The organism is Arthrobacter sp. 05L417 (genome assembly GCF_056397865.1).
The window spans coordinates 1-115,343 of record NZ_JBFTOG010000006.1; the positions used below are offsets into that span (position 1 = coordinate 1).

General features: G+C 63.2%; 102 protein-coding genes and 2 pseudogenes (1 of these 104 running past the window's edge). 68 read left to right on the top strand and 36 right to left on the bottom strand.

Annotated elements, in window-relative coordinates:
- The 5 genes and pseudogenes from AC1DJW_RS07270 to AC1DJW_RS07290 all read right to left on the bottom strand — a co-directional run.
- Positions 1 to 261: pseudogene (locus AC1DJW_RS07270) on the bottom strand (HNH endonuclease signature motif containing protein); the annotation flags it as partial.
- Positions 262 to 397: 136 nt separating this feature from the next.
- Positions 398 to 1,558: a dipeptidase gene (locus tag AC1DJW_RS07275; RefSeq protein ID WP_284755708.1), complete on the bottom strand. Its 1,161-nt coding sequence runs from the start codon at positions 1,556 to 1,558 to the stop codon at positions 398 to 400.
- Between the two features lie 23 nt (positions 1,559 to 1,581).
- Positions 1,582 to 2,685: a DUF917 domain-containing protein gene (locus AC1DJW_RS07280; protein WP_284755705.1), complete on the bottom strand. Its 1,104-nt coding sequence runs from the start codon at positions 2,683 to 2,685 to the stop codon at positions 1,582 to 1,584.
- A 39-nt stretch (positions 2,686 to 2,724) separates the two neighbouring features.
- Positions 2,725 to 4,272: a hydantoinase/oxoprolinase N-terminal domain-containing protein gene (locus tag AC1DJW_RS07285; protein WP_284755703.1), complete on the bottom strand. Its 1,548-nt coding sequence runs from the start codon at positions 4,270 to 4,272 to the stop codon at positions 2,725 to 2,727.
- Positions 4,269 to 5,627: a purine-cytosine permease family protein gene (locus tag AC1DJW_RS07290; protein WP_476901047.1), complete on the bottom strand. Its 1,359-nt coding sequence runs from the start codon at positions 5,625 to 5,627 to the stop codon at positions 4,269 to 4,271. Before AC1DJW_RS07290 ends, AC1DJW_RS07285 begins: the two co-directional genes overlap by 4 nt.
- Positions 5,628 to 5,806: 179 nt before the next feature.
- Between AC1DJW_RS07290 and AC1DJW_RS07295 the strand changes: the two genes are divergently transcribed.
- From AC1DJW_RS07295 to AC1DJW_RS07305, 3 genes and pseudogenes are all read left to right on the top strand, one after another.
- Positions 5,807 to 6,898, top strand: coding sequence for a DUF917 domain-containing protein (locus AC1DJW_RS07295; RefSeq protein WP_390277398.1), 1,092 nt, complete (start codon positions 5,807 to 5,809; stop codon positions 6,896 to 6,898).
- A complete protein-coding gene (locus AC1DJW_RS07300; protein WP_476901048.1) occupies positions 6,895 to 8,487 on the top strand; it encodes a PucR family transcriptional regulator in 1,593 nt (530 codons plus the stop codon). The genes AC1DJW_RS07295 and AC1DJW_RS07300 overlap by 4 nt, the downstream gene beginning before the upstream one ends.
- Before the next feature lie 196 nt (positions 8,488 to 8,683).
- Positions 8,684 to 8,956 (top strand): annotated as a pseudogene (locus AC1DJW_RS07305) (RsbRD N-terminal domain-containing protein); the annotation flags it as partial.
- A gap of 81 nt (positions 8,957 to 9,037) precedes the next feature.
- Here AC1DJW_RS07305 and AC1DJW_RS07310 read toward each other — a convergent pair.
- Complete coding sequence (locus AC1DJW_RS07310; RefSeq protein ID WP_476901049.1) at positions 9,038 to 9,715, bottom strand: acVLRF1 family peptidyl-tRNA hydrolase; 678 nt, start codon at positions 9,713 to 9,715, stop codon at positions 9,038 to 9,040.
- A 41-nt stretch (positions 9,716 to 9,756) separates the two neighbouring features.
- On the opposite strand from AC1DJW_RS07310, the gene AC1DJW_RS07315 reads away from it, so the two are divergent.
- The 27 genes from AC1DJW_RS07315 to AC1DJW_RS07445 all read left to right on the top strand — a co-directional run bounded on the left by AC1DJW_RS07315 (position 9,757) and on the right by AC1DJW_RS07445 (position 38,580).
- Positions 9,757 to 11,238 (top strand): replication-associated recombination protein A, encoded by a 1,482-nt coding sequence (locus AC1DJW_RS07315; RefSeq protein ID WP_476901050.1) that lies wholly within the window; start codon positions 9,757 to 9,759, stop codon positions 11,236 to 11,238.
- A gap of 170 nt (positions 11,239 to 11,408) precedes the next feature.
- Entirely contained in the window at positions 11,409 to 12,029 is a 621-nt protein-coding gene (rpsD, locus tag AC1DJW_RS07320) for a 30S ribosomal protein S4 (protein WP_028267147.1), read from the top strand.
- A 149-nt stretch (positions 12,030 to 12,178) separates the two neighbouring features.
- The gene (locus AC1DJW_RS07325) at positions 12,179 to 12,553 is read left to right on the top strand and encodes a DUF948 domain-containing protein (RefSeq protein WP_059389201.1); all 375 of its coding nucleotides are present in this window, start codon (positions 12,179 to 12,181) and stop codon (positions 12,551 to 12,553) included.
- 58 nt (positions 12,554 to 12,611) lie between these two features.
- A complete protein-coding gene (locus AC1DJW_RS07330; RefSeq protein ID WP_390277920.1) occupies positions 12,612 to 12,824 on the top strand; it encodes a hypothetical protein in 213 nt (70 codons plus the stop codon).
- 130 nt (positions 12,825 to 12,954) lie between these two features.
- Complete coding sequence (alaS, locus tag AC1DJW_RS07335) at positions 12,955 to 15,633, top strand: alanine--tRNA ligase (protein ID WP_284755690.1); 2,679 nt, start codon at positions 12,955 to 12,957, stop codon at positions 15,631 to 15,633.
- A 2-nt stretch (positions 15,634 to 15,635) separates the two neighbouring features.
- The gene (gene ruvX / locus AC1DJW_RS07340; RefSeq protein WP_284755688.1) at positions 15,636 to 16,223 is read left to right on the top strand and encodes a Holliday junction resolvase RuvX; all 588 of its coding nucleotides are present in this window, start codon (positions 15,636 to 15,638) and stop codon (positions 16,221 to 16,223) included.
- Entirely contained in the window at positions 16,223 to 17,905 is a 1,683-nt protein-coding gene (gene mltG / locus AC1DJW_RS07345; protein WP_476901051.1) for an endolytic transglycosylase MltG, read from the top strand. Before ruvX ends, mltG begins: the two co-directional genes overlap by 1 nt.
- Positions 17,902 to 18,786, top strand: coding sequence for a shikimate dehydrogenase (locus AC1DJW_RS07350; protein ID WP_476901052.1), 885 nt, complete (start codon positions 17,902 to 17,904; stop codon positions 18,784 to 18,786). The genes mltG and AC1DJW_RS07350 overlap by 4 nt, the downstream gene beginning before the upstream one ends.
- Before the next feature lie 29 nt (positions 18,787 to 18,815).
- Positions 18,816 to 20,015, top strand: a complete 1,200-nt coding sequence (aroC, locus tag AC1DJW_RS07355; protein WP_284755685.1) for a chorismate synthase — start codon at positions 18,816 to 18,818, stop codon at positions 20,013 to 20,015.
- Positions 20,015 to 20,581: a shikimate kinase gene (locus AC1DJW_RS07360; RefSeq protein ID WP_284755683.1), complete on the top strand. Its 567-nt coding sequence runs from the start codon at positions 20,015 to 20,017 to the stop codon at positions 20,579 to 20,581. The genes aroC and AC1DJW_RS07360 overlap by 1 nt, the downstream gene beginning before the upstream one ends.
- Positions 20,578 to 21,669, top strand: a complete 1,092-nt coding sequence (aroB, locus tag AC1DJW_RS07365; protein ID WP_269992120.1) for a 3-dehydroquinate synthase — start codon at positions 20,578 to 20,580, stop codon at positions 21,667 to 21,669. Before AC1DJW_RS07360 ends, aroB begins: the two co-directional genes overlap by 4 nt.
- A complete protein-coding gene (locus tag AC1DJW_RS07370) occupies positions 21,666 to 22,187 on the top strand; it encodes a tetratricopeptide repeat protein (RefSeq protein ID WP_284755680.1) in 522 nt (173 codons plus the stop codon). The genes aroB and AC1DJW_RS07370 overlap by 4 nt, the downstream gene beginning before the upstream one ends.
- Positions 22,188 to 22,355: 168 nt before the next feature.
- Positions 22,356 to 22,919, top strand: coding sequence for an elongation factor P (gene efp, locus AC1DJW_RS07375; protein ID WP_028267136.1), 564 nt, complete (start codon positions 22,356 to 22,358; stop codon positions 22,917 to 22,919).
- A complete protein-coding gene (gene nusB, locus AC1DJW_RS07380) occupies positions 22,919 to 23,329 on the top strand; it encodes a transcription antitermination factor NusB (protein WP_059389192.1) in 411 nt (136 codons plus the stop codon). Before efp ends, nusB begins: the two co-directional genes overlap by 1 nt.
- 197 nt (positions 23,330 to 23,526) lie before the next feature.
- A complete protein-coding gene (pyrR, locus tag AC1DJW_RS07385) occupies positions 23,527 to 24,108 on the top strand; it encodes a bifunctional pyr operon transcriptional regulator/uracil phosphoribosyltransferase PyrR (RefSeq protein ID WP_284755677.1) in 582 nt (193 codons plus the stop codon).
- Complete coding sequence (locus tag AC1DJW_RS07390) at positions 24,105 to 25,118, top strand: aspartate carbamoyltransferase catalytic subunit (protein ID WP_284755675.1); 1,014 nt, start codon at positions 24,105 to 24,107, stop codon at positions 25,116 to 25,118. The genes pyrR and AC1DJW_RS07390 overlap by 4 nt, the downstream gene beginning before the upstream one ends.
- On the top strand, positions 25,118 to 26,464 hold the full coding sequence (locus AC1DJW_RS07395; RefSeq protein ID WP_476901053.1) for a dihydroorotase: 1,347 nt from the start codon (positions 25,118 to 25,120) through the stop codon (positions 26,462 to 26,464). Before AC1DJW_RS07390 ends, AC1DJW_RS07395 begins: the two co-directional genes overlap by 1 nt.
- Entirely contained in the window at positions 26,464 to 26,985 is a 522-nt protein-coding gene (locus tag AC1DJW_RS07400; protein ID WP_459340540.1) for a PH-like domain-containing protein, read from the top strand. The genes AC1DJW_RS07395 and AC1DJW_RS07400 overlap by 1 nt, the downstream gene beginning before the upstream one ends.
- Positions 26,966 to 28,243 (top strand): glutamine-hydrolyzing carbamoyl-phosphate synthase small subunit, encoded by a 1,278-nt coding sequence (gene carA / locus AC1DJW_RS07405; RefSeq protein WP_390277372.1) that lies wholly within the window; start codon positions 26,966 to 26,968, stop codon positions 28,241 to 28,243. The genes AC1DJW_RS07400 and carA overlap by 20 nt, the downstream gene beginning before the upstream one ends.
- Complete coding sequence (carB, locus tag AC1DJW_RS07410) at positions 28,243 to 31,563, top strand: carbamoyl-phosphate synthase large subunit (protein ID WP_459340541.1); 3,321 nt, start codon at positions 28,243 to 28,245, stop codon at positions 31,561 to 31,563. Before carA ends, carB begins: the two co-directional genes overlap by 1 nt.
- Positions 31,556 to 32,422, top strand: a complete 867-nt coding sequence (pyrF, locus tag AC1DJW_RS07415) for an orotidine-5'-phosphate decarboxylase (RefSeq protein ID WP_476901054.1) — start codon at positions 31,556 to 31,558, stop codon at positions 32,420 to 32,422. The genes carB and pyrF overlap by 8 nt, the downstream gene beginning before the upstream one ends.
- A gap of 109 nt (positions 32,423 to 32,531) precedes the next feature.
- Positions 32,532 to 32,858 (top strand): integration host factor, actinobacterial type, encoded by a 327-nt coding sequence (gene mihF, locus AC1DJW_RS07420; protein WP_476901055.1) that lies wholly within the window; start codon positions 32,532 to 32,534, stop codon positions 32,856 to 32,858.
- Positions 32,859 to 32,896: 38 nt separating this feature from the next.
- Complete coding sequence (gmk, locus tag AC1DJW_RS07425) at positions 32,897 to 33,469, top strand: guanylate kinase (protein WP_459340544.1); 573 nt, start codon at positions 32,897 to 32,899, stop codon at positions 33,467 to 33,469.
- Positions 33,470 to 33,508: 39 nt separating this feature from the next.
- Positions 33,509 to 33,769, top strand: a complete 261-nt coding sequence (gene rpoZ, locus AC1DJW_RS07430) for a DNA-directed RNA polymerase subunit omega (protein WP_028267125.1) — start codon at positions 33,509 to 33,511, stop codon at positions 33,767 to 33,769.
- A gap of 27 nt (positions 33,770 to 33,796) precedes the next feature.
- Complete coding sequence (gene coaBC, locus AC1DJW_RS07435; protein ID WP_284755662.1) at positions 33,797 to 35,044, top strand: bifunctional phosphopantothenoylcysteine decarboxylase/phosphopantothenate--cysteine ligase CoaBC; 1,248 nt, start codon at positions 33,797 to 33,799, stop codon at positions 35,042 to 35,044.
- A gap of 92 nt (positions 35,045 to 35,136) precedes the next feature.
- On the top strand, positions 35,137 to 36,366 hold the full coding sequence (gene metK / locus AC1DJW_RS07440; RefSeq protein ID WP_284755661.1) for a methionine adenosyltransferase: 1,230 nt from the start codon (positions 35,137 to 35,139) through the stop codon (positions 36,364 to 36,366).
- An 87-nt stretch (positions 36,367 to 36,453) separates the two neighbouring features.
- A complete protein-coding gene (locus AC1DJW_RS07445) occupies positions 36,454 to 38,580 on the top strand; it encodes a primosomal protein N' (RefSeq protein ID WP_476901056.1) in 2,127 nt (708 codons plus the stop codon).
- Here the strand turns inward: AC1DJW_RS07445 and AC1DJW_RS07450 are convergent.
- From AC1DJW_RS07450 to AC1DJW_RS07465, 4 genes are read right to left on the bottom strand one after another with little or no spacing between them, the layout of a single operon-like run.
- Positions 38,577 to 39,662, bottom strand: a complete 1,086-nt coding sequence (locus tag AC1DJW_RS07450) for a glycosyltransferase family 4 protein (RefSeq protein ID WP_390277360.1) — start codon at positions 39,660 to 39,662, stop codon at positions 38,577 to 38,579. The two genes, AC1DJW_RS07445 and AC1DJW_RS07450, sit on opposite strands and share 4 nt — an antisense overlap.
- The gene (locus tag AC1DJW_RS07455) at positions 39,659 to 40,606 is read right to left on the bottom strand and encodes an alpha/beta fold hydrolase (protein ID WP_284755657.1); all 948 of its coding nucleotides are present in this window, start codon (positions 40,604 to 40,606) and stop codon (positions 39,659 to 39,661) included. The genes AC1DJW_RS07450 and AC1DJW_RS07455 overlap by 4 nt, the downstream gene beginning before the upstream one ends.
- A gap of 10 nt (positions 40,607 to 40,616) precedes the next feature.
- Complete coding sequence (locus tag AC1DJW_RS07460; protein WP_390277358.1) at positions 40,617 to 41,498, bottom strand: aldo/keto reductase; 882 nt, start codon at positions 41,496 to 41,498, stop codon at positions 40,617 to 40,619.
- A 54-nt stretch (positions 41,499 to 41,552) separates the two neighbouring features.
- Positions 41,553 to 42,515, bottom strand: a complete 963-nt coding sequence (locus tag AC1DJW_RS07465; protein ID WP_476901057.1) for a sugar-binding transcriptional regulator — start codon at positions 42,513 to 42,515, stop codon at positions 41,553 to 41,555.
- A 124-nt stretch (positions 42,516 to 42,639) separates the two neighbouring features.
- Between AC1DJW_RS07465 and AC1DJW_RS07470 the strand changes: the two genes are divergently transcribed.
- The 13 genes from AC1DJW_RS07470 to AC1DJW_RS07530 all read left to right on the top strand — a co-directional run bounded on the left by AC1DJW_RS07470 (position 42,640) and on the right by AC1DJW_RS07530 (position 61,115).
- Positions 42,640 to 44,454 carry a glycerol-3-phosphate dehydrogenase/oxidase gene (locus AC1DJW_RS07470; RefSeq protein ID WP_476901058.1) on the top strand — a complete coding sequence of 605 codons (1,815 nt, stop codon included), beginning with the start codon at positions 42,640 to 42,642 and terminating at the stop codon, positions 44,452 to 44,454.
- 174 nt (positions 44,455 to 44,628) lie between these two features.
- A complete protein-coding gene (locus tag AC1DJW_RS07475; protein WP_234754211.1) occupies positions 44,629 to 45,378 on the top strand; it encodes an MIP/aquaporin family protein in 750 nt (249 codons plus the stop codon).
- Between the two features lie 57 nt (positions 45,379 to 45,435).
- Positions 45,436 to 46,950 (top strand): glycerol kinase GlpK, encoded by a 1,515-nt coding sequence (gene glpK, locus AC1DJW_RS07480; protein ID WP_284755651.1) that lies wholly within the window; start codon positions 45,436 to 45,438, stop codon positions 46,948 to 46,950.
- Between the two features lie 350 nt (positions 46,951 to 47,300).
- Complete coding sequence (leuS, locus tag AC1DJW_RS07485; RefSeq protein ID WP_476901098.1) at positions 47,301 to 49,829, top strand: leucine--tRNA ligase; 2,529 nt, start codon at positions 47,301 to 47,303, stop codon at positions 49,827 to 49,829.
- Between the two features lie 57 nt (positions 49,830 to 49,886).
- Positions 49,887 to 50,870, top strand: a complete 984-nt coding sequence (locus AC1DJW_RS07490; RefSeq protein ID WP_476901059.1) for a DegV family protein — start codon at positions 49,887 to 49,889, stop codon at positions 50,868 to 50,870.
- 954 nt (positions 50,871 to 51,824) lie between these two features.
- Complete coding sequence (locus AC1DJW_RS07495; RefSeq protein ID WP_476901060.1) at positions 51,825 to 53,678, top strand: HNH endonuclease signature motif containing protein; 1,854 nt, start codon at positions 51,825 to 51,827, stop codon at positions 53,676 to 53,678.
- A 275-nt stretch (positions 53,679 to 53,953) separates the two neighbouring features.
- On the top strand, positions 53,954 to 54,703 hold the full coding sequence (locus AC1DJW_RS07500; RefSeq protein WP_476901061.1) for a helix-hairpin-helix domain-containing protein: 750 nt from the start codon (positions 53,954 to 53,956) through the stop codon (positions 54,701 to 54,703).
- Position 54,704: 1 nt separating this feature from the next.
- Positions 54,705 to 56,375 (top strand): ComEC/Rec2 family competence protein, encoded by a 1,671-nt coding sequence (locus AC1DJW_RS07505; RefSeq protein WP_476901062.1) that lies wholly within the window; start codon positions 54,705 to 54,707, stop codon positions 56,373 to 56,375.
- A 70-nt stretch (positions 56,376 to 56,445) separates the two neighbouring features.
- Positions 56,446 to 57,462 carry a DNA polymerase III subunit delta gene (gene holA / locus AC1DJW_RS07510; protein WP_390277346.1) on the top strand — a complete coding sequence of 339 codons (1,017 nt, stop codon included), beginning with the start codon at positions 56,446 to 56,448 and terminating at the stop codon, positions 57,460 to 57,462.
- Positions 57,463 to 58,357: 895 nt separating this feature from the next.
- On the top strand, positions 58,358 to 59,395 hold the full coding sequence (locus tag AC1DJW_RS07515) for a hypothetical protein (protein ID WP_476901063.1): 1,038 nt from the start codon (positions 58,358 to 58,360) through the stop codon (positions 59,393 to 59,395).
- A 41-nt stretch (positions 59,396 to 59,436) separates the two neighbouring features.
- Entirely contained in the window at positions 59,437 to 60,003 is a 567-nt protein-coding gene (locus AC1DJW_RS07520; RefSeq protein WP_476901099.1) for an ABC transporter ATP-binding protein, read from the top strand.
- A complete protein-coding gene (locus AC1DJW_RS07525; RefSeq protein WP_476901064.1) occupies positions 60,000 to 60,539 on the top strand; it encodes a hypothetical protein in 540 nt (179 codons plus the stop codon). The genes AC1DJW_RS07520 and AC1DJW_RS07525 overlap by 4 nt, the downstream gene beginning before the upstream one ends.
- Positions 60,540 to 60,542: 3 nt before the next feature.
- The gene (locus AC1DJW_RS07530) at positions 60,543 to 61,115 is read left to right on the top strand and encodes a hypothetical protein (RefSeq protein ID WP_390277340.1); all 573 of its coding nucleotides are present in this window, start codon (positions 60,543 to 60,545) and stop codon (positions 61,113 to 61,115) included.
- A gap of 58 nt (positions 61,116 to 61,173) precedes the next feature.
- Here the strand turns inward: AC1DJW_RS07530 and rpsT are convergent, their stop codons facing one another.
- Positions 61,174 to 61,434: a 30S ribosomal protein S20 gene (rpsT, locus tag AC1DJW_RS07535; protein WP_028267110.1), complete on the bottom strand. Its 261-nt coding sequence runs from the start codon at positions 61,432 to 61,434 to the stop codon at positions 61,174 to 61,176.
- A gap of 170 nt (positions 61,435 to 61,604) precedes the next feature.
- Complete coding sequence (locus AC1DJW_RS07540) at positions 61,605 to 62,174, bottom strand: type II toxin-antitoxin system PemK/MazF family toxin (protein WP_390277337.1); 570 nt, start codon at positions 62,172 to 62,174, stop codon at positions 61,605 to 61,607.
- Between the two features lie 205 nt (positions 62,175 to 62,379).
- Here AC1DJW_RS07540 and lepA point away from each other — a divergent pair, with 205 nt between their 5' ends.
- Entirely contained in the window at positions 62,380 to 64,233 is a 1,854-nt protein-coding gene (lepA, locus tag AC1DJW_RS07545; RefSeq protein WP_476901065.1) for a translation elongation factor 4, read from the top strand.
- A gap of 78 nt (positions 64,234 to 64,311) precedes the next feature.
- Positions 64,312 to 65,541 (top strand): radical SAM family heme chaperone HemW, encoded by a 1,230-nt coding sequence (gene hemW, locus AC1DJW_RS07550; RefSeq protein WP_476901066.1) that lies wholly within the window; start codon positions 64,312 to 64,314, stop codon positions 65,539 to 65,541.
- 40 nt (positions 65,542 to 65,581) lie between these two features.
- Here the strand turns inward: hemW and AC1DJW_RS07555 are convergent, their stop codons facing one another.
- Both AC1DJW_RS07555 and AC1DJW_RS07560 read right to left on the bottom strand, forming a co-directional pair.
- Positions 65,582 to 65,995: a DUF4870 domain-containing protein gene (locus AC1DJW_RS07555; protein ID WP_284752243.1), complete on the bottom strand. Its 414-nt coding sequence runs from the start codon at positions 65,993 to 65,995 to the stop codon at positions 65,582 to 65,584.
- 102 nt (positions 65,996 to 66,097) lie between these two features.
- Positions 66,098 to 66,952, bottom strand: coding sequence for a DUF3097 domain-containing protein (locus AC1DJW_RS07560; RefSeq protein WP_284752242.1), 855 nt, complete (start codon positions 66,950 to 66,952; stop codon positions 66,098 to 66,100).
- A gap of 180 nt (positions 66,953 to 67,132) precedes the next feature.
- Here AC1DJW_RS07560 and hrcA point away from each other — a divergent pair, with 180 nt between their 5' ends.
- The 3 genes from hrcA (at position 67,133) to AC1DJW_RS07575 (ending at position 70,124) form a co-directional block, all read left to right on the top strand.
- Positions 67,133 to 68,146, top strand: a complete 1,014-nt coding sequence (gene hrcA, locus AC1DJW_RS07565; protein WP_284752241.1) for a heat-inducible transcriptional repressor HrcA — start codon at positions 67,133 to 67,135, stop codon at positions 68,144 to 68,146.
- 68 nt (positions 68,147 to 68,214) lie between these two features.
- The gene (gene dnaJ, locus AC1DJW_RS07570; protein ID WP_284752240.1) at positions 68,215 to 69,345 is read left to right on the top strand and encodes a molecular chaperone DnaJ; all 1,131 of its coding nucleotides are present in this window, start codon (positions 68,215 to 68,217) and stop codon (positions 69,343 to 69,345) included.
- 2 nt (positions 69,346 to 69,347) lie between these two features.
- Positions 69,348 to 70,124, top strand: coding sequence for a 16S rRNA (uracil(1498)-N(3))-methyltransferase (locus AC1DJW_RS07575; RefSeq protein ID WP_284752239.1), 777 nt, complete (start codon positions 69,348 to 69,350; stop codon positions 70,122 to 70,124).
- A gap of 13 nt (positions 70,125 to 70,137) precedes the next feature.
- Here the strand turns inward: AC1DJW_RS07575 and AC1DJW_RS07580 are convergent, their stop codons facing one another.
- A complete protein-coding gene (locus AC1DJW_RS07580) occupies positions 70,138 to 71,154 on the bottom strand; it encodes a GerMN domain-containing protein (protein WP_350225137.1) in 1,017 nt (338 codons plus the stop codon).
- A gap of 294 nt (positions 71,155 to 71,448) precedes the next feature.
- Here AC1DJW_RS07580 and AC1DJW_RS07585 point away from each other — a divergent pair, with 294 nt between their 5' ends.
- The 5 genes from AC1DJW_RS07585 to AC1DJW_RS07605 all read left to right on the top strand — a co-directional run bounded on the left by AC1DJW_RS07585 (position 71,449) and on the right by AC1DJW_RS07605 (position 76,921).
- A complete protein-coding gene (locus tag AC1DJW_RS07585; protein WP_476901067.1) occupies positions 71,449 to 72,537 on the top strand; it encodes a PhoH family protein in 1,089 nt (362 codons plus the stop codon).
- A complete protein-coding gene (gene ybeY, locus AC1DJW_RS07590) occupies positions 72,534 to 73,007 on the top strand; it encodes an rRNA maturation RNase YbeY (RefSeq protein WP_476901068.1) in 474 nt (157 codons plus the stop codon). The genes AC1DJW_RS07585 and ybeY overlap by 4 nt, the downstream gene beginning before the upstream one ends.
- Positions 73,004 to 74,335, top strand: coding sequence for a hemolysin family protein (locus tag AC1DJW_RS07595; protein WP_284752236.1), 1,332 nt, complete (start codon positions 73,004 to 73,006; stop codon positions 74,333 to 74,335). Before ybeY ends, AC1DJW_RS07595 begins: the two co-directional genes overlap by 4 nt.
- Positions 74,319 to 75,281 carry a GTPase Era gene (gene era, locus AC1DJW_RS07600; protein WP_284752235.1) on the top strand — a complete coding sequence of 321 codons (963 nt, stop codon included), beginning with the start codon at positions 74,319 to 74,321 and terminating at the stop codon, positions 75,279 to 75,281. Before AC1DJW_RS07595 ends, era begins: the two co-directional genes overlap by 17 nt.
- Positions 75,282 to 75,355: 74 nt before the next feature.
- A complete protein-coding gene (locus AC1DJW_RS07605) occupies positions 75,356 to 76,921 on the top strand; it encodes an LCP family protein (protein WP_476901069.1) in 1,566 nt (521 codons plus the stop codon).
- A gap of 13 nt (positions 76,922 to 76,934) precedes the next feature.
- Here the strand turns inward: AC1DJW_RS07605 and AC1DJW_RS07610 are convergent, their stop codons facing one another.
- Entirely contained in the window at positions 76,935 to 78,887 is a 1,953-nt protein-coding gene (locus AC1DJW_RS07610) for a M13 family metallopeptidase (protein ID WP_284752233.1), read from the bottom strand.
- A 250-nt stretch (positions 78,888 to 79,137) separates the two neighbouring features.
- Here AC1DJW_RS07610 and leuA point away from each other — a divergent pair, with 250 nt between their 5' ends.
- The 3 genes from leuA to AC1DJW_RS07625 all read left to right on the top strand — a co-directional run bounded on the left by leuA (position 79,138) and on the right by AC1DJW_RS07625 (position 82,537).
- Positions 79,138 to 80,877 (top strand): 2-isopropylmalate synthase, encoded by a 1,740-nt coding sequence (leuA, locus tag AC1DJW_RS07615; RefSeq protein WP_390277323.1) that lies wholly within the window; start codon positions 79,138 to 79,140, stop codon positions 80,875 to 80,877.
- A gap of 68 nt (positions 80,878 to 80,945) precedes the next feature.
- Positions 80,946 to 81,716 (top strand): DNA repair protein RecO, encoded by a 771-nt coding sequence (gene recO / locus AC1DJW_RS07620; RefSeq protein ID WP_284752254.1) that lies wholly within the window; start codon positions 80,946 to 80,948, stop codon positions 81,714 to 81,716.
- 2 nt (positions 81,717 to 81,718) lie between these two features.
- On the top strand, positions 81,719 to 82,537 hold the full coding sequence (locus AC1DJW_RS07625) for an isoprenyl transferase (protein WP_390277321.1): 819 nt from the start codon (positions 81,719 to 81,721) through the stop codon (positions 82,535 to 82,537).
- A 38-nt stretch (positions 82,538 to 82,575) separates the two neighbouring features.
- Here the strand turns inward: AC1DJW_RS07625 and AC1DJW_RS07630 are convergent, their stop codons facing one another.
- From AC1DJW_RS07630 to AC1DJW_RS07640, 3 genes are read right to left on the bottom strand one after another with little or no spacing between them, the layout of a single operon-like run.
- A complete protein-coding gene (locus tag AC1DJW_RS07630; protein ID WP_284752230.1) occupies positions 82,576 to 83,649 on the bottom strand; it encodes an alpha/beta hydrolase in 1,074 nt (357 codons plus the stop codon).
- Entirely contained in the window at positions 83,646 to 84,692 is a 1,047-nt protein-coding gene (locus AC1DJW_RS07635) for an alpha/beta hydrolase (protein ID WP_284752229.1), read from the bottom strand. The genes AC1DJW_RS07630 and AC1DJW_RS07635 overlap by 4 nt, the downstream gene beginning before the upstream one ends.
- Before the next feature lie 9 nt (positions 84,693 to 84,701).
- A complete protein-coding gene (locus AC1DJW_RS07640; RefSeq protein ID WP_476901070.1) occupies positions 84,702 to 86,384 on the bottom strand; it encodes an FAD-binding dehydrogenase in 1,683 nt (560 codons plus the stop codon).
- A 68-nt stretch (positions 86,385 to 86,452) separates the two neighbouring features.
- Here AC1DJW_RS07640 and AC1DJW_RS07645 point away from each other — a divergent pair, with 68 nt between their 5' ends.
- Complete coding sequence (locus AC1DJW_RS07645; RefSeq protein WP_390277313.1) at positions 86,453 to 87,520, top strand: quinone-dependent dihydroorotate dehydrogenase; 1,068 nt, start codon at positions 86,453 to 86,455, stop codon at positions 87,518 to 87,520.
- A gap of 120 nt (positions 87,521 to 87,640) precedes the next feature.
- Here AC1DJW_RS07645 and AC1DJW_RS07650 read toward each other — a convergent pair whose 3' ends face one another.
- On the bottom strand, positions 87,641 to 88,234 hold the full coding sequence (locus AC1DJW_RS07650) for a DUF3043 domain-containing protein (protein ID WP_284752226.1): 594 nt from the start codon (positions 88,232 to 88,234) through the stop codon (positions 87,641 to 87,643).
- A gap of 121 nt (positions 88,235 to 88,355) precedes the next feature.
- Between AC1DJW_RS07650 and AC1DJW_RS07655 the strand changes: the two genes are divergently transcribed.
- From AC1DJW_RS07655 to AC1DJW_RS07675, 5 genes are all read left to right on the top strand, one after another.
- The gene (locus AC1DJW_RS07655) at positions 88,356 to 89,783 is read left to right on the top strand and encodes a M20/M25/M40 family metallo-hydrolase (protein ID WP_476901071.1); all 1,428 of its coding nucleotides are present in this window, start codon (positions 88,356 to 88,358) and stop codon (positions 89,781 to 89,783) included.
- A 168-nt stretch (positions 89,784 to 89,951) separates the two neighbouring features.
- Positions 89,952 to 90,338: a HesB/IscA family protein gene (locus tag AC1DJW_RS07660; RefSeq protein WP_059390004.1), complete on the top strand. Its 387-nt coding sequence runs from the start codon at positions 89,952 to 89,954 to the stop codon at positions 90,336 to 90,338.
- Positions 90,339 to 90,521: 183 nt separating this feature from the next.
- Positions 90,522 to 91,394, top strand: a complete 873-nt coding sequence (ctaC, locus tag AC1DJW_RS07665; protein WP_284752224.1) for an aa3-type cytochrome oxidase subunit II — start codon at positions 90,522 to 90,524, stop codon at positions 91,392 to 91,394.
- 10 nt (positions 91,395 to 91,404) lie between these two features.
- Complete coding sequence (gene ctaD / locus AC1DJW_RS07670) at positions 91,405 to 93,123, top strand: aa3-type cytochrome oxidase subunit I (RefSeq protein WP_284752223.1); 1,719 nt, start codon at positions 91,405 to 91,407, stop codon at positions 93,121 to 93,123.
- On the top strand, positions 93,120 to 93,521 hold the full coding sequence (locus AC1DJW_RS07675) for a cytochrome c oxidase subunit 4 (RefSeq protein ID WP_284752222.1): 402 nt from the start codon (positions 93,120 to 93,122) through the stop codon (positions 93,519 to 93,521). Before ctaD ends, AC1DJW_RS07675 begins: the two co-directional genes overlap by 4 nt.
- A gap of 117 nt (positions 93,522 to 93,638) precedes the next feature.
- On the opposite strand, the gene AC1DJW_RS07680 is transcribed toward AC1DJW_RS07675, so the two are convergent.
- On the bottom strand, positions 93,639 to 93,932 hold the full coding sequence (locus AC1DJW_RS07680; protein ID WP_476901072.1) for an HPr family phosphocarrier protein: 294 nt from the start codon (positions 93,930 to 93,932) through the stop codon (positions 93,639 to 93,641).
- Positions 93,933 to 94,073: 141 nt separating this feature from the next.
- On the opposite strand from AC1DJW_RS07680, the gene AC1DJW_RS07685 reads away from it, so the two are divergent.
- Positions 94,074 to 94,889 carry a GntR family transcriptional regulator gene (locus tag AC1DJW_RS07685; RefSeq protein WP_284752220.1) on the top strand — a complete coding sequence of 272 codons (816 nt, stop codon included), beginning with the start codon at positions 94,074 to 94,076 and terminating at the stop codon, positions 94,887 to 94,889.
- A gap of 94 nt (positions 94,890 to 94,983) precedes the next feature.
- Here AC1DJW_RS07685 and qcrB read toward each other — a convergent pair whose 3' ends face one another.
- The 4 genes from qcrB to ctaE form a co-directional block, all read right to left on the bottom strand.
- Complete coding sequence (qcrB, locus tag AC1DJW_RS07690; RefSeq protein ID WP_476901073.1) at positions 94,984 to 96,657, bottom strand: cytochrome bc1 complex cytochrome b subunit; 1,674 nt, start codon at positions 96,655 to 96,657, stop codon at positions 94,984 to 94,986.
- Positions 96,635 to 97,705 (bottom strand): cytochrome bc1 complex Rieske iron-sulfur subunit, encoded by a 1,071-nt coding sequence (gene qcrA / locus AC1DJW_RS07695; RefSeq protein ID WP_284752219.1) that lies wholly within the window; start codon positions 97,703 to 97,705, stop codon positions 96,635 to 96,637. The genes qcrB and qcrA overlap by 23 nt, the downstream gene beginning before the upstream one ends.
- Before the next feature lie 99 nt (positions 97,706 to 97,804).
- Positions 97,805 to 98,593, bottom strand: coding sequence for a cytochrome bc1 complex diheme cytochrome c subunit (qcrC, locus tag AC1DJW_RS07700; RefSeq protein WP_284752218.1), 789 nt, complete (start codon positions 98,591 to 98,593; stop codon positions 97,805 to 97,807).
- A gap of 88 nt (positions 98,594 to 98,681) precedes the next feature.
- Positions 98,682 to 99,320, bottom strand: coding sequence for an aa3-type cytochrome oxidase subunit III (gene ctaE, locus AC1DJW_RS07705; RefSeq protein ID WP_236810900.1), 639 nt, complete (start codon positions 99,318 to 99,320; stop codon positions 98,682 to 98,684).
- Positions 99,321 to 99,468: 148 nt separating this feature from the next.
- Here ctaE and trpD point away from each other — a divergent pair, with 148 nt between their 5' ends.
- A complete protein-coding gene (gene trpD / locus AC1DJW_RS07710; RefSeq protein ID WP_476901074.1) occupies positions 99,469 to 100,527 on the top strand; it encodes an anthranilate phosphoribosyltransferase in 1,059 nt (352 codons plus the stop codon).
- A gap of 23 nt (positions 100,528 to 100,550) precedes the next feature.
- Here trpD and AC1DJW_RS07715 read toward each other — a convergent pair whose 3' ends face one another.
- On the bottom strand, positions 100,551 to 100,832 hold the full coding sequence (locus AC1DJW_RS07715) for an Lrp/AsnC family transcriptional regulator (protein WP_078108932.1): 282 nt from the start codon (positions 100,830 to 100,832) through the stop codon (positions 100,551 to 100,553).
- A gap of 61 nt (positions 100,833 to 100,893) precedes the next feature.
- Positions 100,894 to 101,292 carry a DUF3054 domain-containing protein gene (locus AC1DJW_RS07720; RefSeq protein ID WP_284752216.1) on the bottom strand — a complete coding sequence of 133 codons (399 nt, stop codon included), beginning with the start codon at positions 101,290 to 101,292 and terminating at the stop codon, positions 100,894 to 100,896.
- A 120-nt stretch (positions 101,293 to 101,412) separates the two neighbouring features.
- Between AC1DJW_RS07720 and AC1DJW_RS07725 the strand changes: the two genes are divergently transcribed.
- Positions 101,413 to 101,787 carry a VOC family protein gene (locus tag AC1DJW_RS07725; protein ID WP_284752215.1) on the top strand — a complete coding sequence of 125 codons (375 nt, stop codon included), beginning with the start codon at positions 101,413 to 101,415 and terminating at the stop codon, positions 101,785 to 101,787.
- A gap of 155 nt (positions 101,788 to 101,942) precedes the next feature.
- Positions 101,943 to 102,362 carry a VOC family protein gene (locus tag AC1DJW_RS07730; RefSeq protein WP_284752214.1) on the top strand — a complete coding sequence of 140 codons (420 nt, stop codon included), beginning with the start codon at positions 101,943 to 101,945 and terminating at the stop codon, positions 102,360 to 102,362.
- 59 nt (positions 102,363 to 102,421) lie between these two features.
- Here the strand turns inward: AC1DJW_RS07730 and AC1DJW_RS07735 are convergent, their stop codons facing one another.
- The gene (locus AC1DJW_RS07735; protein ID WP_390277299.1) at positions 102,422 to 103,948 is read right to left on the bottom strand and encodes an LCP family protein; all 1,527 of its coding nucleotides are present in this window, start codon (positions 103,946 to 103,948) and stop codon (positions 102,422 to 102,424) included.
- 118 nt (positions 103,949 to 104,066) lie between these two features.
- Here AC1DJW_RS07735 and AC1DJW_RS07740 point away from each other — a divergent pair, with 118 nt between their 5' ends.
- On the top strand, positions 104,067 to 104,699 hold the full coding sequence (locus AC1DJW_RS07740) for a LysE family translocator (protein WP_284752212.1): 633 nt from the start codon (positions 104,067 to 104,069) through the stop codon (positions 104,697 to 104,699).
- 81 nt (positions 104,700 to 104,780) lie between these two features.
- Here the strand turns inward: AC1DJW_RS07740 and AC1DJW_RS07745 are convergent, their stop codons facing one another.
- The 8 genes from AC1DJW_RS07745 to AC1DJW_RS07780 all read right to left on the bottom strand — a co-directional run bounded on the left by AC1DJW_RS07745 (position 104,781) and on the right by AC1DJW_RS07780 (position 114,607).
- Positions 104,781 to 106,403, bottom strand: a complete 1,623-nt coding sequence (locus AC1DJW_RS07745; protein WP_476901075.1) for an ABC transporter permease — start codon at positions 106,401 to 106,403, stop codon at positions 104,781 to 104,783.
- Positions 106,400 to 107,386 carry an ABC transporter ATP-binding protein gene (locus tag AC1DJW_RS07750; RefSeq protein ID WP_476901076.1) on the bottom strand — a complete coding sequence of 329 codons (987 nt, stop codon included), beginning with the start codon at positions 107,384 to 107,386 and terminating at the stop codon, positions 106,400 to 106,402. Before AC1DJW_RS07750 ends, AC1DJW_RS07745 begins: the two co-directional genes overlap by 4 nt.
- Positions 107,387 to 107,525: 139 nt before the next feature.
- Entirely contained in the window at positions 107,526 to 108,209 is a 684-nt protein-coding gene (locus tag AC1DJW_RS07755; RefSeq protein ID WP_459341642.1) for an alpha/beta fold hydrolase, read from the bottom strand.
- A gap of 78 nt (positions 108,210 to 108,287) precedes the next feature.
- Complete coding sequence (locus tag AC1DJW_RS07760; RefSeq protein WP_476901077.1) at positions 108,288 to 111,023, bottom strand: LuxR C-terminal-related transcriptional regulator; 2,736 nt, start codon at positions 111,021 to 111,023, stop codon at positions 108,288 to 108,290.
- A gap of 126 nt (positions 111,024 to 111,149) precedes the next feature.
- On the bottom strand, positions 111,150 to 112,628 hold the full coding sequence (locus tag AC1DJW_RS07765) for an MFS transporter (protein ID WP_390277287.1): 1,479 nt from the start codon (positions 112,626 to 112,628) through the stop codon (positions 111,150 to 111,152).
- Positions 112,625 to 113,191: a cysteine hydrolase family protein gene (locus AC1DJW_RS07770; protein WP_390277285.1), complete on the bottom strand. Its 567-nt coding sequence runs from the start codon at positions 113,189 to 113,191 to the stop codon at positions 112,625 to 112,627. Before AC1DJW_RS07770 ends, AC1DJW_RS07765 begins: the two co-directional genes overlap by 4 nt.
- A 5-nt stretch (positions 113,192 to 113,196) precedes the next feature.
- On the bottom strand, positions 113,197 to 113,664 hold the full coding sequence (locus tag AC1DJW_RS07775; RefSeq protein ID WP_476901078.1) for a MarR family winged helix-turn-helix transcriptional regulator: 468 nt from the start codon (positions 113,662 to 113,664) through the stop codon (positions 113,197 to 113,199).
- A gap of 76 nt (positions 113,665 to 113,740) precedes the next feature.
- The gene (locus AC1DJW_RS07780; protein ID WP_476901079.1) at positions 113,741 to 114,607 is read right to left on the bottom strand and encodes a PhzF family phenazine biosynthesis protein; all 867 of its coding nucleotides are present in this window, start codon (positions 114,605 to 114,607) and stop codon (positions 113,741 to 113,743) included.
- Between the two features lie 164 nt (positions 114,608 to 114,771).
- On the opposite strand from AC1DJW_RS07780, the gene AC1DJW_RS07785 reads away from it, so the two are divergent.
- Positions 114,772 to 115,343, top strand: partial view of a dihydrofolate reductase family protein gene (locus AC1DJW_RS07785; RefSeq protein WP_476901080.1) — the 5' portion only. 61 nt of this gene lie beyond the right edge of the window; the window shows 572 of its 633 coding nt (coding positions 1-572); the start codon lies at positions 114,772 to 114,774; the stop codon falls past the right edge of the window.

Consider the following 115,343-nt stretch of genomic DNA (forward strand, 5'->3'; position numbering starts at 1 on the left):
CGGTGATGCGGCCGGTGGCGCGAGGGCCCTGGCCGCGTGGGCGTAGTCCGCGGCCAGCTGCGCTTTCAGGGCGGCGGTGCGGGCTTCCAGCCGGGCCACTTCGGCGAGGCCGTCCAGGCAGGCATCCGCCAGATCCCGGAGCGGATCGGCGGTCTCGGAAGAACCGGCGTCGCGGGTGAAGGCGGCGAGCACGGCAACGGACGCGGCGACGGCCTCCACGGCCGTGCTGCTGCCCGCGCTCCAGGCTGTCCTTCCATCCATGCCCACAGCATCGCAGGAGGCACCGACAATTTAGTTTCTCCACCACGCTGCATCTAATCCTGGATCCGGACCCGGGCGCAGCCTCCGGTTCCGGTTTTGGAGATCCGATGCTGCCGCTGTGGTTGACGTGGCAAATCTAGTGACCAACCGTCGCGTTCTGCATGGAATCGTCATCTGTCTGTTGATTGGCGACCCTCTCGGCGTCTTCGAGCACCCTGAGGACATTGCCGAAAGCGAGGCTGCGGAGATCTGCAGCCGACCAGCCCCGTTCAGCTAGTGCCATCTTGACGACAGGGTAACTGGATACCCCGGTTATTCCGCGGGGCAGCCGTTCGATCCCGTCGAAGTCCCCTCCGATGCCCAAGTGTTGGGGTCCCACCACTTCACGCGCATGTTCCACGTGTTTCACAACGTCGGCGATGGTTGCGTGTGGAGGCGGGTTCTGAGATGTCCAGCGGGCATATTCCGATATCGCGGCCTCGTCCTCGTCCACATGGCCTGCGTGGAATCCCGTCCGGAGGCCCAGCCTCTTCCGGATATCATCCGACCGTTGCTCGTGCTCGGCGCAGGCATTGGAGATGAAAGCGGGAACAAACGTAAGCATGAGCACTCCACCGTTTTCAGGCAATCTTTCAAGCACGGAATCCGGCACGTTCCTGACGTGATCGGTTACATTGCGACAAGACGAGTGCGAAAACATGACGGGGGCCCTGGTGATGTCCAGCGTGTTGTGCATGGTCTGTTCGGCCACGTGGGACAAATCGACGATGATTCCAAGGTCATTCATCTCGGCGATCACACTTCTTCCAAAACCAGTGAGCCCGTAGCCAACCTGTTCCCCCGTCGCTGATCGTGCCCAGGGCGTGTTGTCGTTGTGTGTCAGGGTCATATAGCGGACGCCGACACGTCTCATCATCCGGAGGACGCCGAGGGATGAGTCGATGGAGTGGCCTCCTTCAATTCCCATCAGGGAGGCAATCAGTCCCTTCTCAACGGCGGTCCTTACACCGGCGGCCGTGTCGACCAAACTGAACGTTTCGGGATACTCGGACATGATCCGGTGCACGCAGTCGATCTGTTCGAGTGTCGCCACGACGGCGTCGGCCGGCAGCATGTTGGACGGGACGAAGACTGACCAGAATTGCGCACCGACCCGGCCTTCCCGGAGCCGTGGAATGTCTGTGTGCAAGCTGGGCTGGTGCTGCGATAAGTCGATCTCCTCGACACGGGAATCGAATTTCTGTCGCAGAGCCCAAGGCAAATCGTTGTGGCCATCGAATATGAGAGCCTCGGCCATGACGGGACTCTCCAGGGTGGGTATCACCTGACGGCACTCAATTCCTCAAGGGCGACCCATGGCTCATGGAGTCCGAAAGCCTGGGGGCCAAAGACTTGCAGCGCTTCAGGGGTCCGCATGATGGCAGGAGTCGAGATTCCGTAGACGGCCACCCGCTGTCCGAACCGCAGGGCTTCGGAAGTGATGGGGGTGCCCAAATCAACATCAACTATCGTAATAAGATCCGGAACAATGGCAACGACCGCACCATTCTTGTGTGCAATGACGTTCTCGTTCCGGAACTGGATCCGCATTTCGTCGATACCGTCGAAGGATTCCACAACCGCAGAGCCGTGGGTGAACCCGTCTCTAACGAACCTCTCAACGTCAACGATTTTTCCCCGCATGAGCACGGTTCCGTGGCCGTATATTGTGTCCTTTAGGAAGGCACTGAGTTCTGCCAGCGGATCAAGATGTTTGTCCTTGGCCGTACGCAAAGTCCGGCCGATATTGAGGGCCAGGGTGACGGTGTTGCGGATCGCAGTTCGCTTGACGTCTGCTCCGCTCATTGGATACTCGGCGATGTATGCCGCGCCCCCCATCTTGATGGCGACCGCGCGCGCGAAAGTCTCCATCCTCTGGTTGTCCTGGCCGGTATCGACGATGCACGTGTGCCCGTTTTCGTCAGAAACAGCGAGCGGTGATCCGGACACCCCGTAGACTCCGAACGTTTCCATTTGAAGCTCCGGGAAGGCTCGTCCCATTCCGTCGCCGTCCACCACCGGGATACCCGCTTCGGCGGCGACGACCAGAGGAATCATGGAATTCAGTCCACCGCACTCCATGGGGATTGTTGCGTCGGCTGTTTTTCCGAGGTGTCTCTCCAAGGCGCGGAGCGACCGGACTGCCTCAGTGCCGGCTGGGACTTTCTCGACTACGACAGTCGGAGCACCCATCATGGCCGTGGAAATGACAAAGTCATCGTCATCAAGTTCGGTCGGATCGAGGATTTCGATCTTCTTCCCGTTTTTGAGGCATTCCTCGACGAGGAGGCGGCCGATGAGCGGATCTCCGCCGCCGCCTGTACCCAGTATCGCCGCGCCCCGCGCCAAGTCAGGAACGTCGTTTAGTGAAAGATAGAAACTCATTATGTTTTCCTTCTAGTTCTTGCAGTCAGCATTCCGGGGTTACTTCGACGTCGGAAGATCGCCAACGGCCTTGATACGGACACGGGACGCGTTCCCTGGCAGATAAGCCAAGGGAAGCTCATCGATCTCCACGATTTGGACAGTGCTGGCTTTGGCTCCGGCAGCTATGGCCTTGCCGATTGCTTCCTCCCTGGCTTGGTCGAGCACTTCTTCGCGCTTTCCGGCCGGGATGGCAAAGATTCGGTCGACTTCCCCGCCTACTTGTGCAATAGCGGCGCCGATGGCATTCGCTACTCCGGAGTGCCCCGGACGGGCAACGTCACTGGCGCATGCCATCTGTTCGGGAACGAGGAACGCACCGCCGCCGACTGCAATCACCGGGACCAGGTCAGAGCTCGTCCGCATCCGGTCAACCGTCTCAGTGATCCTTCGGTGGATTTCATCTCTGGCCGCGTAGATCAGTGAGCGGTCCAGATGTTTGACGCGCTCCGGGTCGCCAATTACCGTGTCTCCAGCCGCGACCATGATGTCGGTCGCCGTCAAGGTTTGGCCGCCGAAAACGAGCGCCTCCTCCGTTACCCGATATCCGACGCTGTCCGGCCCGACGGTCACTCCATCGTCGAATCTGATTCTGCTGCCACCACCGACTCCCACGGACAAGACATCTGGCATCCGGAAGTTGGTGCGGATTCCTGCGACCTCAATCTCGGTGGCAGCCTCCCGAGGGAAGCCGGACTGGAGAACTCCGACGTCCGTCGTCGTCCCTCCAACGTCAACCACGATGCAGTCCTTGATGCCTGAGAGATACGCTGCCCCCCGCATGGAGTTTGTTGGTCCAGAGGCAAATGTGGCAACGGGGTATTTCCTGGCGAAATCGACGTCCATCAAGGTTCCGTCGTTCTGGCTCAGGAACAGAGGAGCGTTGATGTCCAGCGCCATGAGTGATTGGTCCAGGGAAGAACAAACTTCGGCTGAAAGGTCACGCAGGGCGGCATTGATGATGGTCGCGTTTTCCCTCTCGAGCAGTCCAACCCTGCCGATTTCGTTCGAAAGGCTGACCGGAAGTTCGGGAAATTCGATCCCGATGATTTCCGCCGCCATCTGCTCAAACTCGGAGTTAACCGGAGAGAACACAGACGAGATAGCGAAGCTTCGTGCGCCCCGGGCCACGGCATCCCGGACAGCTCTGCGTATTTCTTCACGGTCGATCGGAGATATCTCCCGTCCGTCGAACTCATGTCCGCCGTGGCACATGTAGGGCAGGGCCTTCACTGCTTCGGTGATCCGCGTGGGCCAGCCTACGAAGGGGGGCAGTCCACTCGTCGCAGGAAGTCCCAGCCGGATGGCCGCGGTCGGCGCCAGCCGCTCGGCCTCGATGAGAGCATTGATGAAATGCGTGGTGCCGATCATGACTGCGTCTATCTGCGTCGGATCGAAGGGGAAAGCACTCTGAAGACGGCGGAGGGATTCAGTAATGCCCAGTGCAACATCACTCATTGTTGGGCTTTTTACGCCTGCCAGGACCTCGTTGCCATCAATAAGCACAGCGTCTGTGTTGGTCCCGCCGACATCGATGCCTATTTTCACTGGTGTTCCTCCTGCAGTTCGCGAGTTTCAGTTTTCGGTTGGCGTGAGAGCACGTCTTCGGAAGTCCCTTTGATCAGGCCCAATTTCCCGGCAATGACGTACAGAACAATGGATGCACAGAGTGAGTTGAGGGAGCCTACCCCCCAGGGCAGGTACATCCCAATCAGCACCGACGCCCCCCACACCACGAGGGTTCCGATAACCCATGTGGGCTCAGTTGCGGGCAACCCGGGGGAAGAACCGGACAATACGCTCCGCCATTTCTTGACGATGTAGTATTCGGCGACCATGATGCCCGCGATCGGCGGGAATGTGACTCCAAGCAGGATCAGGAAATCCACGAAGTAGTTCAGGATTCCAGCGGCAGCGAGCATGGCTCCCAGGGCGCCGATAAAGATGGTGACACTGGTGCGGCTCACTCGTTTCCTGAACACTGTCTCGACAAAGTTCACGATGCCCAGAGAGGCAGAGTACAGATTCCAGTCATTCATCTTGACGGTGCCCGCAACGATGACGATCGTACCGACGAATCCGCTGCTGGACGTGACCAGTGCGATGACGTCGTTGGTCTTGAGCGCGTGAGCAAGAAGGACCCCAGCGATAGCAACCATGAATTCGCCAAGGGTGACTCCCAAAAGCGTCTGCTTGACGACATCGGAGGGTTTGCGGTTGAAGCGTGTCATATCCGGAGTGATGACCATCCCGACAATGAATCCGCCTGCCACCAGCGTCATCCCCGCAGCGAGGCTAAGCACCGGTCCAGGGGCCGGCTGACTTACAAGATCGCCCAGATTGTGGTTTTGCAACTCAGAGAAAATCGACCAGCCGGCCAGCAGGAGGAACGCCGGAATCGTAATGTACGCGGTCCAGGCCATGCTCTTGAAACCATAAATGACAATCGCGGTCACAGCTGCGCCGACCACAAGGGACCACGCCCAGGCGGGAAAAACGGGTGCCAGCTTAGCAAGACCATCTGCAGCCACGCCGCTCTGGACGCCAAACCACCCGACCAAGCTAAGTGAGATGAATAAGGCGATGATGCTGGATCCATGGCGGCCAAAGCCAGTCCATCTAGCCAGAAGCGAGGTCGAGAGGCCTTCCCGTTGGCCGAGGATGCCCGTCATGATAGCGACAACCTCGAGGATGACCGACCCAAGGAAGATCGCCAGCAAAGCGTCGGAAAATTGCATCCCAAATCCGAGAGCTGCGCCTAGGAGGAACTGTGACAGCGCTGACATCTGGCCGAACCTTTGAACAGCCACCGACCACCAGCTATGACGGGCGTGTTCAGGAACACGTTCGAGGGCAAAGTCCTCCTCCCCGGCATGCTTTTTCGTTGTTGTACCTGTTGTCATTTCGGCTCCTTTGCCTGCGAGGTGCCTACCCGCAAAGAGCTCAGGGGTAGGAGAAGAATTAAGACAACGCTACGGCTGATGATGCTCGACAACAATGGTCGATCTAACTACTAAATGCCGTGCCGGTGTGCATACTTAACACGTAGCATTTTCGTCGATGAGGATGGGAGGAGGCGGCCATGCCTTGGGTTCTCAAGTCGAGCGGTTTGGAGGCGCTGGAGTTTGGCGCCAGGATGCAGGGATCGGGGGGTGCAGGAGACACTCATGCCATATCCCTTCTGACACGAAACGTGCTGGAACAAAGGGGCGGAGTTACCGTATTTCCTCCGAGTAAAATCGCTCCGAACGATGTCGTCATTCCCGTCGGACTAGCGGGATCGCCGCTGGCCTTCAGCGAAAAGCCCGGCGGACCTGATCCATACACGAGGGCGTTCGAGGCGGTCGCCGCGAAATTTCCAGGGACGCGACCGCTCGTCTGCGCGTTCGAGATGGCCGGGATCAATGCGTATGCGCCGATTCTTGTGGCCGCGGCTCTGGACATCCCGATGATCGATCTGGACGGTATGGGGCGCGGACTCTCGGGGCTGCATCAGACGACCTTCAACGCACATAGCGTCCCGATGACCCCGTGTGCGCTCGTCGACGCTTCCGGCAGGTGTGTCGAAATCTGCGGAACGGGCGCGGAAGATGCCGAACGATCGCTTCGCTTACTCATGGGAATATTCGGCGGGTGGGTGGCATTCGCTGGATATGCCATGGACGGTGTCCAAGCACGCCAAGCAGGGATCACGGGGACACTCCGGCGGGCAATCGAGCTTGGCTACCAGTTCCAACAATCGAGAAAACTCACAGCATCGGTCAGCGACGCAATAATGCACTTCTCTCAACACACCAAAGGGTGTCTGCATGTCGGCAGAGGGAGCGTCGTGGACGTTAAATGGGAGCCGGCTCCCCGGGGGTCAGACGTCGGGGTACATGCGAAAGGCACGATAATCGTCCGTGCCCAGGGAAGGTACCTTCGGATCGAGGCACAGAACGAATTCCTTCTGCTCATAGACGAGGGCCGACTGCTGGCAAAGGCACCTCAAATCATTTGCCTCCTTGACAGCCACACCGGAACTCCCCTCCTCAGCGAGCGTATTGTCCCTGGCTACGGCGTAGACATCCTCGTCTTCGAAGCTCCGGGCAAGTGGACCGAAGCTTCGGCCCGGTCATTAGTAGACATTGCCGGCTACGGCTACACAATCCCCTCATATGGAGCCCCTCAATGACAGATCGGCTGACCCTACGGGAACTAATGCGGTGCCCGGCCCTGTTGCACAGCTCGGTCGTCCTGGCGGAGCCAACCGCAAGCTACTCGTTCGTCTGCGTCAATCAATTCACCGCAAACGGACAAGCCCGAATCGCGCACCTGGACGCGCCCGACGACAGGCAAATCGACGGGGTCGAAGGCATCTGGATATCTTCCTGGATGCCTTCCTACGGGCTGGAAATGATATTCCCTCATCTGAAGCTACAGGGTGTGGGCATGGTCATTCTCACACCATCCGAGAATGGAGAATCCGGGAGCAGTACAGAAATGAGCATCTCCACGCGGGAACTGGCAAGAAAACTGAAGATGAGCGTCGTGGTCCTTGATCAACCCCAGACAACTGTTTCTGTGGCTGCATCCCTCCAGGGCTTCATGAAATCCAATCTCATGACTCGGTCCACGAGCATGGCCGCCCTCTCCCGCGCAATCCAAGGCATGGAACCGAACCCGGACAATGTCGTCTCTGAACTTAGAAAGTATGTAAACGCGGAGATAGCCATCGTCAATTCACTTGGGCTAACGCTTGCTGGCGCGTTGGAGAGCCCACTTTCTCTTGGCGAATTAACCACAGCGCCGGGGCAAGGCCCCATTTCGGCTTTGTCGGCGAACTTGATATCGGTCCCGCTACCGCCCCTCATGGAAAACGACGATCCAGCACTTTGGATCCTTGCCGAATTCAGCACCGACGCCGCGCCCTTCGAGCTTGAAGGGGCCAGGGAACTCATGGAACTGACTGCATCGCCCTTGCTTCGCTGGCTCACTCGGCAGCGCTTTGCTGACGAGCTTTTTCAATCCGCGAGATCAGCGATCGTCTCACAGCTCGCTGTCAGCGGCGGAGCGGTTCCAGACCACCTCATCTCTCAAGCACTCAGCGTCGGATGGAACCTCAACGGATGGCACACCCTGGTAAGCATTCATGCCCCACAGAAATCCACAGCTCATGACATTGGCCGAATGATTCCAGCCGCCCTGACACGCTATGGATACTCCATCGCCTCATCGGAATACATGGATCACTGGCTTATCTGGGAGACCCAACCAAACCAACCGACTAGGACAGAGTACAAAGACCTTGTGGGTGCATTGGACTCCGTCCGACCGCCTTTGGAATCCGGCATCGTTTTTGGCGTCGCAAGACCACGACTTGGACCGGAGGGGTTTGCGAAAAGCATCGCCGAAGCCGAAGACTTCGCCCGACAAGCAAGTTACAGCAAAGGACGCCGCCAAATTGTTGATGCCCAGGAATCAATCGCCACCCAGTTGATCCGGACCACCCTCCACGACCCCGCACTTGTGCGCCCATCCATGAAGTTCCTGGGAGGATTATCCGAAGAGGATGCCGGGTACTTGCGGGACACGCTGAGCGCTTACCTGAAAAGCGAATCCAGCCTCGCTGAGACTGCTCGGGTTCTTCATGTTCATCGAAACACTGTAGTCAAGAGACTTGAGAAGATTGAGCAACTGATGGAGGTTCCATTAGACAATCCCGACACGAAATTTGCACTGCGAATCGCACTCAGAATCCTGGACATTTCCGCCACCAAGTAAGTGGGCGCACAGTAGTCGGCTGTCGACCCCCGGCCACACGGTGAACGGCAAGAGCTTCTCCTTCAGGCTTTCCTGCACACAGGTGCACGCCGGGACCCTCCTGACCGGCTGCACACAACCGCCAGGTCACCGCGGAACTCCGAGATGATTCGAAACGGATGCCGGTTTCGGAGGTGACCAGCCCACCCAATGGGGAATGGTGGATACATTCATCGCGAGAATCCTCCAGGATCCGGTGTACAGGGAATCCGGGCTGACCATCGCGGACCTTCGCCAAGGCCTCCCCTTGGACAGCCTGGTGCGCGCCATCAGGTTGGACTTTTCCGTCGTGTGGGATGCATCGTCCGCATCCGCCCTGGCGGCGGATCCGGCGCTGCTGGTCAGCAGGACTGAACTCGTCTGGTGCACAGTGGACACCTTTGCCTCACGCGTCCAGGCGCGGTACGTCGCCGAACTGGAAGATACCGGCTGGCGACGTTCGAACGGTACACCGGGCTGGACCTTCAGAACCCTACCGATCTTGCGTTGGCGGTGCTGGCCCTGCTCACCCCTACAGCGGATCCGTGACCTCGATACGCACGGCGCACGCATCCGCCGCAGCCTTGCGGAGCACGGTCGCGTTGGGGTCGGCGACCGCGAGGAACGCGAGCCTTTTCCGCGAGGCGTATTCCTTCAGCGCCGCCTCCTCCAGGACCGCCGCAGAGAGCGCGGCGTCTCCGCCCAGAACGAGATATTCAATGCTGTGTCCGGCGAACACAGCGGCGGCATAACCGGCCACGGCTTCCGTCAGCGCATTGGCCTGGTTCTCGCGACGACGGGCAAAACGCTGCTGCGAGGATCCACCTGCCGCCGAGCGTGACTGTACATAGCGGGAACCCGATTTGGACCCAGACACTTTGCCGCCGCTCACGACCCCCACCGCGTAGCCGCCCCGGCGCACCAGGATGATTCCGAGCCGTCGTTCCTGTGAAGCAAGGGACGCCAAACGCTCAACGGTGGTTGCGCCCTTGCCCGGCCGTCCATCGACGGGCCAGGGGGCTCTCAATAGCGCGGTAGCGCCGTCAGCCGCCCGCAGGAGGGTACCGCCGTCGTCGGGCTCTTCCTCAACGGTGCCATGGCTCGCGGCGAAGCGCTCCACCCAGCCGGTCAACCGCGGACCAGGGATGAAGGCGGTGCGCGCCGCTCCAAGCGGCTGCTTTTCGCCGGGGGCGGATGGCCGGGTCTCCACGTCGATGTCTCCTTAACTGGAATCATGAGTAGCCTATCCATGTGGAAGATCTCTTTGGTGCCGACGCGGACAACGACGACGACGCCGGCGGCAAAGCGGCGGATTCGGACCGTTCCGGTGATGAGCGTGCGGGCACGGCACGTCGGGCGTCGCCGCGGAGCCCTTTGGCCGTCCGCATGAGGCCCCGGACGCTCGACGACGTTGTGGGCCAGCAGCATTTGCTGGGCCAGGGTTCTCCTTTGCGGCAGCTTGCCGCAGGGGCCGACGCCGCCGGTCCTGCCGGTCCGAGCTCGGTCATCTTGTGGGGACCTCCAGGTACGGGCAAGACGACGCTGGCGCACGTCATCGCCCGCGGGCCAGGCCGGAAGTTCGTTGAATTGTCCGCTATTACTGCGGGCGTCAAGGACGTCCGCCTGGTCATGGAAAATGCCCTGACTGCCCGGGATCTCTACCGGACCACCACTGTGCTGTTCCTGGATGAGATCCACCGCTTCAACAAAGCCCAGCAGGACGCCCTGCTGCCTGGCGTCGAGAACCGCTGGGTGGTCCTGGTCGCCGCGACCACCGAAAACCCTTCGTTCTCGGTGGTCTCGCCGCTGCTCTCCCGATCCCTGTTGCTCACCCTGAAACCGCTCACCGACAGCGACATCGAGGCGCTCTTGCAACGCGCTGTTGCCGATGCCCGCGGCTTGGCAGGGGGAGTGGAGCTCACCCCTGAAGCGCTCGAGCATTTGGTCCGCTTGTCCGGGGGAGATGCCCGCCGCGCGCTCACCGCACTTGAGGCCGCCGCCGGCGTCGCCTACGGAGACCGGAACCACGACGGCGACGCTTCCGAAGACGCTTCTGAAGAGGAAGGGCTGGCCGGTGACGGCGCCCCGGAGGCTCCGGTCGTCGTCGAACTCCGCCACACGGAGCGGGCCCTCGATGTAGCCGCCGTCCGGTACGACCGCGCGGGCGACCAGCACTACGACGTCGCCAGTGCGTTCATCAAGTCGATCCGCGGCTCAGACGTCGATGCGGCCCTCCACTACCTGGCCCGCATGCTCGAAGCGGGGGAGGACCCCCGCTTCGTGGCCCGCCGGATTGTGATTTCGGCTGCCGAAGACATCGGCATGGCAGATCCGACGGCGTTGCAGACCGCCGTCGCCGCGGCCCAGGCGGTGCAGTTGATCGGCATGCCCGAGGGCCGGATCATCCTCGCCGAAGCCGTGGTGCATCTGGCGACGGCGCCCAAGTCCAATGCGGCCTATATGGGCATCAACAAGGCCATCGCCGATGTGCGTGCGGGGATGGGGGTCGGGATTCCGGCCCACTTGCGGGATGCGCATTACCAAGGAGCGAAGGGCCTCGGCCACGGCCAAGGCTATAAGTACGCGCACGATGCCCCGCACGGCGTGGCCACGCAGCAGTACGCTCCGGATGATTTGGTCGGCACGGACTACTACGAACCCACGGCAAACGGTGCTGAACGGGATATTGCTCCCAGGCTCGAGCGGCTGCGCAGGATCATCCGGGGCAAGTAGGCGTCATGGTAGGCTAGATGCTTGTCTGGCAAGGCTCGGGCGCACAATCCATCAAAATCCAGGTTTTGATGCTGTGCCCTGCGCCCCGTAGCAAAAGGCAGCGGTTGGCCGATGCTCTCCCTCATGGAGGCCAGTAACACTGACACACCGCAGATATTGGAAGGACACAAGTGGCTAACAACACTCGTGCTCGCCGTACCGCACGCCTTTCGCGTGCACTCGGCATCGCTCTGACTCCCAAGGCCGCCAAGTACATGGAGCGCCGTCCGTACGGCCCCGGTGAGCATGGCCGTGCCCGCAAGAAGCAGGACTCTGACTACGCTGTACGTCTGCGCGAAAAGCAGCGTCTGCGCGCCCAGTACGGCATCCGCGAAGCCCAGATGACTCGTGCCTTCGAAGAAGCACGGCGCACCAAGGGCCTGACCGGTGAAAACCTGATCGAACTGCTCGAAATGCGTCTCGACGCACTCGTGCTGCGTGCCGGCTTCGCCCGCACCATCGCCCAGGCCCGCCAGCTGGTTGTGCACCGCCACATCCTCGTTGACGGCATCCGCGTGGACCGCCCGTCGTTCCGCGTTGCTGAAGGCCAGCTCATCCACGTTCACAGCCGCAGCGAAGTCATGGCTCCGTTCCAGGTTGCAGCTGCCGGCGCACACGTCCTGAACGTCGTTCCGGCTTACCTGGACGTCAAGATCGACGCCCTGCAGGCACGCCTGGTTCGTCGCCCGAAGCGCTCTGAGGTCCCCGTGACCTGCGAAGAGCAGCTCGTGGTCGAATTCTACGCTCGCTGATTTTCAGCAAGCACATACAAAGAAGCCCGTGGCACGCGCCGCGGGCTTCTTTGTATGTAAGGTACTTGGGGAAGCCACGCCGGGGGTGCCCGCGTCGAACTACATGGCGCACCAACGGCAACGCAACAAATGCTAGGAGATGAGTGTCCATGACTGGTGGCGATATTGCAGGCCTGATCGCGGCCGGAGTTTTCGCGCTCCTTGTGGTGCTGCTCGCTGTGCCGATCCTCAAACTCGGGCGCGTCTTCGATGAGGTCCGCACCTCCATCCGCTCCTTGAGCGACGGAGCGACGCCCCTGATGGACGAGGTCACGGCGACGGTTTCCACCACAAACCAGCAGCTGAAAAAGGTGGATGGCATCACCTCCAACGTTTCCGACGCCTCCGCCAACATCTCTGCCTTGTCCTCACTGGTGGCTGCAACGGTCGGTTCGCCGCTCATCAAGGTGGCAGCGTTCAGCTATGGAGTGCGCTCGGCTTTTGCCGCCCGCCGCAAACCGGGCAGCGGCCGCCGCAGCCGCTGAATCCGTTCGTAAGTCACGATCTTCGTATGTCAGGAAAACTGTGAAAAGAATTGTCTGGATGGGGATCGGCGTGGCAATCGGAGTCATCGCCTTCCGCAAGATCACCCAAGCACAGGCCAATATTGGTCCCGACGGCCTGAACCGCGCCGTAGCGCGGCTGGCCGACGGCGTGTACGACTTCGCCGACGCCGTGCGCGCCGGAATGAATGAACGCGAAGTCGACCTCAGGGCCGCGCTCGGCATCGCGGAGTCCGACGCCGGCAGCCAGTAGCCGCCGCTAGTCACGGCGGTTCGCCCAAGCGGCCGTCAACAGGGCAGAATTAGAAGCTGCGGCAATGGCACATGCCAGAACCGCGCACAAACTCATGTGCAGTGAATTGAGAAGGGTAAGTAATCAGCTAATGAAGTCGCAGGAGATCACCAAACGCTGGGTGGACTTTTTTGTCAGCAAGGGCCATACCGCCGTCCCCTCCGCGTCGCTTGTATCCAGCGACCCTTCCCTGCTCTTCACTGTGGCCGGCATGGTTCCCTTCATTCCCTACCTGACTGCCCGTGAGGAACCGCCCTTCAACCGCGCCACGAGCGTCCAGAAGTGCATCCGCACCGGCGACATCGAGGAAGTGGGCAAGACCGCCCGGCACGGGACGTTCTTCCAGATGTGCGGAAACTTCTCCTTCGGGGACTACTTCAAGGAAGACGCCATCAAGTTCGCCTTCGAACTGCTCACCAAGAGCGTCGACGACGGCGGCTACGGACTGGACGTCGAGCGCCTCTGGGTGACCGTCTACGAGGAAGACGACGAAGCCCAGGATCTGTGGCTCAAGAACACGGGCATTCCCGCCTCGCGCATCCAGCGGATGGGGAAGGCGGACAACTACTGGTCCACCGGGCAGCCTGGTCCTGCCGGTCCGTGCTCGGAAATCTACTACGACCGCGGCCCGGCCTATGGCGCCGAAGGCGGTCCCATCGCGGACGAAAACCGCTACGTCGAAATCTGGAACCTCGTGTTCATGCAGTACCAGATCGAGAACGTCCGCTCGAAGGTGGACTTCGACATCGTTGGCGAACTGCCCAAGAAGAACATCGATACCGGCCTCGGCATGGAGCGCCTCGCGATGATCCTGCAGGGTGTCGAGAACATGTACGAAACGGACCAGGTCCGTCCCGTCATCGACAAGGCCGCAGCCTTGTCCGGCAAGGAGTACACCTCTGCCGAGTCCGCTGACGACCCGCACCACACGGACGACGTCCGGATGCGCGTCGTCGCCGACCACATCCGTTCGGCCCTCATGCTGATTTCCGACGGCGTGTCCCCGTCCAACGAAGGCCGCGGCTACGTCCTGCGCCGGCTGATCCGCCGTGCCGTCCGTGCCATGCGCCTCCTCGGGGTCGAAGAAGCTTGCCTCCCGCAATTGCTTCCGGCATCCCGCGACGCCATGAAGGGCGTCTACCCCGTCGTGGAGACCGATTTCGATCGCATCAGCCGCATCGCCTACGCCGAAGAAAAAGCCTTCCTGCGCACCATCGCTTCCGGCACCGCGCGCCTTGAAGAGGCCGTTGTGCTGTCCAAGGCTGCCGGCAAGCCGCTGTCCGGCGAGGATGCCTTCGCCCTGCACGACACCTACGGGTTCCCGATCGACCTCACCCTCGAAATGGCCGAGGAAGCCGGCCTGAAGGTCGACGAAGCCGAATTCCGCAGCCTCATGCTGGAACAGCGCCAGCGCGCCCAGGCGGATGCCAAGGCCAAGAAGGGTGGACACGCCGATGTCTCAGCCTTCCAGGAGCTCCTGGCTGAGGGCGAGACGGTCTTCACGGGCTACACCGAGCTGGAAGGCGAGGCGCGGGTCCGCGGCATCGTGAGCTCCGGGCGGCGTGTTGCCCACGCTTCCACGGGCGACGAAATCGAGCTCGTGCTCAACGAGACCCCGTTCTATGCTGAGGCCGGTGGCCAGTCCGCAGACAAGGGCCTCATCACCGGTGACGGCTTCGTCGTCGAGGTCCTCGACGTCCAGCGCCCGGTGAAGGGCCTGAGCGTCCACAAGGCGATCGTCCGCGAAGGCGAGATCGCCTCGGACGCTTTGGTGCGCGCCGCCGTCGACCGCGAACGCCGCCACGCCGCAGAGCAGGCCCACACGGGCACGCACATCGTGCACGCCGCCCTGCACCAGATCCTCGGCCCGGAAGCCACCCAGCGTGGATCCTTCAACAAGGCCGGTTACCTGCGTTTCGACTTCGCCTGGGGCGAGGGATTGAGTGCAGCCACGAAGTCCGAGATCGAAGAGGTCTCGAACATCGCCATCCGCAACAACTTCCGGGTGGACACCAAGGTCATGGGCCTCGCCGAGGCGAAAGCGCTCGGCGCCATGGCCCTCTTCGGCGAGAACTACGGCAGCGAAGTCCGCGTTGTGGAGATCGACGGCGCATGGTCGCGCGAACTCTGCGGTGGCACCCATGTGGCCAACACCTCCCTCATCGGGAGCCTGTCGCTGCTCGGCGAACAGTCCGTTGGTTCGGGAAACCGCCGCGTGGAGGCCTTCGTCGGCCTTGACGCCTTCCGGCACCTCGCAGCCGAGCGTGCCCTGGTCACCGAGCTCACGGAGATGCTCAAGGTCCCTTCGGGCCAGTTGGCCGACCGGATCTCCAGCACCTTGGCCAAGCTCAAGGCGACGGAAAAGGAACTCGACCGCCTCCGCAAGGAACAGCTGACCGCGGCCGCCGCGAACCTAGTCGCCACGGCCCAGGATGCCGCAGGCGTCCGGGTAGTGGCGCACGACGCCGGCCAGGTCGGGGGAGCGGACGACCTCCGCAGCCTCGCCATGGACTTGCGCAACCGGCTCGGCTCCGACGCTTCCACGGTTGCCGTGGCCGGTGTCAGCAACGACCGTCCCGTCATCATCGTGGCCACCAACGAGGCCGCGCGTGAAGCGGGCGTCAAGGCAGGCGCCCTCGTTCGGGTTGCTGCAGGAATCCTCGGCGGCGGCGGCGGTGGCAAGGACGACGTCGCCCAGGGTGGCGGAACCGACGCCGCGAAGATCGCACCGGCCCTCGCGGCCGTTGTGGACGCGATCGCCAAGCGCTGATCTTGGAGGCCATTGCGAGCAACGACGACTACCCCCGGGGCATCAAACTGGGGGTAGACGTCGGCACCGTCCGTGTGGGAGTTGCCGTCTGTGATCCGGACGGGATCCTGGCAACGCCGTTCAAGACGGTGAGCCGGGACGCCAAGAAGAATTCCGACATCGGGGTCATTGTCCGGCAGGTCGCGGAGCTCGGCGTAGTCCAGATTTTCGTCGGCCTGCCGCGCACGATGAAGGGTGAAGAACATTCTTCTGCGGTCATGGCCACGGACTACGCGGAGTTGCTGGCAGCCCACTTGCAGCGCCGTGGACTCGACGTTCCAGTCAACATGGTGGACGAGCGGCTCAGTACCGTGACGGCCCACCGCAATCTCCATGAAGCTGGCATGAGCAGCAAAGATCATCGTAAAGTGGTGGATCAGGTTGCCGCTGCCGGAATTCTGCAGCACGCGATCGACATGCAAAAAGCCAGAGGTGCAGATGTGGGCAGGCGCGTGCAGGCGCCGATGCCACCCCAACACATTGACGGTGCCAGTGCGCCGCTGCCGGCCTCCGGCATTGATCCACACTCTCCAACGAGGGGAAGACAATAGTGAGCCCGGTCAACAACGACCCCTCCAACGACGCAGCAGAAGACCGTACCAGGCCTCTGACGCGTCGTGAAATCCGTGCCAGGGAACGTTTCCTGGAGACGCAGAACCAGGAGGTACTGCCACCGCCTGTGCCTGTCCACTTTGAACCTGTCGCAGTTCCGAAGCCACAGCCTGCATACGTCCCGGACTACGCGCCGGCAGCCCCGGGAGCGACCACCCACGCCGCTGACTTCCACGACGACGGCATCCACGGCGAAACAGTCCAGCCCCAGGAGGACGTGCAGGAGCAGCCTGACACGGCGCAGCCTGAAGTCCTCCTGCAGCCCATTGACACAGTGCAGCCCATTGACACGGCGCAGCCCATTGACACAGTGCAGCCAGACGTCGAGCACTACGACGTGGCGCACCCCGACGCCGTCGAGCATCACACCGTCGAGCACGATGCTCTGCACGATGAGCCCGTTCACAGCTACGACGTGGCACACGGTGACGAATTCCACGAGCTGCATGCCCATGACGAAGGTTATGAGCACCATGATCCCCAGTTCGACTACGAGGTCCATGGTGGGCACGCCGCCCACGACCTCATGGCAGCCGCGACTCCGGCGCCAAAGGTCCCCTCGAAGAAGGTCCGCAGGCGCCGCCGTCTTGTCGCGCTCCTGCTCACCCTCACGGTGTTCGTCGCAGCGGTCGCTGTGGGGGCGCAGTTCCTGAAGCCATTGCTCGGGATGGACAAGGTCAGCGACTACCCTGGCCCGGGTACCGGCTCGGTCACCATCACTGTGGCCCCGGGCTCCGGCCCCAAGCTGGTCGCGACCAACCTCCAGAGCCAGCACGTCATCGCCGACGCCGATTCTTTCGTGGCGGCCTTCACTGCTGCAGGGGGTGAACTCTCACCGGGTGATTTCACTTTCAAGACGGAAATGAAAAACTCCGATGCGGTGAATGTGCTCCTCGGCAAGGATTCTTCCAAGGTCATGTACTTCGCGCTGAGTGCGGGATTGCGCATCGGTGAATCCCTTGATGCGATCGCCAAGGGTTCGGGCATACCTTTGTCCGACTTGAAGGCGCTCAGTGATTCACCTGCCCAGTTTGGTGTCCCTGCCCCGGCAAAGAACCTGGAAGGTTTCCTGGCACCGGGTGAGTACCGTTTCCCCCTTGGAACCTCTGCCAAGGACATCCTCCAGAAGCTCGTCACGGCCACCACCGACGAGCTCAAGGCCCAAGGCGTCACGGATCCCGCGAAGCAGTACCAGACCATCACGGTGGCCAGCATCGTGCAGGCTGAAGGCGGCCAGGCCGACTACGGCAACGTAGCAGGCGCCATCTACAACAGGCTCAAGCCGGGCAACACCGAGACGAACGGGCTCATCCAGTCGGATGCAACCGTTACCTACGGCCTGGGTACCAAGACTTTCCACTTGACCGATGCCCAGAAGGCTGACAAGAGCAATCCCTACAACACCTACGCCAACGTAGGCCTTCCTGTCGGCCCCATCGGTTCGCCCGGCAAGACGGCGATCGATGCCGCCGCCAAGCCGACAGCCAACAACTACCTCTACTGGGTGACCATCAACCTCGACACCAAGGAGACCAAGTTCTCCAGCACGTTGGCGGAACACTTGAAGTACGTTGACCAGTACAACGCGTGGTGTGCGGCCAACGCCGGACGGTGCGTGTGAGTAGACGTGCTGCCGTCCTGGGGCACCCCATCAGTCACTCGAAGTCACCAGCACTCCACCGCGCGGCGTACGCGAAGCTCGGGCTCGACATCGAATACTCGGCGATCGACGTAACCGTCGAGCGGCTCCCCGCCTTCATGGCGGGCCTCGAGGCCGGGGACCACTGGTGCGGTTTGTCCGTCACCATGCCCCTCAAGACCGCCATGGTGGACCAAGTCGACGAGGTCCGCGGAGCCGGCGCGTACTTGGGCGTCATCAACACGGTGGCTTTCGAAGCTACTGAGCAAGGCGTGCGGCGCGTCGGCCACAACACGGATGTGGCCGGCATCGTCGAAGCCGTGAGGAACGCAGGAGTCACTGAACGGCCGAACTCCGCGATCCTTGGCGGCGGAGGAACGTCCGCAGCGGCTATTGCGGCGCTCCGGGAACTCGGTTCGAAACACGTTGACGTCTTTGTGCGCGACGCCGGACGGGCCGCCGAGGCGAAAGCCGCGGCAGCCGCCGTCGGGCTTTCCATTCACCTCCGGCCGCTGGCCGAAGCTGCTGAAGCCATGTCGGGAGCCGATCTGGTGATCTCCACGCTTCCGCCGCGGGCGGCAGACGGCATTGCGACGCAGCTTGAGCAGCTTCCCGACGATGACAAGCTTCCCGACGACGACAAGCTTCCCGGCGCCACCGGCGTGCTGCTCGATGTCGCCTACGATCCTTGGCCCAGCCGCATTGCCGAAGCATGGCATTCGCGGGGCGGAGTAGTAGTTCCGGGGCTCGAGATGTTGCTCTATCAAGCCGTGGAGCAAATCCGGTTGTTTTCCGGAGCTGACGTCACCGCCGATGTCATAGATGTGATGTGTGACTCAGTCGGGCTTCCCCGGCGGGTCTAGTAAGGGCCTTACATGGCAGGATTGGATATATGTTGCGTTGGTTGACTGCCGGTGAATCCCATGGCCCGGCACTGCTCGGAATTATTGAAGGCGTCCCCGCCGGTGTTGAACTCACCAGCGAGGAAATACGTGACGCCTTGGCGCGTCGCCGTCTAGGCTATGGCCGCGGCGCCCGGATGAAGTTCGAGCAGGACGAAGTGAGCATCCTCGGCGGCGTCAGGCACGGCGTGACGCAGGGCGGCCCCGTCGCGATCCAGATCGGCAACACCGAATGGCCCAAATGGGAGCAGATCATGTCTGCCGACCCGGTTGACCCGGCGCTGCTCGCGGACCAGGCCCGCAACGCTCCCTTGACACGTCCGCGGCCCGGCCATGCAGACTTCACGGGCATGCAGAAGTACGGGTTCCCTGAGGCCCGCCCGGTCCTGGAACGCGCCAGCGCCCGGGAAACCGCCACGCGTGTTGCCTTGGGTACCGTCGCTTCGCAATTCCTGAAGCAGCTTGGCATTGAGCTCGTCAGCCACACTGTTTCCATCGCGAGCGTGACCGTGCCCGAAGGCCGCCCCCTCCCGGTGCCGTCCGACGTTCTGGCCCTCGATGCCGATCCTTTGCGTTGCTTCGATCGAGAAACCTCCGACGCCATGGTGGCCGAGGTTGACGCGGCACACAAGGAAGGCGAGACCCTCGGCGGTGTTGTCGAAGTTTTGGCCTACGGTCTTCCGCCGGGACTCGGCAGCTACGTGCACTGGGACCGTCGCCTCGACTCCCGCCTGGCTGCCGCCCTGATGGGCATCCAGGCGATCAAGGGCGTCGAAGTGGGCGATGGCTTCCTGACGGCGGCCCGCCGGGGCTCCGCCGCGCACGATGAAATCGTGAAGGACGAGACCGGCCGGATCGTCCGCAAGACCAACCGTGCCGGTGGCATTGAAGGTGGCATGAGCATCGGCGAGGTCCTGCGTGTCCGCGCCGCCATGAAGCCCATCGCCACCGTCCCGCGCGCGTTGAAGACCATTGACGTGAGCACCGGTGAGGCTGCCAAGGCGCACCACCAGCGCTCCGACGTCTGTGCCGTTCCGGCGGCCGGTGTCGTGGCTGAAGCCATGGTTGCCCTCGTGCTGGCCGAGGCCGTTGCTGAGAAGTTCGGCGGTGATTCGGTCGCCGAGACCGCCCGGAACCTTCGGGGTTACCTGGACAGCATTCCGGCAACCCTGGACTCGGTCGGCCACTAGTGGTCCGCAGTAGCTCGGGCGCCGGTTATGGGCGCGCGATCGCTTTGGTTGGGCCGATGGCCGTCGGTAAGTCGGTCATTGGCCAGCAGCTCGCCCAGCAATTGGGCGTGCCCTTCGTGGACACGGACGCCGTCATCGTTGAGCACCACGGCACGATCGCGGATATTTTCGCCGGTCGCGGAGAACATGCCTTCCGGGAGATCGAGGCCAGGACAGTGGCACGCGCCGTCGAAGCTGCGAACATCCACGGCGCGGTGGTTTCGCTTGGTGGTGGCGCAGTGCTCGATTCCGGCACGCAGCAGCTGCTGGGTGATTGCACCGTGATCTACCTCGAGTGCGACGCTGAGACTGTCGCCGAGCGCATCGCCCGCAACACGGGCCGGCCACTCCTGGCCGGCGACGCCATGGCTCGCTGGGAGACCCTTTTTGCAGCCCGGCGTCCTGTCTATGAACGCCTTGCAGACATCATCGTCGACGTCCGGTCCGGAACCGTGGCGGAAATCGCCCTCCACGTGGAGGAAAGACTGCGTGAATACGCGGCCTTGAAAGAGGAAGTGCAAAAGTGAGCAACGAAGCAACTGTCATCAAGGTCACTGGCCAGTCCGCCAACGAGAACTACGACGTCGTCGTCGGACGCGGCCTCTTGGAGACCCTTCCCGCGAAACTGGGGGAGCGCGTCAAGCGGGTCCTGGTGGTTCACCCGCGTGCCTTGCGCCTTACGGGCGATACGGTCCGTGCCGAACTTGAGGCTGCCGGATTCACCGCCCTCACCGCCGAGATCCCGGACGCCGAAGAAGGCAAGCACATCCAGGTTGCCGCGTTCTGCTGGCAAGTGCTTGGCCAGAACGACTTCACCCGCTCCGACGCCATCGTGGCGGTCGGCGGCGGTGCGGTCACCGACCTCGCCGGATTCGTCGCAGCCACCTGGCTGCGCGGCGTCAAGGTCATCCACATGCCCACGAGCCTCCTTGGCATGGTGGACGCGTCCGTGGGCGGCAAGACCGGCATCAACACGGCGGAAGGCAAGAACCTGGTGGGTTCCTTCCACCCGCCCGCGGCTGTCCTCGCGGACCTGGACACGCTTCAGACGCTGCCCAAGAACGAGTTGATCTCCGGAATGGCAGAGGTCATCAAATGCGGCTTCATTGCTGATCCGGCGATCTTGGAGCTAGTCGAAAACAAGCCGGAAGAGGTCACCGATCCGGGCTCGGCAGTGCTCCGTGAGCTTATCGAACGTGCGATCGCCGTCAAGGCGAAGGTGGTTTCCGAAGACCTCAAGGAATCCGGCTTGCGCGAAATCCTCAACTACGGGCACACACTCGGCCACGCGATCGAACTCGTGGAACGCTACTCGTGGCGGCACGGCGCCGCCGTTTCGGTCGGCATGATGTTCGCCGCAGAGCTCGCCCGCAGCGTCGGCCGGCTTTCCGACGTCGACGCCGACAGGCACCGCACCATCCTCGAGGGACTCGGGTTGCCGGTCACCTACCGCCGGGACCGCTGGCAGGGCCTGCTCGACGGCATGCGCCGTGACAAGAAGTCCCGCGGAGACCTCTTGCGTTTCGTGGTGCTCGACGGCGTCGCGAAGCCCGGGATCCTCGACGTTCCGGACACCTCGTTGCTCTTCGCTGCCTACCAGGAGATCGCATCATGACCACCGAGACCTTCAGCAGCATCAGTGACTGGCCCACGGGCGGGTTTCCCGGTGTGCGCACCAACCCGGACACCCTCCTGCCCGCCATCGTCAACGAGGAAGCCATGCAGTCCGCACTGGCCGAGTCCAGCGATCCCGCCGACCGCATCATGGCGCTCATGCTCGAAGGCCACCCGGGAGAAGCCGCAGAGCTGTTGGCCGAGGCGCGCTACAACGATCCCGAGTCGTTCAAATTGCGGATCTTCGAAGCCGAACTACACCGCGCCACCAACCGCTTTGACCGTGCCGTGGAGCTCTTTCGCCAGCTACTGGGCGAAGTCCACGGAACCGCCAAGGAACCGGTCGTCCACCAGTATCTGGGGAGGGCCCATTTTGTGGCCGGCAACCACGTCGCCGCGGCAGAGTCGTTTACCAAGGCCTTGGATCTGCGCGTCGCCTTGGCGGCTGACGCTTCCCTGATCTACTCCTCTGCTGTGGCCCTGCAACGCGCCCGGAACGTCCTCGAGTTCGCCTCCTGAGACAGGCGCGGGCTGGCACATCGCATTTTGCCGGTAGAATGGACTTTGGATTTTTGATAAATACGCGCTGGCGGCCGTCACGGCATGCCTGCTTGGCATAGTCGGCTGGAAGCTAAACCAGTAGCTAAAGCGGTAGCTAGCACCAGTGAAAGAAACCAGAGGATACTAGTGGCAACCACAAATGACATCAAGAACGGAACCGTGCTGAAGCTCGAGGGCCAGCTCTGGAACATCATTGAGTTCCAGCACGTCAAGCCGGGCAAGGGCGGCGCGTTCGTGCGCACGAAGATGCGCAACGTCATGTCCGGCAAGGTGGTCGACAAGACCTTCAACGCCGGCCTCAAGATCGAAACTGCCACGGTTGACCGCCGCGACTACCAGTACCTGTACCAGGACGGCGCGGACTTCGTGTTCATGGACACCCAGGACTTCGACCAGATCACGGTTTCCGGCGCCACGGTAGGCGACGCCACCAACTTCATGCTGGAAAACCAGATGGTCAACATCGCCATCCACGAGGGCACTCCGCTCTACATCGAACTGCCCCCGAGCGTTGTCCTCGAAATCACCTACACCGAGCCGGGCCTGCAGGGCGACCGCTCCTCGGCTGGAACCAAGCCGGCTACCCTCGAGACCGGCTACGAGATCCAGGTGCCCCTGTTCGTTGAGAACAACACCAAGGTCAAGGTAGACACCCGCGACGGCAGCTACCTGGGCCGGGTCAACGACTAGTGAGCGCCCGTGGTAAGGCCCGTAACAGGGCCCTCGAAGTACTCTTCGAGGCGGAGCAGCGTTCCGCCTCCGCTTTCGAGGTCTTGAAGGCCCGCCGGGAAATGACCGACCTCGTGGTCAACCCGTACACGGTGGACATCGTGGAGGGTGTGGTTGCCATGCAGCCCACAATCGACGAGTTCCTGCAGACCTACGCCCAGGGTTGGACCCTGGAGCGGATGCCGGCGGTCGATCGCATCATCCTGCGGATCGGCGCTTGGGAACTCCTTTACAACGACGACGTGCCGGACGGCGTGGCAGTCAGCGAAGCGGTAGCCCTGGCCAAGGTCATGTCCACCGACGAATCTCCTGCGTTCATCAACGGCCTCCTTGGCCGCTTGCAGACGCTGAAGCCTTCCCTGCTCGCTTAGGCGGCATCGTAAGCATACGAAGGGCCGGTGCCACGGGAAACCGCGGGCACCGGCCCTTCGCTTTAGCCGGGTGTGAGCAATAACGCACGGACCGGCCCTTGCCGGAAGCGGACAGGCCTCGCCCCTGTGGTAATTTTGAAGAGCAAATGTTCCTTTTTTAATTCCGTCCCGTGAGGCGGGGAAAGGGGAGACGAGCGATGACTGAAGTCACTGCGCCGGTGCCGTCCCGGGTTGTTCTCAACCACGCGGATATCGACCGTGCGCTCACTCGTATCGCCCACGAGATCCTCGAAGCCAACAAGGGTTCCCAGGATCTGGTTCTTTTGGGCATCCCGCGCCGCGGTTATCCGCTGGCCGTGCGGCTGGCAGGGAAAATCGCCGCCGCGGATCCATCCGTCAACGCCTCCGCAATTGTTGGTCAGCTGGACGTCACCATGTTCCGTGACGATCTTTCCCACCAGCCCGCCAGGCCTCCGTACCCCACCAAGCTGCCCTTGTCCGGCATCGACAACAAGGTTGTTGTCCTTATCGATGACGTCCTGTACTCCGGCCGCACCATCCGGGCAGCCCTGGACGCCATCATCGACCTCGGCAGGCCACGCATTGTCCGCCTGGCCGTCCTTGTGGACCGCGGGCACCGCGAACTGCCGATCCGCGCGGACCACGTCGGCAAGAACCTGCCCACGTCTTCTTCGGAAAAGGTCCGGGTCCACCTTGAAGAACTCGATTCGGTGGACGGTCAGCCCATCAATGAAGTAGTGATCGAGGCAGGCGCATGAAACACCTGCTCTCCACCGAGAACCTCAGCGCAACGAACGCCATCCGGATCCTGGACACCGCCGAAGAGATGGCTGCCGTGGGGGACCGGGAGGTCAAGAAACTCCCGGCCTTGCGGGGCCGCACCGTGGTCAACCTTTTCTTCGAGGACTCCACCCGCACCCGCATTTCCTTCGAGGCAGCGGCCAAGCGGCTTTCCGCCGACGTCATCAACTTCGCGGCCAAGGGTTCCTCGGTTTCGAAAGGCGAATCCCTCAAGGACACCGCGCAGACGCTCGCAGCCATGGGGGCCGATGCGGTAGTCATCCGCCACTGGGCTTCCGGGGCTCCGCACCGCTTGGCTGCCACCGACTGGATCGACGCAGCCGTCATCAACGCCGGTGACGGCACCCACGAACACCCCACGCAGGCTCTCCTGGACGCGTTCACGATGCGCCGCCACTGGTCCAGGTTGCACGGTTCGGCATCCACCGGCGCGGACCTCACGGGCATGCGCGTCGCCATCGCCGGCGACGTCCTGCACTCCCGTGTAGCACGCTCGAACGTGTGGCTCCTGCGCACCCTTGGTGCGGAAGTAACCCTGGTGGCGCCGCCCACTTTGCTGCCGATCGGCGTCGAACACTGGCCTTGCAAGGTCAGTTACAACCTCGACGAGACCCTCGAGGCCGGGGTGGACGCCATGATGATGCTGCGCGTCCAAGGTGAGCGCATGAACGCTTCCTTCTTCCCCTCCACCCGCGAGTATTCGCGACGCTGGGGCTTCGACGACGCCCGCTTGCGCGCCCTCGACGAACTCGGGCTCAAAGACACCATCATCATGCACCCCGGCCCCATGAACCGCGGACTGGAGATTTCTTCCGCCGCCGCCGATTCGCCGCGCTCCACGGTCCTGGCTCAGGTCCGGAACGGTGTTTCGGTCCGGATGGCCGCCCTGTACTTGCTGCTTTCGGGGGATTCCCGTGAAGCCGCCCCCATGCCGGGCACCGCCCGTTCCGATAAGGAGAGCAACTGATGACCGAGACCGCAACAGGCACTTACTTGATCCGCGGTGCGGCCATCCTGGGTGGCGACGCCGAGGACCTGCTGATCCGCGACGGCGTCATCGCTGAGCGCGGCACCGTCCTTTCCGCCGAAGGTGCCACCGTGATCGAGGCCGCGGGCCTCGTGGCGCTTCCCGGCATGGTCGACATCCACACCCATTTGCGTGAACCTGGCCGCGAAGACGCGGAGACTGTTGAAACGGGTACCCGCGCGGCAGCCCTTGGCGGCTACACCGCGGTCCACGCCATGGCCAACAGCAACCCGGTGGCGGACACCGCCGGCGTCGTCGAGCAGGTCCACAGCCTGGGCCGTGCCTCCGGTTGGGTAGATGTGCGTCCGGTAGGTGCCGTCACGGTCGGGCTCGCCGGTGAGCAGCTCGCCGAACTCGGGGCCATGGCAGACTCCCGCGCCCAGGTCCGGGTCTTCTCCGACGACGGCATCTGCGTCCACGATCCCGTGCTGATGCGCCGCGCCCTGGAGTACGTCAAGGCGTTCGACGGCGTCGTCGCCCAGCACGCGCAGGAACCCCGCCTCACTGCGGGTGCCCAGATGAACGAGGGCACCGTCTCCGCGGTTCTCGGCCTGGCCGGGTGGCCCGCAGTCGCCGAGGAAAGCATCATCGCCCGGGACGTCCTCCTTGCCCAGCACGTCGGCTCGCGCCTGCACGTCTGCCACGTATCCACCGCCGGCTCGGTGGAGATCCTCCGTTGGGCCAAGGAACGTGGGATCAACGTCACCGCGGAGGTCACGCCCCACCACTTGTTGCTTACCGACGAACTCGTCCGCAGCTACGACCCCGTCTACAAAGTCAACCCGCCCCTGCGCACCGACGCGGATGTCCAGGCGCTCCGTGCCGGGCTCGCGGACGGCACGATCGACGTCGTCGGCACGGACCACGCCCCGCATCCAAGCGAGCACAAAGAGTGCGAGTGGGCCCAGGCGGCCATGGGCATGACGGGACTGGAGACTGCCTTGTCGGTAGTCCAGGAGACCATGATCGAAACCGGGCTCATGACGTGGGCAGACTTCGCCCGCGTCACATCCACCGTTCCCGCGGCCATTGGCCGTGTGGCGGATCAGGGACGTCCGCTCGAGGCCGGCGAGCCCGCGAACGTCATCCTGGTGGACCCGGCTGCCCGGTGGACGGTGGATCCGCATAAGATGGCGACCATGGGCCGGAACTCACCCTTCGCGGGCAAAGAGCTGCCGGGTGCCGTCGTCGCCACCTTCTTCAAGGGCCACCCGACGGTGCTGGACGGAAAGCTCAACACGCCGTACCGCTACGCAGCGGAGCCGGCCGGCGCCGGCAGCAACTGATGGACACCAAGATTGCTTCCCTGCTCGTCGTTGTGGTTCTCGCCGCGGTCGCGGCCGGACTCATTGCGATAGGTTGGCGCGGCAGGCTCAAGCGGCAGGCCGGCCTCGGGCAGCTTCCGGACGTACCTGAAACGCTCAGCCCGGCAGACATTGTGGCTGAAGGGCAGTATGTGGCCACGACAACGGCGGGAGACTGGCTTGACCGGGTAGCCGTCCACGGGCTTGGCTTCCGCGGGAACGCGGAAATGAGCGTCCATCCGGAAGGCGTCCTCTTCGACCGGAAGGGGACCGCACCATTGTTCGTTCCGGCGGAAGCCGTGACCGATTACGGCAGCGCCAACGGCATGGCCGGCAAGTTCGTGGAGAAGGATGGACTCGTGACCTTGAGCTGGATGCTCGGAGAGCACGAACTCGATACCGGATTCAGGCCCAGGCGCGCCGCCGACAAGCAACCGCTCCTCGAAGCACTTCAAGAATTGATCTCTGCAGCCCCCCAGGCAGATGCCGATAGTGGAAAGTAACAAAGTGACGGATAGCAATGCAGTAGCAGGCAATACCAACCCAGCAGAGTCCTCAGCGGCAGTGCTGGTCCTCGAAGACGGCCGCACGTTCCGCGGCCGCAGCTACGGCGCCACGGGTGTGGCCCTGGGCGAGGCGGTCTTCGCCACCGGCATGACCGGCTACCAGGAAACCATTACGGACCCCTCCTACGCCCGCCAACTGGTGGTCCAGACGGCTCCGCACATCGGTAACACCGGAGTGAACAAGGAAGACGCCGAGTCCCGCCGCATCTGGGTGGCCGGCTACGTGGTCCGCGACGCCGCGCGCCGCCCCTCGAACTGGCGCTCGGAACGCAGCCTCGACGCAGAGCTCGTTGAACAGGGCATCGTCGGCATCCAGGCCGTGGACACCCGTGCCATCACCCGGCACCTGCGCGAGCACAAGACCATGCGAGCAGGAATCTTCTCCGGCGAGGCGGCCAAGGCAAGCGACAAGGAGCTCCTGGACACCGTCCTGGCCAGCGCACCCATGGAAGGCGCCCGTTTGGCCGAAGAAGTGAGCATCGACGAAGCATATGTCGTCGAGCCCGCGGACCATGGCTGGGACGGCGAGCCGAAGTTCAGCATCGCCGCGATCGACCTTGGCATCAAGGCCATGACCCCGGTCCGCTTCGCCGAACGCGGCGTACGAGTCCACGTCCTGCCGGCCACCGCAACGCTTGAAGACGTCAAGGCAGTCAACCCTGACGGCTTCTTCATGTCCAACGGCCCCGGCGACCCCGCCACCGCGGATGCCCAGGTGAAGCTGCTCCGCTCCGTGCTCGATGAGAAGATGCCGTACTTCGGAATCTGCTTCGGCAACCAGATCCTGGGCCGGGCCCTCGGATTCGGTACCTACAAGCTCAAGTACGGCCACCGCGGGATCAACCAGCCGGTGATGGACCGCCGAACCGGCAAAGTCGAGATCACCTCGCAGAACCACGGCTTCGCCGTCGACGCTCCCATGGATGGCGCCACGATGGCTCCTGAAGAGCGCTTTGGCCGTGTGGAGGTCAGCCACGTGAGCCTCAACGACGACGTCGTCGAAGGACTCGCCTGCCTCGACATCCCGGCCTTCTCGGTCCAATACCACCCCGAAGCCGCAGCCGGGCCTCACGACGCCGCCTACCTCTTCGACCGCTTCATCGACCTGATGGAGAGCACGAAGAACGGCCAGGACGCCGCGCAGGCCGCCGACACTCAGACATCGAACTCCGCGAAGAACGAGGACAACAAGTAATGCCAAAGCGTACAGATCTCAAGAGCGTCCTCGTTATTGGTTCCGGCCCGATCGTCATCGGCCAGGCAGCCGAATTCGACTACTCGGGAACCCAGGCCCTGCGGGTGCTCAAAGAGGAGGGCCTGCGCGTCATCCTCGTGAACTCCAACCCGGCCACCATCATGACCGACCCCGAGTTCGCCGATGCCACCTACGTCGAGCCCATCACGCCCGAGGTGGTCGAAAAGATCATCGCCAAGGAGCGCCCGGACGCCGTCCTGCCCACCCTGGGTGGACAAACGGCCCTCAACACGGCCATCGCCCTGGACAAGAACGGTGTGCTCGAGAAGTACAACGTCGAACTCATCGGTGCCAACATCGCCGCGATCGAACTTGGCGAGGACCGCGAAAAGTTCAAGGGCGTCGTGGAACGCTGCGGCGCCGAGTCGGCCCGCAGCCACATCATCCACACGATGGATGAAGCGCTGACCGCGGCGGAAGACCTCGGCTACCCGATGGTTGTCCGTCCGTCCTTCACCATGGGCGGCCTGGGCTCCGGCCTGGCGTACAACGAGGACGACCTGCGCCGCATCGTGGGCCAGGGCCTGCAGTACAGCCCCACCTCCGAGGTCCTGCTTGAAGAGAGCATCCTCGGCTGGAAAGAGTACGAGCTCGAGATGATGCGCGACAAGAACGACAATGTCGTTGTTGTGTGCTCCATCGAGAACTTCGATCCGGTGGGTGTCCACACAGGCGATTCCATCACCGTAGCCCCGGCCCTGACCCTGACCGACCGCGAATACCAGCGGCTGCGCGATATCTCCATCGCCGTCATCCGCGAAGTCGGCGTCGACACCGGTGGCTGCAACATCCAGTTCGCCATCGAGCCGGACACGGGACGCGTCGTCGTCATCGAAATGAACCCGCGTGTTTCGCGTTCCTCGGCGCTGGCTTCCAAGGCCACCGGCTTCGCGATCGCCAAGATCGCCACCAAGCTCTCCCTGGGCTACACCCTGGACGAGATCCCCAACGACATCACGCAGAAGACGCCGGCATCGTTCGAGCCGACGCTCGACTACGTCGTCGTCAAGGTTCCGCGCTTCGCGTTCGAGAAGTTCCCGGCCGCGGACAACACGCTGACCACCACCATGAAGTCCGTCGGCGAAGCCATGGCGATGGGCCGCAACTTCACGGAGGCCCTGCAGAAGGCCCTTCGCTCCCTTGAGCAGAAGGGCTCGCAGCTGGACTTCAGCCACGTTCCCGAATGGGAAGTTCCGGAACTCATCGAGAAGTCCAAGCGCCCGACGACGGACCGCCTCCACCAGGTCCAGCGCGCCCTGCTCGGCGGCGCTTCGGTCGAGGAGCTCTACGCAGCCACCAAGATCGATCCGTGGTTCCTGGACCAGCTGCAGCTGCTCAACGAGATGTCCCACGAGATCCGCAAAGCCGGTGCCCTGACGGAAAACATGCTCCGCAACGCCAAGCGCCACGGTTTCTCTGATGAGCAGATCGGTGCCTTGACGCACAACCCGGAGGCCGTTGTCCGCGGCGTCCGGCAGGCCCTGGGCATCCGTCCGGTCTACAAGACGGTGGACACCTGTGCCGCCGAATTCGCCGCGTACACCCCGTACCACTACTCGGCATATGACGAGGAGGATGAGGTCGGCCTGCACTCCAAGCCGTCCGTCATCATCCTGGGTTCGGGCCCCAACCGCATCGGCCAGGGCATCGAGTTCGACTACTCGTGCGTCCACGCTTCCATGGCGTTGCGCAAGGCTGGCTACGAGACCGTCATGGTCAACTGCAACCCGGAAACGGTCTCCACGGACTACGACGTCTCCACGCGCCTCTACTTCGAACCGTTGACACTCGAGGACGTCCTCGAGGTCATCGCGGCAGAGGAGCGCACGGGCGGTGTCATGGGCGTGTTCGTACAGCTCGGCGGCCAGACCCCGCTCAAGCTCGCACAGCAATTGGCAGACGCCGGTGTGCCGATCCTGGGTACGTCCCCGGAAGCTATCGACCTTGCCGAGCACCGCGGCATGTTCTCCCGCGTGCTTGACCAGGCCGGACTGATCTCCCCGAAGAACGGCACCGCCGTGTCCTTCGAGGACGCCAAGAAGATCGCTGACGAAATCGGCTACCCGGTCCTCGTCCGTCCGTCCTACGTACTGGGCGGCCGCGGCATGGAAATCGTCTACGACGAGGCCAACCTCTCGCGCTACATCGCCAACGCCACGGAAATCACCCCGGACCACCCGGTACTGATCGACCGGTTCCTCGAGGACGCCGTCGAAATCGACGTCGACGCGCTCTTCGACGGCACGGACATGTACCTCGGCGGCATCATGGAACACATCGAGGAAGCCGGCATTCACTCCGGTGACTCCGCATGCGTCCTGCCTCCGATCACCCTCGGCAGCAACGTGATCGAACGCGTCCGCACGGCCACCCGGGCCATCGCCGAAGGCGTCGGCGTCCGTGGCCTCATCAACATCCAGTTCGCGCTGGCGTCCGACGTGCTCTACGTGCTCGAGGCCAACCCGCGCGCTTCCCGCACCGTTCCGTTCGTCTCCAAGGCAACGGGCGTGCAAATGGCCAAGGCCGCGGCCCTGATCGGTACCGGCGTCACCATCAACCAGCTGCGCAGCGCTTACAAGATGCTGCCGGAAACGGGCGACGGCTCAACCCTGCCGCTCGACGCGCCGGTTGCCGTAAAGGAAGCCGTGCTGCCGTTCAGCCGGTTCCGGACCCCGGAAGGCAAGGTAGTGGACTCACTGCTCGGCCCGGAAATGCGCTCCACGGGTGAGGTCATGGGCATCGATAAGCACTTCGACACCGCTTTCGCCAAGAGCCAGGCCGCGGCCAACAACGCGCTGCCCACCGAAGGCAAGATCTTCGTCTCTGTCGCCAACCGCGACAAGCGCTCGGTGATCATGGGCGTCAAGCGCTTGTCCGATCTCGGGTTCGAGATCGTCTCCACGGGCGGCACCGCGGATGTCCTGCGCCGTAACGGCATCCAGGCCACCCCGGTCCGCAAGGTCGCGGAAGGCAGCAGCGCCGAAGGCGAAGGAACCATCGCCGACCTCATCATCGCCGGCGAGATCGACATGGTATTCAACACGCCTTCCGGCGGCGAAGCCCGCAGCGACGGCTACGAACTCCGCGCTGCCGCGACGTCCATCGGCATCCCCTGCATCACCACTGTTGCGGAGTTCAACGCCGCCGTGCAGGCCATCGAGGCGCTGCGCACCTACGAATGGTCGGTGACGAGCCTGCAGGAGCACGCTGCTGCGCTGTCAGCTTCGCAGGCCGCGGCAGCCGAGGCCGTCAATGCCTGAGTCTGCCGCAGCCGGGCAGCAGGGACGGGAGCCGTTCGGTTCCCGTCTGGCTGCCGCGATGGCCGCCCGGGGCCCCTTGTGCGTCGGCATTGACCCGCACCCGGGGTTGCTGGCGGACTGGGGATTGAACGACGACGTCGCCGGCCTGGAGCGCTTTTCGCTCACCGTCGTGGAGGCCGTGGCGACGCTCGCTGCCGCGGTCAAGCCGCAGGTGGCGCTCTATGAGCGCCACGGCTCTGCAGGAATGGCGGTATTGGAGCGGACCCTTGAGGCCGCATCCGATGCCGGAGTACTGAGTATCGCCGATGCCAAGCGGGGAGACATTGGCTCCACGATGGCTGCCTATGCCGACGCCTGGCTACGGGATGGTTCCGCCTTGGCCGCAGACTCGGTGACGCTGAGCCCGTACCTCGGCTTCGAGTCGCTGCGTCCGGCGCTCGACCTCGCGGCGGAGTCCGGCCGTGGTGTTTTCGTGCTCGCCCTGACGTCCAACCCCGAGGGCAAGTCCGTGCAGCACGTTGGCGGTTCGGAATCGGTGGCTCGGCGGATCGCCGAGTCAGCGGCCGATGAGAACCGCCGCTACTCCGGCGCCATGGGGTCCGTCGGTCTCGTGGTGGGTGCCACGATCGGCACCGCCTTGGTGGACCTTGGCTTGGACCTCGACGCTGTTCGTGGGCCCATCTTGGCACCCGGGCTGGGCGCGCAAGGAGCTACGCCGGCGGATCTGCGTGCCACTTTCGGCGCGGCATACCCGGCGGTCCTGGCAACCTCAAGCCGCGGAATCCTCGCGGCTGGTCCAACGATTGCCGGGCTCCGCTCTGCCACTGAGGCAACCCGCGACGGCTTGCTGGAAGGCTGAGCCTGATGTTGGTGGCTCCAATGCATTGCGCTGCGTGCTGACCACACGATAGCTTCGGGATCAGTCCAATCCGCTACGCACTCGATGCCGGCCAAAGGGGGATGTGTCAGTGACCTTAAAGGCTTTGTCTCCAGAGGAACGTTCCGATGCCTTGGAAAAGGCAGCGAGAGCCCGGGCAAGGCGGGCTCTCGCGAAGGAACAGCTCAGGACGGGCGAACTCAGCATTGGCCGGCTGATCAAGTCGGCGCAGACTGACGAAGCTATCGCGCGCATGCGTGTTTCCGAGCTCATCGAGGCCGTTCCGGGCATTGGCCCGGTCCGGGCTGCGGCCATCATGGCAGAGATTGGAATCGCCCCGTCACGCAGGCTCAAGGGCCTGGGAATTCACCAGTCCCGGTCGCTGATAGATTTTATGGAAGACAAATACAGCGTTTAAACGAATGCAGCGTACATAGCCTCTCCACGAAGGACGATGTGAGCAAGAATCCGGGACTGACCGTCCTCGCAGGCCCCACTGCCGTTGGCAAGGGAACAGTATCCACATATATCCGGGACAATTACCCCGAGGTCTGGCTGTCAGTTTCAGCCACCACCCGTGCGCCGCGGCCGGGGGAGAAGGACGGTGTCCACTACTATTTCAAGTCCGCCGAAGAATTCGACGCACTTGTCGATGATGGCCAGTTGCTTGAGTGGGCCGTCGTCCACGGAAAGAACCGCTATGGAACGCTGCGGAGCACGGTGGACGCTGCCATTGCCGAAGGCCGGTCCGTGCTGTTGGAGATCGATTTGCAGGGCGCCCGCCAGGTCAAGGCAGCGGTTCCGGACGCCAACTTCGTCTTCCTCGCTCCGCCCAGCTGGGATGAAATGGTCCGCCGCTTGGTCGGTCGCGGCACCGAAACCCCGGAGGAACAGCAGCGACGGCTGGAAACCGCTAAACTGGAACTTGCCGCTGAACCGGAGTTTGACCACACCGTCATCAATGACGACGTACGCCGGGCAGCGGACGAGCTTGTTTCACTCATGGGGCTTACCCCGCACCAGCGCTAAGCGCTAGCACTTGTCAGCCCGTTAGAATTTGGAGAATTCGTGTCCACGAACCTTGAAGGCATCATCAACCCGCCGATCGACGAGCTGCTTGCTGCTGCCGATTCAAAGTACGGCCTGGTGATTTTCGGCGCCAAGCGCGCGCGCCAGATCAACGCGTACTACGCCCAGCTGCACGAGGGCCTCTTCGAGTACGTTGGCCCGCTGGTCGACACGAAGCTGAACGAGAAGTCGCTTTCCATCGCCCTGCGCGAGATCAACGAAGGCCTGCTGGTTTCCACCCCCATCGAGCCCGCAGAGTAAAACAGACTGCCTGTTGACGGAGGTCACGTGCGCATAGTCCTCGGAGTCGGGGGAGGGATCGCAGCCTACAAGGTTGCATCGCTCCTCCGGCTTTTTACTGAAGCCGGACATAACGTCACGGTCATTCCCACGGAGGCCGCCATCCGCTTTGTCGGCGTGGCTACCTGGGAGGCCCTCTCGGGCAATCCAGTGAGCAACAGCGTCTTTGACGACGTGGAGAAGGTCAACCACGTCCGTCTCGGCCATGAGGCGGATCTCATCGTGGTCGCCCCGGCAACTGCCGACTTGCTGGCCAAGGCGGCAACCGGCCAGGCGGGGGATTTGCTGACCAACACACTCCTCATGGCCCACGGCCCGGTGCTGTTCGCTCCCGCAATGCACACTGAAATGTGGCAGAACCAAGCCACCCAGGCGAATGTGGAAACACTGCGCAGCCGGGGCATCACCGTCCTGGAACCCGCAGTCGGCAGGCTGACAGGCGCGGATTCCGGGCCAGGCAGGTTGCCGGAGCCGGAGGCGATCTTCGCAGCCGCCATGGCGTTGGTCGACTCAACCGCGCCCTCAACGGGAATTGCCGGCCCCAAACCCCTGGCCGGGCGGACCATCACGATTTCCGCCGGCGGCACGAGGGAAGCCCTGGATCCGGTCCGGTTCCTTGGGAACAGGTCCTCCGGCAAGCAGGGTGTTGCGCTGGCCGCCGCGGCCCTTGACGCTGGCGCCCATGTTCGGTTCCTCGCTGCGCACATGGACGTCCAGGCACCGGCGGGCGTCGAACTGATCCAGGTTGAATCGGCTTTGGAGCTCCGTGACGCCGCGGTGGAAGCCGCCGTCGGCTCCGACGTCGTGATCATGGCCGCGGCCGTCGCCGACTTCCGCCCCGCCGAAGTTTCAGACACGAAAATCAAGAAGGTCAACGGCAACGACGCCCCCGTGGTGCGCCTCGTGCAGAACCCGGACATCCTGCACGAGCTGGTATTGCGCCGCGACGCAGAGGCATCTACGCAATTGATCGTTGGATTTGCGGCCGAGACCGGAGACGAGGACGGCAACGTCCTGGAGCACGCCACTGCCAAGCTCAAACGCAAGGGCTGTGACCTTCTGGTCGTCAATCAGGTCGGCGTCGGGCGCGTGTTCGGCCAGGACCAGAATTCTGTGATCATTCTCTCCGGCCATGGCGCGGCCCCGCAGTCGGCGGCAGGTTCCAAATCCGACGTCGCCGCCGCTGTCATTGACCGGATCAGCACTGAATTGAGCCGAGTACACCCGGCCACCTAGGCCCCGGGTGAGGCTCGTTCCTTAGCTGGTCCATCCTTAGCATAGGGACATACGGCGGAAGCCGGCCGCCCCCAACCAAGTAAGGTAGTCGAGTGACTTTACCGCTGCACCATGAATCCCACGGCATCCCGTCCAAGCTCCGGCTCTTCACCTCAGAGTCGGTTACGGAAGGGCACCCAGACAAGATCTGCGACCAGATCAGCGACGCCATCCTCGATGCGCTCCTGGCGGCAGACCCTGAGTCGCGCGTGGCTGTTGAAACCATGGCCACTACCGGCTTGGTGCACGTAGCCGGTGAAGTCACAACGGATGCGTACGTTGAAATCCCGCAGATCGTCCGCGAGACCATCCTTGGAATCGGTTACGACTCGTCAGCCAACGGCTTCGACGGCGCCCGTTGTGGCGTGTCCGTCTCCATCGGGCAGCAGTCCAACGACATCGCCGGTGGCGTCTTCAATTCGCTCGAAGCCCGCGAAGGCCGCCAGGAGGACGACTACGACCTCCAAGGCGCCGGTGACCAGGGCATCATGTTCGGCTACGCGAGCGACGAGACCCCCTCCTACATGCCGACGCCCATTTGGCTCGCCCACCGGCTCTCCGAGCGTCTCACCGAAGTCCGCAAGAGCGGCGAACTGGCCTACTTGCGCCCTGACGGGAAGACCCAGGTGACGGTCGGATACGACCGCGACCGTCCGGTTTCCGTTGAAACGGTGGTCATCTCCAGCCAGCACGCCGAAGGAACCCACCTCGATCGCTTGCGCGCCGATCTCGCCTCGCACGTGATCGACCCCGTCCTGGCAGTGTCCAACCTGGATATCTCCCACGTCGCCAATATCCTGAACCCAGCCGGTGCCTTCGTCATCGGCGGTCCCGTCGGCGACGCCGGGCTGACAGGCCGCAAGATCATCGTTGACACATACGGCGGCATGGCCCGCCACGGCGGCGGTGCGTTCTCCGGCAAGGATCCGTCGAAGGTGGACCGTTCGGCGGCCTACGCGATGCGCTGGGTAGCCAAGAACGTTGTGGCGGCAGGCTTGGCCAAGCGTGCCGAGATCCAGATCGCCTACGCGATCGGCCAGGCGCGTCCGGTGGGCACCTACGTCGAAACCTTCGGGACCGAGACGGTTGACCCTGCCAAGATCAGCGAAGCGATTGCGGAGATCTTCGACCTCCGTCCCCGCGCCATCATCGACGCGCTCGACCTCAAGCGCCCCATCTACGCCAAGACGGCGGCGCATGGCCACTTCGGCCGCGACGAGCCCGATTTCACGTGGGAACGATTGGACCGCGTGGACGAACTGAAGGAATTCTTCAACGCCTGACTTGGCTGCTCCAGCCAGAGCCGGAATTGTCGGTGGTGCCTGCTTGGATTGACCCAAGGCATCCGGCACTCCAGGGAGGTGACAAGCATGAGCGATGGTTCGCTGCTTCCGTTTGCCATGGCGACGCCTTCCCCGTCCCATCAACCGTCCTTGTTGCAAGGCTTCCCTTCGCGCGGGAGCGACGTCGCCGGGCCACCCCTCGCGGCGAGCAATCCGGTGGCACGGGTCTTGATCGAATCATCCTTGCCGCATCTCGACAGGCCCTTTGACTACAGCGTCCCGGCCGAATTGGATGCGACCGCCCTGGCAGGCGTCCGGGTGAAGGTCCGCTTCAGCGGCCAGGAACTCAACGGCTATGTCCTGGAGCGCGCGGAATCGTCGGAAGCCGGACATGCCCTGACTCCGCTTCTCAAGGTGGTTTCAGCCGTCCCGGTGCTGACTCCGGCGTTGCTGGAGCTTGCTTCCAGTGTCGCGGCCCGCTATGCCGGGACGCTCAGCGATGTCCTGCGCACCGCGATTCCGCCGCGCGTCGCGCGGCTGGAGAAGCTTCTCCTATCCGGTGATTCCCTCCTGGACGAGCCCACCGGGGCGGCGAGGGCCGCTGAGAGCCCCTCGTCGCAGGCGCACGCGGGGTGGGGTTCCTACGCCAACGGAGCGCCGTACTTGCAGCACCTGGCAGGGGGCGGCTCACCCCGTGCCGTCTTGACGGCGACACAGGGTTTTGGAACCGATGGCTGGCCCGAGCTTGTGGCGTCTGCCGTGGCGGCAGTCCGCTCCTCAGGGCGGGGCGCCGTCGTCGTCGTTCCCGACTACCGTGATCTCGACCGGATAGAAGCGGCGCTGCGCGCTGTCCTTCCGCCGGGGGATGTCGCGCGGTTGGCGGCCGACGACGGCCAGACACCGCGGTACCGAAGCTACCTTCGCCTCCTCAGCGGCGCCGCGAAGGTAGCAGTCGGCACCCGCTCCGCCGCGTACGCTCCGGTGCAGGACCTTGGGCTGGTGGTCTGCTGGGACGACGGCGACGATCTCCACATTGACCAGCGTGCCCCTTACGCCCATACCCGGGAAATCCTGCTCTTGCGTTCGGAACAGGAGTCAGCCGCTTGCCTCATGGCCGCGCATAGCCGCAGCACCGAGCTTCAGCGGCTTGTTGAGGGCGGCTGGGCGGTACCGGTGGAGGCCCCTCGGCCGGTGGTCCGCTCCAGCACGCCCAGGGTGCTCAATACGGCTGACAGCTTCGAGCAGGAACGCGATCCGCTTGCAAGGATCGCACGCTTGCCGGGCGCCGCGTGGCGGGCCGCCAAAGAGGGACTGGAACGAGGACCTGTCCTGGTGCAGGTTGCCCGGGCCGGCTACGCCCCATCCCTCGTTTGCGAAGATTGCCGTGAATCCGCCAAGTGCAACAATTGCCAGGGCCCCATCGCAATCGCCGGACAATCGGCCTTGCCGCAGTGCCGCTGGTGCTCCACCCCGGCCCCGGAGTGGCGGTGCCGGCATTGCGGCGGAGGCCGTCTTCGAAGGGGAGCCGCCGGTGTGCTGCGGACAGCGGAAGAACTCGGCAGGGCTTTTCCGGGCAAGGCCGTCGTGACGTCGTCGGGAGACCAGGTCAAGGCCACGGTGTCAGACGCCCATGCACTGGTGGTGGCGACTGTGGGCGCCGAGCCGATCGCAACCGGCGGCTACGCGGCGGCCCTGCTCCTGGATGGCAATTCGCTCCTGCGCAGGGAAAACCTCCGGGCCGGTGAGGACACCGTGCGGCGATGGTTCAATGCGGCAGCCCTCGTACGGCCCGCGCATGAAGGCGGGCTCGTAGTCATCACCGCCGACGACACCACCGCGACAGGTGCCCTTTTGCGCTGGGACCCTGCGGGATATGCCTCCCGCGAGCTGGCACTGCGGCAGGAACTCCAGTTACCGCCCGCCGTGCGGATCGCGTCAGTGACGGGCAAGCGGGCCGACGTCGTGCACTTCACCGAAAGCCTGGCCAACACCATCCAGCTCCGCACCGCGGGCCCCGCCCCGGTTTCCCTCACCCTGTCGGCGCAGCGTGCTACGGGGCGGGACGACGATCCGGACGTCCGGACGCTGCTCTTCATTCCTTATGCACAAGCCGCTGTTGCCACCCGTTCCATGCGGGCAGTCAAAGCTGCCAGTGCGGCCAAGCGCACGTCGGGACCCGTGCAATTACGGCTCGACGGCGTCGACGTCCTCTAGCGCCGCTTGCGGCTTCGCATCGCAACGATCTCTTCGGCCACCGCCAGCAGTTGCCGGGCCGATTCGTCCCAGTTGAAGTCTGCCGCGCGTTCCACGCTGCGGCGTGAGCGCGCCTGCCACAGTTCGCCGTCTTCAAGGGCCTTGACTGCCGCGGCAAATTCGCCCGGTGATTCGGGGTGCACATAGCTCACGGCGTCTCCTCCGACCTCACGGAAGATGGGAGTGTCGCTGGCGATCACGGGAGTGCCAAGCGCCATCGCCTCGACCAGGGGCAGCCCGTAACCTTCCGCCTTGGACAGGCTGATCAGGGCGGTGGCCCGGAGCAAGAGGGAATCGTATTCGGCATCGGTGACGCCGTTGTGGAACTCGACCCGTGCACCCGGCGGGACCAAGGGCTCCAGCTCGGCACGGCGCTGGGGGGTGATCCTGCTGAGCAGATGCAGCGTGAATCCGGGCAATTCGGCCATTCCCTGGATCATCGTCTCCACATTTTTGTAGGGCATGAACGAGCCCATGTAGAGGAGGGACTTCTCGGCACCGGCTGCGGGATCGCGCGGCGTCTGGCCTGGTTGTGGTGCGTTGCCCACAATCCGGACCGGACGCCGGGTCAAATTGAACTTGGCCATGAGCGCCTCGGTGGTGTGGCTGATGGTCGCGACAATGTCGGCCCGGTTGAGAAGCAATCGCTGCGGCCAGTAGGCCTTGTGGTAGAGCCGCCAGAGCAACCGCACGGGCGCCGGAAGGAAGCCCGGAGGGGCGGGGTGCTCGTAGTAGATGAGATCGTGCAGGGTCAGGACCAGCCCGTACTTGCGGCCCCAGGTTCCCATGGTCTGCATGGGGCAAACCACAACATCGGCCCCGATCTTATTGACCTCGCGTGCCACGAACAGTTCGCGGGGTGACAGCGGGCTGCTGATGTGAACGTAGGGGACGTCCGGGAGGAGGGCCAACTGGCGCTTGTCGCTGATGAGCATGGTGACATCGGCGATCTTGGACGTCGCTGCTATGAGGCTCGATCCGTAACGGCTGATCCCGTCATGATGGTCCGTGCGGGTAAATCGGGCATCGATGACGATCTTCACGCGGGGTGTTCCTCCAGGAAGCTGCGGATGGCGGCGGCGGCCGGCGCCGGTGTCTCGTAGTGGATCAAATGCCCGACGTCGGGAATCACTTCCAGCGCGCCGTCGGGCAGCATCTCCAGCAGCTTGTGCTGGTCCCGGAGCAGGGCGATCTCGTCTTTCTCGCCGGCCACCAACAACACGGGTAGGTCCAATTGCCCGGCAACCTCGGCCACATGGCTTGACACCGAAGCCCGGAAAGACTCAAGGAGGCTCGAGCGGTCAGCGAACGCGGAGAAGTAAGCATCGTGCTGGCCGTGGACAAAGGCCCGGAGTTCCTTGTCCCGGGTCTTGGCCATCGCGGAGCTCATGACGCGGACAATGAGGCGGCTGCGCAAGACGGCGAGCCCCAGCCGGCGCGGGAGCTTGGCGGAGACCTGGTAGTACAGGACTGCCAACTTGGTCATGAGCCCTTTGGGGCCCTCAAGCGCGGGAGCAGCGATGGGATTGACCAGGATCAGCGGACGGATGGCGCCCGGGTTCGCCGCGGCGAAGTGGCTGGCAACAATGGATCCGAAGGAGTGCCCCAAGAGAACCGTGTCCGGTCCAAGACCCAGGGCCGCCATGAAGCCGGTGATGAACTTCCCATAGCGTTCCACGGTGTGGGGATCTCCGGCGAAAGGCTCGGAGCTGCCAAAGCCGGGAAGGTCGGGCATGATGACGCGCATTTCCGGCAGGTGGTCTACGACCCGGAGAAGGCCGTGGTGGTCGCCGCGGAAACCGTGGATGACCAAAATGGTCCGGGTCGACGCGGTCACCGTGACCGGCTCATAGCACCAATAGGCGACGTTGCTGCCGTCGAGGTCGATGTCCGAGGCACTCGTCCGGGAGGACAAGGCCTTGCTGAAAAACTCCCGTGGGGAGGTTCGTGCGGGTTCGGGGGAGTGGTTGGTGTCCACTTGTTCCATTCGGCAGGTCCTAGTTGACGTTGTCCGGGTGTGAGCCGGTGCGGTGGTGGCGTTCGAGGGCGGCCAAGCCATCCATGTCGTCGGCATCCAGCTCGAAGCCGAAGACATTGAAGTTTTCCTGGATGCGTGCCGCGGTACTCGCTTTGGGAATCACGATATTGCCCAGCTGCAGGTGCCAGCGGATGATGATCTGCGCCGGCGTCTTGCCGTATTTGTCCGCGAGCGCCCTGACGGCCGGATCCTGAAGGACCTGGCCGCGGCCCAACGGGCTCCACGCCTCGGTGCGGATGCCCAACTGCTCGTGGAGGGTCCGGAGCCTAGTCTGCTGCAGCCATGGGTGCAGTTCGATCTGGTTCACGGCCGGAACCACTTCGGCTTTTTGCATGAGTGCTTCGAGATGGGCGGGCTGGAAGTTGGAGACTCCGATTGCACGCACCCGGCCTTCGCGGTACAAGGTTTCCATGGCCCGGTAGCTTTCCTGGAACAGTCCGCGCCCCGCGCAGGGCCAGTGGATCAGGTACAGATCGACGTAGTCGAGGCCCAGATTCGCCATGGAGGAATCGAACGCGCGCAAGGTGGAATCGTAGCCCTGGTCGTCGTTCCAGAGCTTCGTGGTGACGAAGACGTCCTCGCGGGAGAGACCATGCGTGCCCTCGCCGGATCCTCCCGTGTTGCTGTCGACGCCGGGCGGGGGTATGACCGCACTGCCGATGCCGCGGCCGACTCCTGTCTCGTTGCCATACATGGCGGCTGTGTCGAAGTGCCTGTAGCCGGAGCCTAGCGCGGCGGCAACCAGTGACGTGGCGTCCGCCGGCGGCACCTTGTAGAGCCCGAACCCCAACTGGTCAATCAAGACACCGTTGTTGAGACTGAGCCTGGGCGAGGGTTTCATAGCCAAGACTCTACCTACCTCGATGCCGGGAATGTTTCAGGGTCGTTCATTTATTCAGGAAGGGCTGCCGAAACTCACCAGCTGCTTCGCCGTTGCTTCATCCACGATCAGGTCCGTTGCCAGCCTCGCTTTGAGTGCTCCGCGAAGCCCGTTGATCTTGGATGCACCCGAGACGACGCAGATTCGGCGACGGACCTGCCGTAGTTGCTCGTGGCTTGGGCCGGTGGACCGTTCGTTGAGGGTGATGCCGTCGGAGGATCCGTCGGCGCGGAAGAAAACCGTGGCGACATCGCCCACGACGTCCGAGCTGGCCAACAGGTTAAGGTCGGTTTCATCGAGGTAGCCGCCTGCGTAAACGTGGCTGGGATAGTCCGAATGCACCGACCCGACACCGAAGATGGCGATGCTCATCCTGGCCTGGAGGTCGAGCACCCGTTGGACGCTGCGCTCATTCCACATAGCGGTCTTCGTGGAGGCATGGTCGAAGAAGGCGGGCACCGGGAACTGCTCTACCCGCGCACCATAGGCGATGCCGAATCGGCGCATGATGTCGCTGGCGTAGGTAATGCCGGTGGTCTGCATGTTGCCGGCGCCGTTGAGTTGCACGATAGTGCTGCCGTGCGTGATCTTGCGGGTCAGGTGCCTGCTGACGGCGCTGATGGTCGCACCCCAGGCCACTCCGATAATGGCGTTGGAATCGACCAAGGGACCAATGGTCCGTGCGGCTTGGGTCGCCACCCGGTCAAGGGTTTCCGCCTCGTTCAAGGTGTCCAGGACGGGCACCACATGCACATCGACGCCGTAGTGGTTGCGGATCATACGCTCCAGTTCCGGGGCGGAATCCAGGGGACTACGGATCTGGATCTGGACCAGTCCCGACTCGCGGGCCGATGACAGCAGCCGGGAGACCGTCGAACGCGAGGTCCGAAGTTCGCGCGCAATGGCGTCCATGGTGAGGTCCTGGAGGTAGTACATCTGTGCTGCCCGGAGGGCCTCGGAATGTCGTGATCGTGGCATCTCAGTTCCGTTCTGCACGTTTGTGCAAGTAGCTTGATTTCATTTTCCATTCTTTCGAAGAATAGTTGTGCAAGGTGCGACGTCAAGTGATGCAGCGCACAAACCAAAGCCCAAAGGAGCAGTTTTGGGATACACCAGCAATTCCGGTTCCGCAGCAGGATCACCCCGTCGGGCCTCGGCTTCGGCACTTCGCGAACGCCCGCAAGCCCAGGTGCTGATCATCGGCGGCGGCATCAACGGCGTCGGAACATTCCGCGATTTGGCGTTGCAAGGCGTGGACGTCGCCCTCGTGGAACGCGGTGACTACTGCCAGGGCGCCAGCGGAGCCTCATCCCACATGATCCATGGAGGAATCCGCTACCTCGAGAACGGCGAATTCCGCCTCGTTCAGGAATCGGTGGTGGAGCGCAACCGGCTTTTGAAGATCGCCCCCCATTACGTGAAGCCGTTGCAGACAACCATCCCCATCTTCAGTACCTTCTCCGGGATACTTTCCGCCCCCACACGCTTCCTCACGCACAAGCAAGGCAAGCCGCAGGAGCGCGGCGCGTTCCTCATCAAGCTCGGACTGAGCATGTACGACTTCTTCTCCCGCGATGGCGGCAGTGTCCCCCGCCATCAGTTCCGTGGCAAGGAGAAGGCCTTGGCCGAGTTGCCGCGATTGCACCCCGGCATCAAATACGCAGCCACGTACTTTGACGCGTCCGTGCACAACCCTGAGCGACTGACGCTCGATGTGCTGCAGGACGGTGAAAAGGCGGGTATCGGAAGCGGTTTGCCGGGCGGCAGCTCCCGGGCCAGCAACTACGTCTCCCTTGTTTCGATGGACTCTGTTTCGATGGACTCCACCGCTGACTCACCGAGCGCTGTTTTGCTGCGCGATGAGCTCACGGGCGAGGAATTCAGCTTCCAGGCTGACGTTATCGTCAACACCACCGGCGCCTGGGTGGATCTCACCAACGAGGCAATGGGTGCCGCGAGCCGCTTCATGGGAGGAACCAAGGGTTCCCACATTGTCCTGGACCACCCGGAATTGCTCTCAGCTTGCGGAGGCCGAGAGATCTTCTTCGAACACACGGACGGGCGGATCGTGCTCATCTACCCGATGGGTGACCGCGTCCTGGTGGGCACCACCGACGTCGACGCCGACATGGCCCAGGATGCCGTGTGCACCGAAGCCGAGATCGACTACTTCTTCGACCTCGTCGGGCATGTCTTCCCGTCCATCAAGGTTGAGCGCAGCCATATCGTCTACAGCTTCGCCGGCGTCCGCCCGCTTCCGCGCCACGACGACACCCAGCCGGGCTTCGTGTCACGCGACTACCGTATCGAGCGAAGGGAGCGGGACGCCTCCGGTCCTGCGGCCGCCCAAGGCGGCAAGGCCGCCGTCGTACTTTCATTGATCGGCGGAAAGTGGACCACGTTCCGGGCCCTCGCCGAACACCTGAGCAACGACGTCCTCCGGGAGCTGGGCATGGAACGGAAGGTCTCGACGGCGAAACTCGCCATCGGAGGCGGCTTGGGTTTCCCTGATAGCGAAGACGGAATCCAGGACTGGGTCAAGAAGCACATGGCTCCCGGTCTCGGCGCCGACCGGGTCGGCGGTTTGCTCACCCGTTATGGCACCCGTGCTGAGGACGTCATTGCCTATCTCAAGGCGGGGGAGGACCGGAAACTGCGCTCCACGAATGAGCTCAGCGTCCGGGAGCTTGAGTTCATGGCTGCCAACGAACAGATCGGGCACCTCGTGGATGTCCTCATCCGCCGCACCTCACTGGCCTTCCGCGGCCTCGTGACGGGAGAGCTCCTGAACGAAATCGCCGAGGTCCTCGCCACGCAGCTTGGCTGGGATGCAGCGCAGCGTGAAGCGGAAATCCAGCATGCACAGGAGGTGCTTCTGCGTTTTCATGGCGTGACTGTTCACAGCCTCGTCGCATGAACGTAATGTACGTCACATCAGCTTGATTGTTCCGGCCAAGAAGCCTGGACACAAGGGTTGCGGTCTTCCGCTCCGTGAGGGATGACCGCAACCGGGCCGGCGCTAACAGACGCCGGCCCAACGGCCCCAACAAAACCTGCAGGGCTGACAACAGAAGAAAATGAGGAGTCAAAGATGTCTCTCGGAATTGTTTTCCTTTCCGAAGTGTTCGGAACCGGCATGCTTACCCTCCTAGGCTGTGGCGTTGTGGCAAACGTCGCGCTCAAGGGCACAAAGGGTAACAACGGCGGGTTCCTGATGGTGAATTTTGGCTGGGGCATCGCAGTATTCGCCGGCGTATACGTGGCGGCCATGTCCGGCGCGCACCTGAACCCGGCCGTCACGCTTGGCCTCTTGGTTGACGGCAAGGCCGAGTTCGCCCCAGGGGTAGCCGTGAGCGCGGCGTCCACGTTCACCTACTTCGGTGGAGAACTGACCGGCGCCTTTCTCGGCGCCATCTTCGCCTGGCTCGCCCACAAGCAGCACTTCGACGCCGAGCCGCTGGCAGCAAGCAAACTCGCGGTGTTCTCCACGGGACCGGCTATCCGCTCGTACCCTTGGAACCTCGTCACGGAAATCATCGGCACTTTCGTGCTGGTCTTCGTGATCCTGACCTTCGGCGGCACTCCGTCCGGCCTCGGGCCGCTCGCAGTGGCATTGCTCGTCGTGGGTATCGGCGCATCCCTTGGCGGCCCCACGGGCTATGCCATCAACCCGGCCCGTGACCTCGGTCCGCGCATCGCCCACGCCATTCTGCCGATCAAGGGCAAGGGCTCCAGCGACTGGGCCTACTCCTGGGTTCCGATCGTCGGCCCGCTCCTGGGTGGAACCATCGCCGGACTCGTCGCCCACTCAATACCGATCATGGCCACTGTCGCCAAATAGCAAACCGCTCAGAAACTTTTCCCGCAACTACCAAAGCAAGCAGACAAGGACGTCAAAATGTCGCAATACGTCATCGCCATTGACCAGGGAACCACCAGCTCGCGTGCCATCGTTTTCGACCACTCGGGAAACATCGTTTCGTCCGGCCAGATGGAGCACGAGCAGATCTTCCCCCAGGCCGGATGGGTGGAGCACAACCCGGTTGAAATCTGGGACAACACCCGCGAGGTCATTGGCTCGGCGCTCTCCAAGGCGAACCTGACCCGGCACGACATCGCCGCCGTCGGCATCACCAACCAGCGCGAAACCACCGTCGTGTGGGACAAGAACACGGGCGAACCCATCTACAATGCGATCGTCTGGCAGGACACCCGCACACAGCCAATCGTGGACGAGCTGGCCCAGGACGGTGGACCCGAGCGCTTCAAGCAGAAGGTCGGCCTGCCCTTGGCCACCTACTTCTCCGGCACCAAGATCAAGTGGATCCTGGACAACGTCGAAGGTGCGCGGGCCAAGGCTGAAGCCGGGGACCTCATCTTCGGCAACACCGACTGCTGGGTCCTGTGGAACCTGACAGGCGGCGTCGACGGCGGCGTGCACGCCACGGACGTCACTAACGCCTCGCGCACCATGTTCATGGACCTCGACACCTTGCAATGGGACCAGGACATCCTGGACACCTTCGGGGTGCCCGCATCGATGATGCCCGCCATCAAGTCCTCTTCGGAGGTCTACGGCACGGTGCACACCTCGCAATTGCTGCGGGAAGTACCCGTCGCGGGCATCCTGGGCGACCAGCAAGCGGCAACCTTCGGCCAGGCGGCGTTCCAGGCCGGCGAAGCCAAGAACACCTATGGCACGGGCTGCTTCCTGATCTTCAACACGGGCGAAGAAATCGTCCACTCGAAGAACGGCCTGCTGACCACGCTGGGCTACAAGCTGGGCGACGCGAAACCGCACTACGCGCTGGAAGGCTCCATCGCCGTCACGGGTTCACTGATCCAGTGGCTCCGCGACAACCTCGGCTTGATCAGCTCCGCTCCCGAAGTCGAGACGCTGGCTGCCGGCGTCGAGGACAATGGCGGCGTCTACATCGTGCCGGCGTTCTCCGGACTGTTCGCCCCGTACTGGCGCGCCGACGCCCGCGGAGCCATCGTTGGCCTGACCCGTTTTGCGAACAAGGGCCACATCGCCCGCGCGGCACTCGAGGCCACCGCATTCCAGACCCGCGAAGTGCTCGACGCCGTCAACGCGGACTCGGGCGTTCCGCTGACCGAGTTGAAGGTCGACGGTGGAATGGTCGCCAATGAGGCGCTCATGCAGTTCCAGGCCGACATCCTCGGCGTGCCCGTGGTCCGTCCGAAGGTCGTGGAAACCACGGCCCTGGGTGCCGCCTACGCTGCAGGCCTCGCCGTCGGCTTCTGGAAGGACCTCGGCGAACTCAGCTCAAACTGGGGCGAGGACAAGCGCTGGGAGCCGCAGCTTCCGGCCGAAGAGCAGGAGCGGCAGATGCGCCTGTGGAAGAAGGCTGTGACCAAGTCCATGGATTGGGTGGACGAGGACGTTAAGTAGGCCTCACCTCGGTGGAGGGGCCGCCTCACCTGTTTCGATGGGGCGGCCCCTGCCCCGCTCGCTTCGCGGTGCCCACCACACCCGGGCGAGGGGCCGCCCCATCGAAACGCGGGTCAGTCACCGCGGCGACCGGGCCATCTTCCTCGAAACACGGTCCGCTCACTGTGGTGCGCTAGAGTAGTTTTATGCGTGCGATCCTTCTGCTTAGCTAGCCGCCCGGTATTCGTCGATTTAGATCATCGCGAACCGAGCGGCCGCCCCTCCTTGTCGAGGGGCTTTTGTGTGTCCGGGACCTTCCGGGACCCGGAGCAGGAGGCAAAACCGTCATGGAAGAACAGAAGAGGGCAGCAGTGAGCGTTCAGCCGGAGACAGAAACCGGAGCACAGTCGACAGTGGCAGGCGAGACGCCCGAGGAGGGTGTCTACAGCTTCGCCTCGATGGAGGCCAAGTGGCCGCAGGTCTGGGAAGACCTCAAAGTCTTCACCCCTGTTGACGACGGCTCCCGCGAGCGGCGCTATGTCCTGGACATGTTCCCCTACCCCTCAGGCGACCTCCACATGGGCCACGCCGAGGCCTTCGCGATGGGTGACGTCGTGGCGAGGTACCTCCGCCAGAAGGGTTTCGACGTCCTGCACCCCATCGGCTGGGACTCCTTTGGACTGCCCGCGGAAAACGCCGCCATCAAGCGCAACGCACACCCCAGCGAGTGGACGTACGCCAACATCGACACGCAGGCCGCATCGTTCAAGCGTTACGCGATCTCTGCCGATTGGTCCCGTCGGCTGCACACTTCGGACCCGGAGTACTACCGCTGGACGCAGTGGCTGTTCAAGCGCTTCTACGAGCGCGGGCTGGCCTACCGCAAGGATTCGCCCGTCAACTGGTGCCCGAAGGACCTGACCGTCCTGGCGAACGAACAAGTGGTCAACGGCGCGTGCGAACGCTGCGGGACCCCTGTCACGAAGAAGTCCCTGAACCAGTGGTACTTCAAGATCACCGACTACGCCGACCGCCTGCTGGACGATATGTCCGAGCTCCAGGGACACTGGCCCGAGCGCGTCCTGGCGATGCAGCGGAACTGGATCGGCCGCTCCGAGGGCGCACACGTGCGGTTCGCCATCGAAGCCACGGACGGCCGCGCCGAGCGCGAAGTCACTGTCTTCACCACCCGACCGGACACCCTGTACGGTGCTACGTTCTTCGTCGTCGCCGCGGACGCGCACCTGGCATTGGACCTGGTCACACCCGAACACCACGACTCCCTCATGGCCTACCGCGAAAAGGTCAAGGCCCTGTCCGACATCGAACGCCAGTCCACTGAGCGCGAGAAGACCGGCGTGTTCACCGGCCGCTACGCCATCAACCCGCTCAACGGCGAAAAACTGCCCGTGTGGGCAGCCGACTACGTGCTCGCCGACTACGGCACGGGCGCCATCATGGCAGTACCCGCGCACGACCAGCGCGACCTCGACTTCGCCCGCGCCTTTGGCCTGCCCGTGCGGCCGGTCCTGAACACCGGCGGGGAAGACCCGGCGGAGACCGGCGTTGCGACCGCCGGCGAAGGCACCCTGATGAACTCCGGCGAACTGGACGGCTTGTCCAAGGCCGAAGCCATCCCCGCAGCCATCGACATCCTGGAGAAGTTGGGCACAGGGGAGAAATTCGTCAACTTCCGCCTGCGCGACTGGCTCCTGAGCCGCCAGCGTTTCTGGGGTACCCCGATCCCCATCATCCACTGCGCCGAATGCGGCGAGGTGCCGGTGCCGGACGATCAACTCCCTGTCACTCTGCCCGAAAACCTGCGCGGCGAGGCGCTGTCGCCGAGGGGCACGTCTCCTCTCGCCGCGGCACTGGAATGGGTCAACGTCGAGTGCCCGAACTGCGGACGGGCCGCCCAGCGCGACACGGACACCATGGACACGTTCGTTGACTCGTCCTGGTACTTCTTGCGCTTCGTTTCCCCGCACTACACCGAGGGACCGTTCGATCCCGCCAAGATCAACGACTGGATGCCGGTCGGCCAGTATGTGGGAGGCGTGGAGCACGCGATCCTGCACTTGCTCTACGCCCGCTTCTTCACCAAGGTCATCCACGACATGGGCCTGCTTGACGCGGACGAACCCTTCAGCGCCTTGCTCAACCAGGGGCAGGTCCTCAACGGCGGCAAGGCCATGAGCAAGTCCCTCGGCAACGGGGTGGATCTTGGCGAGCAACTGGACAAGTTCGGTGTCGACGCCGTCCGCTTGACGATGGTCTTTGCTTCCCCGCCGGAGGACGACGTCGACTGGGCGGACGTCTCGCCGTCGGGCTCGGCAAAGTTCCTTGCCCGTGCCTGGCGCCTTGGCCAGGACGTGGCAAGCGAGCCCGGCGTCGATGCCTCCACTGGTGACCGCGCGCTGCGCACCGTCACCCACAGGACCATCGCCGACGCCGCTGATCTGTTGGACAACAACAAGTTCAACGTCGTGGTGGCCAAGCTGATGGAGCTCGTCAACGCGACCCGCAAAACGATCGACTCCGGTGCCGGTGGCGCGGACCCCGCTGTCCGTGAAGCCGTGGAAGCCGTCGCAGTCATCCTGAGCCTCTTCGCGCCGTACACGGCCGAGGACCTCTGGAACCAGCTGGGCCACCCGGCCTCGGTGGCGAACGCCGGTTGGCCCTCCCACGATGCCTCACTTCTTGTCCAGGACACCGTGACGGCTGTCGTGCAGGTCCAGGGCAAGGTCCGTGACCGCTTGGACGTTTCTCCGGACATCAGTGAGGACGCCCTGCGCGAACTCGCCCTGGCCAGCGAAAACGTGCAACGAGCACTCGATGGCCGCGGCATCCGCACGGTGATCGTGCGCGCGCCTAAACTGGTCAACATCGTCCCGGCCTAGCCGGGAACCGGCCGCCGGCGCTTGCCGGCGGCCAGCCACCAGCTCCAGGAGGCTCCCTTGACGGACCGCGAACCACCCGCATGGTTGTGGCTCAAGGAACGTTTGGCCCGCCTGCGCCAATCCACGACGCCGGGCCGCGCCGGAACCGAGCCGGCGCCCGCCGTCGTGCGCACCGCCGTCGTCACCGATTCGGCTGCCGCGCTACCGGCCGAATGGGTCAAGGCGTTCGTCGCCGACGGCCGCCTCGCTGTCGTGCCGATGCCCGTGATGGTGGGCGAGGAGATCTACGGCGAAGGGGAGGACGACATCACCCAGACGCTAGCGTTGGCCCTGGCGGCGGGATCGTCCGTGAAGACTTCCAGACCCTCACCCGGCCAGTTCGAGCAGGCTTATCTCGCCGCCCGGGATCGCGGTTTCGAAGCCGTCGTCTCCATCCACATTTCCGCCGGACTGTCCGGCACCGCCGATTCAGCGCGGATGGCCGCGCAGCGCGTCTCGATCCCCGTCGAAGTCATTGACTCCCGCACCGTGGGAATGGCGCTAGGGATGGGCGTCCAAAGCGCACTGGTTGCGGCCGCAGACGGCCGTTCGGCAGCCGAAGTCCGTCACTTTGCCGAGGAACGATTGAGCCGCACCAAGGTCTACTTCTATGTGCCGAGCCTTGAGCAGCTCCGGCGCGGCGGCCGAATCGGCGCTGCTGCGTCGTGGCTCGGGGCCATGCTGTCCATCAAGCCGATCCTCGCGGTCGACGACGGCAAGATCGTGCCGCTCGAGAAGGTGCGCTCGGCTGCCAAGGCCGTTGCCCGGCTTGAAGAAATCGTTGCTGCGGATGTCAATTCCCGGCCTGCAGGACAATCGCGGCTCGCCGTGCACCATTTTGGGAATCTGGCAGAGGCAGAGCGCCTCGCGGCCAGGCTGGGAGAGAACTGCCGCGGTTGCCCGCCTGCGCAGATCAGTACCCTGCCTGCCGTTCTCGCGGCCCACGCGGGGCTCGGCGTTTTGGCCGTGGTTGTCGGGGAAAGCAGTACCCCTGGCGCCTGAACGCTCCTCAGCGGCACTGCGGGAGCCACAACGGATCAGGCGAACACGATGCGGAGCGAACCGTAACTGCGGGCGGGCTGCCGCTGAACGCGCAAAACCTTTCCGGCGTGGATGCTCTCATACCAAGCCTGGCCCATCAGGTCGATCTCACAAACACCGGGATGGCGTCATCCCATTCGGCCGGGGTGCGGAACGGGAGCTGGGGCTTGAGCAGCGCCTTCTTCAGAGCTTGTTGCCGGGCCATCGTTAGCTCCACGGAAAAGGCATAACCCCCAACTGCCGCCACACTTGCGAACGACGCCGCGACGCGGAGGTTTTCACATGAGGCAACGTATCCGGCTACGCGGAGGTTGCCATGAGCCGAAGTCCTGAGCGACGGCCTTATATTGTCGTACCCTCCTGGCAGAGTGTTGCCATGGCTCGCTGTTCCAGGCGCGATTGACGGGTTTGAGGGGTGCTGGCTTCTTAGTCAGGGCCAGTGTTTCCAGTTGCCGGTCGAGCGCGGATCTTCTGTGAGAGGGCTCCGGGCTTGATGCGTTTGAAGGCGGCGTTCATTGCCTGTCCTGGTGCCGCTGCTGCGCCGGGACCGGGAGCTTGAGCTGACCGACGAACAGGGCGGACTGCTGGTGCGGATGAGCGCAGCGACTATAACCGGAAACTCGCCAGCGAACGCGCAAAACCTTTCCGGCGTGGATGCTCTCATACAAAGCCTGGCCCTTCAGGTCGATCTCACAAACGCCGAGATGGCGTCATCCCATTCGGCAGAGCTTGTTGCCGGGCCATCGTTAGCTCCACGGAAAAGGCATAACCCCCAACTGCCGCCACACTTGCGAACGACGCCGCGACGCGGAGGTTTTCACATGAGGCAACGTATCCGGCTACGCGGAGGTTGCCGTGAGCCGAAGTCCTGAGCGACGGCCTTATACTGTCGTACCCTCGTGGCAGAGTGTTGCCATGGAAGCGATCGGATACTTCGACACTCGGCAGGGCCCTGCGTCCCGCGGGTATTTCGGGGTGTCCGATCATGGCCGTGGTCTGCGTTTTGCCGGGGTTCCGGGCGGGCGTCCGGGCGGACTGGCGTTGGTGGATCCGGGCGGTCGGGACGGGCCGCAGGCTGCCCTGGACGGGGCCGTGGAGGCAGTGAGGTCGCTGGCCGGCAAGGCGGCCGACGACGTCGGACGGCTGGGTTTCCAGGAGGCCGTCGCGTTCGCGTCCGGGGTGGAGACACTCTCCCGCACCATGGATTATCTCCAACTGCTCGCCGCTGCAGGGCTGGACCGGGCCCGTAACGAAGAACCCGCCGCCGGGTCGGGCCGGACCACGGGCTGGACGACAGGCTGGGCTGCCGATGCGGAGACCGGCTCCGGCGCGGGCTGGACGTCCGGGACCACGCCAGCCCCCACGGACACGCAGGATGGTGCCGCCGGCTCCGGGCAGGATGGCGCCGCCGGCTCCGCGCAGGCTGGAAGCGGCCGGGGCGGGGAGTTCAGGTCCACAGCCGAGCACCTGCGGTCGTTGCTGCGGATCAGTACCGCCGAGGCCGGCCGCCGGCTTGCGCTGGCCCGGGAGTTGCTGCCGGGCCGCGGCCTGACCGGAGAAACGGTCCCTGCCCGGCATGAGGAAACCGCCGCGGCGCTGGCGTCCGGCGTGATCGGGTCCCGCCCGGCCGGGATCATCACGACGGCCGTGGCGAAGGTCCGACCGCTGTGCGGCCCGGAGAAGGCCGCGGAGATGGAACACGCCCTGGTCCGCACCGCGGAGGAAAACGACCAGGACTTCCTGGCCAGGTTGGCGCGGCGCTGGGTCGACGCGATCGACCAGGACGGCCCGGAACCGTCCGAAGAATCCCTGCGCCACCACCAAGGAGCGTTCCTGCGCCGCCCCAAGCACGGGCTCCAACACGTGGAGATCTTCGCCACCACCGAGCAATACGAGCACCTGCTCACGGTCATGAACACCGCTGCCAACCCCCGCACCCGCACACCCCAGGGCACAGCAGCCCAGGGCGCCGGTCAGGTCAGCGCGGTTCCTGCCTGCGCGGAAGCATGCGGCAAGGCATCCGCCGAGGCATCCGGCGAACCATGCGTAGATCCGTCACCGTCCGGCGATTCGTCCGAGAGTGCCGGGGCGCTGGAGCCGCGGTCGAGGGCGCAGAAGCTGCTGGACGGTCTGGTCGGCGCCTGCCGGCTCGCCCTGGCCACGGGGTCCCTGCCCGCCGCGGGCGGGCACCGCCCGCAGATCCTGGCCACCATCAACCACCGCGACCTCTTCCCCCACGACCACCGGCATCCCCAGCCCGGGCAAGCTTCACAGGCCGGACAACCTTCACCCTTCGGGCAGTCTTCACCCAGGCAGCCCGCCCTGTTCAACCACCCCCGGCAAGGCGGCGGCACCGGGTCCTTGACGTTCACCGGGCCCGTCCCGGCAGCCACGTTGCGCAGACTCGCCTGCGACGCGGACATCATCCCCGTGGTCCTGGGCGGCGAGGGCCAGGTCCTGGACATCGGCCGGGCCTCAAGGATCTTCCCGCCGCACCTGCGCAAAGCCATCACCGCGCGGGACAAGGGCTGCGCCTTCCCCGGGTGCACCATGCCGGCCCCGTGGTGCGAGGCCCACCACATCGAGTACTGGTCCCGCGGCGGACCCACCAGCGCCGCCAACGGCACGCTGCTCTGCAGCCACCACCATCACCTGATCCACAAGGAAGACTGGCGCATCCAAGTCCAAACAGGCGTGCCCTGGTTCATCCCGCCACCCCACACCGACCCGGACCGGAAACCCCGAAGAAACCACTACTTCCAAATATGAGCCCGCCTTGGGCCGTGTCATGCGGCCACTGATCCTCCACAGGCACTCTGCGGCGGCCCTGTCCACATAGCACCGATCCGGGCTGCAGCTGCGAGCATGGAAGTTCTAGGCTCGTGGATATGCCACGTAGGAACCGAGCTTCACCCGCGGACGACGCTGCGAGTGCCGCCCGGCTCCGATTCGCTGTCCGTCTTGCGCCAACGCCGGACGACGAGGCGGTCGCGAAACCGAGGCACGACAACAAGACGGAACCTTTGCTTCCGATGGGTACCTTGATGGCATCCGCATCGGGTATGGACGATGCTGGAGCGCAGTCAGCCACCGAAGACTTGTCCGAAGAAGCAGGATCTCCATCGCGGCTTCGGTGGCGCACACCATGGCGCGTGGCCGTGTTGTTGGCTTTGCCTTGTTTGCTGGTGGTGGTTTGGTTCTTCTGGCAGTCGTGGTCCGGGCAGCCGACCATTGCGCCTCTCGTCCGAAGTTCACATGCGGGAGGAACTCCGGAAGCGGGCACGGGTAGCGGAAAAGCCGGTGTCAACGGGGCTCCGGAATCTCCCGACGGCGCCCAGTTACTTATCGTGCACGTCGCGGGTGCGGTGAAGAATCCCGGGATCGTCAGGGTGCCCGCCGGTGCGCGGGTATTCGATGCGATCGCTGCAGCTGGTGGTGCGGATCCAACAGCCGAGTTGGACAGCCTCAACCTTGCCGCCGTCGTCGAGGACTCGGCGAAGATTCATGTTCCGAGGATAGGGGAGGCGGCTCCGTCGCAGCTTGCGGGACCAGTCGGCGGTGCCCCAACGGCCGGTGGCACCGGGGCCGGGACTTCTGCCGGTGGCAAAGTCAATCTCAACACCGCGACCGCTGAGGAACTGGATACCTTGCCGAAGGTCGGCCCCGTCCTGGCAAAACGGATCGTCGAATGGCGGCAGCAACACGGTCCGTTCGCTTCCGTGGAGGACCTCGATGCAGTGGATGGTGTTGGTCCCAAGATGATGGAATCCCTTCTGCCCTTGGTGACGGTCTAGGGTGAGCGGAACCAAGGCGGGCCCGGGGCGCGTGGACCTTCGACTGGCCCCCTCTGCCATTCTCACGTGGGCTGTTTCCCTTGCCTCCGCCTATCTACCTCCGCTGTGGACGGGAGTTGTGTGCGTGGCTTTGGCCGTCGCCGCGTGTCTTCTTCTCAGCGCTCGGGCCGTGGCCCCTCAAAGCCTGAGGACCTTTCCTGCCACGTTGGCTGTTGCGTGCTTGTTTGCCGCAGCCGTGGCCGCCCACGCCGCGACGCAGGCCGGACCGCGCCAGGACGGTCCGGTTGCCGACGCTGCGGCGGCGCGCGACTCGGTTGTCATTCATGTGTTAATCGTGGGTGATCCCCGCGAATTTGGCACGGACTCACGTGGATCGGGACGGTGGGCCGTACCCGCCGAAGTGATTGATATGGCGGCCGACGGCATGTTGATCCGCACCCGCACAAGAATTCTGCTGACCGGAGGCGAAGGTTGGGACCAGGTCGTCAAGGGACAGGAGGTACGAACCGCCGGCAAGCTGAAGCCGGCAAAGCCAGGACAGGTCGAGGCCGGTGTCCTTGCCGCCGCCACCCCACCCATGCGGCCGGACTCGCGGCGCAAGACGGAAGCAAGGCACCAGACGGGGGGATCTGCCAACATTCCCCAAGGTCCAGCGCAATTGAAAAAGCAATTCAGTTCCGCCGCCGAGTGGTTGCAGGGCGACGCCGCCGGACTCCTACCAGGAATGGTCACGGGCGACACCACCGGTCTGGACGAAGGCCTGGAGGCCGCGATGAAGACCACCAGCACCACCCACCTCACCGCCGTGAGTGGTGCAAACTGCAGCCTCATTCTTGGCGGCCTGGTGCTCCTCGCGAGGAGCTTTCGGCTTGCCAGGGGAGTCGCGGCAATCGTGGCCCTTGCTTGCTTGGCGGCCTTTGTCATGATGGTCGGACCGGACGCGAGCGTCCTGAGGGCGGCAGTCATGGGTGCTATCGGCCTCACCGCGCTGAGTAGTGGCCGGCGGGGCCGGAGCCTGGGCTTTCTCTGCCTCGCGGTCACTGGCCTGCTCATCCTGGACCCCTCACTTGGTACGAGTGTGGGGTTTCTCTTGTCTGTCCTCGCTACCCTGGGAATTGTCCTGTTGGCACGGCCCATCGCCTCCTGGGCTCCGACGTGGGTGCCTTCCTGGCTAGCCTCCGCCGTCGCGGTCCCCTTGGCCGCACAACTTCTGTGCAGCCCGGTCATCGTGGCCTTGCAACCCCAATTCTCCGGCTACTCATTGCCGACCAATATCGCAGTCGCCCCGTTTGTCGCACCCGTGACGATCCTGGGAACCATTGCGGTTCCCCTCGTTCCGCTGATTCCCTGGCTTTCGGTCATTCCCATGGCCATCGCCGGGGCCAGCGCGGAAATCGTGGCGGCAATCGCCAGGTTCTTCGCAGGACTTCCGGGAGCGGCCCTGCCGTGGCCTGAAGGTCCAACGGGAATCGCCACCATGCTTCTCTGGTCTGTTGTGACCATCCTGATTGTGTGGCTGGTCCTGCATCCGACGTTGGCGGGCTCAGCTGTACTGTCGTTGCACCGCCGCTTGGTGTTGCTCATGGCCGCGGGGGAGTCGGTCGTCCGGCGTCGACGGGCCAAGGCCCATTCCGGGTCTCGCCGCCGCCCCGTAGGCGGGCCGCGCGTATGAGGATCACCGCCCTGGACGCTGAACGTGGGAGACTGGGATTCTGCAAAAACCCTTCTGGAAGGAAGCAACGTTGGCTGCTGCCCAGGTCTCCAAGGCTAAAACTTCCGCGGCAAACACCGCCAGCTGGCGGGACGTTACCCCGTCCGCGGTAGTGCTTATCACCGGCCCTGAGGAATACCTCGGAATCCGTGCCATGGATCGGATCCGCTCTCAGGTGCGGGCCGCAGCACCGGAAGTGGAAATCAGCAAGCTCAATGCCGGAAGCTACGAGTCCGGTTCCCTCGCAATGGCGGTCACGCCGTCGCTGTTCGACGAGGCCAAACTTATCGAGATCGAGGGCCTCGAGTCGATGACCGATGCCTTCCTTGCCGATGCCTTGAAATACGTAGCCCAACCGGAGAGCGACGTCGTGTTGGTCCTTCGCCACGGTGGCGGAGTGCGCGGAAAGAAACTCCTGGACGCCATCAAGTCCTCTGGATGGCCGGTGGTGGACTGCCAACCCTTGAAAAAGGACGCCGAGAAAACAGCATTCGTCGTCTCGGAATTCAAGGCAGGCGGCCGCCGCATCGAGGCGGAAGCCGTCCAGGCCCTCGTCAATGCGGTCGGCGCCAGCCTCTCCGAGCTCGCTGCCGCATGCAACCAGCTCATCGCGGACGCTACCACCGCGGTCGACGCAGCCACAGTGGAGCGCTACTACGGCGGCCGCGTGGAAGCCACGGCATTCAAGGTTGCGGACGCCGCCATGGCCGGCAACGGGCCGCAGGCCCTGTCCAGCCTCCGGCATGCCCTTGCCACTGGGGTTGACCCGGTGCCGCTGGTGGCCGCCCTTGCCGCGAAGCTCCGCACCTTGGCCAAGGTTGCAGGAGCCCAGGGGTCGTCGGCACAGATCGCCAAGCAGCTTGGCATGCAGCCATGGCTGGTGGAACAAGCCCAGCGGGACGTCCGGCGTTGGACCCCTGAAGGCCTGATCCGTTCCATCCAAGTCACGGCAGAAGCGGATGCCCAAGTAAAGGGCCTCTCCCGGGATCCCGTGTACGCGGTAGAGCACGCCGTCACGGTCATTTCGAACGCGGCCCGAGGCCGCTAAGCCCACGCGTGACACCCATATTGTTGGGCGACACGCACATTTCCTGGCGACGCCCGAATCCCCTGCGTCGCTAGTCCATTTGCGCGTCGTGAGTCGAACCCCGAAGTCCTAAATACCCTGATGCCGGAACCCGGCGCGTCGCACGCATAACACTCACAGGCGGCACACTCATAGGCGGCCTGGCTACCCACTCAATTCCGCGGCAATCACTACTCAATTTCGGGCAATGACCACTCAAATTCAGGCAAACGGCTACCTCGGCGGTCTTTTTGACCGTAGATTTCGCCGTGGGGAAGTCCTTCCTCCGGATGACGAGCCCGCTGTGTCAGCCCTCTGAGATGCCGGACGGGTGACTACGAAAATCACTGTATGAAAGGAACATTCATGTCAACTCCCGTTGAGAGCCGGAGCCGCACCAACGGCTCACTCACATGGAAGATGGCGAAAATTTGGTCTGGCCAAGAAGTGGGCGCTGAAGCAGTTCGTTGCATGGTAAACCGCTAACACTTACGTACCAGCCCATGAGAAGGCCACAATGAACTCGCCTGACGTCACCCAAAGACGTACTCGTGTATACGCTGTGGTCCTCTCCGGGTGCAAGGCCACCTTCACAAACGATTTTCGGCGCAGGTCCCATCGGTTCCAGGACCTTCTGTCGAGTTTAGGCTTTCCAGCTCACGCTACGACCATCAACAACGCACTGATCTTTGGGCATTTGTTGACATTACTCATCATCGGCGTGGGTATGGTGTGGACGCCCCAGCCAGCTGGGTTAGCCACATTGGGAATTCCGCTAAGCACTCCTGACCTGGTGAGCATCGCGGCGGTGCTGTTGGCAGTAGCGCTCATACAAGCGAGGCGTCGCTACAGCCAATCCCACCGTTGCTGGAACACCGTGTCAGCACCCCTGGGGGTTGGGATGCGCGCGGGTTTGGTCCTTACGGATCTGGGTCTTGCTGGCATGCTCATCCTTCAGAACCTGCGGTGGCACGAGGTTAGTAATCTATTAGCCGTCGGGGCGCTCGTTATCTCATCATTTCTTGTCGTGGCACCCCTGAAGAGAACGGCGAACCGGGTGCTCGTTATTTTGATTGTTGCCTTATCTGCGAGCAGCCTGATTCTTCTGTTTGCGAATGCATGGTGGTTGGAGGTCGATGACACCCTAGGCTCTGGATTGGGTTACAAATTGTTGTTGATCATGGCAGGCACTGTTCTTACGGCAGCTTCCACGCCTGTTCTATACTGGGTCGCAGCCCATCCCCGTGCGCTGCGTGGCTGTGAGTTGCTGACTGATTTATCAATTAAAGCAGCATGCATTTTTCTCTTGTCAAGCTTGGCCTTGTCGGTCATGGAAATGACACCGTGGCCGTGGACGGCGCCGTTTATTGCTCTCGTTGTCTTCTTCTCGGGGGTAGTTCTGTATCGATCGTCTTTCGTAAGGATCTCGTCACCCGAAACCTTGGGCTTTGCCCTATTCCTAGTAAGGCTTAAACCGTCCTGGGTAAAGCCCCTCATCATCCGCAGCCTGGTAACTGCGATCGTAGTAACCGCACCCTTGACCTTTATGTTGTGTGTATTCCTCCTTTTGGGAAAGTACACCCAGGCGGCGGTCTTGCTCGCTGCTCTTGTCGCTCTCGAGATAAGCATCGACGCCTTGATCGTCCAGCGTCGGACGGCCGTTATGCCGGCCTCGCACGTCGCGAAGTTGGCGCAGAAATCCAAGGCCGGCTTAGGCGCAGCACTTTGCGCTGGCCTCGCAGTTGTGTTCTCAGGCATTCTGAGCACCGCTGCACCGCAAGCAACAAACGGTCCTTGGCTTGGCATCGCGTCTGGCGGACTGACTCTCGTGGCTGTGCTCTTGGCCGCCCTTGTTCTCAACGACGCGCCTGCATGGCTGCGTGAACTATCTGCCACCGAAACGGAGGACACCTGAAATCTCTCGCGCGTGTCGATCATGCCTTTGGATCCCACGTCATTTTTGACGGAGCTGCCGTAGATCTTCCGGACCGCGGCGTTGTTGCGCTTCGAGGGCCGAATGGATGCGGCAAAACGACGCTACTCAAGCTCCTCGGCGGTATGATCTCGACGTCGTGCACTGAAATCGAGCGGTGGAGAAAGGACTTCACGGCGGTCTATCTAGACACGGACTTTCTTACCCTCGACTACCTCACGGTAGAAGAACACTTGGATATGGTCAGGCCGCTGATTGGCACGTCGGAGATGCCGGAAGATGAAGGGCATCATCTTCTGACGGAACAGATGATGCCAGCCAAGGTCGCAGACCTATCCCTCGGACAGCGCCAGCGACTGGTTCTGACAGTAGCTTTGGCACTCAGGAACGTCGATGTCCTACTTCTCGACGAGACCCTTAACGGATTGGACCAGCAAGCCTCTTTAGTCGCACGCCAGTCAATCCTCGCCGTAGGAAGAGGCCGACTGGTCCTCGTGGCTACACACGAGGATGACCACTGGACCGACTACGATCTCGCGATCCGCCAAAAGGATACAGTCGAACTGCGCCCAACAGGAGCGCGAAAATGAGCAGTCGTCTCACCAATAGCGTTCGCGCTCCTTTCAAGGCCGTGCGTTCCCACTTCCCATATCTGGGCACCGATTCCTTGAAAATTCTGATCGCCATGGCCTGCGGGATAGGTTTTGCTTCTCTCTTCACGTGGGGCAGCAGCAGTGACGTGACTTCGATTAGCGCGCCAGGAATACTTCTGCACAACGCTTCCTTGGCTGTTCTCGCTCTTTTCCTGACCCACTACGGTGCGATCGTCATGATGATCCTCAACGGCTTTTGGCTCGGGATGGGCCTGGTTGCCAGTACCGCGGCTGTTGGCCTTCACCAGACCGTTGCGCTCACCGCGATCCACGTTCCCCTCGAGATCGTAGCGTGGACGCTCACAATCCACGGGGCACGCCTATTTTGGCCAACACTTCTCGGAACGGTCAGAGGAGAACACGGTTGGCGTCACGTGGCTCACAAGATGTGCGAAGTCCTCATCGCCGCAGCTACCTTCTACTTCCTGGCTGCCCTGGCCGAGTGGGCCGAACACGCACTGCTCGAAAGGTAAGTCATGACCTCCACGAGCCCAAAGACGTCCGATCAGCCCACACCGCAGAGCCCGAAGAAGATCAACCCGGTCTGGATCATCTGCCTCCTGCTCGCATACACTGCTGCTGCCCAATTCGCTGTGGGGCCGAGCATTGGACGGCTGGCCACGGAAAATGCCGAACACAACCAGTTTTCGAGCCAAGAAGTGCTCCTCACCTTCCTCCGCGTAGGCGTCATTGCCTGGAGTATCCTGGCATCGTTTCTGCAAGCCCTCATATTGAGGCTTATATACAAGGGCATCGTCAAAGGACATGGCCCCACCTTTGGAGCCAGCTGGTTTTGGGTTCTTCTAGGTCAAATCCCGTTCATGGCCACTGTCCTCGTCATGGGTCTGTTTTTGCAGCCCGAAGCGCTCGGTCTCCTCGGTCAAGCCTGGGTGCGTATTCTGTTCGGCACCATCGCGGGGGCCATCTACATTGCGGCTGCAAAGAAGGTGTTTGTTGCCCCGAACGGGCGCCTTGCGATGCTCTTCGTCATCGTCGCCATCGTGAACTCCGTCCTGCTCGTCTCAGGTAGCTCAGCCTTAAATACCTGAGGCCGGCACCCAATGGGTGCCGGCCTCACGCGTTCAGCTCAGTCGAACTGGAAAAACCTTAGAGTGCGTTGACCTTTTTGGAGATCGCCGACTTGCGGTTTGCAGCGTTGTTCTTGTGAATAACGCCCTTGCTGACAGCCTTATCCAGCTTACGGCTGGCAGCAACAAGAGCCTTTGCAGCGGCATCCTTGTCCGTGGACTCAACGGCGGTGGCAACGGCGCGGATGGCCGTCTTCAGCTCAGACTTGACAGCGTTGTTACGCAGGCGAGCCTTCTCGTTGGTGAGGATGCGCTTCTTCTGGGACTTGATATTAGCCACGTGTGTGAACTCTCTTTTTAATGCGGAAATGGTCTAGAGGGTTTTCAGGTTGGCCATCGACTGAGCGGCGTGGGGATGCCTATGGCAGCCAACCATGAGTGGCCGTCGACCTGCACGGACACACAGCCATAAATATTATCAGACTCGGCGCTTTTCCGGGGATTTCGGGTCTATGCCGGATCGTGTCGCCCGTTGAGCCGACGCGCCACTAGTTGGAAAGTGCGTTTGTCGAGGACGGCACCCTCGCGCCGGACGTCCGCCGGACTGACGCGAACTACCCGGTCTACCTTGACCTCACTGGGCCGGCCTTGGGGGTCCCAGGCGCCGGTCCCGATGTCGATGTAGTCGTCTGAATGGAGCCCGTTGTCGTGGTCTTTGCTGGTCAGCATCAGCCCCAGCAGCCACCCGCCGTCGTGCCCAATCAACAGGACCGGCCGGTCCTTACCTTGGGAATAATCCTCTTCGTAAGGGACCCAGGACCACACGATTTCTCCGGGGTCCGGTTTGCCGTCGGGGTTGGGGGCGTACCGCGGAGACACGGCGCCCCTGAAGTCGCCCGGATAGGGGCGTGAAAGCTGCCCGACGCCGGTGCTTGCGCTTCGTGTCCGGCTCGCTGTCGCCGCGGCCCCGGCTTTCGGGGATGGGCGAGCGGGTGCGCCAGCCGGGGCTCCGATGATCCGTCGAAGGTAGCCCAAGGAGCCTTTGAGGAGTCTGCCAAGCAAATGTGTGTCCGATGCCATGGCTCCACCGTACTTTCCATTGCCATGCCGCGTCGCGCATCAAGTTGCTCACCATGCGTCTCCCACATTGCGACGGCGCCCGATCACAGTGCACAAGCGGCGTCGTGTTCATGGGAGACTATTAGTTCAGATATGCGGCATCGGCCGGAATGGTCCAGGCCAGTCCGGAGTCCGGCCGTGTGAGTATCGACAGTAAGGACCCTGCGTGTCTCCCATGGCCCGCACCGCACCGGTGCCCGCCGCGACAGATCCGGCCATCATCCGGAACTTCTGCATCATCGCCCACATCGACCACGGTAAATCCACCTTGGCCGACCGCATGTTGCAGTACACCGGCGTCGTTAAGTCCCGCGACATGAAGGCCCAGTATCTGGACCGCATGGATATCGAACGCGAACGTGGCATCACCATCAAGTCCCAGGCTGTCCGCATGCCTTGGGAACTTGACGGCACCAGCTACGCCCTGAACATGATCGATACCCCTGGCCACGTTGACTTCACCTATGAGGTTTCCCGTTCCCTCGCGGCCTGTGAAGGTGCGGTCCTGTTGGTGGACGCGGCGCAAGGCATCGAGGCCCAGACCCTCGCCAACCTCTACCTGGCGATGGAAAACAACCTGACAATCATTCCGGTGCTCAACAAGATCGACCTCCCGGCCGCCCAGCCCGAAAAGTATGCGGCGGAACTCGCCAACCTGATCGGCGGCGACCCCGAGGACGTGCTTCGGGTATCCGGCAAGACCGGTGTCGGCGTGGAGGCCCTCCTGGACAAGATCGTCCGCGATCTTCCAGCCCCTGTCGGCGACCCCAGCGCAGCGGCCCGCGCCATGATCTTCGACTCCGTGTATGACACATATCGCGGCGTGGTCACCTACGTCCGTGTCGTGGACGGCATGCTGCACCCGCGCGAGCGGATCCAGATGATGTCCACCCGTGCCACGCACGAACTCCTGGAAATCGGTGTCAGCTCTCCGGAACCCACTCCCTCCAAGGGACTGGGCGTCGGCGAAGTAGGCTACTTGATCACCGGCGTGAAGGACGTCCGCCAGTCGAAGGTCGGCGACACCGTGACCAACCTGGCCAAGCCCGCTTCCGAGTCCCTCGCCGGTTACGCCGATGCCAAGCCTATGGTCTTCTCCGGTTTGTACCCCTTGGACGGTACGGACTATCCCGTGCTCCGGGATGCCCTTGAGAAGCTGATGCTCAACGACGCAGCGCTCGTCTACGAACCGGAGACCTCTGCCGCCCTCGGCTTCGGTTTCCGCGTGGGCTTCCTTGGCCTGCTGCACCTGGAAATCACCCGTGAGCGCCTCGAACGCGAGTACAACCTCGACCTCATCTCCACCGCTCCCAACGTTGAGTACGAGGTCACGCTGGAGGACAAGCGGGTCATCCACGTCACCAACCCCAGCGAGTACCCCACGGGCAAGATCGCTGAGGTGCGCGAACCGATGGTGTCCGCCACCATCCTGGCGCCCAATGAGTTTGTGGGCGCCATCATGGAGCTGTGCCAGAGCCGCCGCGGCGTCATGGGCGGCATGGACTACCTCTCCGAAGACCGCGTGGAAATCCGCTACCGCTTGCCGCTGGCCGAAATCGTCTTCGACTTCTTCGACATCCTCAAGTCCAAGACCCGAGGCTACGGTTCGCTGGACTGGAAGGCCGACGGCGAGCAGGTCGCCGACCTGGTCAAGGTGGACATCATGCTCCAGGGTGAGCAGGTTGACGCTTTCAGCGCCATCACCCACCGTGACAAGGCCTACGCCTACGGGGTCATGATGACTGGCAAGCTGCGCGAGCTCATTCCCCGCCAGCAGTTCGAGGTGCCCATCCAGGCCGCTATCGGCTCGCGGATCATTGCCCGCGAGAGCATCCGCGCCATCCGCAAGGACGTCCTTGCCAAGTGCTACGGCGGTGACATCACCCGTAAGCGCAAACTTCTGGAAAAGCAGAAGGAAGGCAAGAAGCGCATGAAGATGGTGGGCCGCGTGGAAGTTCCACAGGAAGCGTTCATCGCCGCCCTGACCACCGACGAATCCAAGGACAAGGCCAAGAAGTAATGCGGCTTTTCGCCCGGAACGCTGCGGGACAGGCTCACCCTGGAGCGGCGCGCACAGGACGGGCCCGGAGGGAATTCCGTGCCTAGCGTTCTTCCCCTCGGGGATCCGGCACCTGCGGACGGCCTCTTGCCTCCGCAGGTGCTCGACGGCGTCGATTCACGCAAGTTCGGACTGTACGTCCACATACCCTTCTGCGCCGTGCGTTGCGGATACTGCGATTTCAACACCTACACTGCCACCGAGCTTGGTGGCGGCGCCTCCCAGGACGCCTACGCGTCCACTGCCATTTCGGAAGTGGAGTTCGCCGTCCGGGCCATGGAAGCCTCAGGGCTGCCTCAGCGGCCCCTGAGCACAGTGTTCTTCGGCGGCGGCACACCGACCCTGCTGCCTGCTGAAGATCTCGCACGCATCCTGACGGCCGCCGTCGGGCACTGGGGACTGGAAGCGGGAGCCGAAGTCACCACTGAAGCGAATCCGGACTCCGTGACGCCGGAATCCCTCCAACTGCTCGCCGACGCCGGCTTCACCCGGATTTCCTTTGGCATGCAGTCGGCGGTCCCGCACGTGCTCAAAGTCCTGGACCGTACGCACACACCCAGCCGGGTTCCCTTGGTTGTCCAGTGGGCGCGCGACGCCGGCCTTGCCGTGAGCCTCGACCTCATCTACGGCACTCCGGGCGAGTCCATGGCTGATTGGCAGACGTCCTTGGAGACTGCTTTGTCCTACGGTCCGGACCACATCAGTGCCTACGCGCTGATCGTGGAAGAAGGCACCAAGCTCGCGGCACAGATCCGGCGCGGAGAAGTGCCCGGGATCGACGACGACGACCACGCCGCCAAGTACGAACTCGCCGATAAGCTGATCAGCGCCGCCGGGCTGGACTGGTATGAAGTCAGCAATTGGTCCCGCACACCGGAACAGGCGTGCAAACACAACCTTGCCTACTGGCGGGGGGACGATTGGTGGGGAATCGGACCCGGTGCGCATTCCCACATGGGCGGCGTCCGCTGGTGGAACGTCAAACACCCCACCGCCTATGCCAACAGGCTCGGTAGCGGGGTCTCGCCGGCCGCTGGACGCGAAACGCTCGACGCCGGAACCCGGGAAGTGGAACGCATCATGCTGGAGGCGCGCCTCGGCACCGGGCTGCAGGTCGATGCCCTCGACAAGGTGGGCCGCCACGCCGTCGCGGGCCTCATCGCGGACGGCCTGGTTGAGCCTGGAGCAGCCTTCCAAGGACGGCTGGTCCTGACACTCAAGGGCCGCCTACTCGCGGATGCCGTGGTCCGCCGGATCCTTCCGGACTAACGTCCGGCGCGGGAACCGGCACAGGGATCGCGAAGACCCGCTACTTGATCCAGCGCAGGTTGAAGCGGTAGCGGTGCGGCTGTCCGTGGTTCACGCGGATTCCGGCCGACACCGAAAAGCAGGTCACTGCGACCCAGATTCCCGTGGCAAGGACAGCGAACAGGTTTCCCACCACCGGGAGCAAGACCAGGATGTTGGCGAGCACTGCCGCAATCGTCGGGGGCAACGTGAAGTTCAGCGCCTCCTTGGATTCCTGGGCCGTGAACGGGCCACGTTCGCGGAAGATCAAGTAGATCAGGAGCGAAGGCACGCAGCCGAGGATCCCTCCGAAGTGCGCCAGGGTTGCCCACTGCCGGTCTTCCGAGGCGGTCAAGGGCAGCGCGTTGGCAGGAACGCCGTGGTACTGGGACTGGCCCGAGGCGCCGTCCCGATCGTCAGGAGCGTTGTCTGCCACAGTTTCTTCCTTCGAGTATCTATCGGTGCAGTGTTGCTGTCCCAGAATACTTGCTCGGCACGCGATCAGCCGACCAACCACCGTGCCCGAGGCAGGTAATCATCAGGGAACGGTCAGGAAATCGATGACTTCCTCCACGCGACCCAGCAAAGAGGCTTCCAAATCGGCGTAGCTGTGGACGGCGCCCAGAAGCTTTTGCCACCCCAGTCCGATGTCTTCGGCCGTCTCATGCGGCCAGCCGAACGACTTCAGGATGCCGGTCTTCCAATCGGTGCCCCGCGCGACGGTCGGCCATTGCTCGATCCCCAATACTTTGGGCCGGATTGCCTGCCAGACGTCCACATAGGGGTGACCGACGATCAGGACGTTTCCCGTGGCGCCCGGCAGCGTCATGGCGTCGGCAGCAATCCGCGACTCCTTCGAATCCGGGACCAAGTGGTCCACGAGGATCCCGAGCCGTCGGCCCGGCCCGGGGGAGAACGCGGCAATGGCCGCCTTGAGATCGTCCACGCCGTGCAAGGGCTCGACGACGATGCCCTCCACCCGGAGATCGTCTCCCCACACCTTTTCCACGAGTTCGGCGTCGTGCTTGCCTTCCACCCAGATCCGGCTTGCCTTGGCGACCTGGGCCCGCTGTCCGGCGACGCGGACGGAACCTGATGCCGTCCTGCCTGCTTGCGGCGCGCCCTTGGCGGCCGGGCGTGGCGCTGGCGGCAGGAGTTTCACTGCTTGGCCCTCCAGCAGGAATCCAAAGCCGAGCCGGAACGATTTGGTCTTACCCCGACGGTCCTCAAGCACCACAATGTGCATGCCTCCGGACTTCTCCACCCTGGTCACGGCCCCGACCCAACCGGACTGAACGTCCTCGAGAACCATCCCGCGTTCAACGGGCACTTCAGGCAGTTGCCGTTTGGCCGGCGAGGAGAGGTCTTGCGGGCCCCAATTGTCGTAAGACACGGTCTTCACACCACTTTGCGCTAGGGGATCGGTCACGGTCCGTGGCATGCCGCAGGACCGCGCGGGAATCATGTTCGCCGCGAGCGGTACCAATGCTAACAACGAGGTGGCTCATACTAGACTTGTTAGCACTTGGGCATGTTGAGTGCTAACTGTTGAAATGTTGATCGGAGGTGGGCAGTGAGCGAACCACGCAAGCTTGAAGTGTTGCGCGCCATCGTGGAGGACTACGTTCACTCCCGCGAGCCCGTCGGCTCCAAAGCCTTGGTCGAACGGCACCATTTGGGAGTGTCGAGCGCCACCATCCGCAATGACATGGCCCTCCTGGAAGAAGAAGGCCTCATTGCGGCGCCCCACACGAGTGCGGGCCGCATCCCTACGGACAAGGGTTACCGCTTGTTCGTCGACCGTATTTCCGAGGTCAAGCCGCTTTCGGCTGCCGAGCGCCGGGCCATCCACTCGTTGCTTGAGGGACCCGACGACGTCGAGGACATCCTTGAGCGCACCGTCCGGCTCCTCTCCCAACTGACCAACCAGGTCGCCGTCGTACAGTATCCGCACCTGAGCCGCGCGCGCGTCCGGCACATCGAGTTTGTCCTTTTGGCGCCGCGCCAGATCCTGGTGGTGTTGATCGCCGATTCGGGCAAAGTGGAACAGGGAGTTGTGCACGCAGCGGCGGACGCCACCGACGAAGAGCTCATGGCCCTGCGCGGGCGATTCCTTGGGAGTATTTCCGGCTCCCAGCTCGACCTCATGCCGCAGGTCCTGCCCTCGGTGGTTGCCTTGTGCCCGCCGGCGCTCCGGAACCTTGCCGGCGCCCTTGCCCTCGGCCTGGAAAGGCTTGCCGAGCGGAGCCGCGACGAACGCATGGTCATGGCAGGCACGGCAAACCTGGCCCGCTCCAATGTGGACTTCCCGCTGAGCATCGGTCCGGTCCTCGAAGCGCTCGAGGAGCAGGTGGTCATGTTGCGGCTGTTGTCGGACATGGCGGAGGACCCCCGGGGCGTCACGGTGAGCATCGGGCGCGAAAACCCCTATGACGGGCTCTCCGAAGCTTCCGTCGTTGCCACGGGCTACGGTCCGGGCAGCAGCGCCAAGATCGGGATTCTTGGACCCACCCGCATGGACTATCCGAACACCATGGCGGCCGTCCGTGCCGTCGCACGCTACCTTTCCCGCATTCTGGGCGGCTGACGGCTTCGGCTGGAAACCGCCGCACAAGAAACGCAGTGTAACCGTAAAACAAGGAAGAGATACCGACTTTGAGCAGCCACTATGACGTTCTGGGCGTCTCGCCGGAAGCAACCGGCGAGGAGATCAAGAAGGCCTACCGCAAGCTCGCACGAAAGCTGCACCCCGATGTGAACCCAGGTGCCGGCGCTGCCGAGGAATTCAAGGCCGTAACTCACGCTTACGAGGTCCTCTCCGACCCCCAGAAGCGCCGCGTCTACGACGCCACCGGCAACGAGAACGGGACCGACAACGGTTTCGGCGGAGGCTACGCGGGCCAGGGATTCGCCTTCCAGGACATCTTCGACACCTTCTTCGGTGGCGGAGGTGGCGGCATGCAAGGCCCCGCATCACGCATGCGCCGCGGGCAGGACGCCTTGATCAGTGTCCGCATCGACCTGCGCGAGGCCGTCTTCGGTGTCAACAAGAAGCTTGAGGTGGACACCGCTGTCATCTGTCCCACCTGCGAGGGCTCATGCTGCCGTCCGGGCACCCACCCCGAGCGCTGCGACATCTGTGGCGGCTCGGGCCAGGTCCAGCGTGCTGTGCGCTCGATTCTCGGCCAGGTCATGACGGCCGCACCGTGTGGATCGTGCGAAGGTTTCGGTTCGATCATCAAGGATCCTTGTAATGAGTGCAGCGGCCAAGGCCGTATCCGCAGCCGCCGTTCACTGACCGTCAAGGTGCCAGGCGGCGTTGCTACCGGAACCCGCATCCAGCTATCGTCGCAAGGCGAAGCAGGTCCCGCCGGCGGACCTCCCGGTGACCTCTACGTGGAGATCCGGGTCAACAGCGATTCCACCTACATAAGGGAAGGCGACGACCTTCACGCAACGCTGAGCGTTCCCATGACCGCCGCGGCATTGGGTACCGAGCTTCAGCTTGATACTTTCGATGGCCCCCAGGAGATCGACGTCAAGTCCGGCACGCAATCCGGCGAAGTCATCACCCTGCGCGGGCTCGGCGTCACCCACCTCCGCGGCTACGGCAGGGGAGACCTCAAGGTGCACCTGCACGTCGAGACGCCCGGCAAGCTCGACGCCGCACAGGAAGACTTGCTACGCCAACTGGCGAAGTTGCGCGGAGAGCAGTTCACCGAAGGCAAGCTCGTGGCCAGTGGCGGTATGTTCGCGAAGCTGCGGGACAAGCTCGGTAACCTGTAGCGGTGAGCAACCCCGTATTCTTCACAGCAGCCGGAACGCTTGACGGGCTCGGCCCTGGTGACGCTTTCGTGCTCGACGGCGCCGAAGCAAGGCACGCTGTCACCGTCAAGCGCCTTGAAATCGGCGAATCGGTCGATATCGCCGACGGTGCCGGTAAACGGCTCACGGGCACCGTGACGGAATCCGGGCAGGGAACCTTGACAGTCCTTGCCTCCACCGTCCAGGAGGAGCACCAGCCGACGGTGCGGCTCGTGTTGGTCCAGGCCCTCGCGAAAGGCGACCGGGACGAGCTTGCCGTCGAAACGGCAACGGAACTCGGGATCGATGCCGTCGTGCCCTGGCAAGCGGAACGTTCCATCGTCCGTTGGAAGGGTGACCGGGCTGCCAAAGCCCACGCCAAATGGCAATCCGTCGCCACAGCAGCCGCCAAGCAGGCGCGGCGCGCGTGGATTCCCGAGGTGCGTGCCGCCGTCGACGGCTCGGGCTTGGCCGCGGCCGTTGCCGCGGCCGATCTGGCGATCATCCTGCACGAGGACGCGAAACGCCCGTTGCGTGAGGTTCTGGAGAAGTGGCAGGGCGAGGCTTCTAACGCGGATGCCGGAGATGGACTGGAAGTCCTGCTCATCGTCGGCCCCGAGGGTGGCATTTCACCGCGCGAAGTGACCAAGCTCAGCGACGTCGGTGCCGTCACCGCACTCTTGGGCCATCACGTCCTTCGCTCGTCGACGGCGGGTCCCGCCGCCGTCGTGCTGGCCAGCGACATTCTGGGGCGCTGGTAGGAAGCCTGCCGGATCAGCGAACGTTGAACGAACGGGTATCCGTCGCGACGTCGGCGCCATCGGGGCCAACCAAGGAAACCCGCAATTCATAGCGGCCCGCTCCGAGCCCCACGGTGAGGCTGAATACCCCGCCTTGTCCCGGGACGGTCGACGCGGTTGTCTGCCCGGCAAGGTAGGACGACTTGTCGCCATTTGAGTTCTCGCGGAGGATCTGCCAATGCAGCTTCTTCGAGGGGTCCGTGCTTCGCCCGTTGAACTTGACCGGACCGGCAGGCAAGGTCAAATCCTCCTGCGGGTCAATGATCCACACAGGTGCCACCATGGTTGCGTCGCGGACCATGGGATCGCCCAGTTTGACTTGTCCGAATGCCATGTAGTCCGTGTGCCCGTCCACCAAGATGGTCACTTTGATCTGCTGTCCGGCATCGATCAGGCCGGAGCTCGCGGCCGCAGCGGTCGCGGTGTAGACGAGTTGCTGGACGGCCCGCTGAGCCATCCCGGCATCGAGATTGGAATTGAACGCGTCGCGGGATACGTCCACCGTGACCACGTTCTTACCGGAAATCGAGGTCGCCAGGCTGCCCGGATTCTGCCACGGCGTGAAGAAATCGTGATCCAACGGCTTCTGGGACATCATGATCCGCAAGGCTGTGGTGATGGGGTTCTCGTTGCCCGGGTTGTCACGGAATTCGCGGTACAGGAAGGTGTCAGTGTCGCTTCGACCGATCCAATACACGGGGATCTTGTTTGAGGCCTGGGTTGTTTCGAGCGGAGCATTGCTGTCCGGGGCCACCTGCAGGGCGGCTGTCGGGGTGGGAACCGGCGTCGTGGATCCCTGTCCCGTGCGATCGGCAATGCAACCCGACAGGAACAAGGCAGCCGTCAAGGCGGTCGCAAGCATGGCGGAACTTTTCCGGATGCGTGTGCCGTGTGAAATGCCGGCTGGCCTGGTGATGGTGGATTCCTGCTCGTGTTCGGCCGCTGTGGTGCGGGTGGAGTCGTGCGCCCGGGTGGCCGGGTACAAGGGCATTTTTGCCCATGAATCAGCTTGTCATAGTCCCGCGGGCGTCGGCTGGCGTTTCGATACTCAGGCGGCGAACTGCAATGCGATTGATACGAGGTCGATGCCGAGTTGATACCAAAGCGTTCGAACAGGCCGTCCGCAGCCCCGCCAGGCACGGCCTGGAACCACCGCGGAGACTGGCTGGCGTAGGATTGAAAGCAATCCGAGGCCCGCGATCCTGCGCCCATCCAGCAAACGGACATCGGAGGAAATCGATGGACATCACCAAGCCGGAGGAGCACAGGCCGCGAGGCCAGCACTATGACAGAATCATTGAACGGGCGGCCCAAGGCCGGCAGCGTTGAGACAGGTCCGGCCGAGTTCCCACACTCCGTCCCGGGCGCCCGGACGGAAGTTGTCATCTTCGACAACTCGGATCAGATGGTTCAGACCCTTGGTAGCCATGACGAGGCGCTGCGCTACATCGAAGCCCAGTTCCCCGGCGTCGACTTTCATGTGCGCGGCAACGAGCTCTCCTTCAGCGGACCGTCAAGCGATGTTCCCCGGATCATGCGGCTCCTGGAGGAAGTCCGCGGCCTGGTCGGCAAGGGGACGGTCATCACCCCGGACGTGCTCCAGCAGCTAGTTTCCTTGTTGCGCAGCCAATCGCTGCAAAACCCCGTGGAAATCCTGACCCACAACATTCTTTCCAGCCGCGGGCGCACCATACGCCCCAAGACGCTGAACCAGAAAAACTATGTCGACGCCATTGACGACAACACTGTGATCTTCGGGATCGGCCCTGCGGGCACGGGCAAAACTTATCTGGCCGTCGCCAAGGCTGTTCAGGCCCTGCAGCTCAAGGAAGTCAGCCGTATCATCCTCACGAGGCCGGCCGTCGAAGCCGGAGAGCGCCTCGGCTTCCTGCCGGGGACGCTGAGCGACAAGATCGATCCGTATCTGCGCCCTTTGTACGACGCATTGCACGACATGATGGACCCGGAATCGATCCCGCGGCTCATGGCCGCCGGGACCATTGAGGTAGCACCGCTCGCTTACATGCGCGGCCGCACGCTCAACGACGCGTTCATCATTCTTGACGAGGCGCAGAACACCACCGCGGAACAGATGAAGATGTTCCTGACTCGGCTCGGCTTCGGTTCCAAGATGGTTGTCACGGGGGATATCACCCAAGTGGATCTGCCCTTCGGTGCCACCTCCGGGCTGCGTATCGTCCAGGAAATCCTCAGCGGGATCGACGACGTGAACTTTACGATGCTGGACGCGTCCGACGTCGTCAGGCACCGGTTGGTCGCCGACATCGTGATCGCGTACAGCAAATGGGATGAAAAGCACCGGGCGCGTGTCCAGCACACGCCCATCCATGACAAACGGGGAGAACACCGATGAGCATAGAGGTCAACAACGAGTCCGGCGTCCAGGTGGACGAGGCACAATTGGTGACGCTCGCACGCTTCATCTTCGAGCGGCTCTACATTCACCCCCAAGCCGAACTTTCCATCCTCCTGGTGGATGAAGCTGCGATGGAAAAGCTCCACATCGAGCTCATGGACGAACCCGGCGCCACCGATGTCCTGTCTGTTCCTATGGATGAGTTGACGCCGGGAACGCCGGGGAAGCCGACTCCGCAGGGCATGCTGGGCGACATCGCCATCTGCCCGCAAGTGGCCGAGGTGCAAGCGCGCAACGCCGGTCATTCGACACAGGATGAAATGCTCCTGCTCTGCACGCACGGAATCCTTCACCTGCTCGGTTTCGACCATGCCGAGCCGGAGGAAAAAGAAGAAATGTTCGGCCTGCAGCGTGAGCTGCTGTCCGCGTTCCTTGGCAAGGACGCCCCCATGGAGACCATGCTGTGACCTCGCTCATCCTGGTCGGGATGGCGTTGGTGTTCCTCAGTTTCGTCGCCCTGCTGACCGCGGCTGAGGCTGCCTTCACCTTCCTACCGCGGCACGACGCGGAGCAAGCCATCGTCAGGAGCCGGGGGAATTCGCTTCGCAGTATCCTCGCCCAGCCTGTTGCGCACATTCGCGCGCTGCGGTTCTGGCGGGTCTGGTTCGAGATGGCGGCAGCAGTTGCAGTCGCAGTCGTCATGCATAGTCTCCTCGAGAACGTCTGGCTTGCCGGTTTGGCGGCGACCGGCATCATGGCCGTCATTGGTTTCGTCTTGGTGGGTGTCTCGCCCCGCCAACTCGGACGCGCCCACTCAGGCGGGGTGGTTCGCTACTCGGCCCCGCTCATCAGGTTCCTGTGCTGGATCCTCGGTCCTATTCCCGGCTGGCTCGTGGCGATCGGCAGCACGGTGGCTCCCGGTGCGCCCAGCGGCGACGAAGCGTTCTTCAGTGAGGAAGAATTCCGTGAACTCGTCGACAGGGCTACGGAATCAGACATGATCGAGGACAGCGAGGCCGAACTTATCCAGTCTGTCTTTGACTTCGGCGACACCCTGGTCCGCTCGGTGATGGTCCCTCGAACGGACATTGTGAGCATCGAGTCCGGATCCAGCCTGGAGCAGGCCATGGCCCTGTTCCTGCGCTCCGGGTACTCAAGGATCCCCGTCATCGGCGAGAACGCCGACCAGATCCGCGGCATTCTCTATTTGAAGGACGTTGCTGCAGCACTGCACCGCCCGGAACAGCCATCGGCGCGCCAGGACGTCGATGCCATAGCCCGCGAGGCACGATTCGTTCCCGAATCGAAGCCTGTCAGCGACCTCCTGAGTGAGCTCCAGCAAGAGTCCACTCACGTGGCCATCGTCATTGACGAATACGGCGGCACGGCAGGACTCGTGACGCTGGAGGACCTCATTGAGGAAATCGTGGGGGAGATCGTGGATGAGTACGACTCCAATGATGCCGAGGTCACTGACCTGGGTGACGGCACGTACCGCGTCAGTTCACGGATGAGCATCGACGACCTCGGCGAGCTTTTCGACATTGACCTCGACGACGACGAAGTGGACACCGTGGGCGGCCTCCTGGCCAAGACCCTGGGCAAGGTGCCGATCGTAGGCAGCGCGGTGCAGGTGGATGGGATCTCCTTGAAAGCCGATAGGCTGGAAGGCCGGCGAAACCGGGTCAGCCATATCATTGCGGCAGCCATTCCAAAAGAAGACACTGACCTTGAAGACCTTCTCGACGAGGCCGACACAACGCAACAGGGAGTTCCACGTGAGCAAGCACAATAAGAAGTTCGACGCCGATCAGGACTTCGGCGGCTTCCACGCGGGATTCTCGGTTCTTGTGGGCCGTCCCAACGCCGGCAAGTCCACCCTCACCAACGCTTTGGTCGGCCAGAAGGTGGCCATTACCTCGGCAAAGCCGCAGACCACGAGGCACACGATCCGCGGCATTGTCCATCGGGAGGACGCCCAGCTGATCCTCGTGGACACCCCCGGCCTGCACCGCCCCCGCACCCTCCTTGGTAAGAGGCTCAACGATCTCGTCGCGGACACCCTCTCGGAAGTGGACGCGATTGGCTTTTGCCTGCCCGCCAACGAGAAGATCGGGCCGGGCGACAAGTACATTGCGGCCCAGCTCGCCGCCGTCGGACGCAAGCCCATCATCGCCCTGGTCACCAAGACCGACCTGGTGGACCGGCAGGCCCTGACCGAGCAGCTCCTGGCGGTAGCCGCCTTGGGCCGCGAAGTACTCGGCGAACAAGGCTGGGCCGATATCGTTCCGGTTTCGGCGACCGATGGCTTCCAGGTCAATACCGTCGCCGACGTCCTCATCGGCCACATGCCGCCCTCTCCTCCTCTGTACCCGGACGGTGAACTCACCGATGAACCGGAGGCCGTCATGGTCGCCGAACTTATCCGGGAAGCAGCCCTGGAAGGGGTTCGCGACGAGCTTCCGCACTCCCTGGCCGTGGTGGTGGAGGAAATCCTGCCCCGCGAAGGACGCTCCGAAGACAACCCGCTCCTCGACGTGCGCGTCAACCTGTACGTCGAGCGCCCATCCCAGAAGGCCATCATCATCGGCAAGGCCGGAAGCCGGCTGCGCGAGGTCGGAACGAACGCCCGCAAGGGGATCGAGGCCCTCTTGGGAACCAAGATCTACCTCGACCTGCACGTGAAAGTGGCCAAGGATTGGCAGCGCGATCCGAAGCAACTCGTGAAGCTGGGATTCTAGCCGCTGGGGAATTTCCCAGATTGGGCCCGTAAAATGGTCCGAATCCCATTTTCCGAGGAAAGGTTGAGCGCGCAGTGCGACGTCGCGATGCACGCGTTCAGGAGCCCGGCACCGTTGGTGCGCGCGGCACTGCACGCCACGGGGAAGCCCCCGGCACCCCCCGCCACATGAATGCTCCGAAGGGCCTCCCGCTCTGGCTCAAGGTCACTGCCGTGACGGTGTCGGTGCTGTTGGTCGGCGGTATCGCCTTCGCTGCTTACTGGGTCATCCGCTTGCAGTCGAACATCAGCAAAGCACCTTTGTCGGCAGGCGCTTCCAGGACCGAGGCGGCAGCAAACGATGCGACGGACCGCCTGCAGATCCTGATCCTCGGGTCCGACACCAGGGACGGGAGGAACTCGCAATACGGTTCAACGCAGGACTCTACTGGCTATGGCCAGTCGGATGTCATGATGCTGCTGGACATTTCGGCGGACAACAAGAGGGTGAGCCTCACCAGCTTTCCCCGCGACCTCCTGGTGGATGTCCCGTCATGCACTGATCCCAAAACCAACACTGTGTATCAGCCCCATTCCAACGTCATGATCAACTCGGCCATGGCAGAAGCCGGAATCGGTTGCGCCGTAGACACAGTGAACAAGCTAACGGGACTGCAAATCGACCACTTCATGATGGCCGACTTCAACGCCGTCAAGGAGCTGTCCAACGCCGTAGGCGGAGTGGACGTGTGTGTAAGCGACGCTGTCTACGACCCCGACTCCGGGCTCCGGCTGCCCCAGGGAACCTCGAAGGTCCAGGGGGAGCAGGCCTTGGCCTTCCTCCGGACGCGCCACGGTTTTGGCGATGGAAGCGACCTCGGCCGCATCCAGGCGCAGCAGGGTTTCCTCTCCTCGCTGACCCGGAAGATCAAGTCCGACGGCACGTTGGGCAATCCGCAGAGCCTCCTGTCCATCGCGGATGCCGTGACAAAGAACCTGACCGTGGATGAAGGCCTGGCGTCCGTCCAGTCGCTCCTGACCATCGGGAGCCGCCTCAAGGACGTTGACTTGTCCAAGGTCGCTTTCGTCTCGGCTCCCACCCAGCCCGCCGCCGTCGACCCCAACCGGCTCGAATTGGTTCAACCGCAAGCCTCCCAGCTGTTCGCCGCCATGCGCGCGAACCTGGACCTGACCACTCCGGGCGCTACGGCCGCTCCCTCGCCTGCGGCGTCGGGCGCCCCGAGCAACAGCGCGGCGCCAACGCCGAGCGCTCCCGCCGCTCCTGCCTATGTCAAGGCCCTTCAGCCAGTGACCGTTGCCGACGGAACAGGCATCGCATCCCGCGGCGAGGAGATCGCCGCCGCCCTGGTTGGCGGCGGATTCACGAAAGCCGCACACTTCCTTGCGGCCGCTGTGCCCAAGACCGTTGTCTATTACGGCCCCGGCTACGCTGACGTCGCGCCGGATGTCGCAAGTCTCCTGGGGATCCCGGCCTCGCAAATAGAAGCATCCAACGGCGTGGTCGGAGTCCAGGTCTACATAGGCAGCGACTTCGATTCCGGGACCAAATACGGAGTGGCCTCCGTACCGTCCAACGTCGTCAAGCAGACCGCGGGCGACGTGAAATGCCAGGCGGTCAACCCGGCACTCGTCGCTAGGTAGCTGTTGCCGCTGCCTACCAGATACTGACTCGGTCCTCGGGCGACAGCCACATCCCATCCCCGGCTTCCACCGTGAACGCCTCGTGGAACGAGTCCAGGTTCTTGGCGATGGCATTGGTCCGGAACTCGTTGGGGGAATGCGGGTCCGTGGCGACGCGACGGATGGCTTCCTCGGGACGGATGACCTGGCGCCAACCGGCAGCCCAGGACATGAAGAAGCGCTGCTGGCCGCTAAGGCCTTCGAGAACAGGGGGTTCAGCACCGTCAAGGCTCAGGAGGTAGGCCTTGTAGGCGATGGTCAGGCCGCCCAGATCGCCGATGTTTTCGCCGAGCGTGAGCTTCCCGTTGACCTTGTGCTCCGGAGCGGCATACGGGGCGAGGGCGTCGAATTGGGCAACGAGCTTCGCCGCAAGTCCTTCGAAGGCCTTGCGGTCTTCCTCGCTCCACCAATTCCGCAGCGCACCGCTTCCGTCGAACTGGGAGCCTTGGTCGTCGAAGCCGTGGCCGATTTCATGGCCGATGATGGCGCCGATACCTCCGTAGTTGACTGCGTCGTCGGCCTCCGCCGTGAAAAAGGGTGGTTGCAGGATCGCAGCAGGGAAGACAATCTCGTTCAACATCGGGTGGTAATACGCGTTGACGGTCTGCGGGGTCATGAGCCACTTGTCGAGATCGACAGGCTTGCCGACCTCATCGAGGTGGCGGTCGACGTCGGCGTTGTGGGCCCGTTCGACGTTCCCCAGAAGATCGGCCGGGTCGATGTCGACGGCGGAATAGTCTATCCACTTGTCCGGGAAACCAATCTTGGGCCGGAAGGCCTCAAGCTTTTTCAACGCCTCGGCCTTGGTGTCCTCGCCCATCCAGTCAAGCGCCGTGATGCTCTCGCGATAAGCCTCGATCAGTTTGGCGACGAGCGTCTGCATCCTGGCCTTGTACCCCTCGGGGAAGTGGCGCTCCACGTAGATCTGGCCTACCGCCTCGCCAAGGGCGGCTTCGACGACGGCGACGCCGCGCTTCCAGCGGTCCTTGTTCTGTGGAGTGCCACTCAGGGTGGTCCCATAGAAGTCGAAGTTTGCGTCCACGAACGCCGAGGAAAGATAGGGGGCGGCGGCATTGAGGACACGCAGGGCCAGCCACTCCTGCCACGTGCCAAGGGACTCGGACTCGACAAGGGCGGAGGCGCCGGTGAAGAAATCAGGAGTGCTCACCACCAGCTCGGTGAATTTGTCTTCCTCAACCCGGGCGGAATCGAACCATGCGTCAAGGTACGGGAACAGCTCACGGCCCTCCTCCGCGGTCTTGAGGTTGTAGGTCTTCTGCGGATCGCGCAGGGTGACGTTGTCCCAGTGGTGCGAGGCAAGCGCCTTTTCAAGGGCGACAACACGATCGGCGGCACCGTCGGCGTCGGGAATGCCTGCCAGGCCGAAGAGCTTGGCGACGTATTTCGCGTAGGCGCTGACAATTCCTTCGAACTTCTCGTCCCGGTAGTAGGACTCGTCGGGCAGGCCGAGGCCGCCCTGACCGATGTACAACAGGATCCGGTCCGGGTTCCCGGCGTCGGGCGCAGGATAGATGGAGAAGAGGCCGGAAACATCCGAGCGGAACAGCCGCCCGGTCAGGGCAACCACTTCGGCCGGCGAAGCTGTGGCAAAGACCTCGGCGAGCCGGGCCCGGATGGGCTCCATGCCCTTGGCCTCGGTGGCTTCCTCGTCCATGAAGCTGTTGTAGAGATCGCCTACTTTGCGTTCGATGCCGCTGGCATCCTCGCCCTTTGCGGCAGCCTCCTCGATGATCGCTTTGACCGCGAGTTCAGCGCCGTCCCGTAGCGCGGTGAACGTTCCCTCAAGCGGGCGGTCGTCAGGGATGACCGTCGACTTCAGCCACGCCCCGTTGACGTGCTGGTAGAGGTCGTCCTGCGGCCTAACGCTTTCATCGATGTTGGACAGTGTGATCCCCGACTGTGGCACAAGAACTCCTTCGGACGACGAGCGGAACCGGCTCACCACCGTTCCCGCGTCTGCATAGTGGACGTTGCTTCTGGTATTGCATTGTCATCATACGCACCCGTGTTACTGTGAAATGGTGCGTGCAGGAATGCTTCTCCTTAGCTGCCGCGGCGGGGCCTCGAAGGCGATCATTCGCTAGGCCAACCCTCGCTGCGGAGTTAGCTATGCCCGGCCAATCTTCCATCAAGATTAAGAGAAAAGGCCCAAAGTCATGCGCAACGCACAAAAGCCCTCCGGAATGCCCATTCACCGGTACCTGCCTTTCCAGGACCAGATCAATGTCGAGCTCCCGGACCGCACCTGGCCGGACAAGGTCATCACCAAGGCTCCGCGCTGGTGCGCCGTGGACCTCCGTGACGGCAACCAGGCCCTGATCGACCCTATGAGTCCGGCACGCAAGCTGAAAATGTTCCAGCTGCTGGTCAAGATGGGCTACAAGGAAATCGAAGTCGGCTTCCCCTCCGCTTCGCAAACAGATTTCGACTTCGTGCGGCAGCTCATCGAAGGCGGCCACATTCCGGATGACGTTTCCATCCAGGTCCTGACCCAGGCGCGTGAGCACCTGATTGAGCGCACCTACGAATCCCTCGTGGGCGCCAAGCAGGCCATCGTCCACCTGTACAACTCCACCTCGGTTCTGCAGCGCCGCGTCGTGTTCAACCAGGACGAGGACGGGATCCTGGACATCGCCCTCCAGGGTGCCCGTTTGTGCAAGAAGTACGAGGAAACCCTCACGGACACCCACATCACGTACGAGTACTCGCCGGAGTCCTTCACCGGAACCGAGCTCGAGTACGCAGCGCGTGTCTGCAACGCGATCGCAGACGTATTCGAAGCATCCGCGGACAAGCAGGTCATCATCAACCTGCCCGCCACCGTGGAAATGGCCACACCCAATGTCTACGCCGACTCCATCGAATGGATGCACCGTAACCTGCATCCGCGCGACGGCATCATCATTTCCCTCCACCCGCACAACGATCGCGGTACGGGCGTTGCCGCTGCGGAGTTGGGCTACCTGGCCGGCGCCGACCGAATCGAAGGCTGCTTGTTCGGCAACGGCGAGCGTACCGGCAACGTGGACCTTGTCACCTTGGGACTGAACATGTTCGTCCAAGGCGTGGATCCGATGATCGACTTCTCGGACATCGACGAAGTCCGCCGGACCGTGGAGTACTGCAACCAGCTGCCCGTTCCCGAACGTTCCCCCTACGGCGGCGATCTGGTGTTCACAGCGTTCTCCGGTTCGCACCAGGACGCCATCAAGAAGGGTTTCGAAGCCCTCGAAAAGGACGCTGCCGCCGCCGGCAAGGCCGTGGACGACTTCACGTGGCAGGTTCCGTACCTGCCGATCGATCCCAAGGACCTCGGCCGCAGCTACGAGGCCGTCATCCGCGTCAATTCACAGTCCGGCAAGGGCGGTGTGGCGTACCTGCTCAAGAACGAGCACAGCCTGGACCTGCCGCGCCGGGCACAAATCGAATTCTCCGGCGTCATCCAGCACCGCACCGACACCGTGGGCGGCGAGGTCAGCGGCGCCCAGCTGTGGGCCATGTTCCAGGACGAGTACCTGCCGGCCAGCACGGCGGATGGACAGTGGGGTCGCTACTCTCTGGGTTCCATCCGCACCGAAACCGATGAGTCCGGCGAGCTCACCCTGCATGCGGCCCTGCGTGTTGACGGCACGGTAGTCCAGCGAACCGGCACGGGCAACGGACCGATCGCGGCCATGCTGGACATCTTGCGCCAAGACGGCGTGGACGTCCGCGTCCTGGACTACACGGAACATGCATTGTCCGAAGGTGGCAGCGCCACCGCCGCGGCTTATGTGGAATGCGCCGTTGGCGAGCGGGTCCTCTGGGGAGTCGGTATCGACCCCAACACGAGCACCGCGGCACTCAAGGCAGTCATCTCCGCCGTCAACCGTGCCATCAGGGCCGTCCGGGCGTAGCCATTTGCCGTGCGGCGCCGTCAACACGGCGCCGCACGGCTTCGCTGGACCCGAGAAGGCCCGGCGTGGTGCGAAGATTAACTGTGGCCAATCCTTCGTCGTTTGCAGCGCGCTCCTATCGGGACGATGCCGTGGTGCTGCGCACCCACAAGCTGGGCGAAGCGGACCGCATCATCACTTTGCTGACAAAGCACCACGGACAAGTAAGGGCAGTTGCCAAGGGCGTACGGCGTACCAGTAGCCGGTTCGGGGCCAGGCTGGAGCCGTTCATGGTGGCCGACCTGCAACTCGTTTCCGGCCGCACCCTGGACATCGTCACCCAGGCCGTCGCTAAAGGAGCCTACGGGAGCTCGATTGCTGCCGATTACTCCCGCTACACGGTCGCTGCCGCCATGACGGAAACGGCAGAAAAACTGACAGACGCCGACGCCGATTCGGGAACCGCCCAATACAACCTGCTTGTCGGGGCTCTTGCCGCGTTGAGCCGTTCCGACCATCCTCCGGAACTCATCCTCGATTCCTACCTGCTCCGTGCGTTGGCAACCGGCGGTTGGGCGCCCAGTTTCACGGATTGCGCCCGCTGCGGGGCGAGCGGTCCGCACTCAGCCTTCTCCGCTCCCTTGGGTGGAATGATCTGCAACGACTGCCGTCCGCCCGGTTCGCCGGCACCCGCACCCGAGACCGTCGTCTTACTGGGTGCGCTGCTGACGGGGGACTGGGCTGTTGCCGACATGTCCGAGTCCTTGCACCGCCGCGAGGCCGCCGGATTGGTGGCGAGTTACCTGCAATGGCATCTTGAACGAGCATTGAAGTCCCTCAAACATGTGGAGCGAAGCTGAAAGTGGCACTGGGAAAAAAGAAGACGGCAACGGCGCGGACCACCCCGGTGAGGGCCCCCTACCACCATCCCTCGGGCGCCAGGCCGCCGGCCATCCCTGCAGAACTGATACCGCGGCACGTGGCCATCGTCATGGACGGCAACGGCCGCTGGGCGAACCAACGAGGCCTCCCGCGCATCGAAGGTCACAAGGCGGGGGAGCCGGCCCTGCTGGATGTGATGGCGGGCGCGATCGAACTGGGCATCAAGTACGTCAGTGTCTACGCTTTCTCCACCGAAAACTGGCGCCGTTCTCCTGAGGAAGTGCGCTTCCTCATGGGATTTAACAAGGATGTGCTGCGTCGGCAGCGCAACCAGCTTGATGAATGGGGAGTGCGGATCCGCTGGGCAGGACGGAGGCCCAAGCTGTGGGGCTCCGTCATCAAGGAGCTGGAAGACGCCGAGGAGTACACGCGCGGCAACGACACCTGCACCTTGACCATGTGTGTCAACTACGGCGGCCGCGCCGAAATCGCCGATGCCGTCGCCGCGATTGCCCAGGATGTTGCTGACGGCCGCCTGAAACCCGGCTCCGTCACCGAGAAGACCATCCAGAGGTACCTCGATGAACCGGACCTTCCGGATGTGGACCTGTTCCTGCGAAGCTCCGGCGAGCAGCGGCTCTCGAACTTCCTCTTGTGGCAATCCGCCTACGCGGAATTCGTCTTCATGGACACGCTGTGGCCCGACGTCGACCGCCGGACTTTGTGGGACGCCGTCGAGATCTATGCCAAACGGGACCGCCGCTACGGGGGCGCGGTAGACGCTGCGGCACCCCGCTGACCGCGGTACCGAATTAGCACAAGCGTGCTGCGAACCGCTCAGTCCGGGTAGGAAGCCAACCAGATAGCTACGTCCCGGTAGGCCTGCTGTCGGATGGTACGCCTTGACAGGAATACATCGTGAAGGGCGCCCGGATAGCGGAATACCGCTGTCCGGCGGCCAAGGCCCAGCGCCCGACGGGCCGTCTGCTCTACGTCGATCACGGCGTCGACGCGCATGAGCTCCGCGGTCCATTCGGCCTGGATCCGGGTCCGGCCGGAAAGCAGCACGAGCACCGGGGCGTCGATATTGAGTTTGCGTTCGACGGCGGCGTGCCCCGCGAGGACTGCCTTTGTCCACCCTGCACGGATCGGGAAGGAAGCCCGGGGCCTCCATTCCGGATCGAGGGTCCATTCGCCGTGGGCCAGGTTGCTCACGCTTTCCCAGTAGGCCGGCATCTCAGGGAAACGAAAGGGTCGTTTGGGGTCGGTACGCGCAAATGGTTCCACCAGACGCATCGCCATGCTGCGGATCAGGCTGCTGCCCTGGAGCTCCAGCCACGGCGAATTCAACGTCAGCGTGGCAATGCGGCCGGGGTTCCGGTCGGCCCACAGCGCCGCGATCAGGCCGCCGAGCGAGTGGGCCAGGAGGTGGACGGTGGGTGCCTCCGCGCTACCCGTCAGCTCGGCAACATCCTGCTGGATGGTACGCAGGGCGGCGTCAAGGTCTTCGTCATAGACCGTGAGGTCGGTGGTGTAGCCGGGAGTCTGACCGGGCCGCAGGCTCCGCCCGAACTTGCGCAGGTCAAGGGCATAGAAATGGAATCCTGAGGCGCCGAGAAACTCCGCCAGCTCCGTCTGCATGAAGTAGTCCGCCCAGCCGTGGATGTACAGCACCACCCTCGGCGGCCCCTGGGTGACGGGAACGTCGTGCCGGCGTCGCCGTCGAGTGAATGCCGTCAAGGCATCCAGGAGCCCGTGCGGCACTGACGGTGCGGCCACCTGGCGGATGTGTCGGACGAGGGTGGCGCAGACGGGACCCTCCTCGTCCGGTGGAAGTTCCAGCTCCAAGGCCTCGAATCCGCCGCCCAGGAAGTCGTGTTGCCAGACCGGCACCCCGAGTTCAGTCGTCATGGCGTTTCCCCCGCTTGTCCCAGCTCACGGCCCGCCGGAGGTTCAGTCCGTGGCCCGTTGGTGATGTATCCGTGAATCCAACGCGCAAGCCTGTCATAGGCATCGGCGCGCACCGGGCCGGCCGACAGGAAGACATCGTGGAGGCCGCCGTCCACCCGTTCCAGGGTGACCGTCCGGCCAAGGGTCATGGCCCGGACTGCCATGGTGTTGACGTCCAGGACCGCGTCCGAGTGCCGCATGGACTCTTGCCAGACCATGCCGTTGGCGCTCGCTCCGGAAATCAAAACCAGGATCGGGATATCTATTCTCAGCCCCCGGGCTACCCTCGTGTGGCCGCTGAGGACCGCACTGAGCCAACCGGCCCGCATGGGAAAGGCCAAAGGCGGGCGGTATTTTTCGTCGACGAGCCATTCGCCTTCGGCCGAGCTGCTGATGCTGCGGAAATAGAAGCCGCGTTCGGGCAAGCGCAGGATGGTAGTGGGCCGGAACCGTGCGAGGGGCTTCACCATGGTCTGCGCGGCACGGCGGACCACGGAACTTCCATGCATTTCAAGCCACGGGCTATTCAGGACGAGGTACTGGACCGAGCCGGGGTGGCCACTGACCCACAACGCGGCCACGAGGCCCCCGGTGGAATGCCCCATGAGGGTCAACGAGCCGGGCTCCTGACTACGCTGGTCCGCGGAACGGATCATATCGATGGCTTTGCTGATTTCGGCGTCGTAGTCGTTCAGGTGCTCGACGTAACCGCCAGGCCTGTCCGCTTGCAGGCTGCGGCCGTGGTTGTGCATGTCCAACGCGTAGAAATGGAAGCCTTGACCCGTCCAAAACTCCGCCAGGGCGACGTTGAAAAAGTAGTCGCTCCATCCGTGCAGGAACAGGACCGAACGGTTGGCCGGCGCGGGAAAACCACCGGGGCTGTCCGCGCCTTGGCGCGGGACATGGCGGACCAGCGTTGCGCGCCGGACAACTCCATCAGGTCCGGCCGCCTCGAATGCGCAACTTTCGAAGTCCGCACCGAGGATATCGGTCTGCCACTCCATGGGAACAGCTTAGACACTCGCCGCGGCATCGCGCCCGGCTGCGCGTCCGGAGAACAGGCACCCGCCAAGGAAGGTTCCTTCCAACGCCCGGTATCCATGGATGCCTCCTCCGCCGAAGCCGGCGGCCTCGCCCGCCGCGTACAGTCCGGGGACGGGAGTTCCGGAATCGTCAAGCACGCGTGAACGAAGGTCCGTTTGAAGTCCGCCCAGGCTCTTGCGCGTCAGGACGGAGAGGCGAACGGCCAGGAGCGGACCGTGTTCCGGGTCGGTGAGCCGGTGCGGAGGGGCCACCCGCATGATCTTGTCGGTGGCGAAACGCCGCGCCGCCCGGATCGCGGCGAGCTGCGGATCCTTGCCCAGTCCGCTCGCCACCTGCAGGTCCCGATCGTGGATGAGTGAATCGAGCCGGGCAGGATCTATCAGGGCCGAGCCTGTCAGCGAGTTCATTTTCGCAGCGAGCTCCGCGGCCGTTTCGGCTTGCAGGAAATCCACGCCGCGGTCCAGGAAGAGGCGCAATGGAGAATCGCTGCCGGGATTGAGCCTGGAAACGAGGAGCCTGATGTCCTTGCCGGTGAGGTCCGGGTTCTGTTCCGACCCCGACAGGGCGAATTCCTTCAGAGCGATGGTGCGGTTGCACACGAACCACGAATGTCCGTGTCCGCTCGCCAGGATATGGCGGAGGGCGCCCAACGAATCGAAGCCCGGAAAGAGCGGGGCGGGCAACTGCCGGCCTGTCGCGTCAATCCACAGCGACGACGGACCGGGCAGTATACGGATGCCGTGCGAAGGCCACACGGGGGAGTGGTTGTGGATGCCTTCGGGGTAGTGCCACATGCGGTCGCCATTGATGAGCCTTCCACCAGCGGCAGCAGCGGCGGCGAGGAACTCGCCGTCGACGGATGCCGGTACACCGCTCAGCATGTGTTCCGGCGCACGGCCGTCCGGCCATTGCCTCCGCACCATGGTGTGGTTCCCGCCGATTCCGCCGGTGGTCACGATGGTCGCTCCTGCGGTCGCCTCAAAGCGCCCGACGACGGTCCTTGGCGATGCTTCGCCGCGTCCGGCTCCGGACGCCTCGAGGATCTCGCCGACGACCCCGGTGACGCGGCCCGCCGTCGTCGTAATTTCCGTGGCGCGATGCCGGAAATGGAGGGATATCCTTCCGCGGGCCACACCCTCGTTCACTTTTGCCAGGAACGGTTGCACGACGCCGGGTCCCGTGCCCCACGTGACGTGGAACCGCGGGACCGTGTTGCCGTGGCCTTGGGGACCATAGCCGCCGCGTTCGGCCCACTGCACGAGTGGAAAGATCCGCACGCCAAGGGAGTTGAGCCAGCGGCGCTTCTCGCCGGCGGCAAAATCCACGTAGGCTTCCGCCCACCGCCGGGCCCAGTAGTCTTCCGGCCGGTCAAAAGCCGCGGACGCCAGCCAGTCGCTCAAGGCGAGCTCGGGGCTGTCCCTGACGCCCAGCCTCCGCTGCTCGGGAGAGTCGACCAGGAACAAGCCGCCGAAAGACCAATGTGCCTGGCCGCCCACGGAGGCGGAGGGTTCCTGGTCCAGGACAGCAACCCGTTTGCCGTCGGCGTAGGCTTGGGCCGCGGCGACCAGTCCCGACAGTCCCGCCCCAATGACGACGACATCGGCTTCAATAGTTGCCTTGGAGTGAACTCCATCACGCGGATTGCTCGGCATTGGTACATGCTACCGTCCGGTAACCGCCCTGGTTTGGTGCGCGACCCGTAAACCGGAAAACTAGGACCATGCGCGTTTACCCCACATTCTTCAAGTTGGCCTTCTCCTGGATGGATGCCGAAAAGGCCCACAAGATCGGCTTCCAGGCGATCCGCTTTGCACACAGCTCAGGAGCAGGACGCGTTCTGGCCAAAATGACGGCCCCGCACCCCTCCCTGCGCACGGAGGCTTTCGGGCTGACGTTTCCGTCGCCCTTCGGTCTTGCGGCCGGTTTCGACAAAGAGGGCCACGGAATCGAAGCCCTCGCTGAGCTGGGCTTCGGCCACGTGGAGGTAGGTACGATCACCGGCCAGGCACAGCCCGGAAATGAGAAGCCACGGCTTTTCCGCCTGATCGAGGACAAGGCCGTGATCAACCGCATGGGCTTCAACAACGACGGCGCGGCGGCCGTGGCCCCGCGGCTCAAGGCCGCCCGGGCGGCGTTGCAGCGGGCGCATTCAGGCGTTCGTCCCGTGATCGGAGTCAACATCGGCAAGACCAAGGTTGTCGAGCTCGACGACGCAGTTGAGGACTACTTGGTCAGCGCCCGCAGCCTGGCACCCGCCGCCGACTACCTGGTAGTCAACGTCAGCTCGCCCAACACTCCGGGATTGCGCCTGCTCCAGAACGTCGAAACACTTCGCCCGCTCTTGCGCGCCGTAGGCGACGCCGCGGACGAATCCGCCGGCCGCCATGTGCCGCTGCTCGTCAAGATCGCACCGGATCTGAGTGACGAAGACATTGACGACGTCGCCCGCCTCGCCTTGGACCTCAAGCTCGACGGGATCATTGCCACAAACACCACCATCGGCCGGGAAGGCCTGGTTTCCGATCCGGGCAAAGTGGACGCGTGCGGCGCCGGCGGACTCTCCGGTGCACCGCTCAAGGAGCGTTCGCTCGAGGTATTGCGCCGCCTGAAGGCCGCTGTGGGGGAGGGGCTCGTGCTCATCGCCGTCGGCGGTGTGCAGTCTGCCGCGGACGTCCAGGAGCGGCTCGACGCCGGAGCAACCCTCGTGCAGGGCTATACGGCGTTCCTGTACGAAGGTCCGTTCTGGGCCGCCGGCATCAACAGAGCCCTCGCGAAGCGTCGCCGCTAAACAGGGAGCCGACGGCCGGGCACCTGAACCGCCACGTGCGGACAATCAAAAAGACCCTGGAATAGCTGTTCCAGGGTCTTTTTGATTCGTCGGACTCGTGTCCTTGGCGATGGGGGGGACTTAAGCGGGGTACTGGCCTCGCTGCACCTGCGGCTTCGGCAGGCGCAGGCGGCGGAATTGCAGGGAACGCATGCTGCCGTACCAGACGGTGCCACGCTCGACGTCGCCGAACTTCTGCGTCAAGCCCTTGCGCAACTTGCGGGAGAGTACGAACACATCCGCGAAGACCGCGAGGAACATGACCCAGAACCCGATCAGGATGTAGCTGAGGACGTCGCTTCCCGCAGGAATGATGAAGGAGATGACCACGAACAGCAGGGCACCGAACATCAGGTACTCACCCAGGCTGAAACGGGCATCTACATAGTCGCGCGCAAAACGCTTCTGGGGTCCCTTGTCCCGCAGCGGCAAGTATTTTTCATCGCCGGTGTCCAGGGCCTGGCGCATTTTCTGGCGCTGGTCCTGCATGGCGATGCGCTCGGCTTCTTTCGAGGCCTTGCGGTCCGTCGGCACCAGGGGGCGCTTGCGGGCTGCTTCCTGCTCCTTGCGCTTGGGCGTGGGAGCGCCCTTGCCGGCGCCTTTCACGAGGGCTTCGGCGGCAAGCTGGTCTATTGAGTCCTGAGCGCTCGGCTCATCCTTTTTACGTCCAAACACCACTACAGAATACCCCGCACGAACCGCGCCAAAGTCGACGTGACGTGCCGCCCTCCGATAGCGCCCGCCACGCCGCCCGGTCCGGTTCCCCAGCACCACTCCCGGCGGTAGTCTTTTCGCCATGACTTCAATGAATGCGGAGATCCCGCAGACCCTTTCCGGCGGCTCCAGCACAATCAATGTTGATGCGCTCAAGTCCTCGATCGATGCTTCTTTTGACGAGACCATGGCTCGTTTGAAAGACCTGGTCGCTATCCCGGGGATCGCCTGGCAAAGCTTTGACCCGGCGGAACTGGAGCGGAGCGCCGAGGCTGTTGCGGCGCTGGTCCGTGAGTCGGGCTTCCGCGACGTACAGATCCTGCGCTGTGACAAGGCCGACGGGACTCCCGGGGGCCCCGCTATCGTTGCTCGCCGCGTTGCCGCGCCAGGCAAAGCAACGATCCTCCTCTACGCGCACCACGATGTGCAACCGCCGGGCGACGTGACCTTGTGGGACACCGAGCCTTTCGTCGCCGAGGAACGCGACGGCCGCCTTTATGGCCGTGGCGCAGCCGACGACAAAGCGGGAATCATGGCCCATCTGGCTTCCTATGCCGCGGTAACACAGGTACTGGGAGACGATTTCGGCCTCGGGGTCACCTTGTTCTTCGAGGGCGAAGAAGAGGCCGGCTCGCCGACGTTCCGCACGTTCCTCGAAACACACCGCGAGCTCCTCGAAGCGAACGTCATCGTTGTGGCGGATTCAAGCAACTGGAAGGTCGGCGTTCCCGCGCTGACAACAAGCCTCCGCGGCTTGGTGGACGGCACCTTCGAAGTGCGGGTCCTTGATCACGCCGTGCACTCCGGCATGTTCGGTGGTCCGGTACTGGATGCGCCGACTCTGCTGTCCCGCCTCATCGCTACCCTTCACGACGACGACGGCAACGTGGCCATCGAGGGCCTGGTGGCCAGGGACGACGTCGTTGAGGACGTGGACGAGGAACAGTACCGCGCCGACGCCTCCGTGCTCGACGGCGTGCGGCTCGCCGGCAGCGGCAGCATCGCTTCGAGGCTCTGGACCAAGCCCGCCTTGTCCATCATCGGCATCGACGCACCCGCCGTCGACGTCGCATCCAACACCCTGCTCCCCTCCGCGCGGGCCAAGTTCAGCCTGCGCTTGGCTCCCGGGCAAGATCCCGATGCCGCCATGGACGCAGTGGGGAGGCACCTGGAGGCGAACGCGCCCTTCGGGGCGAAGGTGACGTTTGTGCCGGGGGAGCGCGGCAATGCCTTCTCCACCGACACTGGATCGGCGGCGGCCCGGATCGCGATGTGGGCCCTGGGCGAAGCCTGGGGTGTGCCCGCCGTTGAGATGGGGATCGGCGGATCCATACCGTTCATCGCGGACCTGACGGAAACCTATCCCGATGTCCAGATCCTGGTGACTGGTGTCGAGGACCCGGATTCACGGGCCCACAGCGCCAACGAATCGCTTCACATCGGAGATTTCCGCAACGCCGTTCTGGCAGAAGCACTGATGCTGGCCCGGCTGAACTCGGAAGGCGCCTGAGCCCACACCCGCATTGACCGGGAACAACGTAAGGGTCCGGCCGGTTACGTTAGGAGTTATAGCTATGCGCTGGCTGGACGTAGCATGTAGCTATAACCCGCACGTATTTGGGTAAGGGCAGGCAGCGCGAAGGCGCAGCCGCCAAGAGCGTCATAAGAAGGTAGGCCAATGAGCACTGCAACCAACGAAAACAGCACCGGAGCGCAGCTCGCAGGCGGCGAGCTTCCTGAGCACGAGGTCAAGTTGACCGATGTCGCCGCAGGTAAAGTCCGGAGCCTTCTCGAACAAGAAGGCCGCACGGACTTGCGGCTCCGCGTCGCTGTTCAGCCGGGCGGCTGCTCGGGCCTGATCTACCAGCTCTACTTCGACGAGCGCCTGCTCGACGGCGACGCCGTCCGCGACTACGACGGCGTCGAAGTGGTTGTCGACAAGATGAGCGTGCCTTACCTGAGCGGTGCCAGCATCGACTTCGAGGACACCATCTCGAAGCAGGGCTTCACCATCGACAACCCTAACGCCGGCGGGTCTTGCGCCTGCGGCGATTCGTTCCACTAAACCCGGGCATTCGCAGACTGTTGGCCCAGTTCAGGAACGGGTTGAACCCGTGCCGACGCACTGGGCCAGCATGTCAGCGAAAACCGCTCGGTAGCGGTAAGCTCTACATCGGGTAGTAAAACTTTAGTGTGCCCGGTGGGCTTTCGGCCTGCCGGGCTGCAGCAACAAGAGGAAGGGCCGTCTGTGAGTTCGCAGAACCGAACCGGCAGCCGACGCATAAAGATCACCTCGATCACTGGCTTGGCACTAGCCGGCGCGTTGGTTTTGACCGGATGTTCACCAGAGGTAGAAAAAGGCTGGTTGCCCACGGAACGTGGAACCACCAGCAACACCGATCGGATCATGGACCTCTGGGTCAACTCATGGATCGCCGCCCTCGCCGTGGGCATTATTACTTGGGGCCTGCTGGTCTGGTGCATCATCGCCTACCGCCGCCGCAAGGGCACCACGGGTTTCCCGAAGCAGCTTAGCTACAACCTCCCTCTGGAGGTCTTTTATTTGACCATTCCGCTGTTCATGGTGCTGGTGTTCTTCTACTTCACCGACCAGGACCAGCGAGCAATCGATGATCGTTCCCAGCCGGCCGACGTCACCATTGACGTCCGCGGCAAGCAGTGGGCTTGGGACTTCAACTATGTGAAGGGCTCGGTCATCTCCGAAGACCTTCACGAGGCCGGCGTCCAGGCGCACCTCACGGGCAACAACGTGGACAAGGACAAGCTCCCCACCTTGTACCTGCCGGTCAACAAGTCGGTTGACCTGGAATTGAACTCCCGCGACGTCATTCACTCTTTCTGGGTACCCGCCTTCCTTCAGAAGCGCGACATGATCCCCGGCAAGACCAACTACATCAGGTTGACCCCCACCAAGGAGGGAACCTATGACGGCAAGTGCGCCGAACTTTGCGGTGAATACCACTCAGAGATGCTGTTCCGAGTGAAGGTCGTTTCCGAGGCTGAGTTCCAAGCTCACATGGACCAGCTTCGCCAGAGCGGCAACACCGGTCTTCTCGATTCGAAGTACGACCGCAACCCGAACCTGAACGCAAAGAATTAAGGGAAGCGACGTGGCTACTTACACTCAATCCGCCGGGGTCCTCGACGCTCCGGTAGTACCGAAATCCAAGGGACGCATCGTCGTCAACTGGATCACCTCCACTGACCACAAGACCATCGGGTACATGTACCTGATCGCGTCCTTCGTGTTCTTCTGCCTGGGCGGTGTCATGGCGCTGCTGATCCGTGCCGAGCTCTTCGAGCCCGGCATGCAGATCCTGCAGACCAAGGAACAGTACAACCAGCTGTTTACGATGCACGGCACCGTGATGCTGCTGATGTTTGCGACGCCGCTCTTCGCAGGGTTCGCGAACGTCATCATGCCGCTTCAGATCGGTGCCCCCGACGTTGCCTTCCCGCGACTGAACGCACTGGCTTTCTGGTTCTTCCTCTTCGGTTCCACCATCGCGGTGTCCGGCTTCATCACCCCGCAGGGTGCCGCCTCCTTCGGCTGGTTCGCCTATGCCCCCTTGTCGGACACGACATTCACCCCGGGCGTGGGTGGAGACCTTTGGGTCTTCGGCCTGGCATTGTCCGGTTTCGGAACCATCCTCGGTGCCGTGAACTTCATTACCACCATCATCTGCATGCGCGCTCCCGGCATGACGATGTGGCGCATGCCGATCTTCACCTGGAACACCCTCGTGACGGCAATCCTGGTTCTCATGGCCTTCCCGCCGCTCGCCGCCGCGCTCTTCGCCCTCGGCGCAGACCGCCGCTTCGGAGCCCACATCTTCGATCCGGAGAACGGCGGAGCTGTCTTGTGGCAGCACCTGTTCTGGTTCTTCGGCCACCCCGAGGTCTACATCATTGCGCTGCCGTTCTTTGGCATCGTCTCTGAGATCTTCCCGGTATTCAGCCGCAAGCCGATCTTCGGCTACAAGGGCCTGGTCTACGCGACCATTGCCATCGCTGCCCTTTCTGTTACTGTCTGGGCCCACCACATGTACGTCACTGGATCGGTACTCCTGCCGTTCTTCTCCTTCATGACGATGCTGATCGCGGTACCCACCGGCGTGAAGTTCTTCAACTGGATCGGTACGTTGTGGCAGGGCTCGATTACCTTCGAGACGCCTATGCTCTGGAGCATCGGCTTCCTGGTCACCTTCCTCTTCGGCGGCCTGACCGGCATCATCCTGGCCTCCCCGCCGCTTGACTTCCACGTTTCAGACTCCTACTTCGTCGTAGCGCACTTCCACTATGTGGTCTTCGGAACTGTCGTGTTCGCCATGTTCGCGGGCTTCTACTTCTGGTGGCCCAAGTGGACCGGCAAGATGCTCAACGAACGCCTCGGCAAGATCCACTTCTGGCTCCTGTTCCTGGGCTTCCACGGCACCTTCCTGATCCAGCACTGGCTCGGCGTCGAGGGCATGCCCCGCCGCTACGCGGACTACATGCCGCAGGACGGCTTCACCTGGATGAACCAGTTCTCCACCATTTCATCCTTCGTGCTGGGCGCTTCACTCCTGCCGTTCTTCTGGAACGTCTACATCACGTGGCGCAGCAACAAGAAGGTGGAGGTGGACGATCCCTGGGGCTTCGGCGCTTCGCTCGAGTGGGCCACATCCTGCCCGCCGCCGCGGCACAACTTCACCTCGCTGCCCCGCATCCGTTCCGAACGTCCTGCCTTGGACCTCCACCACCCGGAACTCGCTCAGCACCACACTGCGCTGAGCCCTGAGCCGGCAGCAAAGGTGCTCGGCAACGCTGATCAGAAGGACGCCAAGTGAAAATCGAATCATGGATCTTTGGAGCCGGGACCTTCTTCTTCGTCCCCGTCGCACTGGCCTACGGTTTCCTGACCCACTGGTCTGAGTGGGTTGGAACCCTGGGCATTCTCCTGGTCGGTGGCCTGGCAGGCATGATCGGTGGCTACCTCGGTTTCACTGGCAAGCGAGTCGGCATGCGCCCGGAAGACCGTGCGGATGCTGAGATCCACGAAGGCGCCGGCGAGCAGGGACACTTCAGCCCCTGGAGCTGGTGGCCGCTGGTCCTCGGTCTGGCTTGCGCCGGTGGCTTCCTTGGCCTCGCCGTGGGTTTCTGGATTACCTTTGTCGCCGCTGGCCTGGCCCTCGTTGCCTTGGTCGGTTGGGTCTTCGAGTACAGCCGTGGAGACCACGCGCACTAGAAGTACCTGAATACGACGTCGGGCCCCACCAAATTGGTGGGGCCCGACGTCGTTGTTGTTAAGGACGATGACCGCAAGCTACCCCCGGGGGAGGCCCGGCTCGTCGGCCTTGCCCGCTCACTGACCTTCTACGGCCTCCAGGACGGCCGAAAGCGCGGCCAAGGCATCGTTGACCTCATCAAGCGTGCGACCAGCTTGTAGCGCTTCTCCGGAGACCGAGAGGACCACCTCGCAACCGTGGCCGAAATCTTCGGTCATGACCTCGAGCAAAGAACGCGCATCCACTGCTTGCTGGCCGGGCTTGCGGATCGTCACCGGTAGGCCTGTGGCTGTCACAGCCCGCACGAACACGGCGGCAGCACGTGCGTGGAGGCCGATCTCTGCGGCGACGATGGCTTTGTGCTCGGGCAAACCGGCTCCTTTGACTCGGACGGCCGAAATGCCGACTGCGATTTTGATCCCTACAAGCCTAGCGCCGCCACGCGACGGCAACGTTCGCAGCGCTCAGCTGGTCTAGACCTGCCGGTGGATTCGCCTACGCTTAATCCATGAATGATTTTGTGGCCGGAGTCCGTCGTGCCAGCTGAGGCAGCACGTATCGCGGGGGAGATCGACCGCAAGAGCGGCACTCCCATCTACGTTCAGCTGCGCGAGATCCTGCGCAGCTACATCTCCGAGTCCTGCAAGCCCGGTGCGGCATTGCCTTCGGAGCGGGACTTGTCCGAACGCTTCGGACTTGCCAGGATGACGGTGCGGCAGGCCATTGATGCCCTCGTCGGCGAGGAAGTCATTGAACGGGTGGTTGGACTGGGAACTTTCGTCCGCAAACCGAAGCTGGACCTCCAAGTGAAGCTCACGTCGTACAGCGAGGAAATGCAACGCCGCGGCATGGTTCCGGCAGCCAAGGTCCTGAGCTTTGAGCAGATCGCGGCGAGTGCCTTCCTGGCGAGGGAACTCCAGCTGGAGGAAGGGACGCCGTTGGTCCGCTTCAGACGGCTCCTGCTCGCCGACAACGAACCCATGAGCGTGGACGAGAACTTCATCCCCGCCCATCGCGTGCCAGGTCTTTTGGACGAGGCGCCTCCCACCTCCTTGTACAACGTGCTGAGTGAGAAGTACGGACTGGTGATGGAGTGGGGAGAGGACATGATCGAAGCGACGGCAGCATCGCCATCGACAGCGCGGCTGTTGAACGTGGATGTTGGTACGCCGTTGCTCAAGATTCAGCGCCACGCTTTCGTTGCCCGCGCCATGGTGGACTACTCCGTGTCCTACTATCGGGCCGATCGGTATAAGTTGTGGGTCCCGTTGCAGCGCCCGGGCGTTCGCTCCACCCGAAGCCAATCCACGGGGTACCGCACCCACTAACTCAAAGCATCCAGGGCCGCCCGGCTGAAAGCCCGAACAACGAGAGAAGGCCCCGTCCACGTGGACGGGGCCTTCTCTGTGCTCTCTGCGGGAGCTAGTGGCTCAGGCTCTTGTGCTCTTCGCCGGACTCGATGGCCTCATGGTGGCCGTGTCCGTGAGCCGCTTCAAGCTCGGCCGGTGTTGCCGGAGAAACACGGTCTTCGAAGAACCACTTGGACAATGCCGCGCGGCGCTTCTCCTTCGGGGTGACCACACCGTGCTCGTTCGGCTCGGCCGGCAACGGGGAAGGCGACTCGAAGCCTACAAGCTTGTAGTGCTTGTAGTCGTCGAGGGGTGCGTGTACCTCGATGAACTCACCGTGCGGCAGGCGCACGATGCGGCCGGTTTCGCGGCCGTGCAAGGCAATTTCACGGTCCTTGCGCTGGAGCGCAAGGGCCACGCGCTTGGTCACCATGAACGCAATGATCGGGCCGATGAAGAACAGCGTACGCAGCCAGTACGTGACGTCGTTCAGGGCAACGTGGAAGTGCGTCGCGATGAGGTCCGAGCCGGCAGCGGCCCACATGACGCAGTACCAGGTAAAGCCTGCGACGCCAATGGCGGTACGTGTGGGAGCGTTACGCGGACGGTCGAGCACGTGGTGCTCGCGGTTGTCCTTGGTGATCCAGCGTTCGATCCACGGGTACATGAACAGCACCGTGAAAATGATGCCTGCGGGAACCAATGCGGGCAGCAGCACATTCAGCGTCAGCACATGGCCGAAGATGATGTATTCGAAGTGGAAGTCGTTGACAACACCAGGCATGAGTCGCAAGGCGCCGTCGACGAAGCCGATGTACCAGTCGGGCTGGGTACCGGCCGACACTGGGGAGGGGTCGTACGGTCCGTAGTTCCAGATCGGGTTGATAGTGAACATCGCGGCCATGAGCGCGACGACACCGAACACGATGAAGAAGAAGCCACCGGCCTTTGCGGCGTAAACCGGTCCCAAGGGGTAACCGACGACGTTGCCGTCGTTGCGACCCGGGCCGGGGTACTGCGTGTGCTTGTGCACAACCACCATGAAGAGGTGGATGACGATCATCAGCAGAATCATGGCCGGGACCAGCAGGATGTGCAGCACGTACAGGCGGCCGATGATGGCCGTACCCGGGAACTCGCCACCGAAAAGGAAGAACGAGATATACGTACCGATCACCGGGATGGACTTGATGACACCATCGATGATTCGCAGGCCGTTACCGGAGAGAAGGTCATCGGGAAGCGAGTATCCCGTGAAGCCTTCAGCCATGGCCAGGATGAGCAGGACGCCGCCCACCACCCAGTTCATTTCACGAGGCTTGCGGAAAGCACCCGTGAAGAACACACGCAGCATGTGGACACCAAGCGACGCCACGAAGAGCAAAGCCGCCCAGTGGTGGACCTGGCGGAAGAACAAGCCACCGCGAATGTCGAAGGAAATGTTCAGCGACGAGTTGTACGCGACCGACATTTCGACGTTGGTCAGCGGCGTGTAAGAACCCGTGTAGTGGGTCTCGGCCATCGACGGGTCAAAGAAGAACGTCAGGAAGGTACCCGACATGAGGAGAATGACGAAGGAATACAGCGCCACCTCACCGAACATGAAGGACCAGTGGTCGGGGAAGACCTTGCGGCCGAATTCACGCAGGATTCCGGATCCGCCGACGCGCTCGTCAACGAAGTCCGTGATCCGGCCAACCTTGGTTTTGGGTACGAAGGGGACTTCAGCTGTTGATGAGGCGCTCATGCTCGTCACGCTCCCAGTAACTCGGTCCTACAGGTTCTTTGAAATCGCTCGTGGCTACGAGGTAGCCCTCAGCGTCTACCGCGATGGGCAGCTGGGGGAGCGGACGGCTGGCGGGGCCGAAGATAACCTTGCATTCCTTGGTGAGGTCGAAGGTTGACTGGTGGCACGGGCACAGCAGGTGGTGCGTTTGCTGCTCATAAAGGGCAACGGGGCAGCCGACGTGGGTGCAGATCTTGGAGTAGGCAACGATTCCGTTGTAGCTCCAGGTTTCGCGGCCCTTGGAAATCGTCAGGTCATCCGGGTTGAGGCGCATGAGCAAAACGACGGCCTTGGCCTTCGCGTTGAGCTTGCCCTCCTGGAGTTCGTTGAGGCCTTCCGGGATCACGTGGAACGCAGAACCAATGGTAACGTCCGATGCCTTGATCGGAGTTCCGTCGGGGTCGCGGGTGAGGCGCTTGAGCTTGCCGTCCTGGGGAGCCCACATGGTGTGAGCGAGGGTGTTGTCCGGGCGGGGACCAAGGTCACCGAATACTGCCAAGGCCGGGAGGGGCGCCAGCGCCACGGCACCCAGAAGGGTGTTGCGGATCAGCGGGCGACGCTTGATGCCGGTTTCCTCGACGATGTCCTCGACGATTCGCACGGCTGCCTGGCGGTCTTCCTCGGTACGGATGGCGTGGCGCTCTTCCGATACCTCGTGGTCCGGCATGAGGGCCTTGGCCCAGTGCACGATGCCCGTGCCGATGCCAAGCATCGCGAATGCGGTGCCAAGGCCGAGCAACAGGTTCTGGGTGCGGATCGTTGCGATCGTGGAGTCTTGCCCAAGATCGATGGCAAAGTACGACACCAGGAAGATCACCGTGCCGATGACGGAGATGCCAAACAGTATGGCTACCTGTCGCTCGGCTCGCTTAGCGGCTCGCGGGTCCGTGTCAGCCAGGCGCAAACGGTGCGGAGGAAGCCCAGGATCCTGGAACTTCTCCACAACATTCTGACCAGCCGTAGCTACGGTGCCCGAGTGGTTCGGACTGCCGTCACTATGGTTGCCCATAATTCGCCTCATCCTTCTCTCGTTGTCCCGGCCGTAACCGGGTTAATGTTCAATTCAAAACTGCTGTGGGGACAGCAGAAGTTCTTGTAGTGCGCTGGCCTAGGACGTACGGGACGTCAGCCAGATGGTGAAGGCGATGATGACGCCGAGGCCTGCAACCCAGACGAAGAGACCTTCGGATACCGGACCCAGGCCTCCGAGGTCGTTTCCACCCGGCGAGCCGTTGGTTTCGATCTTCTTCAGGAAGGTGATGATGTCGCGCTTGCCTTCAGGAGAGATGTTGGCGTCGTTGAAGACGGGCATGTTCTGCGGACCAGTGGCCATGGCTTCATAGATGTGCTGGCCTGAGACTCCAGCCAGGGCCGGAGCGAACTTTCCACGGGTCAAGGCACCGCCGGCGGCTGCGGCGTTGTGGCACATCGCGCAGTTGACGCGGAAGAGTTCGCCACCCTTGGCGGCATCTCCGTTTTCGTCGAGCAGCGATGCATCGGGAATTGACGGGCCAGCGCCGAGCGAGGCGACGTAGGCTGCCAGCTGCTGGGTTTGCTGGTCGTTGAACTGCCTCGGCTTTTCCTGGGCCTGGGGTCCGTTCATCTGCATGGGCATACGGCCGGTGCCAACCTGGAAGTCAACTGCAGCAGCACCCACACCGACCAGCGAGGGGCCGTCCTTGGTTCCGCTGGCGCCCATGCCGTGGCAGGTGGCGCAGTTGGCGGCGAAGAGCTTGCCGCCTTCCTGGGCGTCGCTTGCGCTGAAGGTAGTGGTGTCTGCCTTCGCCTGGTTGACCGTTGTGGCAACGGCGTAGAGCCCACCAGTGACGAGGAGTCCCATCAGCAGCAGCGCAATGGCTGCCAGTGGATGACGTCGCTTCTGCGAGAGTGCCTTCACGTGGTGGTTCCTTTTTTCGATCCTGCGTCGGCTCCGCGAGCCGCTTCTTTAAAATTCATCCTCTTGTGGAACAAGAGTCGGTGCCGGGCTACTTCAGTACGTAGATGACCAGGAAGAGGCCGATCCACACAACATCCACGAAGTGCCAGTAGTACGAGGTGACGATTGCCGAGGTCGCTTCAAAGTGCCCGAACTTCTTGGCGGCGTATGCGCGCCCAATGATGAACAGGAAGGCGATGAGGCCGCCAATGACGTGGAGGCCGTGGAAGCCGGTTGTCATGTAGAACGCGGAACCGTAGGCATTGGCCGAGAGCGTAACGTGCTCGGACACAAGCATTGCGTATTCGGTGGTCTGGCCGGCAACGAAGAAGGAGCCCATGATGAACGTCAGGATGAACCATTCGTTCATGCCCCAGCGGGTGAACTGCAGAACACCACCTCGACGGCGCGGCTCAAGTCGCTCGGCGGCGAAGACGCCCATCTGGCAAGTGAAGGAACTTGACACAAGAACGATCGTGTTTACAAGCGCAAACGGGAAGTTGAGCTTGCCGGTTTCTTCCGCCCACAGCGCGCCCGACGTGGAGCGCAGCGTGAAGTACATGGCGAAGAGACCGGCGAAGAACATCAACTCACTGGAAAGCCACACAACGGTTCCAACGGAAACCAAATTGGGGCGATTCAGCGTCGGGTGCGCCGGGGTACTGGGGGCATGGGTCGCAGATGTCACAAGGACATTATGTCTGTAAAAGTCCGGACTTCCCAATGCGAACCGCCATTTGGGGAGACTTTTTCTACAAACACGCGAATTCGCGCGGAAAAGTTCCCGACGTCCTTAGCATTGGTCACGGAGCAGGGTGGATCGCTAGCATCAAGTGGTGACTTCACAGGCATCTGCAGAGCAGGCAAGCAACTCGTGGCCCGGACTCATCTCCGCATTGATCGACGGGCATGACCTCTCGGTCGGGAACACGGCATGGGCCATGAACACGATCATGTCCGGGGAGGCCGCCCCTTCCCAGATTGCCGGTTTCCTGGTGGCCCTGCGCGCCAAAGGGGAGACGGTGGATGAAGTCACCGGACTGGTCGAGGCGATGCTCTCCAACGCCAAACCTGTGAGCATTCCGGGCGAAAAGCTTGACATTGTGGGAACCGGCGGCGATCGCCTCAACACGGTCAACATCTCGACGATGGCTGCCCTTGTGGCGGCGGGGGCGGGTGCGCGCGTCGTAAAGCACGGCAACCGGGCGGCATCGTCGTCGTCGGGCTCGGCCGACGTCCTGGAAGCCTTGGGCGTGAGGCTCGACTTGCCGATCGAGCGCGTAGCCCGCAACGCCGAGGAGGCGGGGATCACTTTTTGCTTCGCCCAGGTATTCCACCCGTCATTCCGGCATACCGGCGTGGTGCGGGCGGAACTTGGCATTGCCACGGCGTTCAATTTCCTGGGACCGATGACCAACCCGGCCCATGTCCAGGCTTCAGCCGTGGGTGTTGCCAACGCCACCATGGCTCCGTTGATCGCCGGGGTCCTGGCTCGGCGAGGGAGCCGCGGACTGGTGTTCCGCGGGGAAGACGGCCTTGATGAACTCACCACCACAGGTCCATCCACGGTGTGGGAAATCAGGAACGGGCACGTCACGGAGCAGCGGTTCTCGCCGGTGGATCTTGGGATCGCTGCGGCGACCGTCGCCGATCTTCGAGGCGGCAACGCCGAGGCGAATGCCGCCGTCGTGCGCGAAGTACTTGAGGGGAAGCCGGGCCCGGTCCGCGATGCCGTGTTGCTCAACGCCGCCGCAGGCTTGGTGGCCTTCGACACTGCCGCAGACGGATCGTTCCTGGATCGAATGAAGTCAGCTTGGCTGCGGGCTGCGGAATCGATCGATTCCGGAGCGGCTACCCGGGTCCTTGACACGTGGGTCGGACTCACCCAAAGGTAGGCAAAGCGCCAGGATGCCGGCGGTTACTGCTCGAAGCCGAGCGAAAACGCGGCATCCAGATCATGCTGTGAGTACGCGCGGAAGGCGATGTGCGTGGTGGTGTGAACCACTGCGGGAACCTTGGAGAGTTTGTCGGCAATGACGTCCGCCAATTCCTCATGCTTCGCCACTCGCGCCACGGCAATAAGGTCCCATTCCCCTGTGACGGAGTAGACCTCGCTGATCCCTTGGATGGCGGAGATCTCCTCGGCCGTCTCCGGGATGCGTGAAGCGTCGGTCTTGATCAGGACAAAAGCGGTGATCACTGGGGGCGGCCTTTCCGAAGTGCAGCAGTGGACGTAGCAAGCCTAGTGCATCGGCGGGTGCTTAGGACCGGCGGCTCCGGCGGCGGACCCGCACCACGAGGGCGATCACAGAACGGTAGCCAAGCAGCAGTATCGCCAAGCTGATGAGAGCGACAATGATGAATGCTAGTACTACTGTCTGTCCGGTAGCCGCACGCAAAAGCATGCCCCCGGCCACGGTTGCAAGCCACACGGCGACGCCTGCCGGCCACGTCTGGAAGGGTGCCCGCCAGACCTTCACGGTGAGCCATCCGATCGCGGCGCCGGCAAGAAACGGCCAGGCCGTGGCAAAGACCCCTGTCAGAATGTCAGCACGCTGGTGTGCGTCGCGGCCGATGGCAGCGAAAACAAGAATGAGAATGGCGTCGGCCAATCCGGCGATGAGGGCAGTGCGGACCAGGGCGGGTTTTGCAGCAGGCATGGACACGACACTATCCCGCACTGATGCCGAACTCGAACCGGCACATCTTGAACCAGCAACGTGGACCGCGGAAGATATGGCTACCGAAGTTGAGGTGACGCCAATCCCCGGAGGTACAACATGAGGTTAATCCAGGTTGCCCAGCGGGCAGTGGACCTCGACCGTGCAGCGGCGTTCTACTCCCGGCTGCTGGGCAGCGGGCCAAGCGGAAGATTCGATCCGCCCGGCCTGCTCTTCTTCGATCTCGACGGCGTCCGGCTTCTCCTCGATCGCGGCGCTCCGGCGTCGCTGATCTACCTTGACGTAGTCAATCTCCAGGTCGCTGTTGACGAACTCCGCGCCTCAGGGACAAAGATCATCCAGGAACCACAATTGGTCTACAGTCACGTCGACGGGAGCCTCGGACCAGCTGGAACCGATGAATGGATGGCCTTCGTCGAAGACAGCGAGGGCAACACCGTAGGCCTCGTCGGACGGGAGACGAGCGGCAGCTAGGAAGCGGGGCGGCCGCCGTCGGGCAGGACACACGACAGCGGCTGAGAGCGCCCTCCGGGCGCCGGACAAATTGCCTGTGGATGGTCCCGTCCGGCGCTGTTAGCATGACGAAAAGGTAGCCGATCGCGCTGCCCCAAACACTGAGGAGCCACGTAATGACCACGAACCTCAACCCGTACATCAGCTTTCGGGACAACGCCAAGGAGGCGATGGCCTTCTACCAGTCGGTCTTCGGAGGCGAGCTGACTCAAAGCACTTTCGCGGAGTTCCACGCGAGCGAAGACCCCGCCGAAAGCGACAAGATCATGCACTCGGCACTCAAAACAGACAACGGACTGCTGCTCATGGCCGCAGACACCCCCAACAGCATGGACTACAACCCGGGAAACAACATCTCGGTGTCACTCAGCGGCGAGGACGAAGCGGAACTCCGCGGCTACTGGGACGGACTGGCCGACGGCGGGACTGTCACCGTGCCGATGGAGAAGGCACCCTGGGGAGACATCTTCGGGATGCTGACTGATAAGTTCGGCATTGCCTGGCTAGTCAACGTTTCGGGGGAGCAGCCTCAGTAGTACAAACAGAAAGCGCCCTCCGCCCCGCAATGGGGGACGGAGGGCGCTCTGTCTTCCGGCTATCCGACCGGGTTGGTCGTCTGGCAGGTCTGGTCTTGGGCGGTCTGGGCAACTACATCGTTGGGCTTGGGGGCCGGAAGCGTCGGCTTGTTGCCACTGGCGAAGTCTTGCCCGGCGTAGAGCTGGACCCCCTGGACGCTGGCGACCTGCTGCACGCTCGTCGCAGGCAAACCGAACATTGCGGCGACGTCCGCGGCAACGTCGGCAAAGCCTGCACCGTAGTAGACCATGGTCTGTGCCCTGGCGTCGGCTTGGATCCTGGACAGCTTCGTGAATCCGCCGGCGGAGAGAATCGATCCGATCTCCTGGCTTCTGCCGGTCACGCCCGTTCCATTCGCGACGGTGATCGGTTGAAGCGACTTGTCGTATCCGGCTTTCGGGGCTTCCGTGGATGGAGCAGGGGACGCCGCGGCGCTTGGTGCGGGCTGGCTGAGGTCGGGGCTCTTGGTCAGGGCAGCAAAGAAGTTGCTTGCAGCAGGCTGGTCGAGGTCGAGCCGGTTGGGATCGGACGCCGCCGGGACGTTGGGCACAGTGATGAAGTTGACCTTGGCCGGGTCAATGTTCTTGAGCCTGCCCGCGATGGTCAACAGGGCCGGAACCGAGGCAAGACCGTTGTCGACGGTGAGGTTCTTCGTGACTGTATCGGCGATGCTCAGCATCTTCTGGGGGTTTCCGAGCGTTCCGTCGGCCTTGAGCTTCCGTACGAGGGAACCGAGGAACGATTGCTGCGCCTTGATTCGTCCGAGGTCTCCGCCGTCGGAAAATGCATGGCGGGTGCGCAGGAAAGCCAGGGCCTGGTCGCCTTCCACCTGCGAGGTGCCCTTGGGCAAATGCAGTCCGGAATCTGGGTCGTTGACTGCAGTGCTCACGCAGACATCGACGCCGCCGACGGCCTTGGATAGTTCGGTCACGGCGTTGAAGTCGGCCATCATGAAGTGGTCAACCTCCAAACCCGTGAGCTTGTTGACGGTGTCAACTGCGCAGCCGATGCCAGCCTCGGCCATCGCACTGTTGATCATGGCATTTTGCCGTTCGGGGTATTGCTTGCCGGTTTTGTTGTCGGTACAAGCCGGTACGTCGACCAACAAGTCCCGGGGGAAACTGATGACGTTGACATGGTTGTTGTCCGCGGAAATATCCAGCAACATCATGACGTCCGATTGGCCGTAGCCCGAAGATTGGTCGGTCGTGCCGAACTGCCCGTTCTTCCCGCTCCTGGTATCGGTACCCAGAACGAGGATTTGAAGCCGGTCCTTGCTGTCGTCCACCGGTCCTTCCGTCCTGACGCCTCCGGCGCCGAGTGCGGATGATGAGATGTTGGACTGAAGGCGCCACACCCAATACCCTCCAAACGCGATGACTGCGATCAGCAAGACAGCCACTGCGGCGCTGGTGATTTTGAACCAGCGGGGCGAACGGCGGAAGCTGAACCGCCGGCTGCGGGCAGCCAGCTTTCCCTGGCCCGGGTAGGCAACAGGGGGTGACTGACCCGGCTCCGGGCTGGGTGCATCGTGGCGAGTGACCAAAAGGGAACTACCTCTCCAGGGGAAATACGGACGGCCCTATTGTAGCTGTGGGCTCTGGGAAGGTTCCGTGAGGCCCGCGGCGCCCAGTGCAGATACCGCGCAATGATTCAATGGGAGCATGACTCTGAGTTCACTTGCGGCGTTTGTTGGGTTGTGCGTGATTTTGGCCCTCACTCCGGGTCCTGACTCGTTCCTCGTCTTGAGGTACAGCCTGTCAAACGTCAAGGCCGGCCTCTCAGCGGGTCTCGGCTCCTCGCTCGGCAGCATCTTTTGGGCAGGGCTTGTCGGCATTGGATTGGCGGCGCTTCTGGAACAGTCGGCCGAGGCCTACCGGGTAGTGAAGATCATTGGTGGCTTGTACCTGATCTACCTGGGGATCAGCGCCTTTATCCACAGCCGGCGCGGCCAGTCCACCCACCAGGAAGAAGACGTCCCGGGGACGGGCCCCAAACTGCGCTCGAGCTTCTTCGCGGGACTTGTATCGTGCATGCTCAACCCCAAAGTCGGCCTGTTTTTCCTCGCGGTTGTGCCCCAGTTCCTACCTCCGGGGGAAGCGTCGCTTGGACTGACGATGATGCTCGGAGTCATCGACTTCGCAATTTCGATGCTCTACCTCGGAGTCCTGTCCTTGGTGGCGACTAAGGCCGTTCTCTGGCTGAAGAGACCATCTGTCACGAAAGCGCTCGAACGGACGTCTGCCGCGATCCTCACGGCACTTGGCTTGGGGACTGCGGTTTCGGCAAACAGCTGAAGGGGATGACGCAGGTCTCGCCCTGAGCCAGTTCGAGTGCCGTACCTTCCTTGGCCTGTGGGGAGCGGCCGTTCCCCAGCGTTAAGCCGTGGTCAGTTCACGCTGTTTCATACCTACTGTCGCCAGAATGGCGACCACCACCGCGATGCATAGCATCCATATGCCTCCGCTCCAGTCCGTGGAGGTGCCGATCGGCACAGGGGAGTGGGTGAACGGCGACATGTCGCGCATCCATTCCGGCATGCCCACGAGTCCGCCGAACAGCCCGAATACCGTGCCGAGGCCCAGCAGGGTCCAACCCAGGCCCACGGTCAACCCGGGCAACACGACGAACACGAGTGCCAGCACGCTGAGGTACAGCAATGCTGCCGGCAGTTGGGCGGCTGCCGCCGCGAAGGAGTCGCCGACGCGGGCAGAATCATCGCCGACTGCCACGGCACTAAGCCCCGACGCAGCCGCGCCACTAAGAAGCACCAGCACGATTGAAGCGGTGCCCACCGTGAGGTAGCCAACCAGCCACCGGCTTCGCGATACCCGCGTGGCGAGCACTTGTTCTGCTGTTCCCGAGACCTCTTCCTGCCGCATCCTGATGATGACTTGTGTTGCACAGGCGGCCGCAAGCACGCCGACCATCACGAAAATCGCTGAGATAAAGAGCTGGACGAGCGAGCCTTTGCCTCCGGGAATGAGGCTCTCCATGACTTTCTCCACATTTGGGTCGGCTGTTGCCGCGCCGGAGACTGCATGTGCAAGCGTGCCCGTGAGGAGACCAGCGACGGCGCTTCCAACGCACCAACCCACAACTGTCGGCCATTGCAGTCGCCACGCGAGACCCAGTGAAGTGGAGAGGGAATTGCGGGCATCCACGCGGCCGAGGCGGCCAGGGAGCAAGCTGGCACCGCTATCGCGTCGTGCCTGAAGTACGAAGACCAGCGAGAGGAATGCGGCGGTAAGCGCCAGGTTAAGCAGCAGGGGAGTGAGGGTGTTCGCGTCGTAGGCCAGGGTTTGCTGGCCCCAACCGATGGGTGAGATCCAGCTCCACCATGCCACCGTCATGTGGAGGTGGTCGACGGATGGCGTGCCGAGCGCGTCACCGATGCCACGGATGAGATATGCGGCTGTAACGGTCGCAGCGGCCACGCCGTTCGCGCCCCGGGAGGTGCGCATGAGTTGAGCGGCGAATAGTCCGACGGCGAGGAAGGTGAGCCCGACGGCGGCGGTCGCGCAGCCGGCGACGAACGATCCCTTGGCATCCAGTCCACCGGCAATGAAGGCGAGCGCCACGAAGAGCCCGTTGACAACGTTGACGAGCGCACCGTAAATGATCGTGGCCACGGTGGGCAAAGTGCGCCCGGCCGGAGTCGCGGCGAGGAGTTCGGCCCTCCCGGACTCCTCCTCGGCCCGCGAGTGCCGCACCGACAGGAAAGTGTTCATGAGGCCGGCGAGCACGGCGATGAACGTGAAGATTTCAAAGAAGACGAATTGATCAAGCCCGCCTCCTTCGGGTGTTCCCCGAAGCATCAGAATGCTTGGGTTGGCGACGGCGAGCTGCAGGATATTCTCGCGTCCCGCGGGGTCGCCGTACGTCTTTTCAACCGCGGAGACGGAGAAGAGAGCCAGTAGCGCGATGCCGACAACCCAGATCAGCAGCTGTAAGCGGTCGCGCCGTAGTCGCTGAAGGAGCAACGTGAGCAAAGTGCTCATCGCAAGCTCGCCTCCTTGGCCGCTTCCCGACGTCGGGCCTTGCGTGACGGGTGCAGCGCGAGCGACGCTTCAGCCGGGTTGAGCTCGTCACCGTAGTGCCGCAGGAACAGTTCCTCGAGCGACGGCGGAGCGACCCTCAGGCCTTTGACGTCAAGTTCCGTAAGCACGGGCAACAGGGACGAAATCTTGTCGCTGTCGACTGTGAAGCGGGCACGACCGTTGACCAGGGCGACGTCGTGGACTGATGGAATGCGGGCAATGTCGGCGTCCGTCAGCCCGTTGCGTGCGAATGACACCTCGGTCCGGGTCAGGTGGCGCAGCTCGGCAAGGGTTCCGGATTCGACCGTCTTGCCGGCGCGGATGATGGTCACCCGGTCGCAGAGTTGCTCTACCTCGGACAGGATATGGCTGGAGAGAAGCACGGTGGTGCCTAGCGACGCCGCCCGCCTGATCTCCTGGTTGAAGACGCCTTCCATGAGCGGATCCAGCCCGCTGGTGGGTTCGTCGAGGATGTACACGTCGGCTGGCGACGCAAATGCGGCTATCAGGGCTACTTTCTGGCGATTGCCTTTCGAATAGGACCGCCCCTTCTTGGACGGGTCCAGCTGGAAGACTTCGATGAGCCGGGCCTTGCGCTCAGCGTATGCCGCCTTGTCGGCTGTGCCGCCGCGCAGGCGGCTGAGTAGGTCGATCGCCTCGCCACCCGAGAGGTTGGGCCACAGGCTAACGTCGCCCGGCACGTATGCAATGCGCTTGTGCAGTTCCACCGCGTCCGTCCACGGATCCTGACTGAAGACCGTCGCGCTTCCGCCGCTGGCCCGGGCAAGACCAAGCAGCACCCGGATGGTGGTGGATTTCCCCGCGCCGTTTGGGCCGAGGAAGCCATGCACCTCCCCGGCGTCGACAGATAGCTCGAGTCCGTCGAGTGCGCGAACCCGTCCGTAGCGTTTCTCAAGGCTGTGGGCCTCAATCACTGTGTTCATTGTTCGCACGCTACGCCCGATTCACAAATTTGTGAATGTTCTTAACGGAACCTTAATGCGGTGGCGGAAATGGCCGCACCGCCACACGGCGCGCAAGTGGCCGGTGGCGGTGCGTGGCTGGCTCAGTTCCTGGTCCAGCTCATCCGACGGAGGCAGCAGCCTTCCTGATCACGTCGGCGACCACCTTCGGCCGCGACACATAGACGGCGTGGCTTCCCGGCGTCTCGCTGACCGTTGCGCCTATCCGCTCTGCCATGCTCGCCTGGGCCACCGGCGGGATCATATTGTCCTCGGTGACATGCAGATACCAACTTGGCTTCACCCGCCAGGCGGCTGAGGAAACGACTCCACCGAGCGCTTCGAGGCCCCACGGAACTTGTGCGTCGGCCAGGAATGCAGCTTCCTCGGGGGTGACGTCGCCGGCGAAGGACTCATGGAACTTGTCGCGGTCGAGGAAGAGGTACCCGTCGACGGGCGGCAGGATGGGTGGCTGCGGGCCGTCGGCGGGGAACGTCCCCAGCAATGAGTTAACGGACTCGCCCTGGTCCGGGGCGAACGCGGTGATATAGACAAGCGCCGCTACTTTTTCGTGATTTCCGGCTTCGGTGACGACTGCCCCTCCATACGAATGACCCACGAGAACGACAGGCCCATTGGCTTTGTCAATCACTTGGAGGGTGGTTGACGTGTCGTCGGCGAGCGACTTTGTGGGGTTCTGCACGACGCGCACCTCGAAGCCATCGGCTGTCAGCTCGTCGTACACGCCCCGCCAGCCTGATCCGTCGACGAATCCGCCGTGAACGAGAACGATCGTTGGTTTCATGCTTTGCTCCTCACAGTGTTGGACAGGAGCAACGCTAGGCTTCCGGCCGCGCGTGGTAATCCGTCAATTGACGTACATTCAGGGACGTAGATTGTTTGGCCCGGACGAGAGGGCGTCACGCAAACCGGCCCGCGTCGAGATCCCGAGCTTTGAGAAAGTACGCGAGAGATGAGTGGAAACAGTTCGCGGCGACAAGAAGAGCGATTCTGCGATCTGTTTGTTCGAGAGCCCCGTTGCAGCGAGGTCGGCCACCGCGGATTCTTGCGGGGTCAGTGCGGCGGAGCGCGCCTCAGGTGCGCCAAGGGCGCGAAGTTCCCTGTCCGCGCGCGAGGCCCACGCCTTGGCACCCAATTGGTGGAACACGGTCTTCGCTTCGCCGAGTTGGATCTTGGCGGCCGAGCGTTCCCGCCGACGTCGGAGTTCCTCTCCGAACAGCAGCTGGATCCGAGCGTGATCGAACCGCCAATGCTCGCCGTCTGGCGCGGCAAGTGCAGACTCGAACTTTTCCTTCCACGCCGGGCCCTCGTCCAACAATCCATGGGCGGCCAAGACAAGGGCGCCGAGCCGCGAGGAGTGGCTGGCGACTTCAATACTTTCGAACGCCCGTAGGTGCAATAGCGCCTGGGGCCTGCGGCCCGATCGCGCGCCTGCTTCAATGAGATCGAAAGACGACCAAATGGCGTGCGGGATGTACTCCGGAAGAATGCCTGGCGGGCTGATCGTCGCCGCGTGAGTGAAGGCCTCTTCGAACCGGCCGGCCGGCAAAGCCGTGAGGCACCGGATGTGTGACGAATAATTGGCGAGGGCGACAAGCCTGCGGGGCGCCGCCCAAATGAGTAGCTCTTCGGCGATGCTATGGGCTAGGGCTTCCTCTCCACGGGCCGCCTGAACCAGCGCTTCCAGGAACCTGGCCGGTGCAGTGGTCAGTGCGTAGCCGTGTTCTATCGAGAGTTCCATACCCTCTTTGACTAACAATTCGAGCTCGTCCCAGCTGCCACTGAAGTAGTCGTCATTGGCGAGCAGAAAGAGGGCCTGAATGGCGGGGGTGATGGCTTCCCCTCTACGACCGTCTTCGACGACGTGCCAGAGGGCATCGCGCATGCCTCGGAGAGAATCGATGTAGGCTCCAGCGGTGGCGAAACGAACTATGTGAAGCGGGTCGGTAACGAATCGAAGACCATCTATCGCGCGATGAAAGCGCTCGATGGCTGCTCCCTCAGCGCGAGCCGTATCAACGAAGAGTTCGAGCTGAAACTGGAGTACTTCGGGCAGCCGGCCTTCAGGTGACGACTGGGCCAAGAGAGATTGCCAGAAGTCGCCATTGCCCCCGAAAAAGCCGACCAGGACGAGCGTGTAGAGAGCTTCGGCATAATCGCGGCCTTCCGCTTCTTGCTGCGAAGTCCCTGCTGCGAGGGCGGCAAGCAGGAGTCTGCTTGCGGTTGCAACGTCCCCCTCGCTGTTGAGCAGGTTGTACGTGACAGCGATGACGGTCGCCAGCTGTGGTGAACGGGACTGGTTTCGAAGCGACTCCGCGAGCAGAGCCGGACTCTCTCCGATTGCCCCGGCAATCGATGATCCAAGGTATGCCGCGCGTGCCACTCGGCGCTCACGGCCGCTGAGGGAAGGAGTCAGTTCCGCAGCCCTGAGCATTGCAGCGGTTGCCCGGGTGCCGTCGCCGATTTCAATGAACCGCTGGGACACGTTTTCGAGAAGCGCCGCAACATCTTCATCGGGGCCTGTTGCTGCTTGGCCGAGGTGCCAGGCCCGCCTTTCAGGTTCGTCGGCGAAGGCGTCGGCGAGGGTTGCGTGCACGCGCCTGCGCTCTTCGTCCGTTGAGCGCTCGAACACCGCCGAGCGGATCAGTGGGTGACGAAATTCCCAACGCCCGGAACGGGAGTTGAAACGCACTACGCCGGCGCACTCTGCGGGTGAGAAATCATTGTGGCCCGTGCTCGTTGGAATGCATCTTTCGATGGTCATCCTGTTCTCGGCCCCGGCAAGGACCACGAAGAGCAACATTTCACGGGTGTGCGGAGGCAGCGCCGAAAGCCGGTCTTCGTAAAGCAGTTTCAGCCGGTTCGTGAGCGGCAGCATGCTGGGCAACGGCTGCGCACGGGGGTATTTGAGAGCTGCGGGGAGCTCCAGCAATCCGAGTGGATTGCCGAGCGCCTCACTTTGGATCCGCCGTCGAACGCTAGCGGGCAGAGCCGGAAAGCGGTCGACGAGCAGAGCGTCCGCGGCGTCGTCGCTGAGCGGAGGAACAAGAAGGGACGGAAAGCCGCTGCGGACGAAGACTGTGTCCTCATCCAGTCGTGCTGCCACAAGGATCTTGGCCGATGCGCCGCGAAGACGGCGGCCAAGGTAGGTCAGCGTCATGGCGGAAAGAAGGTCCATCCATGGAGAGTCATCCACCATCAGGAGCACGGATTCCGATTTTGCGGCGGTCAGTTGCAGGAGGGAAAGCGCCGCGGCGCCGGCAGCGAGGAGGCCGGGCATCGCCCCGGTCCGAAGTCCGCAGATGATGCCGATTGCCCTCTGGTGATCCGGCGCGAGCTGGGGGAGCGAGTCGATCAATGGGAGCAGCAGTTGGTTGACTGTGCTGTACGGAAGTTCGGCTTCGAACTCAAGGGCCCGCGCGCGAAGCACTTGAGTGCCGTTCAGTGCTGCCCGATCGCCGAGGAATTCAAGCAGGGCCGATTTTCCGACTCCGGGTTCTCCGCTGACCACGAGGAGGGAGTCTCTTCCGGATTCGTTCAGGAAAGCATCGATCCACTCGACCTGGACATCCCGACCATGCAACTTTGCTTCAATCAACTTGAGTCTCCGACGCGCGGTCTTCACCTATGAGGAAAGGTTAGGAGACGAGTTGAAGCGTGACAAGGATTTGCTCGTGACGGCCATGACCCGGCGGGCGGCCCCGGTGACCACCCGCCGTCGGGCTCAATGCTCCGCGGCGACGGCCGGAACGCTGCGGTCAAACGCCGTCAGGAGAACCATGGATGCACCGATGGCGACCAGGATCCACGCCAAAGTGTGGAAACCCGCATCGGTGGCGGACGGCCCGAAGGCGATACCGATGAGGCTGGAGGACCCGATCGCGCCCAAGTACATCGACGTCCGCAGCAACCCGGAGGCCACCGCGATCTCCGCGGCAGTCGTCTGCAGGTACAGCGCCGCCTGATTGGCGAAACTGCTGAAGCCGTTGGTCAGGCCCAGCAGGAGGGTCATACCAATGAGCAGCGCGACGCCGGATCCGTGGTTCACCAGCAGCATCACTCCTGCGGAGAGCGCCAACGCGACGCCCGCAAGGATCAGGGGCCAACGGATCCACGCCCGAGCGGAGACGACCCGCGCCACGACGATGCTCAGCAGGCTTAGCGGAATCAGAATCAGCCCTACTGTCGCCGCGTTGAGCCCCATGCTTTGTTCCATCCACTGGCTGGCCCCGTACATCGAGGCATATGTGGCCAGTGCGGCCAGGATCGAACGCAGGTAGGTGCGCTGCAGTGGTCGGTTCCTGCCCAGCATCCGGACATCGATCAGCGGACTGCGGGCGTGCCGTTCCCGCAACAGCAGCACCCCCGCCAGCACCACCGCGAGCACGGCCAGCCACCAGGCCGGCGTCGTAAGGGCCGAAAGGAACACGAGCAGCGAGACGATCGCACCAGCGAAGAGGGCGATCCCCGGCAGGTCCAGCATGGTGAGCAGGCTGCGCAGGCCCTGTGTGCGGACCGGCGCATCCTTCGCCACTCCTAGCAAAGTGAAGGTGAAGGCCAGCAGGGAGAGCGGAATGTTGACTGCGAACAGGGCCCGCCAGCCGAACGAGCCGGCCAGCACTCCACCAAGGGGCAAACCGACGACGGCGGTCACTTGGGCCGCGATCGAAAAGTTGCCGAGGACGCGGCCCGGCACGCCGATACCGGATTCATCGGCCCGCCGGCGGACCAGCGCCATCGCCGTCGGGTAGCACGCTGAAGTCCCGACACCGATGAGTGCCCGCGAAACGAGCAGAACGCCGAGGTTTGGAGCCAGCACTCCTACAACCCCTGCCAGCAAAAGGACGGCGACGCCGCAGAGGAATACGCGCCTGGGCCCGAAGAGCACGGAGAGTTTCCCCATGGTCGGTTGGGCGACTGCGCTGCATAGATAAAGGACGGATATGAGCCCTGCGGTGGCGCCCGGACTCGAGCGAAAGTCAGCCCCGATGCCGACCAGCGCGGTGGCGATCATTGAGCTGTTGATCGGGTTCAGCGTGGAGCCAAGGAGCAGCGGTGCCGTGAACCTCCAGCCCAGCGGGTTCGAGGACCGATTCCCTTGGCCTGAAGTCTCGGCCCCAGTCGCGGACCGTGGGGGAGTCTGTGGCCGGTCGCCTGTGTCAGCCGACGGGCTCGATGGTAGGGCAGCGTCCCGCGCGGTCACGACCGGGTGGCTTTGAGCACGTCCAGTATTTCTTGCGTCGTTCCGGTCTCGCCCAGTCGGGGAAAAATCGTGGTGACGGAGTTCTCGTGGGCGTTCATCGTCAGATCGGTCATCGCATCGAGGGCCAAAGTGACATTGAGGCCGGCTTCGTGGGCGCTCCGTGCAGTGGATTCAACGCCAATGCTGGTAGCGACACCGGTCAGAACCACCTGGGTTACACCGAGGTCCTCCAGGAGTGCCCCAAGGCCGGTGTTGGTGAATGCTCCCCAGGTCTTCTTGGTGACAAGGTGGTCGCTTGGTTGCTGGTTCAGTTCAGGCAGGAGCTCGGCGAAATCGGCGGGGAACTCCCTTCGCGCGCTGCTGCCTTGATCTGTCCGGCCGGGGGCGCCGCCGGCGACGTTGACCAACACCACGGGCAGTCCGTGGCTACGGAAGGCATCCGCAAGCGCAGCGGAATTCTGCACGATTGGCTCGAGGGGATGAGCTTTCGGGGAAGCAACTATTCCCCGCTGAAGGTCAACAATTATGAGGGCGGTCTGTGGGTCCAAGGTGGTGATGGTCATGGGTATCACGGCTCCAGAAAGCGTTTGAGTAGGTGGATGGCGCCGGGCAGCCGTTCCCGCTCGTCCGGCGTGAGTTTGGACTGGATGGTGCGGTACAGCCAATCAGCCTTGGCCGCACGGCTGGCGCTGATACTCTCCCGGGCTTCGGTTGTGAGGGACAGGATCCGCTGGCGGCCATCGGCTGGATCAGGGCCGCTCTCAACGAGTCCTGCGCTGGAAAGGGCGGAAATGATGGCGCCCATGGACTGGGGACGCATTCCCTCTGCGCGGGCCAGCGCGGACAAGGTGGCCTGGCCGTCACGATCCAAATGGATCAGCACGGCCTTTTGCGCATTTGTCAGTTTGTCCACTTGGGTCAGGTTGTCCACTTGGGACTGCTCACGCAGCCGCCGGGTCAACTGGCCAATAAGGACACGAAGCTCCGCGGCAGCTTCGAGCATGCCCGCCGCATCTGCGTCCGGGGGAGGGTTCATAACAACGACGCTAGCAGATAGTAAGGCAAACTGAAAAGGTTGCCTTACTATCTTTATTCTGTGGGGCCCGGATTGGTTATGAGGGCTCGGCAATCTCTACGGCTTCGCCACTCACGACAATCCCACCCTGCGGCGGGATGTCGACCGTGAGGACACTCGGGCGGCCGACGTGGCTGCCTTGGTGCACAATCACCCGGGTGGGCGTCTCCACGAGGGAAAGCAGCCGAAGGTACGCGCCGAAAGCCGCGGCGGCTGAACCTGTCGCCGGATCTTCAGCGATGGTTCCTACGGGGAATAGATTGCGTGAATCAAACTCGCCGCCACCGATCTCGCAGAGCGTCGTGACGGTGCCGGCCCAGCCCTGGACATCCATCAGCGCGCGCATGGCATCCGGGTCGAAAACGAAGGAGTCAAAGGTGCTCCGTTCGGCGAAGACCAGAATGGGGTGCCAGTTTCCGGCAAAAGCAACCATCGGCGGGTAGCCCGGGTGCAGTTCGCTTTGGCCCACGCCGAGCAATCCGAGCAGGGAACCCAGAACACCGTCGGAGAACTCGGCAATTTGGGGCTCCACGCTCGTGAAGCTTGCCGTGACCGTGCCGCCGCGGCCCGCCGTCTCAATCACCACTGGCCCTACCTCAGTGTCGAATACAAAGGTTCCCGCACCGTCGCGCCCTGACAGCGCGACAGCCAAAGCGATAGTCGCATGGCCGCAAAACGGTACTTCGGCGATGGGGGAGAAGTACCGCACACGGTTTCGGCGGCCGTCCCCGTCAACGGCCATCTCGGTAACAAAGACCGTTTCCGCGTAACCGATGTCAGCCGCGATTCCCTGCATCCCGGCGTCGTCAACGCCGCTTGCGTCCAGGACGACTCCCGCCGGATTTCCTCCGTCGGGAGTGGCGGTAAAGGCGGCATAACGCAGTACATCCGGGGTCTGTTCCATCCGGATATCGTCGCATGGAAGGCGCGGCCATGGTCGAACCGCTCGTGGCACTCTTTAGCGTTCGACGGCGATACCACGCCGAGGGCGTGAGGCTTGGGAGAATGTGGGCAAGTAGCGTGGATCCAGAAGGGGTCCGCGGCCGTTGTTCGACGGGGTGAAACGACATGAGGTTGAAGACCACGACCAACGTCTCAGTGGACGGCGTGATGCAGGGCTTGGGCGGAGCCGACGAAGATCGCAGAGGCGGCTTTGACCGCGGGGGATGGGCCATACCGCTTCTCGACACCGAAGCGGGGGACTATCTCAGCGAGGTCTACGGCGGTGCGTCCGCGTTCCTCTTCGGCCGGCGGACCTACGAGATTTTCGCCCCTTACTGGGGAGCGATGATCGATCCGAGCACCAACCCGATCGCGGCCGCGTTGGACAGCCGCCCCAAATACGTCGCATCAACGAGCCTCACCGACCCGCAATGGTCTGGCACCACGGTCCTGGCCGGCGACCTCGCCACGGCAATCGCTGAGCTGAAGGCACATCACGACGGCGACCTGCTGGTACCGGGCAGCGGCGTCCTGGTCCGATGGCTGCTCGCGAACCACCTGGTGGACCAGCTCGATTTGATCACCTATCCCGTGGTGGTCGGCCAGGGCACACGGTTGTTCCCCGAATCCGGCCCGGACCTGGCGCTCGAGCTGCTCAACTCACGTACGACGTCCCGGGGCATCACCATCCAGTCTTA

What these genes read in the sequence shown, in the direction of transcription:
- AC1DJW_RS07465 (WP_476901057.1), bottom strand. Translation starts at nt 42,515, where the DNA reads ATGCCACGATCACGACATTCCGAGGCCCTCCGGGCAGCACAGATGTAC.
- aroC (WP_284755685.1), top strand. Translation starts at nt 18,816, where the DNA reads ATGTTGCGTTGGTTGACTGCCGGTGAATCCCATGGCCCGGCACTGCTC.
- AC1DJW_RS07585 (WP_476901067.1), top strand. Translation starts at nt 71,449, where the DNA reads ATGACAGAATCATTGAACGGGCGGCCCAAGGCCGGCAGCGTTGAGACA.
- pyrR (WP_284755677.1), top strand. Translation starts at nt 23,527, where the DNA reads ATGACTGAAGTCACTGCGCCGGTGCCGTCCCGGGTTGTTCTCAACCAC.
- AC1DJW_RS07645 (WP_390277313.1), top strand. Translation starts at nt 86,453, where the DNA reads ATGCGCGTTTACCCCACATTCTTCAAGTTGGCCTTCTCCTGGATGGAT.
- ybeY (WP_476901068.1), top strand. Translation starts at nt 72,534, where the DNA reads ATGAGCATAGAGGTCAACAACGAGTCCGGCGTCCAGGTGGACGAGGCA.
- AC1DJW_RS07530 (WP_390277340.1), top strand. Translation starts at nt 60,543, where the DNA reads ATGACCTCCACGAGCCCAAAGACGTCCGATCAGCCCACACCGCAGAGC.
- AC1DJW_RS07525 (WP_476901064.1), top strand. Translation starts at nt 60,000, where the DNA reads ATGAGCAGTCGTCTCACCAATAGCGTTCGCGCTCCTTTCAAGGCCGTG.
- AC1DJW_RS07390 (WP_284755675.1), top strand. Translation starts at nt 24,105, where the DNA reads ATGAAACACCTGCTCTCCACCGAGAACCTCAGCGCAACGAACGCCATC.
- AC1DJW_RS07770 (WP_390277285.1), bottom strand. Translation starts at nt 113,191, where the DNA reads ATGACCATCACCACCTTGGACCCACAGACCGCCCTCATAATTGTTGAC.
- qcrB (WP_476901073.1), bottom strand. Translation starts at nt 96,657, where the DNA reads ATGAGCGCCTCATCAACAGCTGAAGTCCCCTTCGTACCCAAAACCAAG.
- AC1DJW_RS07720 (WP_284752216.1), bottom strand. Translation starts at nt 101,292, where the DNA reads ATGCCTGCTGCAAAACCCGCCCTGGTCCGCACTGCCCTCATCGCCGGA.
- AC1DJW_RS07460 (WP_390277358.1), bottom strand. Translation starts at nt 41,498, where the DNA reads ATGAAACCCTCGCCCAGGCTCAGTCTCAACAACGGTGTCTTGATTGAC.
- leuA (WP_390277323.1), top strand. Translation starts at nt 79,138, where the DNA reads ATGCGCAACGCACAAAAGCCCTCCGGAATGCCCATTCACCGGTACCTG.
- AC1DJW_RS07475 (WP_234754211.1), top strand. Translation starts at nt 44,629, where the DNA reads ATGTCTCTCGGAATTGTTTTCCTTTCCGAAGTGTTCGGAACCGGCATG.
- AC1DJW_RS07290 (WP_476901047.1), bottom strand. Translation starts at nt 5,627, where the DNA reads ATGACAACAGGTACAACAACGAAAAAGCATGCCGGGGAGGAGGACTTT.
- AC1DJW_RS07495 (WP_476901060.1), top strand. Translation starts at nt 51,825, where the DNA reads ATGGAAGCGATCGGATACTTCGACACTCGGCAGGGCCCTGCGTCCCGC.
- AC1DJW_RS07330 (WP_390277920.1), top strand. Translation starts at nt 12,612, where the DNA reads ATGGGGATCGGCGTGGCAATCGGAGTCATCGCCTTCCGCAAGATCACC.
- AC1DJW_RS07370 (WP_284755680.1), top strand. Translation starts at nt 21,666, where the DNA reads ATGACCACCGAGACCTTCAGCAGCATCAGTGACTGGCCCACGGGCGGG.
- qcrA (WP_284752219.1), bottom strand. Translation starts at nt 97,705, where the DNA reads ATGGGCAACCATAGTGACGGCAGTCCGAACCACTCGGGCACCGTAGCT.
- pyrF (WP_476901054.1), top strand. Translation starts at nt 31,556, where the DNA reads ATGCCTGAGTCTGCCGCAGCCGGGCAGCAGGGACGGGAGCCGTTCGGT.
- AC1DJW_RS07755 (WP_459341642.1), bottom strand. Translation starts at nt 108,209, where the DNA reads ATGAAACCAACGATCGTTCTCGTTCACGGCGGATTCGTCGACGGATCA.
- AC1DJW_RS07775 (WP_476901078.1), bottom strand. Translation starts at nt 113,664, where the DNA reads ATGAACCCTCCCCCGGACGCAGATGCGGCGGGCATGCTCGAAGCTGCC.
- AC1DJW_RS07630 (WP_284752230.1), bottom strand. Translation starts at nt 83,649, where the DNA reads ATGACGACTGAACTCGGGGTGCCGGTCTGGCAACACGACTTCCTGGGC.
- AC1DJW_RS07300 (WP_476901048.1), top strand. Translation starts at nt 6,895, where the DNA reads ATGACAGATCGGCTGACCCTACGGGAACTAATGCGGTGCCCGGCCCTG.
- AC1DJW_RS07640 (WP_476901070.1), bottom strand. Translation starts at nt 86,384, where the DNA reads ATGCCGAGCAATCCGCGTGATGGAGTTCACTCCAAGGCAACTATTGAA.
- AC1DJW_RS07745 (WP_476901075.1), bottom strand. Translation starts at nt 106,403, where the DNA reads ATGAGCACTTTGCTCACGTTGCTCCTTCAGCGACTACGGCGCGACCGC.
- alaS (WP_284755690.1), top strand. Translation starts at nt 12,955, where the DNA reads ATGAAGTCGCAGGAGATCACCAAACGCTGGGTGGACTTTTTTGTCAGC.
- AC1DJW_RS07750 (WP_476901076.1), bottom strand. Translation starts at nt 107,386, where the DNA reads ATGAACACAGTGATTGAGGCCCACAGCCTTGAGAAACGCTACGGACGG.
- AC1DJW_RS07740 (WP_284752212.1), top strand. Translation starts at nt 104,067, where the DNA reads ATGACTCTGAGTTCACTTGCGGCGTTTGTTGGGTTGTGCGTGATTTTG.
- AC1DJW_RS07395 (WP_476901053.1), top strand. Translation starts at nt 25,118, where the DNA reads ATGACCGAGACCGCAACAGGCACTTACTTGATCCGCGGTGCGGCCATC.
- AC1DJW_RS07295 (WP_390277398.1), top strand. Translation starts at nt 5,807, where the DNA reads ATGCCTTGGGTTCTCAAGTCGAGCGGTTTGGAGGCGCTGGAGTTTGGC.
- AC1DJW_RS07540 (WP_390277337.1), bottom strand. Translation starts at nt 62,174, where the DNA reads ATGGCATCGGACACACATTTGCTTGGCAGACTCCTCAAAGGCTCCTTG.
- AC1DJW_RS07275 (WP_284755708.1), bottom strand. Translation starts at nt 1,558, where the DNA reads ATGGCCGAGGCTCTCATATTCGATGGCCACAACGATTTGCCTTGGGCT.
- AC1DJW_RS07280 (WP_284755705.1), bottom strand. Translation starts at nt 2,685, where the DNA reads ATGAGTTTCTATCTTTCACTAAACGACGTTCCTGACTTGGCGCGGGGC.
- AC1DJW_RS07635 (WP_284752229.1), bottom strand. Translation starts at nt 84,692, where the DNA reads ATGGAGTGGCAGACCGATATCCTCGGTGCGGACTTCGAAAGTTGCGCA.
- carA (WP_390277372.1), top strand. Translation starts at nt 26,966, where the DNA reads ATGCCGATAGTGGAAAGTAACAAAGTGACGGATAGCAATGCAGTAGCA.
- AC1DJW_RS07580 (WP_350225137.1), bottom strand. Translation starts at nt 71,154, where the DNA reads ATGCCCTTGTACCCGGCCACCCGGGCGCACGACTCCACCCGCACCACA.
- AC1DJW_RS07500 (WP_476901061.1), top strand. Translation starts at nt 53,954, where the DNA reads ATGGCATCCGCATCGGGTATGGACGATGCTGGAGCGCAGTCAGCCACC.
- glpK (WP_284755651.1), top strand. Translation starts at nt 45,436, where the DNA reads ATGTCGCAATACGTCATCGCCATTGACCAGGGAACCACCAGCTCGCGT.
- AC1DJW_RS07685 (WP_284752220.1), top strand. Translation starts at nt 94,074, where the DNA reads ATGATTTTGTGGCCGGAGTCCGTCGTGCCAGCTGAGGCAGCACGTATC.
- AC1DJW_RS07400 (WP_459340540.1), top strand. Translation starts at nt 26,464, where the DNA reads ATGGACACCAAGATTGCTTCCCTGCTCGTCGTTGTGGTTCTCGCCGCG.
- AC1DJW_RS07730 (WP_284752214.1), top strand. Translation starts at nt 101,943, where the DNA reads ATGACCACGAACCTCAACCCGTACATCAGCTTTCGGGACAACGCCAAG.
- AC1DJW_RS07725 (WP_284752215.1), top strand. Translation starts at nt 101,413, where the DNA reads ATGAGGTTAATCCAGGTTGCCCAGCGGGCAGTGGACCTCGACCGTGCA.
- AC1DJW_RS07325 (WP_059389201.1), top strand. Translation starts at nt 12,179, where the DNA reads ATGACTGGTGGCGATATTGCAGGCCTGATCGCGGCCGGAGTTTTCGCG.
- AC1DJW_RS07455 (WP_284755657.1), bottom strand. Translation starts at nt 40,606, where the DNA reads ATGGAACAAGTGGACACCAACCACTCCCCCGAACCCGCACGAACCTCC.
- AC1DJW_RS07655 (WP_476901071.1), top strand. Translation starts at nt 88,356, where the DNA reads ATGACTTCAATGAATGCGGAGATCCCGCAGACCCTTTCCGGCGGCTCC.
- AC1DJW_RS07780 (WP_476901079.1), bottom strand. Translation starts at nt 114,607, where the DNA reads ATGGAACAGACCCCGGATGTACTGCGTTATGCCGCCTTTACCGCCACT.
- AC1DJW_RS07445 (WP_476901056.1), top strand. Translation starts at nt 36,454, where the DNA reads ATGAGCGATGGTTCGCTGCTTCCGTTTGCCATGGCGACGCCTTCCCCG.
- AC1DJW_RS07660 (WP_059390004.1), top strand. Translation starts at nt 89,952, where the DNA reads ATGAGCACTGCAACCAACGAAAACAGCACCGGAGCGCAGCTCGCAGGC.
- carB (WP_459340541.1), top strand. Translation starts at nt 28,243, where the DNA reads ATGCCAAAGCGTACAGATCTCAAGAGCGTCCTCGTTATTGGTTCCGGC.